The sequence below is a fragment of the Streptomyces tauricus genome (genome assembly GCF_014650955.1).
GTDB classification, from domain to species: domain Bacteria; phylum Actinomycetota; class Actinomycetes; order Streptomycetales; family Streptomycetaceae; genus Streptomyces; species Streptomyces tauricus.
Genome location: NZ_BMVY01000027.1, coordinates 1 through 115343 on the forward strand (window position 1 = coordinate 1; position 115343 = coordinate 115343).

General features: G+C 71.2%; 84 protein-coding genes and 7 pseudogenes (1 of these 91 running past the window's edge). 50 read left to right on the top strand and 41 right to left on the bottom strand.

Going from position 1 to position 115343, the window contains the following annotated elements:
* The coding region (locus IE278_RS30685; RefSeq protein ID WP_189776701.1) for a cytochrome c oxidase subunit I at positions 1-1101 on the top strand (1101 nt) is incomplete at its 5' end.
* A gap of 98 nt (positions 1102-1199) precedes the next feature.
* Here IE278_RS30685 and IE278_RS30690 read toward each other — a convergent pair.
* The 3 genes from IE278_RS30690 to IE278_RS30700 form a co-directional block, all read right to left on the bottom strand.
* Positions 1200-2639: a M6 family metalloprotease domain-containing protein gene (locus IE278_RS30690; protein WP_213089756.1), complete on the bottom strand. Its 1440-nt coding sequence runs from the start codon at positions 2637-2639 to the stop codon at positions 1200-1202.
* 182 nt (positions 2640-2821) lie between these two features.
* Positions 2822-4684, bottom strand: coding sequence for a cellulase family glycosylhydrolase (locus IE278_RS30695; protein WP_189776704.1), 1863 nt, complete (start codon positions 4682-4684; stop codon positions 2822-2824).
* 113 nt (positions 4685-4797) lie between these two features.
* Positions 4798-6873, bottom strand: coding sequence for an elongation factor G (locus IE278_RS30700; RefSeq protein WP_189776706.1), 2076 nt, complete (start codon positions 6871-6873; stop codon positions 4798-4800).
* A gap of 271 nt (positions 6874-7144) precedes the next feature.
* On the opposite strand from IE278_RS30700, the gene IE278_RS30705 reads away from it, so the two are divergent.
* From IE278_RS30705 to IE278_RS30730, 6 genes are read left to right on the top strand one after another with little or no spacing between them, the layout of a single operon-like run.
* Entirely contained in the window at positions 7145-7633 is a 489-nt protein-coding gene (locus IE278_RS30705) for a (2Fe-2S)-binding protein (protein ID WP_189776708.1), read from the top strand.
* On the top strand, positions 7630-10023 hold the full coding sequence (locus tag IE278_RS30710) for a xanthine dehydrogenase family protein molybdopterin-binding subunit (RefSeq protein WP_189776710.1): 2394 nt from the start codon (positions 7630-7632) through the stop codon (positions 10021-10023). The genes IE278_RS30705 and IE278_RS30710 overlap by 4 nt, the downstream gene beginning before the upstream one ends.
* A complete protein-coding gene (locus IE278_RS30715) occupies positions 10020-10880 on the top strand; it encodes an FAD binding domain-containing protein (protein ID WP_189776712.1) in 861 nt (286 codons plus the stop codon). Before IE278_RS30710 ends, IE278_RS30715 begins: the two co-directional genes overlap by 4 nt.
* A gap of 5 nt (positions 10881-10885) precedes the next feature.
* Positions 10886-11827: an AAA family ATPase gene (locus IE278_RS30720; protein ID WP_373312124.1), complete on the top strand. Its 942-nt coding sequence runs from the start codon at positions 10886-10888 to the stop codon at positions 11825-11827.
* Between the two features lie 14 nt (positions 11828-11841).
* A complete protein-coding gene (locus tag IE278_RS30725) occupies positions 11842-12999 on the top strand; it encodes a vWA domain-containing protein (RefSeq protein WP_189776714.1) in 1158 nt (385 codons plus the stop codon).
* Positions 12992-14095: an XdhC family protein gene (locus IE278_RS30730; RefSeq protein ID WP_189776716.1), complete on the top strand. Its 1104-nt coding sequence runs from the start codon at positions 12992-12994 to the stop codon at positions 14093-14095. Before IE278_RS30725 ends, IE278_RS30730 begins: the two co-directional genes overlap by 8 nt.
* A 3-nt stretch (positions 14096-14098) precedes the next feature.
* On the opposite strand, the gene IE278_RS30735 is transcribed toward IE278_RS30730, so the two are convergent.
* Positions 14099-14602, bottom strand: coding sequence for a metallophosphoesterase family protein (locus IE278_RS30735; protein WP_189776718.1), 504 nt, complete (start codon positions 14600-14602; stop codon positions 14099-14101).
* Positions 14603-14685: 83 nt separating this feature from the next.
* The gene (locus IE278_RS30740) at positions 14686-17154 is read right to left on the bottom strand and encodes a SpoIIE family protein phosphatase (RefSeq protein ID WP_189776720.1); all 2469 of its coding nucleotides are present in this window, start codon (positions 17152-17154) and stop codon (positions 14686-14688) included.
* 303 nt (positions 17155-17457) lie between these two features.
* On the opposite strand from IE278_RS30740, the gene IE278_RS30745 reads away from it, so the two are divergent.
* Entirely contained in the window at positions 17458-19617 is a 2160-nt protein-coding gene (locus tag IE278_RS30745) for a SpoIIE family protein phosphatase (protein ID WP_373312120.1), read from the top strand.
* A 344-nt stretch (positions 19618-19961) separates the two neighbouring features.
* Here IE278_RS30745 and IE278_RS30750 read toward each other — a convergent pair whose 3' ends face one another.
* Positions 19962-21299 (bottom strand): S1 family peptidase, encoded by a 1338-nt coding sequence (locus IE278_RS30750; RefSeq protein WP_189776722.1) that lies wholly within the window; start codon positions 21297-21299, stop codon positions 19962-19964.
* 509 nt (positions 21300-21808) lie between these two features.
* On the opposite strand from IE278_RS30750, the gene IE278_RS30755 reads away from it, so the two are divergent.
* The 6 genes from IE278_RS30755 to IE278_RS30780 all read left to right on the top strand — a co-directional run bounded on the left by IE278_RS30755 (position 21809) and on the right by IE278_RS30780 (position 30930).
* Entirely contained in the window at positions 21809-22504 is a 696-nt protein-coding gene (locus IE278_RS30755; protein ID WP_189776723.1) for a type 1 glutamine amidotransferase domain-containing protein, read from the top strand.
* Between the two features lie 464 nt (positions 22505-22968).
* Positions 22969-23184, top strand: a complete 216-nt coding sequence (locus tag IE278_RS30760; RefSeq protein WP_189776725.1) for a type A2 lantipeptide — start codon at positions 22969-22971, stop codon at positions 23182-23184.
* Between the two features lie 105 nt (positions 23185-23289).
* Positions 23290-24096: an HlyD family efflux transporter periplasmic adaptor subunit gene (locus tag IE278_RS30765; protein ID WP_189776727.1), complete on the top strand. Its 807-nt coding sequence runs from the start codon at positions 23290-23292 to the stop codon at positions 24094-24096.
* Between the two features lie 161 nt (positions 24097-24257).
* Complete coding sequence (locus IE278_RS30770; RefSeq protein WP_246570902.1) at positions 24258-26375, top strand: NHLP family bacteriocin export ABC transporter peptidase/permease/ATPase subunit; 2118 nt, start codon at positions 24258-24260, stop codon at positions 26373-26375.
* A gap of 118 nt (positions 26376-26493) precedes the next feature.
* Complete coding sequence (locus IE278_RS30775; protein WP_246570905.1) at positions 26494-29262, top strand: NHLP bacteriocin export ABC transporter permease/ATPase subunit; 2769 nt, start codon at positions 26494-26496, stop codon at positions 29260-29262.
* 159 nt (positions 29263-29421) lie between these two features.
* Positions 29422-30930, top strand: a complete 1509-nt coding sequence (locus IE278_RS30780) for an MFS transporter (RefSeq protein ID WP_189776730.1) — start codon at positions 29422-29424, stop codon at positions 30928-30930.
* Between the two features lie 133 nt (positions 30931-31063).
* Here IE278_RS30780 and IE278_RS30785 read toward each other — a convergent pair whose 3' ends face one another.
* The 5 genes from IE278_RS30785 to IE278_RS30805 all read right to left on the bottom strand — a co-directional run bounded on the left by IE278_RS30785 (position 31064) and on the right by IE278_RS30805 (position 36772).
* A complete protein-coding gene (locus IE278_RS30785) occupies positions 31064-32335 on the bottom strand; it encodes an MDR family MFS transporter (RefSeq protein WP_189776732.1) in 1272 nt (423 codons plus the stop codon).
* Positions 32328-34088: an ABC transporter permease subunit gene (locus IE278_RS30790; protein WP_246570867.1), complete on the bottom strand. Its 1761-nt coding sequence runs from the start codon at positions 34086-34088 to the stop codon at positions 32328-32330. The genes IE278_RS30785 and IE278_RS30790 overlap by 8 nt, the downstream gene beginning before the upstream one ends.
* A gap of 14 nt (positions 34089-34102) precedes the next feature.
* Positions 34103-35602, bottom strand: a complete 1500-nt coding sequence (locus IE278_RS30795) for an ABC transporter substrate-binding protein (protein ID WP_189776736.1) — start codon at positions 35600-35602, stop codon at positions 34103-34105.
* Between the two features lie 114 nt (positions 35603-35716).
* Positions 35717-36250 (bottom strand): GNAT family N-acetyltransferase, encoded by a 534-nt coding sequence (locus IE278_RS30800; RefSeq protein ID WP_189776738.1) that lies wholly within the window; start codon positions 36248-36250, stop codon positions 35717-35719.
* A 51-nt stretch (positions 36251-36301) separates the two neighbouring features.
* A complete protein-coding gene (locus tag IE278_RS30805; RefSeq protein ID WP_189776739.1) occupies positions 36302-36772 on the bottom strand; it encodes a hypothetical protein in 471 nt (156 codons plus the stop codon).
* Between the two features lie 262 nt (positions 36773-37034).
* Between IE278_RS30805 and IE278_RS30810 the strand changes: the two genes are divergently transcribed.
* Entirely contained in the window at positions 37035-37424 is a 390-nt protein-coding gene (locus IE278_RS30810; protein WP_189776741.1) for an STAS domain-containing protein, read from the top strand.
* Positions 37425-37463: 39 nt separating this feature from the next.
* Here the strand turns inward: IE278_RS30810 and IE278_RS30815 are convergent, their stop codons facing one another.
* Complete coding sequence (locus tag IE278_RS30815; RefSeq protein ID WP_189776743.1) at positions 37464-38189, bottom strand: MerR family transcriptional regulator; 726 nt, start codon at positions 38187-38189, stop codon at positions 37464-37466.
* A 169-nt stretch (positions 38190-38358) separates the two neighbouring features.
* Here IE278_RS30815 and IE278_RS30820 point away from each other — a divergent pair, with 169 nt between their 5' ends.
* Positions 38359-38568, top strand: coding sequence for a hypothetical protein (locus tag IE278_RS30820; RefSeq protein ID WP_189776745.1), 210 nt, complete (start codon positions 38359-38361; stop codon positions 38566-38568).
* A 147-nt stretch (positions 38569-38715) separates the two neighbouring features.
* Here IE278_RS30820 and IE278_RS30825 read toward each other — a convergent pair whose 3' ends face one another.
* Positions 38716-39144 (bottom strand): protease inhibitor, encoded by a 429-nt coding sequence (locus tag IE278_RS30825; RefSeq protein ID WP_189776747.1) that lies wholly within the window; start codon positions 39142-39144, stop codon positions 38716-38718.
* A gap of 307 nt (positions 39145-39451) precedes the next feature.
* On the opposite strand from IE278_RS30825, the gene abmR reads away from it, so the two are divergent.
* The 4 genes from abmR to IE278_RS30845 all read left to right on the top strand — a co-directional run bounded on the left by abmR (position 39452) and on the right by IE278_RS30845 (position 44407).
* On the top strand, positions 39452-40027 hold the full coding sequence (gene abmR / locus IE278_RS30830; RefSeq protein WP_189776749.1) for an ATP-binding transcription factor AbmR: 576 nt from the start codon (positions 39452-39454) through the stop codon (positions 40025-40027).
* Between the two features lie 238 nt (positions 40028-40265).
* Positions 40266-41855, top strand: coding sequence for a purine-cytosine permease family protein (locus IE278_RS30835; RefSeq protein WP_246570872.1), 1590 nt, complete (start codon positions 40266-40268; stop codon positions 41853-41855).
* A 100-nt stretch (positions 41856-41955) separates the two neighbouring features.
* Positions 41956-42984 carry a hypothetical protein gene (locus IE278_RS30840; RefSeq protein ID WP_189776751.1) on the top strand — a complete coding sequence of 343 codons (1029 nt, stop codon included), beginning with the start codon at positions 41956-41958 and terminating at the stop codon, positions 42982-42984.
* Positions 42985-43228: 244 nt separating this feature from the next.
* Positions 43229-44407 (top strand): lactate 2-monooxygenase, encoded by a 1179-nt coding sequence (locus IE278_RS30845; protein WP_189776754.1) that lies wholly within the window; start codon positions 43229-43231, stop codon positions 44405-44407.
* Positions 44408-44496: 89 nt separating this feature from the next.
* Here IE278_RS30845 and IE278_RS30850 read toward each other — a convergent pair whose 3' ends face one another.
* Positions 44497-46170 (bottom strand): RICIN domain-containing protein, encoded by a 1674-nt coding sequence (locus tag IE278_RS30850; RefSeq protein ID WP_189776755.1) that lies wholly within the window; start codon positions 46168-46170, stop codon positions 44497-44499.
* A gap of 744 nt (positions 46171-46914) precedes the next feature.
* On the opposite strand from IE278_RS30850, the gene sigJ reads away from it, so the two are divergent.
* Complete coding sequence (gene sigJ, locus IE278_RS30855; protein ID WP_189776757.1) at positions 46915-47946, top strand: RNA polymerase sigma factor SigJ; 1032 nt, start codon at positions 46915-46917, stop codon at positions 47944-47946.
* Positions 47943-49598 (top strand): cytochrome bc1 complex cytochrome b subunit, encoded by a 1656-nt coding sequence (qcrB, locus tag IE278_RS30860; protein WP_189776759.1) that lies wholly within the window; start codon positions 47943-47945, stop codon positions 49596-49598. The genes sigJ and qcrB overlap by 4 nt, the downstream gene beginning before the upstream one ends.
* Here the strand turns inward: qcrB and IE278_RS30865 are convergent.
* Positions 49570-52676: pseudogene (locus IE278_RS30865) on the bottom strand (glycoside hydrolase family 2 TIM barrel-domain containing protein). The gene qcrB and the pseudogene IE278_RS30865 overlap by 29 nt on opposite strands.
* A 251-nt stretch (positions 52677-52927) precedes the next feature.
* On the opposite strand from IE278_RS30865, the gene IE278_RS30870 reads away from it, so the two are divergent.
* Positions 52928-55342: a SpoIIE family protein phosphatase gene (locus IE278_RS30870; protein ID WP_189776761.1), complete on the top strand. Its 2415-nt coding sequence runs from the start codon at positions 52928-52930 to the stop codon at positions 55340-55342.
* A gap of 39 nt (positions 55343-55381) precedes the next feature.
* Here IE278_RS30870 and IE278_RS30875 read toward each other — a convergent pair whose 3' ends face one another.
* A complete protein-coding gene (locus IE278_RS30875; RefSeq protein WP_189776763.1) occupies positions 55382-58297 on the bottom strand; it encodes a ricin-type beta-trefoil lectin domain protein in 2916 nt (971 codons plus the stop codon).
* Positions 58298-58644: 347 nt separating this feature from the next.
* On the opposite strand from IE278_RS30875, the gene IE278_RS30880 reads away from it, so the two are divergent.
* Together IE278_RS30880 and IE278_RS30885 are read left to right on the top strand one after the other, a co-directional pair.
* Positions 58645-59976 carry an arsenic transporter gene (locus IE278_RS30880; protein ID WP_189776765.1) on the top strand — a complete coding sequence of 444 codons (1332 nt, stop codon included), beginning with the start codon at positions 58645-58647 and terminating at the stop codon, positions 59974-59976.
* Positions 59977-60205: 229 nt separating this feature from the next.
* Positions 60206-62095, top strand: a complete 1890-nt coding sequence (locus IE278_RS30885) for a glycoside hydrolase family 9 protein (RefSeq protein WP_281403195.1) — start codon at positions 60206-60208, stop codon at positions 62093-62095.
* Between the two features lie 9 nt (positions 62096-62104).
* Here IE278_RS30885 and IE278_RS30890 read toward each other — a convergent pair whose 3' ends face one another.
* The gene (locus IE278_RS30890) at positions 62105-63055 is read right to left on the bottom strand and encodes a helix-turn-helix domain-containing protein (protein WP_189776768.1); all 951 of its coding nucleotides are present in this window, start codon (positions 63053-63055) and stop codon (positions 62105-62107) included.
* Positions 63056-63118: 63 nt separating this feature from the next.
* Here IE278_RS30890 and IE278_RS30895 point away from each other — a divergent pair, with 63 nt between their 5' ends.
* Entirely contained in the window at positions 63119-63958 is an 840-nt protein-coding gene (locus IE278_RS30895; RefSeq protein WP_189776770.1) for a phytanoyl-CoA dioxygenase family protein, read from the top strand.
* 15 nt (positions 63959-63973) lie between these two features.
* Here IE278_RS30895 and IE278_RS30900 read toward each other — a convergent pair whose 3' ends face one another.
* The 3 genes from IE278_RS30900 to IE278_RS30910 form a co-directional block, all read right to left on the bottom strand.
* Entirely contained in the window at positions 63974-64621 is a 648-nt protein-coding gene (locus tag IE278_RS30900) for an HAD-IA family hydrolase (RefSeq protein ID WP_189776773.1), read from the bottom strand.
* Positions 64622-64639: 18 nt separating this feature from the next.
* The gene (locus tag IE278_RS30905) at positions 64640-65656 is read right to left on the bottom strand and encodes an NAD(P)-dependent oxidoreductase (protein WP_213089757.1); all 1017 of its coding nucleotides are present in this window, start codon (positions 65654-65656) and stop codon (positions 64640-64642) included.
* Positions 65657-65750: 94 nt separating this feature from the next.
* Positions 65751-68591 carry an ATP-binding protein gene (locus tag IE278_RS30910; protein WP_189776778.1) on the bottom strand — a complete coding sequence of 947 codons (2841 nt, stop codon included), beginning with the start codon at positions 68589-68591 and terminating at the stop codon, positions 65751-65753.
* A gap of 599 nt (positions 68592-69190) precedes the next feature.
* On the opposite strand from IE278_RS30910, the gene IE278_RS30915 reads away from it, so the two are divergent.
* Complete coding sequence (locus IE278_RS30915; protein WP_189776780.1) at positions 69191-70045, top strand: endo alpha-1,4 polygalactosaminidase; 855 nt, start codon at positions 69191-69193, stop codon at positions 70043-70045.
* 53 nt (positions 70046-70098) lie between these two features.
* Here IE278_RS30915 and IE278_RS30920 read toward each other — a convergent pair whose 3' ends face one another.
* Both IE278_RS30920 and IE278_RS30925 read right to left on the bottom strand, forming a co-directional pair.
* Positions 70099-70614 (bottom strand): flavoprotein, encoded by a 516-nt coding sequence (locus tag IE278_RS30920; RefSeq protein ID WP_189776782.1) that lies wholly within the window; start codon positions 70612-70614, stop codon positions 70099-70101.
* Positions 70615-70623: 9 nt separating this feature from the next.
* On the bottom strand, positions 70624-71088 hold the full coding sequence (locus IE278_RS30925; RefSeq protein WP_189776784.1) for a nuclear transport factor 2 family protein: 465 nt from the start codon (positions 71086-71088) through the stop codon (positions 70624-70626).
* Positions 71089-71212: 124 nt separating this feature from the next.
* On the opposite strand from IE278_RS30925, the gene IE278_RS30930 reads away from it, so the two are divergent.
* The 3 genes from IE278_RS30930 to IE278_RS30940 all read left to right on the top strand — a co-directional run bounded on the left by IE278_RS30930 (position 71213) and on the right by IE278_RS30940 (position 74035).
* The gene (locus IE278_RS30930; RefSeq protein ID WP_189776786.1) at positions 71213-71800 is read left to right on the top strand and encodes a TetR/AcrR family transcriptional regulator; all 588 of its coding nucleotides are present in this window, start codon (positions 71213-71215) and stop codon (positions 71798-71800) included.
* Between the two features lie 122 nt (positions 71801-71922).
* Positions 71923-73383 (top strand): aldehyde dehydrogenase family protein, encoded by a 1461-nt coding sequence (locus IE278_RS30935; protein ID WP_189776789.1) that lies wholly within the window; start codon positions 71923-71925, stop codon positions 73381-73383.
* Between the two features lie 202 nt (positions 73384-73585).
* Positions 73586-74035 (top strand): nitroreductase family deazaflavin-dependent oxidoreductase, encoded by a 450-nt coding sequence (locus tag IE278_RS30940; RefSeq protein WP_189776872.1) that lies wholly within the window; start codon positions 73586-73588, stop codon positions 74033-74035.
* A 51-nt stretch (positions 74036-74086) separates the two neighbouring features.
* On the opposite strand, the gene IE278_RS30945 is transcribed toward IE278_RS30940, so the two are convergent.
* Positions 74087-75067 (bottom strand): cation diffusion facilitator family transporter, encoded by a 981-nt coding sequence (locus tag IE278_RS30945; RefSeq protein ID WP_246570876.1) that lies wholly within the window; start codon positions 75065-75067, stop codon positions 74087-74089.
* Between the two features lie 95 nt (positions 75068-75162).
* On the opposite strand from IE278_RS30945, the gene IE278_RS30950 reads away from it, so the two are divergent.
* The 3 genes from IE278_RS30950 to IE278_RS30960 all read left to right on the top strand — a co-directional run bounded on the left by IE278_RS30950 (position 75163) and on the right by IE278_RS30960 (position 77085).
* The gene (locus IE278_RS30950; protein WP_189776791.1) at positions 75163-76179 is read left to right on the top strand and encodes a glutathione S-transferase family protein; all 1017 of its coding nucleotides are present in this window, start codon (positions 75163-75165) and stop codon (positions 76177-76179) included.
* An 80-nt stretch (positions 76180-76259) separates the two neighbouring features.
* Entirely contained in the window at positions 76260-76556 is a 297-nt protein-coding gene (locus tag IE278_RS30955) for a DUF4235 domain-containing protein (RefSeq protein WP_189776793.1), read from the top strand.
* 61 nt (positions 76557-76617) lie between these two features.
* Positions 76618-77085, top strand: coding sequence for a peroxiredoxin (locus IE278_RS30960; RefSeq protein ID WP_189776795.1), 468 nt, complete (start codon positions 76618-76620; stop codon positions 77083-77085).
* Between the two features lie 66 nt (positions 77086-77151).
* Here IE278_RS30960 and IE278_RS30965 read toward each other — a convergent pair whose 3' ends face one another.
* Positions 77152-77544 (bottom strand): VOC family protein, encoded by a 393-nt coding sequence (locus IE278_RS30965; protein WP_189776797.1) that lies wholly within the window; start codon positions 77542-77544, stop codon positions 77152-77154.
* A 356-nt stretch (positions 77545-77900) separates the two neighbouring features.
* Between IE278_RS30965 and IE278_RS30970 the strand changes: the two genes are divergently transcribed.
* On the top strand, positions 77901-78932 hold the full coding sequence (locus IE278_RS30970; RefSeq protein WP_189776799.1) for a 7-epi-alpha-eudesmol synthase: 1032 nt from the start codon (positions 77901-77903) through the stop codon (positions 78930-78932).
* Positions 78933-79114: 182 nt separating this feature from the next.
* Here the strand turns inward: IE278_RS30970 and IE278_RS30975 are convergent, their stop codons facing one another.
* The 9 genes from IE278_RS30975 to IE278_RS31015 all read right to left on the bottom strand — a co-directional run bounded on the left by IE278_RS30975 (position 79115) and on the right by IE278_RS31015 (position 92115).
* Positions 79115-80371, bottom strand: a complete 1257-nt coding sequence (locus IE278_RS30975; protein ID WP_189776801.1) for a cytochrome P450 — start codon at positions 80369-80371, stop codon at positions 79115-79117.
* A complete protein-coding gene (locus IE278_RS30980; RefSeq protein WP_189776803.1) occupies positions 80368-80982 on the bottom strand; it encodes a GTP-binding protein in 615 nt (204 codons plus the stop codon). Before IE278_RS30980 ends, IE278_RS30975 begins: the two co-directional genes overlap by 4 nt.
* The gene (locus IE278_RS30985; protein WP_189776805.1) at positions 80963-81334 is read right to left on the bottom strand and encodes a DUF742 domain-containing protein; all 372 of its coding nucleotides are present in this window, start codon (positions 81332-81334) and stop codon (positions 80963-80965) included. Before IE278_RS30985 ends, IE278_RS30980 begins: the two co-directional genes overlap by 20 nt.
* On the bottom strand, positions 81331-81741 hold the full coding sequence (locus tag IE278_RS30990; protein ID WP_055611716.1) for a roadblock/LC7 domain-containing protein: 411 nt from the start codon (positions 81739-81741) through the stop codon (positions 81331-81333). The genes IE278_RS30985 and IE278_RS30990 overlap by 4 nt, the downstream gene beginning before the upstream one ends.
* A gap of 4 nt (positions 81742-81745) precedes the next feature.
* A complete protein-coding gene (locus IE278_RS30995; protein ID WP_189776807.1) occupies positions 81746-83353 on the bottom strand; it encodes an ATP-binding protein in 1608 nt (535 codons plus the stop codon).
* A gap of 390 nt (positions 83354-83743) precedes the next feature.
* Positions 83744-85048 (bottom strand): crotonyl-CoA carboxylase/reductase, encoded by a 1305-nt coding sequence (gene ccrA, locus IE278_RS31000; RefSeq protein ID WP_189776816.1) that lies wholly within the window; start codon positions 85046-85048, stop codon positions 83744-83746.
* Positions 85049-85098: 50 nt separating this feature from the next.
* The gene (locus IE278_RS31005; protein ID WP_189776818.1) at positions 85099-86100 is read right to left on the bottom strand and encodes an alpha/beta hydrolase; all 1002 of its coding nucleotides are present in this window, start codon (positions 86098-86100) and stop codon (positions 85099-85101) included.
* 13 nt (positions 86101-86113) lie between these two features.
* The gene (locus IE278_RS31010) at positions 86114-90262 is read right to left on the bottom strand and encodes a type I polyketide synthase (RefSeq protein ID WP_189776820.1); all 4149 of its coding nucleotides are present in this window, start codon (positions 90260-90262) and stop codon (positions 86114-86116) included.
* A complete protein-coding gene (locus IE278_RS31015; protein WP_246570879.1) occupies positions 90259-92115 on the bottom strand; it encodes a fatty acyl-AMP ligase in 1857 nt (618 codons plus the stop codon). The genes IE278_RS31010 and IE278_RS31015 overlap by 4 nt, the downstream gene beginning before the upstream one ends.
* Before the next feature lie 335 nt (positions 92116-92450).
* Between IE278_RS31015 and IE278_RS31020 the strand changes: the two genes are divergently transcribed.
* From IE278_RS31020 to IE278_RS31035, 4 genes are all read left to right on the top strand, one after another.
* The gene (locus IE278_RS31020; protein ID WP_189776822.1) at positions 92451-93875 is read left to right on the top strand and encodes an MFS transporter; all 1425 of its coding nucleotides are present in this window, start codon (positions 92451-92453) and stop codon (positions 93873-93875) included.
* 177 nt (positions 93876-94052) lie between these two features.
* Positions 94053-95339 carry a PucR family transcriptional regulator gene (locus IE278_RS31025; RefSeq protein WP_246570882.1) on the top strand — a complete coding sequence of 429 codons (1287 nt, stop codon included), beginning with the start codon at positions 94053-94055 and terminating at the stop codon, positions 95337-95339.
* 112 nt (positions 95340-95451) lie between these two features.
* A complete protein-coding gene (locus IE278_RS31030; RefSeq protein WP_189776824.1) occupies positions 95452-95814 on the top strand; it encodes a DUF1304 domain-containing protein in 363 nt (120 codons plus the stop codon).
* On the top strand, positions 95811-96383 hold the full coding sequence (locus IE278_RS31035) for a TetR/AcrR family transcriptional regulator (RefSeq protein ID WP_189776827.1): 573 nt from the start codon (positions 95811-95813) through the stop codon (positions 96381-96383). The genes IE278_RS31030 and IE278_RS31035 overlap by 4 nt, the downstream gene beginning before the upstream one ends.
* A gap of 244 nt (positions 96384-96627) precedes the next feature.
* On the opposite strand, the gene IE278_RS31040 is transcribed toward IE278_RS31035, so the two are convergent.
* A complete protein-coding gene (locus IE278_RS31040) occupies positions 96628-97698 on the bottom strand; it encodes a GlxA family transcriptional regulator (protein ID WP_246570885.1) in 1071 nt (356 codons plus the stop codon).
* A 70-nt stretch (positions 97699-97768) separates the two neighbouring features.
* Between IE278_RS31040 and IE278_RS31045 the strand changes: the two genes are divergently transcribed.
* Positions 97769-98719, top strand: a complete 951-nt coding sequence (locus tag IE278_RS31045) for an NADP-dependent oxidoreductase (protein ID WP_189776829.1) — start codon at positions 97769-97771, stop codon at positions 98717-98719.
* 298 nt (positions 98720-99017) lie between these two features.
* The gene (locus IE278_RS31050; protein WP_246570888.1) at positions 99018-99398 is read left to right on the top strand and encodes an anti-sigma factor antagonist; all 381 of its coding nucleotides are present in this window, start codon (positions 99018-99020) and stop codon (positions 99396-99398) included.
* Between the two features lie 98 nt (positions 99399-99496).
* On the opposite strand, the pseudogene IE278_RS31055 reads toward IE278_RS31050, so the two are convergent.
* A pseudogene (locus IE278_RS31055) lies at positions 99497-99706 on the bottom strand (EF-Tu C-terminal domain-related protein); the annotation flags it as partial.
* A 435-nt stretch (positions 99707-100141) separates the two neighbouring features.
* Positions 100142-100492, bottom strand: a complete 351-nt coding sequence (locus IE278_RS31060; RefSeq protein WP_189776887.1) for a hypothetical protein — start codon at positions 100490-100492, stop codon at positions 100142-100144.
* A gap of 48 nt (positions 100493-100540) precedes the next feature.
* On the opposite strand from IE278_RS31060, the gene IE278_RS31065 reads away from it, so the two are divergent.
* From IE278_RS31065 to IE278_RS31090, 6 genes are all read left to right on the top strand, one after another.
* Positions 100541-101647, top strand: a complete 1107-nt coding sequence (locus tag IE278_RS31065; protein ID WP_246570891.1) for a helix-turn-helix domain-containing protein — start codon at positions 100541-100543, stop codon at positions 101645-101647.
* Positions 101644-102219, top strand: coding sequence for a helix-turn-helix domain-containing protein (locus tag IE278_RS31070; protein ID WP_246570893.1), 576 nt, complete (start codon positions 101644-101646; stop codon positions 102217-102219). The genes IE278_RS31065 and IE278_RS31070 overlap by 4 nt, the downstream gene beginning before the upstream one ends.
* Before the next feature lie 179 nt (positions 102220-102398).
* The gene (locus IE278_RS31075) at positions 102399-103121 is read left to right on the top strand and encodes a ParA family protein (RefSeq protein ID WP_189776834.1); all 723 of its coding nucleotides are present in this window, start codon (positions 102399-102401) and stop codon (positions 103119-103121) included.
* 626 nt (positions 103122-103747) lie between these two features.
* A complete protein-coding gene (locus IE278_RS31080; RefSeq protein WP_189776836.1) occupies positions 103748-104005 on the top strand; it encodes a hypothetical protein in 258 nt (85 codons plus the stop codon).
* A gap of 131 nt (positions 104006-104136) precedes the next feature.
* Positions 104137-104445 carry a hypothetical protein gene (locus IE278_RS31085; RefSeq protein WP_189776838.1) on the top strand — a complete coding sequence of 103 codons (309 nt, stop codon included), beginning with the start codon at positions 104137-104139 and terminating at the stop codon, positions 104443-104445.
* A 227-nt stretch (positions 104446-104672) separates the two neighbouring features.
* Positions 104673-105490, top strand: a protein-coding gene (locus tag IE278_RS31090; protein ID WP_246570897.1) for an IS5 family transposase whose coding sequence is annotated in 2 segments (ribosomal slippage) — positions 104673-105024 and positions 105024-105490 — 819 coding nt in all. Because the reading frame shifts where the segments join, the coding sequence is not laid out codon by codon here.
* Between the two features lie 67 nt (positions 105491-105557).
* Here IE278_RS31090 and IE278_RS43295 read toward each other — a convergent pair.
* A pseudogene (locus IE278_RS43295) lies at positions 105558-105851 on the bottom strand (transposase); the annotation flags it as partial.
* Positions 105852-106025: 174 nt separating this feature from the next.
* On the opposite strand from IE278_RS43295, the gene IE278_RS31100 reads away from it, so the two are divergent.
* The 3 genes and pseudogenes from IE278_RS31100 to IE278_RS31110 form a co-directional block, all read left to right on the top strand.
* Positions 106026-106202: a hypothetical protein gene (locus tag IE278_RS31100; protein WP_189776840.1), complete on the top strand. Its 177-nt coding sequence runs from the start codon at positions 106026-106028 to the stop codon at positions 106200-106202.
* Between the two features lie 134 nt (positions 106203-106336).
* Complete coding sequence (locus tag IE278_RS31105) at positions 106337-107464, top strand: amidohydrolase family protein (protein WP_189776842.1); 1128 nt, start codon at positions 106337-106339, stop codon at positions 107462-107464.
* 329 nt (positions 107465-107793) lie between these two features.
* A pseudogene (locus IE278_RS31110) lies at positions 107794-108890 on the top strand (transposase); the annotation flags it as partial.
* A gap of 69 nt (positions 108891-108959) precedes the next feature.
* Here IE278_RS31110 and IE278_RS31115 read toward each other — a convergent pair.
* Positions 108960-109801, bottom strand: a pseudogene (locus IE278_RS31115) (IS5 family transposase).
* A 37-nt stretch (positions 109802-109838) separates the two neighbouring features.
* Here IE278_RS31115 and afsR point away from each other — a divergent pair.
* Positions 109839-112460, top strand: a pseudogene (afsR, locus tag IE278_RS31120) (SARP-family global regulator AfsR); the annotation flags it as partial.
* A 209-nt stretch (positions 112461-112669) separates the two neighbouring features.
* On the opposite strand, the gene dnaG reads toward afsR, so the two are convergent.
* From dnaG to IE278_RS31130, 3 genes and pseudogenes are all read right to left on the bottom strand, one after another.
* Positions 112670-114508, bottom strand: coding sequence for a DNA primase (gene dnaG, locus IE278_RS31125; RefSeq protein WP_373312126.1), 1839 nt, complete (start codon positions 114506-114508; stop codon positions 112670-112672).
* Positions 114509-114592: 84 nt separating this feature from the next.
* Positions 114593-115243: pseudogene (locus IE278_RS42515) on the bottom strand (caspase family protein); the annotation flags it as partial.
* A protein-coding gene (locus tag IE278_RS31130) for an effector-associated constant component EACC1 (protein WP_189776846.1) crosses the window boundary here: on the bottom strand, positions 115233-115343 show its 3' portion. The gene runs 243 nt beyond the window's last position; the window shows 111 of its 354 coding nt (coding positions 244-354); the start codon falls outside the window, past its right edge; the stop codon is at positions 115233-115235. The gene IE278_RS31130 and the pseudogene IE278_RS42515, both read right to left, overlap by 11 nt.

The window sequence follows — 115343 nt, forward strand, 5'->3', positions numbered from 1 at the left end:
ATCACCACCATCATCTGCATGCGCGCCCCCGGCATGACGATGTTCCGTATGCCGATCTTCGTATGGAACGTGCTGCTCACCGCGGTCCTGGTGCTGCTCGCCTTCCCCGTGCTCGCCGCCGCGCTGTTCGCGCTGGAGGCGGATCGGCAATTCGGGGCCCATATCTTCGATGCCGCGAATGGTGGGGCGTTGCTGTGGCAGCACTTGTTCTGGTTCTTCGGGCATCCGGAGGTGTACATCATCGCGTTGCCGTTCTTCGGCATCATCAGCGAGGTCATCCCGGTCTTCTCCCGCAAGCCGATGTTCGGCTACATGGGCCTGATCGGCGCGACCATCGCCATCGCGGGTCTGTCCGTGACGGTGTGGGCGCACCACATGTACGTCACCGGCGGTGTGCTGCTGCCGTTCTTCTCCTTCATGACGTTCCTCATCGCCGTGCCGACCGGCGTGAAGTTCTTCAACTGGATCGGCACCATGTGGCGGGGCTCGCTCTCTTTCGAGACGCCGATGCTGTGGGCCACCGGCTTCCTGATCACCTTCACCTTCGGTGGTCTGACCGGTGTCATCCTGGCCTCGCCGCCGATGGACTTCCACGTCTCGGACTCGTACTTCGTGGTGGCGCACTTCCACTACGTGGTCTTCGGCACGGTCGTCTTCGCGATGTTCTCCGGCTTCCACTTCTGGTGGCCGAAGTTCACCGGCAAGATGCTCGACGAACGCCTCGGAAAGATCACCTTCTGGACGCTGTTCATCGGCTTCCACGGGACGTTCCTCGTTCAGCACTGGCTGGGCACGAACGGGATGCAGCGGCGGATTCCCGACTATCTGGCCGTGGAAGGGCTCACGTTCCTCAACACGGTCTCCAGCATTTTCTCCTTTGTCCTCGGGCTGTCCCTGCTGCCGTTCTTCTACAACATCTGGAAGACGGCGAAGTACGGCGCGAAGGTCGAGGCCGACGATCCGTGGGGGTTCGGCCGTTCGCTGGAGTGGGCCACGTCCTGCCCGCCGCCGCGGCACAACTTCGTCGTCCTGCCGCGTATTCGTTCGGAGTCACCGGCATTCGATCTGCACCATGGGGTGCTCGGTGACCGCGATGGATGACCCAGTTCCCCGCGCCCCTTCAAGGGCGCGGGGAACTGCGCAGGGCACCCCACCGGGGTGCACCCGAGGACGTGCCCGGCGGTTGGTGTGTCCGGCGGTCAGGTCACCGTGATGTGGACCGTCAGCTCGTCGGCCCCCGGCGTGCCCACCGTTTCGACGGTGACTCCCGTCCACTTGCCGTCGGGCAGGTCGAGTGGGGGTTCCGTCTTTTCGCCGACCGTGTTCCTGTCCCCGAACGGGTACAGGTCGTCGCTGTCCCCCCGGTTGCCCCGGCCGAACATCCGCGAGAGGTCGCCCTTGCCGTCGGCCTGGAGGAGCTCTATGGCGAGGTTCTGCTCGTCGTTGACGTTGTCGATCGACTCGTCGACGACGTACACGGCGACCCCCTCGTCGGGCAGGAAGGCGTCCTGCCCGCGCCGGCGCCGGTACTCGACGAGGATGTACTGGCTGTCGGACATCGTCTCGGGGTTCTGGACGAACACCGCGCCGCCGTCCTCCGCGGCGGGCCGCAGCCTGATGTCGCGGGTGGTCTTGTTCACCACCTGCGGCTCGATCCAGCCGTGGAACATCCGCAGCATGGCCGTCGGGAACACCGGGGTGAGTCCGCCGTTGCCCCAGGAACCACCCGCCATGAGGCAGTAGTTGCCGAGCCCGGCCGACCGGGTCAACTGCTGCTGTCCGGTGTCGTAGTAGTCGGCCCAGCGCGCCGCGAGGTGCCCCCACTCATGGGCGCAGACGCCGACGGCGCAGTCCTCGGGCACGGTCAGGAACGTGCGGACCGACAGGCCCGGCGCGACCTCGACCCCGTCGGGGATCGTCCACTTGAGGCTCCACAGGTCCCCGCGCTGGGTCGTCTGCTCGGCGCCGCGTCCGGCATGGATGATGAACAGCGCGGTGACGACACCCTCGCCGAGCGCGTCGAAGGACGTGAAGTCGACCCCGGCGGCACGCGCCGCCAGTACGGCGTCGCGCGCCAGCCCCTGGGTGTTGCGTGGGAAGTTGGCGTTCATGCCCGAGTTGCCGTCGGCGTAGAACGACAGCGGCTGCGGCATCCGGAACCAGCCGTGCACCGCGCCCTGGATGTCGATGCCGGTACTGGGCGAGGTGTCGAAGCCGCTGACCTGGCGGTAGAAGGAGCGCATGCTGCCGGTCGGGAACTCGTCCAGGCCGAAGAGCATGCTGTCGTAGTGGCCGGGGCCGTGGTCGGCCTCGTGCGGCTGGTCGGGGAAGTCGACGAGCAGCACCAGTGTCCTGACCGTGCCCCGGAGTTGGGCGGCGGGGCGGGTGATCAGCTGCTTGTCGGTGCTGGGGCCCGAGTCGATCGCCCCGTCGTCGAGACCGACGAGGTTCTCGCCCCGTCGGCCCGCGCGCCAGACGGAGTAGTACTCCTCGAAGGTCGTGTTCCTGGGCAGGCGGCGTTCTTTGCGCAGTTCGAGATAGCGGGCGTACAGCTGTGCCAGGGCTTGCGGCGACAGCGGTACGGGGCAGGCGGCGGCACAGTCGTGGGCCGGTCGTACAGGGCTGAGCGTATGACGCATCAGGCACCCCCTTCAGGGGACGAACCCCTCTTTGCCGGATACGGAGGATCCAGAAGAAACCGGCCCTGATGAGGCCGTACGCCCTCTCATATCCGGGGGTGCCCCCGCTGTCAACGTCCTTCCGGAGCGCGGTCGTTGGGGCCGGTGAAGCGGAACTCCCCCGTCCCGCCCCTGGGCCGCCGTCAACCCAGTCTCGTGGCCGCCCAGTTCGCCAGCTCCGTGCGTGCCGCGTCGAGCAGCGTCGTGGACGGGGCCGTCGCGCCGTTGGTGACCAGGGCGTAGTGCAGGACGCCCGAGTCCGCGGCGGTCAGCAGGAGTCGGCGACTGCCCGTGCTGCCCGGTTCGCGCGCGGCCGCGATCGGTGTGGTCCTGGTGTACGCGGGCGGCGAGGCCGTCACCCCGAGGTCCGAGACGACCGTCGTGGAGGCGGTCGGGAAGGAGGCGGGAAGGTGCAGTTCGGTGGGCTCGGCGCTGCCGTCCGAGCGCCACACGTGGAGCGCGTACTGGCCGGAGCCGACCAGTTCGGCCACGCGCGGCAGGGAGTTGGGGACGGGGTTCCAGGTGAGGGTGGTGGAGCCGTCCCGTGATCGGTCCTCGTAGGTGAAGGCGACCGTCCTGCCCGCCGTGGCGCTCGGGTAGACGCGGTCGAGGAGCCGGGCGTCCTGGCGCAGCACGGCCGCCCCGGAGTCGTCGAGGCGTACGGCGGAGAGGTCCTCGTCGTTCCAGGCGTCACCGGCGGTGAGCACCTTGTCGGGGTTGCCGTTCATCAGCTCGTGGTGGCGGCCGTTGTAGATGTCCCACTGCCACTGGGAGCCGGACAGGACGGGGCCCGACTGGGTGGGACTGGTCCACCAACTGCCGCCCTTCACGCGGGAGTCGAGGGCCTGGTACATGGCTTTGAGGACGGTCGGCGCCTTGTCGGAGACGGTGCCGGCGAGGGGGTGGCCGAACTCGCTGACGACCGCCGCCGTGCCGGTGGCGGCGGCCCGGTCGCGCACGGTGCCGAAGTCGCCCACGTACTGCCCGTTCTCCGCCTTGCCCCACATGAAGACGCCCGAGATCGCCTTCTGGTCGTAGAAGTGGGTGTTGAAGACATAGCGCGGGCCGAAGGTGCCCGAGTCGAGGAGGCCGCCCTCCTGCTTCTGGAAGTCGATGTTGGCGTTCCAGAAGAGGTTCGGTTCCACGAAGGCGGGCTTGTCCTGCCAGCCCGCCGCGTCCATCCGCGCCCGGAACTTCACGTAGAACGGCCAGAGCACGTCCTTCTCCCACGCCCGGCTCGTCTGCCCCGAGTCGTAGACGCCGGCGTGCGGCTCGTTGTACGGGTCGAAGCCGACGACGCCCGCGAACTGGGCGTCGCTCAGGTGCTGTTCGACGTACGCCATGGTGGTCTGCGCGGTGGTGAGGAAGGCGTCCTGGAGGCCGTGGGCGTTGTGCCAGAAGTCGTACGTCGCCTCCGTGACGGCCGCGTTCGAGGTGATGTTCTGGCCCCAGAAGGGGCAGATGCCGCAGTACTCGTCCGGGTAGTCGCCCGCGTCGACGGCCCACTTGGGGGCGCCGTCGCCCGTGTACCAGCTGTCGGGGTCGAAGAGGTGGCGCGAGTAGAGGTCCTGGTGGAAGTCGGGGTAGATCTTGATCCCGGCGTCCAGGAAGGCGCCCATCTGGGCCGTGGCCGCGGCGAGGTAGGCGGTGTCCACCTGGCCGCGCACCGGTTCGGCGTACGCCCAGGAGAGCAGGAAGCGCACCGAGTTGCCGCCGCCGAGGGCGCGCAGCGCGGTCGCCGACTTCCTGGCGTCGGCGACCGAGGCGAACGGCAGGCCGCGGTTCTCCGCCAGCTTCGTCTCGCCGGAGACGTTGTAGCCGCGCAGCACGACCTCGCGGCCGAGCCCGTCGGTGAAGCGGCCGTTGTGGACCGTGAGGGTCGCGGCGGCGGCCGGGTCGAACCACAGGTCGTCCGGGAGGGCGGTGGCGGACGGGGCTCCCGCGGTCGACAGGAGACCGGTCACAAGGACGAGGACGCCGAGCAGATGCGCACGCAACTTCGACATGTTCACAACAGTCCCGTGCGTCTCTTCGGCCCGTCAAGGTTCCTGACCTGAGAGTAAGTCACCTTTTCCGGAAGGTTGTTGTGGTACTCGTCCGCCTCCGGGCCGGTTCGGGTTCAGACCCGCCGGGTCACATTGAGGAGGTACTCCTTGCGGTTGAGGGGATTGTGGTCGGTGCGCGGCCGCTGAGGGATGTGGCAGCGGCCGACCGGCGCGTAGTGGTCGAAGGCCGCCTCCAGTTCGCCCTCGCCCCGGGTCAGCCCCGGCAGGCGCTGCTCCAGTTCGTGCACCTGTGCCGCGGGAATCGACCACTCCAGTACGCACGCCCCGCCCCGGGTCTCCGTCACCTGCGGCACGGCCCGCAGTCCGGCGAGGACCGGAAGGAGCGCGCCCAGCGTGTCCGCGGGGGCTTCGAGGCGGATGCGGTGCATCGGCTCGTACACCTGGGTGCCGGCCCGGCGCAGCGCGTCCATGAGGACGAGCGGGGTGAGGCCGCGGAAGTCCGCGCCCGTGCTCGACATGCTCTTGTCGAAGCCCTGGTGCGCGTGGCTCTGCCGGGGCGAGTAGCCGGAGTGCGTCATCGTGACCGTGCAGTCGGTGACCTGCCAGCCGTGGATTCCCTGGTCCAGTACCTCCTTCACGGTGTCCTCGACGGCCTTGAAGAAGGCGTACGGCATGCCCCCGAGTTCGACCTCCAGCCGGAACTCCACGCCGGAGCCGACCGGCGCCGGGTCGACGCGCAGTCCGACGGTGGCGAGGAACGGGTTGGCGTCCTTGCCGTTGAACTCGACCGCCTCTCCGCTGCCGACGGGCCGCTCGACGCAGATCGTCGTCGTCTCGCGGAAGCCGACGTCGAGGCCGAACTCGTCGGCGAGGGTCGCCTGGACGACCTCCTTCTGCACCTCTCCGTAGAGGGACACGGAGATCTCCTGCCGCGTCTCGTCGTACCGCAGGTCGATCAGCGGGTCCTGCTCGGCGAGCTGGGTCAGGGCGGTGTGCAGGGCGCCCTTGTCGCCGGGCCGGCTCGGGACGACGACCGTTTCGAGCGTGGGCGGCGAGAAGTGCTGCGGCCCCGCCGGCCCCGCTGATCCCCCTGGTCCCGATGACCTCAGCGTCCCCGCCGTCCCCGCCGGGTCTCCCGACTGCTCGCCCGGTACGCCGATGGTGTCGCCGATCCTGACGTCGGCGAGGCCCCGGAGCGTGCCGATCCGCCCGGCGGTCACGGACGTCTCCCGCCGGGCCGAGCCCCGCTCGAAGACGTCGATCGCGGTGACCTTGCCCTGGCGGAGGACGCCCTCGCCGCCGTCGCCGAACGTCAGCAGATCCCGCGTGCGGACGGTCCCCGAGAACATCCGCACGTACGCGATCTTCTCCCCCGCCGGTCCCCGCTCGACCTTGAACACGCTTGCGGACACCGGGCCGTCGGGCCTGCCCCCGGCGGCCGGCAGCAGGTCCCTGATACCGGAGATCAGGTCGTCCACACCCGCGCCCGTCATGGCGGAGCCGAAGAAGACCGGATGGACCCGCGCCCGCCCGGTCTGTTCGGCGAGCGCCGCGCGGAGCCGGCGGTACGGGACCGTGTCGTCCTCGACGTACGAGGCGAGGAGTTCGTCGTCGTGCGCCGCCAGGACGTCGAGCAGGGCGGCCGTACCCGTATCCGTACCCGTTCCGGCCCCCGTGTGCGGGATCGCCCGGGCGGCGCGCGTGCCGAGGCCGTCGACCAGGCCCATCGGCACGATCGCCGGGGTGAGCCGTTCGGCGACGCTCCGCAGCACGCGGTCCGTGTCGGCGCCGCGACGGTCGATCTTGTTCACGAAGATCAGGGTCGGGATGCGCAGCCGCCGCAGCGTCCGCATCAGGACGCGGGTCTGCGCCTGGACGCCCTCCACGGCCGAGATCACGAGCACCGCGCCGTCGAGTACGCCCAGCACCCGCTCCACCTCGGCGATGAAGTCCGGGTGGCCGGGAGTGTCGATGAGGTCGACCGTGACGTCGTCGATCTCGAAGGAGACGACGGCGGACTTGATGGTGATGCCACGCTGTCTTTCCAGCGCGAGGGAGTCGGTCTGTGTGCTGCCGTCGTCGACGCTGCCGATCTCGTCGATGATCCCGACGGTGTGCAGCAGCCGCTCGGTCAGGCTGGTCTTACCTGCGTCGACATGGGCCAGAATGCCCAGGTTCAGTGCGTGCACCGCGTGTCATGTCCTTTGTGATGAGGGGGATTCCTTCCTGGGCGGACATGAAAGATGCGCGCATTGCTGCTCCTTGATCCCGGACGACGACAGTGCCTTGCGGCTGATCCCGTGCAGTGCAGCAGGCGGTGGCGTCCGGCGGCAACGGATTAACGCTCAACAAAGGCCTGTCATGGCACTCGCCCCTCCCGGAACACAGTCCTAGAGTGACGCCCATCACGTCCGGTGGCTGATTTCCCACGCACCCTCGCGCGGTTCCCTGGGAGGGCACATGACCCGAATCTCGGTGACGGTGGACGGCACGAAGTACGAGGACGACGTCGAACCCCGTCTTCTGCTGGTCCACTACCTGCGTGACCGGCTGGGCCTGACCGGCACCCCCGTTGGCTGCGACACCTCCAACTGCGGGGCCTGCACGGTCGACCTGGACGGAGCGACCGCGAAGAGCTGCTCGGTGCTCGCGGTCCAGGCCGACGGGAGCGAGGTGACCACCGTCCAGGGGCTCGCGGTGAACGGGGAGTGGCATCCCCTCCAGAAGGCGTTCCACGAGCGGCACGCCCTGCAGTGCGGATACTGCACCCCCGGCATGATCATGGCCGCGCGCGGCCTTCTCCGGGAGAACCCGGCGCCGAGCGCGGACGACGTACGCCACGCCCTGGAGGGCAACCTCTGCCGCTGCACCGGCTACCAGAACATCGTGCGCGCGGTCCTCGACGCGGCGGGCGCCACCGAGCCCTCGGCCCAGGAGGTGGCCCCATGAGCGAGCGGACCGGCGAGCGCGAGGTCGGACGGTCCCGCCCGCGCAAGGAGGACGCCCGGCTCGTCACCGGACAGACCACCTGGACCGACAACATCGGCGTCACCGGCCTGCTGCACCTGGCGATCCTGCGCAGCCCGATGGCCCACGCCCGCATCGAGCGGGTCGACGTCACGCCCGCCCTCGAACGGCCCGGTGTCGTCGCCGCGTTCACCGGCCGCGACTTCGCGGAGCTGGCCTCGCTGCCGTGCGCGTGGCCGGTGACCGAGGACATCGTGCTGCCCGGCCATCCGGCCGTGGCGGTCGACGAGGTCAGGTACGCGGGCGATCCGGTGGCGGTCGTCGTGGCCCGCGACCGGTACACGGCCGCCGACGCGCTGGAAGCGGTCGAGGTCGACTACGAACCGCTGCCCCCGGTGCTCGACCTGGAGGCCGCGCTCGCAAACGACGCGTCACTGGTCCACGCGGACAAGGGGACCAACCGCTGCTTCGTCTGGCCGCTGGCCACGGGCGAGAGGTACGAGACGGTCAGGGAACGCGCCGATGTCGTCCTGCGCCGCCGCTACCACCAGCAGCGGCTCATCCCCAACGCCATGGAACCGCGGTCGGTCGTCGTCACCCCGCTCGCCACGTCCGGCGAGTACACCGTGTACTCGGCCACCCAGATCCCGCACGTCCTGCGCGTGATGCTCGCCATGGTCACCGGTGTCCCCGAGCACAAACTCCGGGTGGTCGCCCCCGACGTCGGCGGCGGTTTCGGCTCCAAACTGCAGGTGTACGGCGAGGAGGTCATCGCCCTCGACCTCGCCCGGCGCCTGGGCCGGCCCGTCAAGTGGACCGAGTCCCGCTCCGAGGGCTATCTCGCCACCCATCACGGGCGGGGCCAGATCCAGGACATCGAGGTCGCCGCGACGCGCGAGGGCAGGCTGCTCGGTCTGAAGGTCGACCTGCTCGCCGACATGGGCGCGTATCTGATGCTCGTCACGCCGGGTATCCCGATCCTCGGCGCCTTCATGTATCCGGCGATCTACAAGATGGACGCCTACGACTTCACCTGTACGGGGGTGTTCACGACGCGGACGCCCACGGACGCGTACCGGGGTGCGGGGCGCCCGGAGGCCACGTACGCCATTGAGCGGATCATGGACGAGCTGGCCGTCGAAGTGGGCCTCGATCCGGTGGAGTTGCGGCGCCGGAACTGGATCGGGCACGAGGAGTTCCCGTACACGTCCATCTCGGGGCTGACCTACGACAGCGGCAACTACGAGGCCGCCACCGACAAGGCGCTCGCCCTGTTCGGGTACGACGAGCTGCGGGCCGAGCAGGCCAAGCGCAACGAGAGCGGTGACTCGGTGCGGCTCGGCATCGGGGTGTCCACGTACACCGAGATGTGCGGGCTCGCGCCGAGCCGGGTGCTGCGGGATCTGCGGTACGCGGCCGGCGGCTGGGAGGCGGCGAGCATCCGGATGCTGCCCACCGGCAAGGTCGAGGTGGTCACCGGGACCAGTCCGCACGGGCAGGGGCACGAGACCTGCTGGAGCCAGATCGCCGCCGATGTGCTCGGGGTGCCCTTCGAGGACGTGGAGGTCGTGCACGGCGACACCAGGTCGGCGCCGCAGGGCATGGACACGTACGGGTCGCGGTCGCTGGTCGTCGGGGGCGCGGCCGTGCATCACGCGGCGGAGAAGGTGGTCGACAAGGCGCGGAAGGTGGCCGCGCATCTGCTGGAGGCCGACGAGCGCGACCTGGAGTTCACGGACGGGGTGTTCTCGGTGAAGGGGTCGCCCGAGGAGCGCCGGACGATCCAGGAGGTCGCCTTCGAGACGTTCTCCTCGCACGACCTGCCCGACGGCATGGAGCCGACCATCAACGCCGAGCACCTGCTCGACCCGGAGAACTTCTCCTACCCGCACGGCACCCATCTGTGCGCGGTCGAGATCGACACGGAGACCGGGCGGACGTCGATCCGCAGTTACGTCTGCGTGGACGACGTCGGCAAGGTGATCAACCCGGTGATCGTCGAAGGACAGGTGCACGGCGGGCTCGCCCAGGGCATCGCGCAGGCGCTCTACGAGGAGGCCGTGTACGACGACGAGGGCAACCTCGTGTCGGGCACGATGGCCGACTATCTGGTGCCGGGCGCGCCGGACCTGCCCGAGTTCACGACCGACCGCACGGAGACGCCCGCCACCTCGAACCCCTTGGGTGTCAAGGGAGTCGGGGAGGCGGGGACGATCGCCTCCACACCCGCCGTCGTCAACGCGATCGTGGACGCGCTGCGGCCGCTGGGCGTCCACGACGTGCGGATGCCCTGCTCACCGGGGCGCGTCTGGGAGGCCCTGCGGTCCGCGCAGTCGGACCGGTCCGGGTGGGAAGGGGCGGAGCGGTCATGATTCCTCCGGCCTTCGAGTACACCCGGCCCCGCAGCGTCGAGGACGCCGTACGCACGCTCGCCGACGCGGGCGAGGACGCGAAGGTCCTCGCCGGCGGGCAGAGCCTGCTGCCGCTGCTGAGGATGCGGCTCGCCTTCCCGGAACTGGTCGTCGACGTGGGCCGGATCCCCGGGCTGCGCGGGGTCCGCGAAGAGGGCGAGGCGCTGGTCATCGGCGCGCTGACCACCCACCACGACGTCATCGCCGACCCGCTGGTACGCCGGCACGCGGGCCTCCTGGCCGCGGCGGCGGCCACGGTCGCCGACCCGGCCATACGCCATCGGGGCACCCTCGGCGGCTCGCTCGCCCATGCCGATCCCGGCGGCGACCTGCCCGCGGTGGCGCTCGCGCTGGACGCGGAACTGGTCGCGGTCGGGCCGGAAGGCCAACGGGTCGTCCCGGCGGGGGAGTTCTTCGTCGACTTCCTCCAGACCGCCCTGCGGCCCGACGAGTTGCTGGTGGAGGTGCGGGTTCCGAAGACCGGCGAGTCCGACGGCTGGGGTTTCCACTACGAGAAGTTCAGCCGGGTGGCGCAGGCCTGGGCCATGGTCGGGGTGGCGGCACTCGTGCGACGCGAGGACGGCCACATCGCGGAGGCCCGGATCGGCCTCACCAACATGGGCTCCACTCCCCTGCGGGCCTCCGCCGCCGAGGAGGCGCTGGCGGGCGCGGACCCTGACGGGGTGGCGCGGGCCGCGCAGTCGGCGGCCGAGGGGACACGGCCGGCCGCCGAACCGGGCGTCTCCGCCGAGTACCGGGCGCAGTTGGCGCGGGTGCTCACGCGGCGCTCGGTGCTGGCCGCCGCGGGGATGGGGTGAGGCCGATCGCACGCGAGGAGCCGCGGGACGGGGGCGCGGCCGAAGGCGGGGGCGGCGGCCGGCCCGGCTGGCCGGCCGGGCCCGACGAGGTGCGGGTCCGGCTCGAACAGAGCGGGTATCTCGTCGACGACGGGCTGGCGGTCGCCTGTTTCCTGGCCCTGCGGCTGCGTCGGCCGATCTTCTGCGAGGGCGACGCGGGCGTGGGGAAGACCGCGCTGGCGTCAGCTCTCGCCACCGCCCTGGACGCTCCGCTGATCCGCCTCCAGTGCCACGAGGGCATCGACGCCTCCCAGGCGCTGTACGACTGGGACTTCCCGCGCCAGCTGTTGCACCTGCGGGCGGCCGAGGCGGCCGGTGTCACCGACGCCGACCGGCTGGAGGACGAGCTGTACGGGCGGCGGTTCCTGATCGCCCGGCCGCTGCTGCGGGCTCTGGAGACCCAGTCGTGTGTGCTGCTCGTCGACGAGATCGACCGCGCCGACGACGAGTTCGAGGCCTTCCTGCTGGAGCTGCTGTCCGAGTACACGGTGACGATCCCCGAACTCGGCACCCTGCGCGCGCAGTCGCCGCCGGTCGTGGTGCTCACCTCCAACCGGACCCGTGAGGTGCACGACGCGCTGAAGCGGCGCTGCCTCTACCACTGGTTCGACCATCCGGGCTTCGCCCGTGAACTCGCCATCGTGCGGCGGCGGGTGCCGGCTGCTTCGGCGCGGCTCACCGAGCAGGTGACCGCCCTCGCGCAGGCCCTGCGGGCGCAGGAGCTGGTCAAGCCGCCAGGAGTCGCGGAGACCATCGACTGGGCGGAGGCGATGGCCGCGCTGGGTGCCACGGAGGCCGACGCGGAGCTGGCGGTGGCCACACTGGGGTCGGTGCTGAAGTACCGGGAGGACCTGGAGCGGGCCCGCGGCCTCGACCTGACGGCGCTGCTCGCGGTGCGTGGGGCGTGAGTCGCGACATGGACATGAGCGCGCGAGAGGCTGTCGACGCGTCCGCCCTGTCAGGTGTGGACGCGCCCGCCGTGCTGGTGGGCTTCGCCCGCGCCCTGCGGGCCGCCGGGGTCGACGCGGGACCCGATCGCGTCCAGGCCCTGATCGGCGCGCTCGCTGTGCTGCGGCCCGGGGTGCGGTCCGACATGTACTGGTCGGGGCGGCTCACCCTGTGCGGGAGCCGGGACGATCTGGAGCGGTACGACCGGGTGTTCGCCGCCTACTTCGGGGGCGCGAGGCCCGGGGGCCGGGCGGTACGCGCCGCTCCCGCCACGCGGCTGCGGGTGGCCGTGCAGGAGGCCGGACCTGTTCCCCGTACCGGCGGTGCGGGCGAGCGGGAGGCCGGGCCCGCGGCGGTGCTCGCCAGTTCGGCCGAGGTGTTGCGGCACCGGGACTTCGCGGGACTCACCGAGGTGGAGCGGGGTCAGCTGCGGCGGCTGCTCGCGGTGTTCGCGCTGCGCGGCGAGCCCCGGCGGACCGCGCGGCTGCGGCCGGCCCGGAAGGGGGTCGTCGATCCCCGGCGTACCGTGCGGGAGATGCTGCGGCGGGGCGGCGAGCCCGCGCCTCCCCTGCGGCGGGCGCGGGCCGAGCGGCCGCGGCGGGTGGTGCTGCTGGTGGACGTGAGCGGTTCGATGGCGGCGTACGCGGACGCGCTGCTGCGGTTCGCGCACGCCGCCGCGCACGGCGGCCGGGTGCGCACGGAGGTCTTCACCATCGGGACACGGCTGACGCGGGTGACCCGTGAGCTGGCGCACCGCGACCCCGACACCGCGCTGGCCGCGGTCGCGGCGGCCGTACCCGACTGGCGCGGCGGCACCCGGCTCGGTGAGCTGCTGCGGGACTTCCTCGACCGGTGGGGGCAGCGCGGCATGGCGCGCGGCGCGGTGGTCGTCGTGCTGTCCGACGGCTGGGAGCGTGGCGATCCGGAACCCCTCGCCGTCCAGATGCGACGCTTGCACCGGCTGGCGCACCGGGTGATCTGGGCCAATCCGCGCAAGGCCCGCCCCGGATACGCGCCCCTGGCCGCCGGAATGGCGGCGGCGCTGCCGAGCGTCGACGCGTTCGTCGAGGGCCACAGTCTGGCCGCGCTGGAACGTCTGGCCGCGGTGGTGAGAGGAGCGGACGATGCGTGAGATCCTCCTGGCGCTGGGCCGGTGGTACGCGGAGGGCTCCCCCTTCGGGCTCGCCACCGTCGTCGACGTCAGCCGGAGCGCGCCCCGGGACCCCGGCGCGTCCATGGCCGTCGGACCCGGTGACGAGGTCGTGGGCAGTGTGTCCGGCGGCTGTGTAGAGGGCGCGGTCTACGAACTGGCCCAGGAGGTCGTCGCGTCGGGCGAGCCCCGGCTTGAGACCTTCGGGTACAGCGACGAGGACGCGTTCGCCGTCGGGCTGACCTGCGGCGGGGAGATCACCCTCCTCGTACGGCCCGTGACGGCCGCCCTCGATCCGTCCTTCGGGGCGGTCGCGGAGTCGGTGGCCGCGGGCCGCCCGGTGACCGTGGCGACGGTGATCGACGGCCCGGCACAGCGCGGCGCGACCCTCGCCGTCTGGGCGGACGAGGTGTCCGGCACGCTCGGCACGACGGGCCTGGACGTGGCCGTGACCGCCGACGCGCGAGGCGAACTGGCCCTGGGCGCCACCGGCAGGCGGCACTACGGACCGCACGGTGAGCGGCGCGAGGACGCGGTGACGGTCTTCCTGCACTCCTTCGCTCCCCCGCCGCGCATGCTGGTCTTCGGGGCGATCGACTACGCGGCGGCGGTGGCGCGGATCGGCGCGTTCCTCGGCTACCGGGTCACGGTGTGCGACGCGCGGCCCGTCTTCGCCACCCCGAAACGCTTCCCGCGCGATGTCGAGGTCGTCGTCGAGTGGCCGCACCGCTTCCTGCAGAAGACGGACACCGACGAGCGGACGGTGATCTGTGTCCTCACCCATGACCCCAAGTTCGACGTGCCGCTCCTGGAGGAGGCGCTACGCCGCCCGGCCGCGTACATCGGGGCGATGGGCAGCCGGCGTACGCACGACGACCGGATGAAGCGGCTGCGGGACGGCGGGCTCGACGCGGCCGAACTGGCCCGGCTGCGCTCACCGGTCGGCCTCGACCTCGGGGCCCGTACGCCCGAGGAGGTGGCCGTGTCCGTCGCCGCGGAGATCGTCGCGCTGCGCTGGGGCGGCAGCGGCGCCCCGCTGGCGGCGACCGACGGGGAGATCCACCCGCGACGGCCGTAAGGGCTAGGCGCGCGGTGGCAGGCGGTGCAGTTCGACGTCGTCGAGGCCGCCGTCCGTCACCGTCGCGGTCATGTACGTGCAGTGCGGCTGGCGTCTGCGGTCGGTGGGCGAGCCCGGGTTGAGCAGGCGCAGTCCGGTGGCGGTCGTGGTGTCCCAGGGGATGTGGCTGTGGCCGAAGACCAGGACGTCGAGGTCGGGGAAGCGTTCCGCGCACCGGCGTTCGCGGCCCTGGGCGGCGCCGGTCTCGTGGACGACCCCGAGGCGCAGGCCGTCGAGGTCGGCGCGGGCGATCTCGGGGAGGCGGGCCCTCAGCTCGGGGCCGTCGTTGTTGCCGTACACGCCGATGAACCGGTGCGAGCGGCTTTCCAGGAGGTCGAGGGTCGCGGTGTCCACCCAGTCGCCGGCGTGGATCACGACGTCGGCGCGCGGGAGTTCGTCGAGGAGCCGCGCGGGGAGTTCCTTGGCGCGCTTGGGGAGGTGGGTGTCGGACATGAGGAGGAGGCGCATGGAGTGAGTCTCCTCGCTCGGTATCGTCGCCGGATCTCTGCCGGTTCTCTTTGCCGGTTCTCTTTGCCGCCCGGTTTTCTCGCTCAGTCGCCGACGGGCTCGATCAGGGGGAGTTCGGCCCAGACCTGTTTGCCGCCGCTGACAGGAACGGTTCCCCAGGTGGCGGAGAGGGCCTCGACCAGCAGTATGCCGCGGCCCCCGGTGGCCTCCCAGCCGATGCTCGTGGGCTTGATCGGGGAACGCGGTGAGGCGTCGACGACGGCGACGCGCATGCGGTTGTTGATGAGGGTGAGGTCGAGGCGGACCTGGCCCTCGGTGTGCACGAGGGCGTTGGTGACGAGTTCGGAGACGACCAGGAGGACGGCGTCGGGTTCGTCCCTGACACCCCAGCCACGCAGGGCGCGCCGGGTGAAGCGGCGGGCGTGGCGGACCGCCTCGGGGACGCGCCACACGGTCCAGCTCTCGCGCAGCGGCCGCAGGTCCAGGCCGTCGTAGCGCATGAGGAGCAGGGCCACGTCGTCGCTGCGGTTGGCGTCCGCGAGGAGGGCGTCCGCGACGAGTCCTAGGTGGGCGGGGTCGGCGGCGGCCAGTTGGCCGGCCAGCCGGTCCAGGCCGTCGTCCAGTTCGAGTTCGGCGGACTCGACGAGGCCGTCCGTGGTGAGGGCGATCAGGGTGCCGGGCTGCAGCGGCAGCGGGCTCATCGGGAAGTCGGCCTGGGTGATGACCCCGAGGGGCGGCCCGCCCTCCGTGACGACGATGTCGGTGGTGCCGTCCGGGTGCCGCAGGACCGGCGGCAGATGTCCGGCCCGTACGCACCAGGCCGTGCCCTCCGCCATGTCCACGTCGACGTAGCAGCAGGTGGCGAAGAGGTCGGTCTCCATGCCCATGAGGAGCCGGTTGGCGTGCGAGACGACCACGTCCGGGGGGTGGCCCTCGACGGCGTACGCGCGCAGGGCGGTACGCATCTGGCCCATCAGGGTGGCGGCCTGGGCGTTGTGTCCCTGGACGTCGCCGATGACGAGGGCGACATGGTTGTCGGGCAGCGGGATGACGTCGTACCAGTCGCCGCCCACCTCCAGGCCCGCCGTGGTGGGCAGATAGCGGGCGACCGCCTCGGCACCGGGCAGCGGCGGCAGCCTGCGCGGCAGGAGGGTGCGCTGGAGCATGCCGACGAGTTCGTGTTCGGCGTCGAAGGCGTGGGCGCGCATCAGGGCCTGGCCCGCGAGACCCGCGGAGGCGGTGAGCAAGGCGCGTTCGTCGGGGCCGAAGTCGTGCGGGGTGTCCCAGCCGATGAGGCAGGCACCGGCCATCCGGCCGCCGGCGGGCAGGGGCAGGACCGCGAGCCCGCCGGGGCCCACGTCGGCCAGCGCGGGCTCCAGCGGGGTGCCGGCGGGCCAGAGCGCCGTGCGGCCCTCCCGCAGGGCGGCCTCCAGCGTCGGCATGGTGCGCACGGGCGCGTCGGGCCACTCCGAGCGCCACTCGGTGCGCCACACCTCGGGCCAGGCCTCCGGCTCCGGCGGGTCCAGGACGGTGACGACGAGCCGGTCGCCCTCCAGTTCGGCCAGGGCGATGCGGTCGGCGTTCAGGGGGCGGCGCAGAGCGGTGACGACCGCCTGGCCCACGTCGTGGACGGTGCCCGCGGTGGCGAGGGCGGCGGCGAGCCGCTGGACCCGGGCCACCTCGTTGCCGCCTGAGCGCAGCTTCGAGGCGTCGGCGACGGTGCCCACCAGCCGGGACGGGCGGCCGTCGGCGGCGGGCAGCAACCGGGCGCGCAGTCTCAGCCAGCGCTGCTCGCCGGAGGGCTGGAGGATGCGGAACTCCAGCTCCCGCTCGCCGACGGAGATGTGGTCGGCCTCCACGACGGACATCAGCATGGGCAGGTCCTCCGGCACGGCCATGCTCAGCAGCGTCTCGACCTTGCCGTCGAAGTCGTCGGGGACGAGTCCGAACAGCTCCAGCATCTCGTCGTCGACCTCGACGCGGCCGGAGTCCATGGCGAGGCTGAAGGAGCTGCTGGGCAGCTCCTCCGGGTCGCCGGTGCCGGACGGGGGCGGGAAGGAGACCGCCTCGGCGAACAGCTCAAGGCACTTGCGGTCCTCGGTGTCGAAGCCGCCCGGGCTCTCGCTCACGGCCACCAGGCAGCCGCCGCCGCGCGGGTCGGGGGGCAGCGGCAGGGCGGCCAGCCAGTGGTCCCCCGCCGGGGCGGGCCGGGCGCCGGGGAGCGCGGCCAGCTCCGCCGGGCCGAGCCACAGGGGCTGCGCGGCGCGATAGGCGTCGGCCGCGGGTGAGCCGCCGGAGAGCGGGTAGCTGTCGCGGACGCCGTACAGGGCCCGGGGGACGCCCGCGGACTCGATCAGACACAGCTGGTCACCACGGTCCCCCGGGGCGTACACGAGGGCGAGGCTCGCACCGCCGTACACGAGTGCCTGTTCGAGCACGCTCCGCAGCCGTTCGGGTGAGCCGAGGTCCGTGCGGAGCGCCTTGAGGGCAAGTTCGGCACGCAGCGTTCTCGTGCCGCGTCCCGCATCGCCCTCACTGACCACGTCCGTCATTAGAGCGCTTCCGGGACGTGGGCGCAGCCCCTGTGAACGTCACGAAGTGGGGCGGCCCGTCGGCCGGACGTCCACGAGGCCCCTCCCGTGGGCCCTTCGGCGGCGTCACGGAGAGTTTCCGGGGCCTGCCGGGGATACCGCCGACAGGGGTCACGCTGCGTAGAACGGCGCGCGGAACCGGCACTGGGGGCGCCCGCCACGGGCGCGGTGGTGCACCGGGCACCCGGGCACCCTCGCCGTGCGGGAACCGCTCCCACGGGGGAGCCTTGATCCCTGGGCTCCTTCGCGTGCCCGAGGGTGGAGGTGGTCGGCGTGTCCCACTGGCAGGCGTCCGGGCCGCCGTCCCGGGCCGCCCCGGAGCCGGTCGGCCGGCCGTTGCTCTCCCTGACCCTGGCCACGCTCATGGACGATGTGCAGGCGCACTCGGGCGCGGTGTACCTGCTGACGCCGGGCGAGCCGGTGCTGGAGATGGCGGTGATGGCCGGGCTGCCCCGGGCGTTCGCGGCGCCCTGGGAGCGGCTGGGGCTGAGCGCGCCGGTCCCGGTGGCTGAGGCCGCGCGTGACCGGCGGCTCGTGTGGGTGGGCGGCGAGCAGGACATGGCCCGGCGCTATCCGCGGATCTCGGTGGTCCTGCCGTATCCGTTCGCGCTGGCCGCGCTGCCGGTGGCGACGGACCGGGCCACGTACGGGGCGATCTTCGTGACCTGGCCGGGCGCGCACCCCGGGGAACTGTCGGACCGGGAGCGTGAGCAGCTGACGGCCGCCTGCGACGGGCTCGCGGCGCAGCTGGAGCGTGTCCACGAGACGGGCCGGCAGATCCGGCCCGAGCCCGATCTGCTCTCCCCCGCGCCGCTCGCTAATGTGCCGGGCACCCTCGGCACGGTCGAGGCCTCGCGGATGGTGGCGCGTCTGCCGTACGGGCTGTGCGCGCTGGATCTGCGGGGGCGGATCACCTTCGCCAACGCGGCCTCGGCCGAACTGCTGGGGCTGCCGGTCAGCGCCCTGCTGGGCACCCAGCTGTGGGCGTCGGTGCCCTGGCTGAACGACCCGGTCTACGAGGACCGCTACCGTGCCGCGCTGCTCAGCCAGCAGGCGACGTCGTTCGTGGCGCTGCGGCCCCCCTCGGACTGGCTGTCGTTCCGCCTCTATCCCAGTACGAACGGGCTGAGCGTGCGCATCACCCGGGCCAGGGCCGTGGCGCGGGAGGGTCCCGCGGCCTTCCAGCACGGGGAGACCGGTACACGCCTCGTGTCCATCTCGCAGGTGCTGAGCCTGGCCGGGGCGCTCACCCAGGCGGTGGGTGTGCAGGACGTGGTGCAGCTCGTCGCCGACGAGATCGCCCCCGCCGTGGGCAGCCAGGGGCTGGTGATGCTCGGCTCGGAGGCGGGCCGGCTGCATGTCCTCGGGCAGCGCGGCTATCCGGACCCGCGGGAACTGGAACGGTTCGACGGGATGCAGCTCAGCGATCCCTCGCCCGGTACGACCGCCCTGGTCAGCGGTGTGCCGGCCTTCTTCGCCTCCCGCCGTGAACTGGCGCAGGTCTATCCGGACCAGCGGCCCGCGGGCGACATGGCGGCCTGGGCGTATCTGCCGCTCATCGCGTCCGGGCGGCCGGTCGGCACGTGTGTCCTCGCGTACACCGAACCGCATCCCTTCCCGGCCGACGAGCGTGCCGTGCTGACCAGCCTCAGCGGGCTCGTCGCGCAGGCCCTCGACCGGGCCCGCCTCTACGACGCGAAGCACCGGCTGGCCCACGGGCTGCAGGCCGCGCTGCTGCCGCACTCGCTGCCGTCGCTGCCCGGTATCGAGGCCGCCGCCCGCTATCTGCCCGCCACCCAGGGCATGGAGATCGGCGGGGACTTCTACGACCTGGTCCCGACCGGCGCGGAGGCCACGGCGGAGGCCGCCGCGGTGATCGGGGACGTGCAGGGGCACAACGTCACGGCGGCGGGCCTGATGGGACAGATCCGTACCGCCGTACGCGCCTACACGACCGTGGGCCAGTCGCCGGGCGAGGTCATGAGCAGCACCAACCGGCTGCTGATCGACCTGGGCACCGAGTTGTTCGCGAGCTGTGTCTATCTGCGTCTCGACCCGGCGCACGGGCGGCTGGTGATGGCCCGCGCGGGGCATCCGCCGCCGCTGCTGAGGAGGCCGGACGGCAAGGTGCGGGTGCTCGACCTGGCGGGCGGTCCGCTGCTGGGCATCGACGCGGACGCCGTCTACCCGACGACCGACGTGGCGCTGCCGCCCGGTTCGCTGCTCGCCCTCTACACCGACGGGCTGATCGAGTCCCGGGGCGTCGACATCGAGGACGCGCTGGCGGGGCTCGCGGAACTCCTCGCCGAGATCGGCGACCGCCCCCTGGACGAGGTGGCCGACAACCTGGTCCACCACAGCGGCACGGCAACCCAACGCCTGGACGACGTGGCGGTACTACTCCTACGCGCCAAGCGCCTATAAGGGGCGCGGCCCACCCTCACCAGGAGCCAGGCTGCTACCGCACCCACACACCGGGCCCCGTTAGGGGCGCGGGGAACTGCGCGGCCAGCACCGACCCGGGGCCACCTGCTACCACGCCCCCACGCCGAGGCCCCGCAAGGGGCGCGGGGAACTGCGCACCACACCCCCACCGGCAGCCGGGAAAGCTACCGCGCCCACACGCCAGGTCCCCGTTAGGGGGCGCGGGGAGCTGCGCAGCCAGCCCGCACGGCCCCCGCCCCAGGGCCCCACACACGGAGCGGCCCGATCCTCCCGCCGGAGGACCGGGCCGCTCCGAACGGCTCCGCTACGGGCACACGGTCAGATCACTGGTCGTGACCCGAACCATCACCCGCCGCGTCGCCCGCCTGCTGACCGGCGTCACCGGCCTGCTCCTCGCCCCCGACGGCGTCACCGCCGACCGCGTCACCACCGGCCCCGGCTTCCTCACCGGCACCGGCCTGCTCACCAGCGCCCGCTTCCTCACCGGCGCCAGCCTCCTCGCCCGCGCCGGCCTCTTCACCTGCGCCCGCTTCCTCACCGGCCCCGGCCGCGTCACCCGCGCCGAGCGTCGCGCCCACCGCGGCCAGCGCCGTGGTCACCGGCTGGAAGAACGTCTCGCCGCCGACGGTGCAGTCGCCGCTGCCGCCCGAGGTCAGGCCGATCGCGCTGCCCTCCGCGGTGAAGAGCGAACCGCCGCTGTCGCCGGGCTCGGCACAGACGTTGGTCTGGATGAGGCCGGTGACCGTGCCCTCCGGGTAGTTCACGGTGGCGTCGAGGCCCGTGACCTGACCGTCGTTGAGACCGGTGGTGCTGCCCATCCGGATGACCGTCTCACCGACTGCGGCATCCGCCGCCGCCAGGATCTCCACGCTCTGCTCGCCGGTGTTCACCGTGCTGGGAGCCACGGTCGCCGGGTCGTCGTACTTGACGAGCGCGAAGTCACCGGCACCGGGGAACGTGGCGGCCTCGACCGTGCCGATCGGCGCGCCGTCCTGCGCGTCCGACCATTCGGCGGCGGCGACACCGCAGTGGCCCGCGGTCAGGAAGGCGGGGCTGCCGTCGTCGGCGACGACGTTGAACCCGAGCGAGCAGCGCGCGCCGCCGCCGAAGATGGCGTCGCCGCCCTCGACGAACGTCTTGAACTCACCAGCGGACTTCTTGATGGTCGCCACGCCCGCGCCGAGGGTCTGGACGGTCGACTCCAGCTGGTCCCACTTCGCACCTGTGACGGTGCTGTCGGCGGTGACCTGGATCTTGTTCGTCCGGGGGTCGACGGCCCAGGAGGTGCCGGGGATGGTCGCGTCGGCCTTCAGTGTCTGCGACGCCGCCTTGAGTTCGGCGGTGCTGTTCTCGACCTGGCGGACCACCGCACCCTTCTTCTCCGCCAGGATGATGTTGTTGTTGTCGCCCACGACGTTGATGATGAGCTGCTGCTTGCCGGAGTCGTAATACCCACCGGCATAGTCTTCACCGAGCAGTTCGGCCAGTTGAGAGGCGAGGTCAGACGCGTCCGCGGCCTTCAGCGTTCTGGGGGCGGCACCTTCCGTCGCATCGGTCTGGGACGCCATCGCGTTGGGCAGGACGAGTGCCGCCGCGCCGAGCGCGACCACGCTTCCTGCGGCTATGACGGCCTTGCGCTTCGGTATCCGCTTGTGACTCAACTTCTTGACCTCCTGGGGACTGGGGGTCCGAGCCGCCGGATGACGGCTGACTGCGGGCGCCTGGATGGCTGTTGATACGCAGGCGGCACGTGGGGCGTTCAACGCTCTTCCTCAACTTCCTTTGCGAAAGCGCGATTCGGCCGCGCCGGATGTACGGGCCGCGGCGGCGGGGATCAGCGGCCCCATGACGCTGACCACCACGGATACCGACCGGCTCCGCACGGACGGCGTCACCCCCGCTCGGCGCACTTCGGCACGCCTCGGCACGTGAAGTCGTCGGCGACACCGGGTGCGCCCCGAATCGACGCCTTGATCGGAGCCCCGAAGGCGAAAGGACGACAGTGACCGGAATACGGCCACATGGCCCTCGGTCCGCGCCCGTTCATTCGGGTGCATTCGGGCCTGTTCCCGTGACGTCACAGGAAATCCGGCACCCTCGCTCGATCCCCGGGGATCCCCCAATTGATCCCCCATTGGAACTCCCTGTCCCATAGGCCTACCTTCGATACATGTCGAAGATTCTTTTCGTAGTGACCGGTGCCGATTTCTGGACTCTCGCGGACGGCACGAAGCACCCGACCGGATTCTGGGCGGAAGAGGCCGTCGCCCCGTACGAGGCCTTCAAGGCGGCCGGCCACGAGATCGTCGTGGCCACCCCGGGCGGCGTCACCCCGACGGTGGACAGGGGCAGCCTGGCCCCCGAGCTGAACGGCGGACAGGAGGGCGCGGACAGGGTCGCCGCCACCCTCGCCTCGTTCGACGAGCTGCGGCGCCCGATCCGGCTTGAGGACGTGGACCTCGACGCGTACGCGGCCGTCTACTACCCCGGCGGCCACGGCCCCATGGAGGATCTCGCGGTCGACGCCGACTCGGGCCGCCTCCTGACGCGCGCCCTGGAGTCCGGCAAACCGCTCGGGGTGGTCTGCCACGCCCCGTCCGCGCTGCTGGCCGCCACCAAGGAGGACGGGGGCAACGCCTTCGCCGGGTACCGCCTGACCGGGTTCACCAACATCGAGGAGACGCAGGCCGGGTTCGCGGACAAGGCCAAGTGGCTGCTCCAGGACCGCCTGGTGGAGATCGGCGCCCATTTCCAGGAGGGCGAGCCGTGGGCCCCGTACGTGGTCGTCGACCGCAATCTCGTGACCGGCCAGAACCCCGCCTCCTCCGCGCCGCTCGCGGCCGAACTCCTCAGGATGCTCGGCTGAAGGTCGGCCGATCACACTCCGCGATCAGCCACTTACCTTCTGTTGATCAGTCGGAGCGGAATCCCGGCTTCAGCAAATCTGCACAGCGAATACGCAGTGGAGTCACGGCACGCGACGAATCCGCACAACGGATCGTCGCGTGCCGCGTCATTGGCGAGGTGTGCCCGATTCAGGTTCCGTCCCGTGTTGCCGAGATGTGGATGACCCCCGGGGCCATGTGAAGAAGTCGCCACCACCCGGTGCGCAGGCCTGCACGGTTGAACCGATTCGGCTCCTGAATGCCCAGATCACATGGCCCGTTGATTGGATGCGCGGCGCGGCACCGTGCTTTGATCCATTGCACCGCGGGGGCCGTTCTTCGGATTTCGTTTTCGGGATCCGGGTGCTCGCGGTCGCGGCCGACCATCTGTCCCCAGAGGGGGCCGCTCCCCCCTTGTGAATATCAATAGGAAGGGAAGTTCATCATGAACTCCACCCCCCAGGTCCAGACCGCCGAGATCTCCGACGCCGACCTCGACAACGTCTCGGGTGGCCTCGCGCTGAACGCCCTCGGCTCCGTCACCGGTGCCGTCAACGGCATCGCCCCCGTCTCCGGCCTGGTCGACACCGTCGTGGGCACCGTGGAGGGCGTGACCGGCCTGAACACCGCCCCGGTCACCGGCCTGGTCGCCGGTCTCTGATCACTTCTGTGATCGCTTAGCGTGCCGTGAGTCCCGGAACCATTCCCCGGTTCCGGGACTCACGGGTTCCCTGTCAACAAGTTCCTCGCAGGTGAGGGAAATCCCGTGCAGTTCCGCCAACAGGCCCTCGCCAAACTGCAGTCGCCGGAGGAACTCGACCTGCCGGTGCGCTTCGCCCGCCCCCAGGGCTGGCTCGTGCTGGCCGTGACGGTCGTCGTCATGGCCGCCGCGTCGGTCTGGGCCGTGACGGGCTCCGTGGCGTCCACGGTGAGCGCGCCCGCCATCCTCACGCACGGCCAAGGCAGTTACCTTCTGCAAAGCCCCGTCTCCGGCCAGGTCACCGCGGTCCTCACCGAGCAGGGCAGGCGGATCAAGGCGAACGCTCCCGTCCTCAAGGTCCGTACGGCGAAGGGCGAGACGGTCGTACGCGGTGTCGCCGCGGGCCGGGTCTCCGCGCTCGCCGCGACCATCGGCGCGATCATCAGCACCGGCACGAACGTGGCGGCCGTGGAGAAGGTCGCCGGCGCCGACGACCCCTTGTACGCGACGGTGTACGTGCCCGCCGAGAACGCCGCCACGATCCCCGCGAACGCCCCCGTCGACCTGACCGTCCAGTCCGTGCCGACCCAGGAGTACGGGGTGCTGCGCGGCCATGTGAAGTCGGTGGACCGCGCCGCCCAGTCACCCCAGCAGATCGCCGCCTTCCTCGGCGACAGCCAACTGGGCGAGCAGTTCACCAAGAAGGGGAGGCCCGTGGCCGTCCTCGTCCGGCTCGACACCTCGTCCGGCACGAAGTCCGGCTACAAGTGGTCGTCAGCCGAGGGCCCGCCGTTCCGGCTCGACTCCATGACGATGGCCTCCGGTTCGATCCGTCTGGACGACCAGCGCCCGATCGATTGGCTGCTGCCGTGACCGCACCCCAGGACACGTCACCCCAGGACACCTCGTCCGCCACGCACACCACGGGTACCGAACTGCCGCCGCCCGTACGGGGCCGGCGCCGAGCGGCGCCGCCCAAGCGCACGGTCCCCACGGGCCGGGGGCGGCGCGTCCGTACGCCCACCGTCCTCCAGATGGAGGCCGTGGAGTGCGGCGCCGCCTCCCTCGCGATGGTCCTCGCCCACCACGGGCGGCACATCCCGCTGGAGGAACTCCGTATCGCCTGCGGTGTCTCGCGCGACGGCTCGCGGGCCAGCAACCTGCTGAAGGCGGCCCGCAGTTACGGTCTGACGGCCAAGGGCATGCAGATGGACACGGCGGCGCTCGCCGAGGTGCGGGCGCCGGCGATCCTGTTCTGGGAGTTCAACCACTACGTCGTCCTCGACGGGATCGGACGCCGCCTGGGCCGGCGCGGGGTGTACGTCAACGACCCCGCCAAGGGCCGGCGCTTCGTCCCGATGGAGGACTTCGACACCAGTTTCACGGGTGTCGTGCTGGTCCTGGAACCGGGCCCGGACTTCGAGAAGGGCGGCCGCAAGCCCGGTGTCATGGGCGCCATGCCCGCCCGGCTGCGCGGCACCTCGGGCACCATGCCCGCGGCCGTGCTGGCCAGCCTGCTGCTGGTGGCGGTCGGCGCGGCCGTGCCCGCGCTCAGCCGTACGTACATCGACCTGTTCCTGATCGGCGGGCAGACCTCGCTGCTCGGGGTGCTGTTCGCGTCCATGGGCGCGAGTGTGCTGCTGACGGTGGTGCTGACCTGGCTGCAGCAGGCGAACCTGCTGCGCGGCCGGCTGATCTCCTCCACCCTCAGCAGCGCCAAGTTCCTCCGGCATCTGCTGCGGCTGCCGGTCACGTTCTTCTCGCAGCGCAGCCCGGCCGACCTGGTGCAGCGCCTCCAGTCCAACGACGCGGTGGCCGAGACCCTGGCCCGCGACCTCGCGGCGGCGGGCGTGGACGCGGTCGTCGTGGTCCTGTACGCCGTACTGCTCTACACCTACGATCCGCAGCTCACCGCGGTGGGCGTCGCGGTGGCCCTGCTCAACGTGGTGGCGATGCGGGTCGTGATCCGGCTGCGCGCGACCCGTACCGCTAAGTTGCGCGCCGACAGCGCGCGGCTGACGAACACGGCGTACACGGGCCTGCAGTTGATCGAGACGATGAAGGCGACCGGCGGCGAGGACGGCTACTTCCGCAAGTGGGCGGGGCAGCACGCCACCACCCTTGAGGAGCAGCAGCGTCTCGGGGTGCCGAGCGCCTGGCTGGGTGTCGTGGCGCCGACCCTGGCGACCCTCAACAGCGCCCTGATCCTGTGGATCGGCGGGATGCGGGCCGTGGAGGGGCACATCTCCGTCGGTCTGCTCGTCGCGTTCCAGGCGCTGGTGACCCGCTTCACCGCGCCGATCACCCGGCTGAACGGGGTCGCGGGCCGTATCCAGGACTTCGCGGCCGACGTGGCCCGGCTGAAGGACGTCGAGAACTTCGCCGCCGATCCGCTGTACTCGCGGCGCGGCGCGAACGACAGCACCCGCAGGCTGCAGGGCCATGTGGAGCTGGAGAACATCACCTTCGGCTACAGCCCGCTGGACAAGCCGCTGCTGTCCGGGTTCTCGCTGACGGTCGGGCCGGGGCAGCAGGTCGCCCTGGTCGGGGGTTCCGGCAGCGGCAAGTCGACGGTGTCCAGGCTGATCTCGGGTCTGTACGAGCCCTGGGAGGGCGTGATCCGGATCGACGGGCAGTGGCTGGAGGACATCCCGCGCGGCGCGCTCGCGTCGTCCGTGTCCTTCGTCGACCAGGACGTGTTCCTCTTCGAGGGCACGGTCCGCGACAACATCGCCCTGTGGGACCCGTCGGTCCCGGACGAGGCGGTGGTCGAAGCACTGCGGGACGCGGCGCTGTACGACGTGGTGACGCGCCGCCCCGGCGGAATCCAGAGCCGGGTCGAGCAGGACGGGCGCAACTTCTCCGGCGGTCAGCGCCAACGCCTGGAGATCGCCCGGGCGTTGGTGCGCAGGCCCAGCATCCTGGTGCTCGACGAGGTGACGAGCGCGCTGGACGCGGAGACCGAGCAGCTCGTGATGGACAACCTGCGCAGGCGCGGCTGTGCCTGTGTGGTGATCGCGCACCGGCTCAGCACCGTGCGCGACAGCGACGAGATCGTGGTGCTCCAGCACGGCACGGTCGTGGAACGCGGGCGTCACGACGCCCTGGTGGCGGCCGGCGGCGCGTACGCCGAGCTGGTCAGGGAGCGATGAGATGACATCCGCGTACCCGCAGAACGAGTACCAGCAGCCCGCCGGGCAGAGTGCGCCGCACGAGCAGTATCAACAGCCCGTCAGCGAGGGCGACTACGTGCTCGCCGCACTCGGCGGCATGGGCGTCCCCGTCGACGGCTCGGGGCTGAACCGGCTGGACCTCGAAGGGCCGCACGTCCTGTGGCTCGTCGCGGCCGGCGCCATGGACCTGTTCGCGGTCGACGCGGCCCAGCAGGGCCACTGGCACCACCTCGGCCGGCTCGAAGCGGGCTCGCTGCTGCTCGGCCCGGTCGCCGGACCCCAGCACACGCTCGTCGGCCGGCCCCTGCGCGCGTGCGTCCTGCGCCGTATCGAGCTGCGCGAGCTGCACCGGCCGCCGCAGACCGAGACCTGGACGTACGACGCGTACGGCAACCCCCAGTACGTACCCCCGTCGACCAGCCCCCTGGAGTACGCCCTCTCCCTCGGTGTCGGCCGGGGGCTCGCCATCCTCTTCGAGGCGCCGCTCGCCACCGAGCGGGGCGCGGCCCTCACCGACGACGACATCCTGTGGACGCAGGTACCGCCGGGCAGTGTGCGGTACGGCTCCCTGTACGGCGCCGAGGCCGCGGCGGACCTGCTGGTCGACCCGGCGCTGTGGCGGACGATGGTCGACCAGCAGTACCGGCTGCTGGCCACGCTGGACCGCTGGATCGAACAGGTGGAGCGCGCCCACGAGACCCGGACGGCCGCGGGCATCAAGGCGGGCGAGGCCGTCCGCGCGCAGGCCGACCGCACGCTGCTCGCCTCGATATCCAAGCGCTCGGGCCAGGGTCCGGGCGCGGCCGACGCCGATGCCACGTACGCGGCGTGCAAACTCGTCGCCCGCGCGGCCGGGATCACCCTCTGCGACCCCGCGAAGGGCGGCTCGGAGAGCGACCGGCTCGACCCGGTGGAGCGGATCGCGCTCGCCTCCCGGGTCCGGGCCCGTGCGGTGCGTCTCGACGGGCGCTGGTGGCGCGACGACGTCGGTCCGCTCGTCGGCCACCGGGTCGCCTCGGGTGCGCCGGCCGCGCTGCTGTGGCGGCGCGGCGGCTATGTGGCGGTGCATCCGTCGAGCGGCCGGGAGACCCCGGTGGAGAAGGCCAACGCGGCGGAGTTCGAGCCGCGTGCGGTGATGTTCTACCGGCCGCTGCCCGACCGCGGGCTGACCCCGCTCGGGCTGCTGAGGTTCAGTCTCCGGGGCACCGGCTCGGACATGCGCAATCTCGCGCTGAGCGGGCTGGTGACGGTGGCGCTCGGCGCGCTCGTGCCGATCGCGACCGGCAAGGTGCTGGGCGAGTTCGTGCCGAAGGCCCAGGAGAGCCTGATCGTCCAGGTCTGTCTGGCCATCATGATCGCCAGTGTGGTGTCGGCGGCGTTCATGCTGATGCAGAACCTCACCATGCTGCGGCTCGAAGGCCGCATCGAGGCCACGCTGCAGCCGGCCGTGTGGGACAGGCTGCTGCGGCTGCCCACGAAGTTCTTCACCTCGCGCTCCACCGGTGAACTGGCCAGTGCCGCCATGGGCATCAGCGCCATCCGCCGCATGATGGCGGGCCTGGGCCCGGTGGTGGTCCAGTCCGTCACGGTCGGCGCGATGAATCTCGCGCTGCTGTTCTGGTTCAGCGTTCCGATGGCGCTCACCGCGATCGGCATGCTCGTGGTGATCGCCGGGGTGTTCCTCGGGCTCGGTCTGTGGCAGGTGCGCTGGCAGCGCAGGCTGATCGTGCTGAGCAACAAGCTCAACAACCAGGCCTTCCAGACCCTGCGCGGGCTGCCGAAGCTGCGGGTCGCGGCGGCGGAGAACTACGCGTACGCGGCCTGGGCGGGCGAGTTCGCGCGCAGCCGCGAACTCCAGCAGCGGGTCGGCCGGATCAAGAACCTGACGACCGTCCTGGGCTCGGTGTACCTGCCGCTCTGCTCGCTCATCATGTTCATGCTGCTGGCGGGACCGGCACGCGGCACGCTCTCGGCCGCCGCCTTCCTCACCTTCAACACCTCGATGACCATGCTGCTGACCTCGGTCACCCAGCTGACGGGTTCCTTCGTGTCGATGGTGGCCGCGCTGCCGATGTTCGAGGAGATCAAGCCGATCCTCGACGCGGAGCCTGAGGTACGGGTGGCGAGCACGCGGCCCGCCGAGCTGTCCGGTGCCATCGAGGCGAAGAAGCTGTCGTTCCGGTACACCGACGACGGGCCGCTGGTCCTCGACGACCTGTCCTTCGCGATCCGGCCCGGCGAGTTCGTGGCGGTCGTCGGCCCCAGCGGCTGCGGCAAGTCCACCCTGCTGCGGCTGCTCATCGGCTTCGACAAGCCGGTCGCGGGCAGTGTGCTGTACGACGGCCAGGACCTGGCCGCCCTCGACCAGTCGGCCGTCCGCCGCCAGTGCGGTGTCGTGCTCCAGCACGCGCAGCCCTTCACCGGCTCGATCCTGGACGTCATCTGCGGTACGGAGCCCTACACGCCCGAGGAGGCGATGGCGGCGGCGGAGATGGCGGGGCTCGCCGACGACATCAGGCGTATGCCGATGGGGCTGCACACGATCGTCTCGGGCAGCGGAGCGGTCTCCGGCGGTCAGCGCCAGCGGCTGATGATCGCCCAGGCGCTGATCCGGCGCCCGCGCATCCTCTTCTTCGACGAGGCGACCAGCGCCCTCGACAACGAGACCCAGCGCACGGTCATCGAGAGCACCCGCGCGCTCAACGCCACCCGCGTGGTGATCGCGCACCGGCTGTCCACGGTGATGGACGCGGACCGTGTGATCGTGATGGAGGACGGGCGGATCGCCCAGCAGGGCACGCCCGCGCAGCTCCTCGCGGACACGGGCGGTCGGCTGCACGAGCTGGTGCGCCGCCAGATGCGGTAGGACTCGCGACCGGCCTTCGGGGTTGACCGCGGCGCGTGTGACGTCCGTCTCGCTAGCGAAACTTTGTCGTTTCGATGAAAGTGGTCTAGCCTCGAAGAGTACGAAACAGTTTCGTTTACGTACGTCCAGTGCCGAGCGAACTTTCCCTGGAGTCCTCCCATGTCCAAGACACAGACCCTGTCCGAGGACGCCCGCAAGGGCGCCCCGGACTCACCCGGGGCGGCGCGCCCCGCGAACCGCTGGTGGATCCTCGCGATCATCGGTATCGCGCAGCTCATGGTGGTGCTGGACGCCACCATCGTGAACATCGCGCTCCCGTCGGCGCAGGCCGACCTCGGTTTCACCGACGGCAACCGCCAGTGGATCGTCACGGCGTACGCGCTGGCCTTCGCCTCGCTGCTCCTGCTGGGCGGCCGGATAGCCGACCTCTTCGGGCGCAAGCCCGCCTTCCTCATCGGTGTCGCCGGATTCGCCGGAGCCTCCGTGCTCGGCGGCGCGGCCAACAGCTTCGGGATGCTGGTCGTCGCGCGCGCCCTCCAGGGTGTCTTCGGCGCCCTCCTCGCGCCCGCCGCGCTCTCCCTGCTGAACACGACCTTCACCGACGCCAAGGAGCGCGCCAAGGCGTTCAGCGTGTACGGCGCGATCGCCGGTGCCGGTGGCGCGCTCGGCCTGCTGCTCGGCGGTGTGCTCACCGACGCGCTGGACTGGCGCTGGACCCTGTACGTCAACGTCGTCTTCGCCGTCGCCGCCTTCGTGGGTGGCTGGGTGCTGCTGAACAACCACCGTGACGCCGCGAACTCCAGGCTGGACCTACCGGGCGCGCTGCTGGTCTCCGCCGGTCTCTTCTCCGTGGTGTACGGCTTCTCCAACGCCGAGACCCACGACTGGAACTCGCCCCTGACCTGGGGCTTCCTGACGGCGGGCGGTGTGCTGCTCGCGGTGTTCGGCTGGTGGCAGACCCGGGCCGCGCACCCGCTGCTGCCGATGCGCGTCCTGCTGGACCGCACCCGCGCGGCCTCGTTCATCGCCGTCCTGGTGACCGGTGCGGGCATGTTCGGTGTCTTCCTCTTCCTCACCTACTACCTGCAGCTGAACCTGGGCTTCAGCCCGACCAAGACCGGTGTGGCCTTCCTGCCGATGATGGCCGCCCTGATGGTCATGGCCCAGGTGTCCACGACGATGCTGGTGCCGCGGATCGGACCGAAGACCGTCATTCCGGCCGGCTTCGCGCTCGCCACGGTCGCGATGGTCTGGCTGACCGCGATCGACGTCGACTCCGCCTTCTCGACCGCCGTGCTGCCGCCGCTGCTCGTGATGGGCGCCGGGCTCGGCATCGTGATGCCGCCCGCGATGGCGCTGGCCACGAGCGGGGTCGCCGCGGAGGACGCGGGGGTGGCCTCGGCCACGGTCAACACGATGCAGCAGGTGGGTGGGTCCATCGGGACCGCGCTCCTGAACACGCTTGCGGCGAGTGCGGCCACCAGCTTCCTGGTCGGCAAGGACGCGAGCGATCCGCTGGTGCGGGCGCAGTCCTCGATCGAGAGCTACACCACCGCGTTCTGGTGGTCCGCCGGGTTCTTCGCCGCGGGTGCGGTGGTTACGTTCCTGCTGTTCCGGCCCGGGGTTCAGGAGCAGGACCCTGACGCCGCGCCTGTCGTCCACATGTGAGCCACCCGAGCTGAGGGGCCGCCGTCTTCAGGGAGACGGCGGCCCCTCTTTGCTGCCCCCCTGCGGGGGGGGCGGGGCGGTGTGGGCGAGTGGGCGGCGGCGTGAGGGCTGGGTGCGCCGTTGCCCGCGCGCCTCAGGAGCGGGGCTTCGCCCCTGCTCCTGCCGTTGGTCGGTGGGGTAGGAGCGCTGTCGCTGTTGCCGTGATCGTTGCCAGGAGCAGCCAGGGGACGGCCGGGGGCAAGGTCGTGTCCAGGAGGGAGCCGGTCGCCGCGCTGCCGATCAGGACGATGAGGCCGGAGACCGAGGACAGCGCGCCTGTGTAGAGGCCGAGTCTGCCGTCCTCGGCGAGGTCGGGGACCCAGGCGCGGGCCGCGGGTGCGACCAGCATCTGGCCCAGGGTGAGCAGGACGACGTAACCGGCCACGGGCAGGAGCCCCACGGTGCCCGTCCACCCGGCGGGCCGGGCCGCGGCGACGACCGCGAAGCCCGCCGAGATCAGCAGCAGTCCCGTCGTCAGGGACCGGCGCAGGTCCAGGCGGTCGGCCGCCCAGCGGGTGACGGGGAGTTGGGCCGTCACGACCAGCAGGGACGAGAGCGCGAACAGCCAGGCCAGCGGCGTCTGTGAGCCCGCCGCGCGCTCCACCTCGGCCGGCAGCAGTTGGTACAGCTGGTTGTACGCCAGCAGGTACGCGCCGTACGCGCAGCACAGGGACAGGAAGCCGCGGTTGCGCGCCAGGCGGCGGAGTCCGCCGCGGGAACGTATCCGCGCCCTGCCGGGGACGCGTTGCGGCAGCAGCCACGCGTGGCCCGCCAGGACGAGCACGAAGACCCCCGCCCCGGTGAGGCAGACCGCGCGGAAGTCCACGGCCAGGAGGAGTGCCCCGAGGAACGGGCCGAGGAACGCGCCCGCCTGGCCCGCCACCGTGAACAGCGCCAGTACGTGGGTGCGCGGGCCATCCCCCGCCTCCTCCCTGCACACCGCCTGCCGGGCCACCTCGGACTCGACCGCGGGTGAGAAGAGCGCGGCGGCGAAACCGATCAGGAGCACGGCCGCGACGACCGTCCCCGTGGTCCGCGCGTAGCCGAGCCAGCCGAAGCCGGCGATACGCAGGACACAGCCGGCCAGCACCACCGGCCGCACCCCGTACCGGTCCGCCAGCGCGCCGCCCACCACGAACAGGCCCTGCTGGCTGAACGTCCGCAGCCCCAGCACCAGGCCGACCAGCCAGCCCGCCATGCCGATCGCCGTGCCCAGGTGTTCGGCGAGGAAGGGCAGGACAGCGAAGAAGCCGATGTTGAAGGCGAGCTGGGTGAGGACCAGCAGGCGCAGCAGCGGTGAGAGGGAGGCGAAGGTGCGGAGGAGGGGCAGGGGGCGCCGCTTGAGGCGTGTTTCCGGTTCAGGCATGCCGGCGCCGTACGCGCAGGGCCTTGGGCCATCGGACGCCGCCACCGGCCGTGACCGCCACCGCGCCCAGCAGGGCGAGTGCGGCGGCGGGCGCCAGGGAGGCCCAGGGTGCCCGTTCCGCGTACGGCTGGTTCTCGGAGAGCAGCAGGCCCCACTCCGGGGACGGCGGCTGGGCGCCGAGGCCCAGGAAGCCGAGGGCCGCGAGGGACAGGGCCACCCCGGGCAGGCGGAGCAGGGCGTGGCGCAGGACCGGCGGCAGGACGGCCGGGAGCAGGTCGTGGCGGAGGAGTTGGAGCGGGGTCGCGCCGAGGCCGCGGGTCGCCGCCAGGTGGGTGGTGGCCCGTTCCTGCCTCAGCAGGGCCGAGGTGTGGGTGGCGAGGGGCGCCCAGGCGACGGCGGTCACCGCAAGGGCCGGGGTGGTGGGTCCGCTGCCCGCGACCGCGGTGACCAGGAGCGCGGCGAGGACCGGCGGTACGGCGTTGACCGTGTCGGCGAGCGGCCCGGAGAACCGGGGCAGCAGCCCCAGCAGTACGCCCAGGAGCAGCGCGACGGCGCTGACGGCGGTGGCCAGGGCCAGGGTGTCGAGTGCTCCGTGGCCGACGCGGGCCAGTACGTCACGCCCCAGCGCGTCCGTGCCGAAGGGGTGCGTCCAGGACGGGGGTTGGAGTCGGGCCGTGGTGTCGAGGTCGAGGGGGTCGCGGGCGAGGCCCAGCGCGATGACGGCGAGCAGCAGTCCCCCGTACAGCAGGGGTGGTGTCGTGGGGCGGAACGGGGTCGGGCGGTGCAGTGAGGGCAGTGCGTCGTCACGCAGGGCCGGGCCGATCAGGAGGCGTGCGGTGAGGCGGGCGAGGCCTCCGACGGCCGCCGCCAGCACGACGAGGGCGAGGGTGCCGGCCTGGAGGACGGGCAGGTCCTGCGCCACGGCGGCCTGGAGGGAGAGGCGGCCGAGGCCCGGGATGTCGAAGATCTGCTCCACGGCGACCGCGCCGCCGGTCAGGCCGACGACGAAGAGACCCACGTTCGGCAGGAGGCCGGGTACGCACCGCCGCAGCGCCTGGCGTGCGACGGTCCGGCCGCGGGCTCCGCGCGCGGCGGCGGCCAGCGCCCACGGTTCGGCGAACGCGCCCGGGAGGAGGTCGTCGAGCATCCGCCCGAGCAGCGCGCCCGCGGGCAGGCCGAGCGAGAGGGCGGGCAGCACCATCCACCGGGGGCCGTACCAGCCGAGTGCGGGCAGCCAGCCGAGCTGCACGCCGACGACGGAGGCGAGCACCGAGGCGGTCAGGAAGTCGGGGAGGGTGGCGAGGAACGCCGAGCCGGTGCCCGCGGAGCGCCGCTCGTCGAGCCGTCGGCCGGCCCCGAGCCGCAGGGTCCGCGCGCACACCCCGGCCGCCGTGACCGCCGCGACGATCAGCGCCCCGCCCATCAGCAGCAGCGAGACGCCGAGCGCCTGAAGGACCGACGGTGTGACCTCGGCGCCGGAGATCCACGACCGGCCCGCGTCGCCGTGCAGCAGTCCGCCGAGCCAGGCGCCCAGCAGCCGCGCAGGCCCGGCGTCCAGGCCGAGCTGCGCGCGGATCGCGTCCAGTACCTCAGGGGTCGCGGTGCGCTCGGCGGACCGGGCCCTGAGCACGGTGAGCGCCGGGTCCGTGCGCGAGAGCCAGGGCAGCAGTCCGACGCCGCACAGGAGGGTGGCGACGAGGGCGGCGCGCCAGAGCAGCACCGGCGCCCCACCGCGGAGGGCGGCCTTGAGCACGTGCCCGCCGCCCGTCAGCGCCGGGTGCCGACGCCGACGAGGTTGCGCTCGTACGGGTCGAGCAGTACGCCGCTGACCTCGGCGCCGACGCCTGTGATGATCCGCTGGTGGACCAGCGGCACGACGGCGTCCGTGCCGAGGATGGCCGCCTCGGCGGTCATCGCCGCGTCCTGCCGCTTCGCGGTGTCGCTGATCGACTCGGCCTCGGAGACGGCCTTGTCGACCTGCTTGTCGCACAGGAGGGCCAGGTTGTAGCTGCCCTCGCAGGTGTAGTCGCTGGCGAGGATGGAGACGGGGTCGCCGGTGTCGAGCATGGTGTTGCGGGCGGACACGAACGCGTCGAACTTCCCGGCCAGCGCGTCGCTCTCCAGCCGCGAGTACTCGCGCACCTCCAGCTTCACCGTGAACCCGGCCTTCTCCAGCTGCTGCTTCAGCACCTGGGCGACCTCGGGCAGTTCGGGCCGGTTGTCGTACGTGGCCACGGTGAGCGTCTTCCCGGCGGCGGCGCCAGCCTTCGCGCGGCCGGTCGGCTGCACGCGCTTGTCGGCCGCCCAGGTCAGGGCGGGACCGTAGGTGCCGACGCCGGAGTCGGCGTGTCCTTCGTAGACGCCCTTGGCGAGGGCGGAGGTGTCGATCGCCTCGCGGGCGGCGGCCCGGGTCGCCGCGTCCTCGAAGGCGCCCGACCTGGTGTTCAGCAGGAGGCTGGTGGTGCGGGTGGTGGCCGTCTCGCGGCGGGCCTCCTTGTCGAGGGAGGCCGCCTGCGAGACGGGTACGGCCTCGGCGATGTCCGCCTCGCCGGTGCGCAGCGCGTTCGTCCGGGCGGTGCCGTCGGCTATGAACTTCGCGTCGACGCCGGAGGCCTGGGCGCGCCCGCCCCAGTAGTCGTCGAAGCGGTCGAGGGTGGCCGCGGTGGTGCCGGTGACCTCGGTGAGTTCGAAGGGGCCGGTGGCGGTGCCGACGGGGCTGACGGCGTCCTTCTTCGCGTACGCCTTCGCCGAGAGGATCACCAGGCCGGGGCTGGACAGGCGCAACGGCAGTGCCGGGTCGGGGTCGGCGGTGGTGACGCGTACGCGGCCGTCGCCCGCGGCCTCGGCGGCGAGTTCGACGCCGGAGAGGGCGGCGGTCACGGGGTCGGCGCCCGCGGCGCGGGTGAGGGCGGCGGCGACGGCCTTCGGGGTGACCTCGGTGCCGTCCTGGAAGGCGGCGTCCCGCAGGGTGAACAGCCAGTCGCGGTCGTTCTCGCGGGTCCACGACTCGGCGAGCGCGGGGGCGGCGACGCCGTTGGCGTCGAGGCGGGTCAGGCCCTCGGTGACGCCGAGCCTGCTGAGGAGGGTGGCGTCGGCACCGTACGGGGAGAAGTTCTCGGCGGGCGGGAAGGCGAGCGCGACCTTCAGCCGGGCGCCCGCCGGGCTGTCGGACGACTCGTCGCCACCGCCGGAGGCGAAGCAGCCGGTGAGCAGGGGGGCGAGCAGCAGTCCGGCGACGAACCTGCGACGGCGTGACAGAGGGGGCATGGCTGCTTTCGTTCGGTGCGGGGGTGCCTGACGCGAGCGGGGCCGTGTCGTCAGGGCGGGGGTACGTCGTCGTGACGGCGGTGAGCCGTCAGGGCGGAGATACGTCGTACGCCGTCAGGGCAGGGGGACTTCGAAGTGGATGATTCCCTGGCCGCCGCCGGGTTCCTCGCGTTCGTCGTGGACCGCCTTGCCCAGCGAACGCCAGAACGCCTCCGCCCCGGGCACCGACGGGTCGGTGTGCAGATAGGCGGAGCGATAGCCGCCGTCGGCCACCGCGAAGTCGAGCAGCCCCGCGACGAGCCGCCGGGCCAGACCCTGTCTGCGGTCCTCGGGGCGGACGTACACCCGGCGCAGCTGGGCGGTCTCGCCGGAGGGGTAGCGCTCGGCGACGTGGCGCGGGTTCGGCGGGTGGGCCGGGCCGCGGGAGTCGAGGGCGGCGGTCGCGGCCACCGTGCCGTCCCGCCGGTCGACCGCGACGAGCAGGGTGTGGCGGACGGGCACGACGTAGGCGCCATGGAGGTCGACGATGTCCCGGTGCCAGTGAGGTACGTACCCGGTGCCGAAGTCCCGGTACACGGTGTCGAGCATCACGGAGCGGGCGCCGTCGACGTCGTCGGGGGTCGCCGTTCTTATGCAGTAGTCACGCACTTGCGCATCATATGCATTAAGGCTGTAGAGGTCGGCCCGGGGGCCGGTGCGTCAGGGCGTGAGACCGCCCGGGGTCAGGCCGGTCCGCCGCCACGACCCCTTCCACACGACCCAGACATGCCCGTCGGGGCCGTGGTGCACGTTCAGTCCGTCGACGACGGCGAGCAGCGGCAGGTTCTTGGCGCCGGCCGGGTCGCCGGCGTCGAGCGGGACCGCCACGTCGTCGGTGGCCGCGACGGTGATGCCCGAGGGGTCCGCCGTGAGGACGATCCGGCAGGTGTCGGCGGCGCTGCGCGCCAGCAGGCATCTGCTCGCGGAGCAGCCCGCGTCGAGGACCGGGGAGACGAACGACAGCGGGGCGTCGATGACCTGGGTCACCGCCACGGCGGCCGCCTGGGCGGCGAACTCCCCGTCGGCCCGCGCGAAATGAGCGGTGAACTCCATCTCCCGGACGGGCTCCATGAGCCCGTGCTCGGTGAGCAGCGCAGGCCCGTCCGAGGAAGCGCGTACCGGCGTTCCCACCGCCAACCCTCCTTGGCCAGACAGTCGTACGAAATGCGTGGTGCGGCCAGGGACTGGGGCAGCACGGTGACTGTACGTCGACAACAGACCCATGAACAGGGCACGTTGAGCAAACATAAAGACCAAAAGTCAACTGCTATGGCCGAAGTTCACTAGGTCGAGTGAACTAGATCTTGCGTTACGTGCGGTAGGGATCGTTCCGGCGCGCTACGGGTAACAAGCGAGATCAAATACGCCCGCCCCTGTACGAGGTGGAGCCGCTATGCCACCCCAACCCCACGACCGTCCCGCCGGACCGCCCCCGGCGAATCCGTATGCCCACAGCTATCCGGGCCCCGGGTTCACCGTCGTCGAGGTGCTGGGCGAGATCGACATGGCGACAGCCGGCGCCCTGAGCGAGCACCTGGACGCCCTGACCTCGGACGGAGTGCCCCAGCTCGTGGTGGACCTCCGGCAGGTCGAGTTCTTCGACTGCTCGGGGCTGCGGGTGCTGTGCCGGGCCGAACGCCGGGCCGAAGAACACGGCGGCACCCTCCGCCTGGTCTCCGACCAGCCCCGCATCCACCGCCTGTTACACGCCTGCGGCCTCCTGACCCGCTTCCCACCCCTCCCGGACCTCCCACCCGGCCCCGCCTCGGGTGACGACGGCTGAGGAGATCCGGAGCAAGCAGATCCGAAGCGGGCCGGGAACCTACCGGGCTGCCTTCCCGAGCCGTTCGAGATAGGCGTCGAGCGCGGCCGAACCCCGCAGCCGGGTCAGGCTCCGGCGATGCAGCTCGCGCTCACGTCCGGCCAGTACGGCCCGTACCCGATCGGGGTTCTTGCCGGTGCGCAGCTCGGCCAGGACCGGGCCGATGGCGGCGAAGGGGTGGTCGCCGCGCCGCAGGAGGGCGACGATCCGGGCCAGCCGGGCCTCGGACGCGGAGTAGGTGCGGTATCCGGTGGACCTCTCGCGCGCGGGCCGCAGCAGACCGCGGGCCTCCCACAGGCGCAGCACCGGCGTCCGCACACCGACGGCTTCGGCCACCTCTCCGATCCGCAGACCGCCGCGGTCCGCCGACGGACTCTCCGGCATGTTCTCCGGCGTGATCAGCGTGTCCAGGACGGCCAGGACCTCGGCGAGTTCGCCCCGTTCCCGGTGAAGTTCGGCATGGCTCGCGTCGAGTACGGCCAGGGCCGTCTCCAGGTCGTCGCCGTGCACCGCGCGCATGATCGCCCCGGCCGTCGGCCAGCCGTGCCCGGCGGCCAGCGCGCGAGCCGCCGTGAGCGCGTCGGCGTGCACGTCCGTGAACACGCGGTAGCCGCTGTCCGTGCGCTCCACGGGCGGCAACAGGCCCGTCTCCACGTAGTTGCGAACCTGCTGGGTCGAGACACCAGCCGCCCGCGCGAGATCCACGACCCGCAGTCGATCCCCCACCCGCACCCCTCACGCTCGCTCCCGACCCCCTCGCCATCCGTGCGTTTGAGGGTTTCCCGGCACTGAACCGCCCTGAACAGGCGGTGTGCCGGCCCAAGTCTCACAAAGCAATGCAATGGAACGATTGAAGGGGTGAGGCACCGACCTGAGAGAAGAGGAGAGCGGCTGTATGAAGTTCACCCTTGAAGTCGACATGGGCGGCTCCGGCTGGGACGGGGACGCGGCCCGGGAACTGGGGCGGATCCTTCGCTACTGGGGCGGCAACCTCCAGCACTACGAGCTGAAGCCCGGAGACGGGTCGGCCCTGTACGACTCCGGACAGCGCGAGGTCGGGGCCTGGCGCATCACCGCGTCGAGCGGCGCCCGCGCCCAGGAATGACGCCAGGGCCGGCGGAGACGGCCCCACTCCGTCTCCGCCGGCCCCTGTTGCGAGGTCACGCGGCGCTCCGCGACGGGACTCGCACTCCCCATCCGCATCTGCGGGCCTCCGTCGACGCACTCGGAGGACCGCGCGACCCCGGCCCTGTCAGTACGTGAAGACGGTCGTCCCGTAGGAGTTCTTCACGCACTCGTTCGGGAAGGTGCGCTCGTAGGAGATCCGCTTGCCCTGCCAGACGCCGTCGACCGTGACGACGACGGGGTCGTACTCACGGGTGCACAGGACGTCGGATCTGATCGGCAGGGCGTCGAAGTCACCGTCCGACGCCCGCAGTTCGGCGCAGGCGGAGGCGGCGGCCGGGTGGGTTCCCGAGGCCGTCGGCGCACAGTTCAGGGTGACCGCGCGTTCAGGTGTGGCTTCGGCCGCGATCTCCCCGTGGCCCGTGGTGAACACCAGGGACGAGGGGGCGTAGAGCGCGGTCGGCGAAGGGGTGGCGAGGGCGGTCCCGGCCAGGGGACCGCAGACGGCGGTGGCCGTCAGGGTGATCGTCGCTGCCCAGCGCGCGGTGTTCGGCATCGTGTGCATCCTTCCGCTCGGTTGATCGCCGCACCGACTCGGTGGTGCCGGTGCGGCGAGCGCGAGTCTGCCGAGTCCGCGGCGGAAACACACGTCGACCCCACGCGTTTCAGTAACCTTGCGTGTTGAATCAGTGGCGCGAAGTTACGGAAATCGAACACGGCTCCCTTGGAACAGAGCGGGCGCCAGGTCGACGCGGAGACCCGCTGGCCGGATATCCCCTGATCAGCAATAGGCCTGAAACATTCCGCTTCAGGCTGAGTACCGACCTCTTGCGCCTCGCCGACGAGCGAGTAATCGTCATTACATGATTACAGCCGAACAGCACGAGACATTGCGCGGCTGGTTCGCCGGCCGTCTGCCCGACGACCTCTTCGAGAGCCTCGGCGAGGTCACGGCCGACCGCGAGGAGATCACCGTCATCGGCCGCATCCCCGAACCCCGGCTCGCCGAGGGCGCCTCGGACGCCGAGCGGGAGGCCGCCGTCGGCGCCCGGATCCGGGAGTTCCGCGAGCGCACCCGCGACGCCCGCGTAGCCGTGGCCCGGGACGCCGAGCACCGCTTCCGGAAAAAGGTCTCGTGGGGCGTGGAGTGCGGGAGCGAGCGCGCCCTGTTCACGCATGTCGCCGCCCCCGTCATGACCCGGCTGCGCCAGCCGCAGCGACAGGTGCTCGACACCCTGATCGCCGCCGGTGTCGCCCGCAGCCGCAGCGACGCCCTCGCCTGGTGCGTACGCCTCGTCGAGCGCCACACGGACGACTGGCTCGCCGAGTTGCGGGACTCCCTGGAGCAGGTGCAGCGGGTCCGCGCCCAGGGCCCCGACGGACCGGACCCCACCCCCGAGGACAAACCGGCCGCCACCGCCGACCACGACGACAGCTGACCCCGACAGGCCGCCGCCCCGGGTGGAGGAATGCTCCACCCGGGGCCGTAAAGACGGACGGTTCATCCACTGGTGCCGCCCTCGGTCCGCCCCGTAGCTTCGGCAGACCACCGCACCAGGGGACGGTCTCCCCGCGCTGCGCGCACCCCGGCGACAGCGACACACCGTCCCGTCAGCCGCGTCACCACGCGCTCCCCCGCCCAGCCCGCCCAGGGCCGGTCCTTCGCTGGAGCCCTCCTTGTCCCAGAACTCCCCCGCCACGCCACCGCCGTCGCTCACCGAGGTCGAGCCGTACGGTGTCGAGCGGATCCCCGACGCGGACCGCAGCGCGAGTCCGCTCGACCTCTTCCGGCTCGCCTTCGGCGGGGCCAACACCTTCTCCACCTGCGTCCTCGGCGCCTTCCCCATCCTCTTCGGGCTCTCCTTCTGGCAGGGACTCGCGGCGACTCTCCTCGGAGTGCTCGCGGGCGCGCTGATCCTCTGCCCGATGGCGGTCTTCGGACCGGTCAACGGCACGAACAACGCCGTCTCCTCCTCCGCCCACCTCGGCGTGCACGGCCGGGTCGTCGGCTCGTTCCTGTCCCTGCTCACGGCGATCGCGTTCTTCTCGATCTCGGTGTGGAGCTCAGGGGACGCCCTGGTCGGTGGTGCGCACCGGCTCTTCGGCCTGGAGCGCAGCGACCTGTCGTACGTCGTCGCGTACGCGCTCTTCGCCGTCCTGGTCCTCGCGGTGTGCGTGTACGGCTTCCGTTTCATGCTGTTCGTCAACAAGGTCGCGGTGGCCTCGGCGACCCTGCTGTTCCTGCTCGGCCTGGCGGCCTTCGCAGGGGACTTCGACCCGTCGTACGCGGGTGTCTTCACGGAGTCGGCGGACGCGGCGACGCGGGATCTGTTCTGGCCGTCCTTCATCGGCTCCGCGCTGATCGTGTTGTCGAACCCGGTGTCCTTCGGCGCGTTCCTCGGCGACTGGTCGCGCTACATCCCGGCGAGCACCCCGCGCCGCCGGGTGGTCGGAGCCGCCTTCCTGTCGCAGATCGCGACCCTGCTGCCGTTCGTCTTCGGCCTGGCGACCGCGAGCATCATCGCGACCAAGGCCCCGGAGTACGTCGATCCGGAGGCGCCGAACTTCGTCGGCGGGCTGCTGGCCATCTCGCCGAGCTGGTTCTTCCTGCCGGTGTGCCTGCTCGCACTGATCGGCGGCATGGCGACGGGCACGACCGCGCTGTACGGCACCGGCCTCGACTTCTCCTCCGTCTTCCCCCGGCTGTCCCGGGTGCAGGCGACGGTCCTCGTGGGCGTGCTGTCCATCGCGTTCATCTTCGTGGGCCGCTTCGGCTTCGACCTCGTCCAGAGCATCTCGACGTTCGCCACGATGATCATCACGTGTACGACGCCGTGGATGGTCGTGATGATGCTGGGCTTCCTCACCCGGCGCGGCTGGTACGACCCGGACGCGCTCCAGGTCTTCAACCGGCGCCAGCGCGGCGGCCGTTACTGGTTCACCCACGGCTGGAACTGGCGCGGCATGACCGCCTGGTGGGTCTCCGCGCTGCTCGGTGTCCTCTTCACGAACATCCCCGGCCAGTTCGTGGGACCGCTCGGCGATCTGGCCGGCGGGGTCGACATCGGCCTGCCGATCTCCCTGGCCGTCGCGGCCGTCCTGTTCCTCGGCCTGCTGTGGTTCTTCCCCGAGCCGAGGGCGGCGTACGGACCGGAGGGTGCGCGCCTGGTCCGTACGGTCGACGTGCCGGTACCGCCGATCACCGGACCGGGCACCGGGACCGACGCCGGGGCGAGCCGCGACGCGATGGCGGCCGGCAGCTCCTGACGGCCGCCGCCTCCCCCTGCCGACCTGACGACGGCGAAAACCGGACAGCTGCCGCGCCGACGGGCTGTCCGGGAACGCCGCCTTCGTAGACTGCCCCGCCATGGGAGAGATCTACGGACTGGGCGAGATCACCTGTCCGTCCGGTGAGTTGGTGATCGTCGACGGCGGTCATCTGGGCATGTGGAGCGGAGAGGGTTCACCGGCGCTGGTGGACCCGGGAGCGTTCGGCGTCCAGGATCCGGTGGTCGCCGCCGATGTGAGCGCGGCGACCGACTTCCTGATCACCGGCCCCGACGCCGACACCGCGGCCCACTCCTTCGGCCGGCAGCCCGGCCGGACACTCCACGACATCCCGGCGTCCGGGGCCGCGCAGTTGCGCGAACTCTTCGCCGCGCACTGCCGGGAGCAGGGTTTCGACGCCGTACTCGAAGCGCGCGCCGAACGGGTGCCGCACCGGGAGCGGGTACGCCGGTGCGTGGAGGGGGGCGGCGGCCGCTTCCTGATGAACGGCGTGCCGGTCGTGGCCCTCGGCGGAGTACCCCCGGACCGCCCGCTGCCGGTGCTCGCGACGGACGACGGCATCGTGATCCCCGTCGACCCCACTCACGTCTCGCCCGCCTCCCCTGCCTCGCACGCCGTCAAGTCGGTGGAGCTGGGGGAGATCCGCGTCGACTGGGCCCGGCTGCTCTTCGGCGACGCCGACGCGCTGAGCGCCTGGCGGCACGACGAGCCGGTCGACGGGCTGGCCGACGTCGCGTTCTGGGGCGCCGCCGAGGCCGAAGCCGCCACCGAGTTCGCGGCTCCCGACCTGGGCGAGCCCGGCGAGAAGGGCGTGAAGGGCTGGACCGGTCTGCCGCTGCCGGACGCAATGCGCCTGGCCACCGCGCTCTTCGACTGGAAGGACGCGGACTCCCGCAGGCGGCTGATGGTGGACTTCCGCCCGCACTCCCACCACTGGCAGATCATGCGGGCGGTCCGTGCCTCGCCGCTGGAGGCCGGCACCGTACAGGTCGGCGGCGCACAGGTGCTGTGCGCGATGACCGGTCAGGGCGACGGCTGGTTCCCGGTCTCGGCGGACCTGGATCCGACAGGCCGCCTGGTGTCCGTGCGGGTGTCGTTCCCGGCGTGAGCGCTCCGCCGGGTCCGGTGTCGTGTCCGCGGGCGCGTCGTGTGTCGTGTCCGCGGGCGCGTCATGGCGGGTCGCGCGGTGCCCCGCGCCTCTCGGGGCGCTGCCGATCTCCACCAGGGCCGCGCGTCAGGTGTGCGCCCGTACTGGACGGATCTTGCCCCGCTCGTAAGGATCGTCGCGGGGCCGCGGGCAGGAACGGCACGGTCCCGGCCACGGGATCCAGGGCGAGAGGCGGAGCGTACGGATGACGAAGCACTGGGCGGACTTCCAGTACGAGATCTATCTGAACGGGATGACGGGAGCGGTGCCCCGGCTGCCCACCGATCTGACCCGGCTGGAGGAACTCACCGAACAGCGGCTGGGGCCCGGCCCCGTGGGCTATGTGGCGGGCAGCGCGGGCAACGGCAGCACCGCACGGGCCAACCGGGCCGCGCTGGAGCGCCGCCGGATCGTGCCGCGCATGCTGCGGGACGTCCACGAACGCGACCTGTCCGTCGAGGTGCTGGGCCGCCCGCTGCCCGCGCCCCTCGCGCTCGCGCCGGTCGGTGTCCTGTCGATCATGCACCCGGACGCCGAGCGGGCGGCGGCCCGGGCTGCCGCAGCGCAGGGGGTTCCGTTCATCCTGTCGTCCGCCTCCAGCACGCCGATGGAGCAGGTCGCCGAGGCCATGGGCGACGGGGAACGCTGGTTCCAGCTGTACTGGGCGAAGGACCGCGAGGTCACGAAGAGTTTTCTGGACCGGGCCAAGGCGTCCGGGTTCACCGCGCTGTTCGTCACGCTGGACACGCCCCTGCTGGCCTGGCGGCCCCGCGACCTGGACCACGCGTACCTGCCGTTCCTGCACGGGGTGGGCACCGCCAACTACTTCTCCGACCCGGCGTTCCAGGCGGGTCTGGCCAAACCGGTCCACGAGGACCCGAACGCGGCGGTCATGCACTTCGTCTCGATGTTCGCCGACCCCGCGAAGACCTGGCCCGACCTGGAGTTCCTGCGGGAGAACTGGGACGGCCCCATCGTCCTGAAGGGCGTCCTCCACCCCGACGACGCCCGACGGGCCGCAAACGCCGGGATGGACGGGGTGGTCGTCTCCAACCACGGCGGACGTCAGGTGGCCGGTGCCGTCGCCGCCGCCGACGCGCTGCCCAGGGTGGTCGAAGCCGCCGGGGACCGGCTGACCGTCCTCTTCGACAGCGGGATCCGCTCGGGCGACGACATCTTCAAGGCACTGGCACTGGGCGCCGAGGCGGTCCTCGTCGGGCGTCCGTACGCCTACGGGCTCGGCCTCGACGGCCAGGCGGGCGTCGAGCACGTCATCCGCTGTCTGCTGGCCGAACTCGACCTCACCCTCGCACTGTCGGGACACGCCGGGCCGGGCGACCTCGGCGCCGACGACCTGGAGGAGGAGACCGCCTGGACCGCCTGACCGCCGAGTCGTCCACCTTCTGTCTCCGCCTCCGCCTCTTCCCTCCTCCCCCTCTCCCTCCCCCTCCCCGTTCACGGGGAACGTGCCGGTCAGAGACCGAGGGCGGCGTCCGAGCCGATCCGCGTACCGACGGCGGACCGGTCGGCGGTCGGCTCGCCGGACGGTGTGTCCGTGCCCGCTATCGACAGGGACTCGGGTGACGCCCCGGTGCCGTCGGTGAGCCAGCGCTGGTCGTCGCCACGGTCGCGGATCTTCACCACCACGTCCGCCTCGGCCTCGTCCGCGGCGGGAGCGACGGCCAGTTCCGCCTGCCAGCGGGGCAGCAACTCGCCCCGCACGGTGAGGTCGTACCGCACGTCGTCACCCCGCTCGGCGGACGCCGCGGCGCAGTCGCCCAGGACGACCACCCCGGCGTCCACATGGGAGTCCAGACACAGGTCGGGGTCGGCGGCGCTGCGCAGGAGGCCGTCCTTCTCGTACGACCACTTCTGTGTTCCGGCGGCCGAGCACGTGTCCAGTTCGGCGCCGGCGCCGGCCTTCGCCCTGTCGCCCTTGATGTCGAGGCAGAGGTCGGCGGCGAGGTTGCGCAGCCGGGTCCGGACGGGCCCGGTGGGCAGGCCCGCCGAGTCGGGCGGTGCCGACGACCTGGCGGGCGGTGCCTGCCCGCCAGGGGTCAGGCCGGCGGACGCGCCGGCGGTGGCCGACGGGGCGGCGCCGTCGTCGTCCTGCGACCACAGACCGGTGACCAGGACGGTCGCGAGCAGGGCCACCGAGACCAAACCCGCTCCGGTCAGGAGTGCCTTGGAGTGCCGTGGGCCCGGGGAGGAGTGCCGCCCCTGCCGGGTGGAGTGCCGGGACCGCAGCCGGGGGCGACGGCCGCCGCCCGGGCGTCTTGCGGTGTGCCGTACGGCCCGGACCGCCGAACGACCGCCGCTCGGCCGCGATTCGAGATATCTACGGGCACCCCAGCCGAGCACGCCCTCGGCGAGCAGTCCGCCGAGACCACCCTCGAAATGGCTCAGTTGCTCGGCCGCGTAACGGCAGAAACGGCACGACAGCAGATGCTGCTGCACATCGGGGAGCAAGGCACCGCCACGCCGAATCGGAACGTCCAGGAGACGGTTGTAGTGGCGGCAATCCTTGTTCGGCGCGAGTTCACGATGGGCCCGTACACAGCCTTCGCGGAATTTCTCGCGAGCCTGCTCCAGCGCCGCCGACGCGTTGTCGACATCCATACCCAGCAGACCGGCCGGTACGGATATGTGCTCGGCCTCGACCTCGGTGTGCCAGAGCACGCACTGGGCGAGCCCGGGGAGAGCTTGGAAAGAACGTTCGGCGAGCTTGCGATTTTCCGGTGTCATGGAGTTCGTCACGCGCATACCGCGGCCGCCGGCCGGTTTCCGGAGATCCGGCAGAGCCTCGGATATACGGTCCTCCGCGGACCACACCTTGACGATGTCCCGTACGGCCACCAGGAGCTGGGGGCGCAGGGCGGCGGCGGACCCGGCGCGGCGCAGTCGTTCCAGTACCTGCTGGAAGGCGGCGGCGGTGACCATCGAGGCGACGTCCGCCGAGGAGGCGAGGCAGATGACCGCGTAGTCGTGCGTCGACTGCCAGTGCCGCGCGAGCAGGAGCGCGACGGGGCGGGTGAGTTCACCCTCCGGCTGCGCCCTGAGGAGCGCGGCGAGGCTTTCGTCGGATTCCCCGGGGGCGGCACCGGAGGCGGGCGGATATGGCGGACGAGGCGGGTGGGGGGTGTGCACTGAGCGGTTTCCTTCCACGGCACAAGGTGGCACACAGGAGTTCTGACCGCCGAAAAGGAGCTCCTGGTTGGTGCGTACCTTTCGGGCTTGGCGCACGGAAAGCGGCCGGGACGTCGACCACTCGGCATCCGCCGGCCGCGAGCCTTTCGGGCCCGACGGCACGATGAAATCCCGAACGGTGAATCAGACCTGGCCATTGGCCATGTGCGAGGAAGTTCACCCTTGCACATGACGCTCACGCCCAACAAGGCGCGTGAGTCACTTCAACGACATCCGCCCATTGAAGGAAAGTCAGTGTCCGTCCCGGTCAAGTCGTCCGGTCCTTCTCGGCAACTCGTCCGTCCATCTCGGTCACTCATAACAGGCGGAACGGTTCGGCGGGTATTGCCCGCCGAGTGCCCCGTGTGAAGCGTGTACCCGCGCCCGGGGCGCTCGCACGCTCCCGGCGCGGGAGTGGCGGTAGTCCACTGGTACCGGCCCTTCTCGGAAGGCCTCGCGCGGGACGGCGGCTCTCCCACGCGGAACGGGCCGCCGACCCCGATCTCCCGCCCTCGGTCGGCGGCCCCGAGGGCGGGTCGGCCCGTACCCCTGGGTCGGTCCCTACCCCTGGGCGGTCCGCACCCCTCCTCCCGAAGCGCCCGATGGCGCGCGCCCTTGAGACCTGTGTCACATTCCGGCCCGCGCTGTCACAACCAGGCCCCTCGGAGCCCTCGCAGTAGTGAGCGCGCTACGGGAGGCACAGGCATGTCCGAAAGTCCGGCACCTCAGACCCATGAGCAACTGACCGCGGCGACACGGCAGTTCATGGAACACCGCGAGCTGCTGTTCGCGATCGTCTACAACATGCTCGGCGGTGTCGCCGACACCGAGGACGTACTCCAGGACACCTGGCTGTCCTGGTCCGGCAGCCGCGAACGGTCGCCGGAGCGGCACATCGAGAACCCGCGCGCCTATCTGGTGCGCGTCGCGATGAACCACGCGCTGACCCGCCGGGCCACGGTCAGCCGACGGCGTGAGACATACGTCGGCCCGTGGCTGCCCGAGCCGCTGGTGGCCGCGGCCACCGAGGAGACACCGGCGGACGCGGCCGACCACACCCTGCGCACCGAGTCCGTCTCCCTGGCGATGCTCGTCGTCCTGGAGTCGCTGACCCCGCTGGAACGGGCGGTGTTCGTCCTCAACGAGGTGTTCGGCTACGCCCACACCGAGATCGCGGAGGTCATCGACCGCAGCCCCGCGGCGGTGCGCCAGCTCGCGCACCGCGCCCGCCGGCACGTCCACGCCCGCAGGCCGCTGTACGAGGCCCATCCGCGGGTGCGCAGGGAGGCCACCCAGCGGTTCGTCGAGGCCGCGGCGGGCGGGGACGTCGGCGCGCTGATGGAGATCCTCGCGCCGGACGTGACGGTGTGGACCGACGCCGGCGGCAAGCGGCGGCCGGCGGTGCTGCGGCCGGTGCACGGACGGGACAAGGCCATCCGCCTCCTCACCGCCAGTGCCGCGCGGGGCGCGGGGCAGCGGCTCGACCTGCGCTACCGGCGTGTCAACGGCGACGACGCCGCGGTGCTGTTCGCGGGCCGCTCCCCCTACGCGGTGATCGTCCTGGACCTCACCCCGGAGGGCGACCGGGTGTCCGGCGTCTACGTGGTCACCAACCCCGACAAGCTCACGCACGTACACCCGGCGGAGGGCCAGGACCAGCCGGACCAGTCGGGCCAGTCGGGCCAGTCGGGCCAGTCGGGCCAGCAGGACCGGAACCGGACGGAGGCGGACGCGTGACCACCACCGAACGACCGGCCGCCGGGTCGAGAGCGCCCGGGGCGTCCTCCGGGCAGCGGGTCGCCGACTGGTTCGACGGGCGCCTCGGCACCCACACGCTCGGCAGGAAGTATCTGCGCAAGGTCTTCCCCGACCACTGGTCGTTCCTGCTCGGGGAGATCTGCCTCTACAGCTTCGTCATCCTGATCCTGACCGGCGTCTACCTGACCCTGTTCTTCCACCCGTCGATGAACGAGGTGACGTACCACGGCAGTTACGTCCCGCTGAACGGCGTCCGCATGTCGGAGGCGTACGCGTCCACGCTGGACATCAGCTTCGACGTGCGGGGCGGTCTGCTGATCCGGCAGATCCACCACTGGGCGGCGCTGATCTTCATCGCCGGGATGCTCATGCACATGATGCGGCACTTCTTCACGGGCTCGTTCCGCAGGCCCCGTGAGGTCAACTGGCTGTTCGGCTGGACGCTGCTGTTCCTCGGGCTCTTCGAGGGGCTGTTCGGCTACTCGCTCCCCGACGACCTGCTGTCCGGCACCGGGATGCGGTTCGTGGACGGCGCGATCCTGTCCGTGCCGATCGTCGGAACGTATCTCTCGTTCTTCCTGTTCGGCGGCGAGTTCCCCGGCCACGACATCATCGCGCGGTTCTACTCGCTGCACATCCTGGTGATTCCCGGGATCATGGCGGCCCTGGTGGTCGCCCATCTCATCCTCGTCGTCCACCACAAGCACACCCAGTTCCCGGGGCCGGGAAAGACCGAACGGAACGTCGTGGGTTCGCCGTTCATGCCGGTCTACCTGGCCAAGGCGGGCGGTTTCTTCTTCCTGGTGTTCGGGGTGATCACCCTCATCTCGGCGGTCGCGTCGATCAACCCGGTCTGGTCGTACGGCCCCTACCGCGCCGACCAGGTGTCCACGGGGGCTCAGCCCGACTGGTACCTGGGCTTCGCCGAGGGGCTGGTACGCATCATGCCGGGGTGGGAGGTCAACGTCGCCGGGCACACACTGGTCCTGGGTGTGCTGATCCCGATCGTCGTCTTCCCCCTCCTGCTGGTCTTCATCGGCGCCTATCCGTTCCTGGAGTCCTGGGTCACCGGCGACAAACGCGAACACCATCTCCTGGACCGGCCGCGCAACCGGCCCGTCCGTACGTCCATCGGCGCCGCGTGGATCAGCGTCTATCTCATCCTGCTCGCGGGCGGCGGCAACGACATCGTGGCCACCCGCTTCCATCTGTCGATCAACACGGTCACCTGGGCCGTCCGGATCGCCCTGTTCACCGTCCCGGTCATCGTCTTCGTGGTGACCCGGCGCATCTGCCTGGGCCTCCAACGCCGGGACAGGGAACTGGTGTTGCACGGCCGCGAGACCGGCGTGATCAAACGGCTCCCGCACGGTGAGTACGTCGAACTGCACCGGCCCCTCTCCCCCGCCGAGCTGCACACCCTCACCCAGCACGAACAGCCACGGCCACTCGACCCAGGCCCGGCGAAGGACGCGAACGGCGTCCCGGGTCCGAACGGACAGGCACCGAACCTGCGGACCCGGCTCTCCCGCGCGCTCTACGGCGAGGGCGCCCAGGTGCCGAAGCCGACGGCCGAGGAGTACCGGGAGGGGGAGCGCCAGGTCAGCGAGGCGGGACCTCCAGGCGGCTGATCCGCAGGCCGCCCCGGGCCTCACCGGGACGGCGGCTCGTCATAGTGATCCGGAGCCGGCTGCCGCGTACCGCCTCGAAGGTGATCGCCGTCGGCGCGTCGGACGCGGTGGCCCAGTCGACGGCGGCGCCCCGCACGGGCCGGTAGCGGTGGCCGTCCCAGAAGGCGACGTCCAGCCGGGAGGGCAGGGAGTGTGTGGCGTCGACCGTGAAGGAGAGCTCGATCCGGTCGGCGGTCCGGGCGCGGCCCCACTCGACGGACACCCAGTCCTCCGCGCGGGCTCCGTCGAAGGCGGGCAGCAGGGCGGTGGCCGCCTTGAAGAACGCGTTGGACCAGCCGGTGGCGGGGTCGCCGTCGAGCATCGCGGCGGGCAGGGTGTCCGGGCGGCCCGAGTAACTCGCGTCCGCCAATGGGTGGTTCGGGGCGCCCGGTCCCGGGTCCGGTGCGAAGTCCGGAGCCGGGGTGAGGACCTGCGGCCGTGCGGCGGTGGCGCGCACGGTCACGGTCGCCGTCCGCAGCCCCGCCGCGCGTGCCCGCAACCTGAGTGTCCCCTTCTCGGTGCCGGCGCGGACGATCGCCAGGGCCTTGCCGTGGAAGGCCGTGCGGGTGCTCGCCTGGTAGCGCTCGGCGCTCTCCTCGCGCCCGTTGTCGACCCCGGCCAGCGATCCGCCGTCCACGTCGAAGGCGATGGAGTGGTCGGCGCCGGGCACCACGACTCCACGGGCGTCGACCACCTCCGCGGTCACGAAGCACAGTGAACGGCCGTCGGCGGCCACGGACGTGCGGTCCGCGGTGAGCCGCAGCGCGTGCGGCTCGCCCGCGGTGCGCAGCACGACGGTGGCCACGGTCCTGCCGTCGCGCCTTGCCACCGCCTTCAACTCGCCGGGAGCGAACGGCACTTTCCAGGTGAGGTGGAGCTTGCCCGCGCTGCCGTTCGGGCTGGTGTAACTCCCGGGCCAGGGACCGCCGGTGACCGTTTTGTCGTCTCCCGTGGCTTCGGTGGTCTCCAGATACGTACGCCCGTCGATGGTCTTCTTCTCGTCGAACTTCCGTGTCCCCAGGGACTTTCCGTTGAGGAGGAGTTCGATCGTGTCGACGTTGGAGTAGGCCCAGACCTCCACGGTGTCGCCCGTTTCGTGGTCCGTCCAGTTCATGGGGAGCAGATGGACCATGGGCTCGTCGGTCCACTGGCTCTTGAAGAGGTGGTACATGTCCTTCGGGAAGCCGGCCGTGTCCACCGCGCCGAAGAAGGACGCCTTCACCGGGAACACGTCGTACGGCGTGGGTTCACCGAGGTAGTCGATGCCCGACCACAGGAACTCCCCCGTGAACCACTTCCGGTCCCGGTCCTTCTTCAGCCCGTACTCGCCGCTCATCGTCCAGGACGCGAGGTTGTTGTCGTACGAGGAGGTGTTACGGCGGCCGGGCGTGTGGTTCTCCCCGGTGTTGAGGCGCTCGGGCTCCTGGTAGGCGCCCCGGGTGGAGGTCTCGGAGGAGGACTCCGACTCGAAGAGGAACAGGTGCGGATAGCGGGCGTGCAGGGCGTCGACCGAGGCGGCGGTGTTGTAGTTGAGGCCGAGTCCGTCGATCTTGGCGAGCATGAGATCGGCCGGCGAGCCGACGGCGGGCAGGCTCCGGTACTTGTCGGAGCCGATCACGATGGGCCGCGTCGGGTCGAGTCGCCGTACGTCGTCGATGAGCCGGTCGGCCATGCGAGGCCGGCGGCCGAGGTGGAGTCGGGGATCTCGTTGCCTATGGACCACAGGATCACGGCGGGCGAGTTGCGGGCCGCCAGCACCATCTCGGCGATGTCCCGGTCGGACCACTCGTCGAAGAACCGGCCGTAGTCGTACCGGTTCTTGCCGCGCCGCCAGCAGTCGAAGGCCTCGACCATCATCACGATGCCCAGCCGTTCGCAGGCCTCGGTCACCTCGGGTGCCGGTGGGTTGTGCGAGGTGCGCAGGGCGTTGACGCCCATGCTCCGCATGATGGTCAGCTGCCGTTCCACGGCATCCGCGTCGACGGCACCGCCGAGGGCGCCGAGGTCGTGGTGGAGGTTGACGCCACGGAGTTTGACGTGGGTGCCGTTCAGGGTCATGCCGTCGTCGGCGTCGAAGACGACCTGGCGGATACCGAACGGGGTGCGGTAGGTGTCGGTGGTCCGTCCGTCGACACGGAGTTCGGTGTGCAGGATGTAGCGGTGGGGGTGCTCGCCCGACCACAACATCGGTGTGCGCACGCTCAGTTGCTGGTCCGCGGTGCCCGTGTCCGTGACGTCGATCGTGCTCGTCCGCCGGGCCACCGTGCGGCCGTCAGGGTCGACGACGGCGGATCGCACCTCGACCCGTCTCGCGGCGCCCGACGCGTTCACCACGCTCGTGCGTACCCGTACGAGCGCGTGGTCGTCGTCGATCTCCGGGGTGGTCACGTACGTACCCCAGCGCCGGACGTGCACCGGGTCGGTGACGATCAGGCGTGCCGCACGGTAGATCCCGCTCCCCGAGTACCAGCGACTGCTGGGGAGTTGGTTCCTGACCCGGACCGCGATGACGTTGGCGGTGGTGCCGTCCTTGTGCAGCAGGTCGGTGAGGTCGAGGGCGAACCCCGTATAGCCATAGGGGTGTTGGCCGACGAGTTCGCCGTTGCAGTGGACGGAGGAGTCCATGTGGACGCCGTCGAACTCGACGGAGATCCGCTTTCCCTCGTACACGGGCGGCAGGGTGAAGGCGATGCGGTACCAGCCGAGGCCGCCCGGCAGGAAGCCGGTGCCGCTGCTGGTGCCGTGGTCGGTGGTGGGGGTGAGCTCGATGCTCCAGTCGTGCGGCACGGAGATGCGCCGCCACCGCGAGTCGTCGTAGCCGGGTTCGGCGGCCCGGGCGTACTCGCCGGTGGGGTCGGTGGCGCCGACCGGGTCGACGAGCGCGAAGCGCCAGCCGTCCCTGAGCGGGATCGACCGGCCTCCCGTCCCGGTCCGGGCCAGGGACGCGGCCCCCGAGGCCCCCGAGGCGTCCGTGACCCCGGCGAGGGCCATCGGAGTCGCCGTTCCTGCGATCAGTAGAGACCTGCGCGAGACCGTCACCGGGTTTCCCTTTCGCCAAGGGCCCACATGTGCTCACAAGTAACCGTGAACAAACAGATACTGACAGTGCGACACATGTGTCCGTCAAGGCTCCGGTAAGCGCGTTCTGTCCTTCCCGGCACATCGGCCTGAATCCCTCGGGGCGGACGGGGCGGCGCCGCGCCGGGTGAGGCGGCCCCGGACGCACTACCCTGGAACACAAGTGATTCACCTGTTCACCGTGAGTGTGTGCGCAATGGAGTGGCGGCGATGTGAGGAGCCACAGCGAGACATCGGGCGACGGCCCGGGCTATCCGTTCGACGAGACCTCCACGGCAAGAGCCGTCATCGACGGTGACGGCATCGTCGTCGAGTGGAACGAGGGCGCCCGGCGTCTGCTCGGGCATGCGCCGGCCGATGTCGTGGGCCGGCCCGCCGCGACGCTGCTGGCTCCGGACGCCGGTGAGCTTCGGCGTCCGACGGCCGACAACCGCTGGATCGGCACGCTCGCGCTGCGCCACGAGGACGGCCGCGCCCTGCGCGTCTGGCTGCTCGCGCACCGGCGGCGCCCCGAGCTGGGCGCCCGCAGCGACTGGCTCGTCGTGACCCCGCTGGAGAACGGCACTCCGGTGGCGCGGGACGACTCGCTCGCCTCCACGTTCCTCGACCAGTCGCCCTGTGCGACCGCGATCTTCGACGAGCGGCTGCGGCTGCGCAGGGTCAACGCGGTGATGGCCGAGGCCATGGGCCTCCCGGAGGAGCACATCCGCGGCCTGCGGATCCCGGAGATCGGCGGCCGGCCGCAGAACGAGGAGCTGGAGGAGCACATGCTCCGGGTGCTCACGACCGGCAGACGCGAGGACGTGCAGACGTATCTGGGCAACGCTCCCAAGGACCGTGCCCAGGCCTGGCTGGCGCGGATGGCACCGCTGACCGACGCCGAGGGCCGGGTGCGCGGCATCTGTCTGTCCGCCCACGACTTCACCGAGCAGTACCTCGCCCGCGAACGCCTGCAGCTGGTGAACGAGGCGAGTATCCGGATCGGCTCCACCCTCGACGTCACCCGTACGGCGCAGGAGCTGGCCGATGTCTGCGTGCCCGCGCTCGCCGACTTCGTCAGCGTCGACCTGGTGGATCCGCCCGACCGCGGCGGCGAACCGTACTCCGGGCCGGTCTCCGCCCCGGTGACTCTGCGCCGCGCCGCCCACCGGTCGGTGAATCCCGGGGATCCGGAGTCGGTCGTCAAGCGGGGAGAGGAGGACACCTATCCGGTCGGCTCACCGCAGGCCGACTGCCTGGTGGCCGGCCGGCCCATCGTCGCCGCCGACGCCGCGACCACGCTCTCGAAATGGCTCGCCTGGGACCCGGTGCGCGCCGACCGCGTCAAGGAGCACGGCATCCACTCCACGATGTCCGTGCCCGTCCAGGCCCGCGGCGCGACCCTGGGCGTCGCGGTCTTCACCCGGTTCCGGCGGCCCGACCCGTTCACCGCCGACGACGTGCTGCTGGCCGAGGAGGTCACGGCCAGGGCGGCCGTCTGCATCGACAACGCCCGCCGGTTCTCCCGTGAACGCGAGACCGCGATCGCCCTGCAGCGCAGCCTGCTGCCCCGGTCGCTGCCCCGCACGGCCGCCGTCGAGGCGGCCTCGCGGTATCTGCCCGCGGCCCGGGCGGGGGTCGGCGGCGACTGGTTCGACGTGATCCCGCTGTCGGGGATGCGGGTCGCCATGGTCGTCGGGGACGTCGTCGGCCACGGGCTGCAGGCGTCGGCCACCATGGGCCGGCTGCGGACCGCCGTGCGCACCCTCGCCGACATCGACCTGGCACCGGACGAACTGCTCACCCACCTCGACGACCTGGTCGTACGGCTCTCCGCGGAGGCGGGCAGCGAGGGCACCACCGGAGAGGTCGGCGCCACCTGCCTGTACGCGGTCTACGACCCGGTCACCCGGCGCTGCACCTTCGCCCGGGCCGGCCATCCGCCACCCGTGATGCTCCCGCCCGGCGGACCGCCCGAGGAGATCGACGTACCGTCCGGGCCGCCCCTGGGCCTGGGCGGGCTGCCCTTCGAGTCGACCGAGCTGCGACTCGCCGAGGGCACCGTCCTCGCCCTCTACACCGACGGCCTGATCGAGAGCCGCGACCGTGACCTCGACGAGAGCCGCGCGCTGCTGTCCCGGGCGCTGGCGCGGACCTCGGGTTCCCTCGACGAGACCTGCCACGACATCCTGCAGTCGCTGCTTCCGCCCACCGGCGCCTCGGACGACGTGGCCCTGCTGCTCGCCCGGACGAAGGGCCTGCCGACCTCGCAGGTGGCGACCTGGGAGGTACCGGCCGATCCCGCGCTCGTCGGCCCGATCCGCAAGCAGGTCGTCCGGCAGCTGGAGGTCTGGGACGCGAGCGAGGCGGCGTTCACGACCGAGCTGGTGGTCAGCGAACTCGTCACCAACGCGATCCGGTACGGCGAACGCCCGATCCGGCTGCGGCTCATCCACGACGCCTCCACGCTGATCGTGGAGGTCTCGGACTCCAGCCATACGGCGCCGCATCTGCGCCGCGCCAAGACGTTCGACGAGGGTGGCCGCGGGCTGCTCCTGGTCGCCCAGCTCACGCAGCGCTGGGGCAGCCGCCACACCCCGGAGGGCAAGACGATCTGGGCGGAGCTGGTGTTCGGCGACGACAGCTAGGGGGCCACGGCCCGGAGCGACGGGGCGCGCGCCGCAGGGTCAACGGCCGCGACCGTAACCGCCGCCTCCGTGGCCACCGCCGCCTCCTCCGTAGCCGCCGCCGGACCCGCCGTCGTACCAGCAGTAGTAGCCGTAGCAGGTCCAGCCGGAGGCGGAGGCCGTGGGCCGCGGGGTCGGGGGCGGGGTCGCCTCGGAGGGGGTGGGCTTCGGCTCGGGAGACGGTGAGGCGGTGCGACCGGCCGTCGGCTCGACGGCCGGTGTCGGGACCGGCCCCTTCGTGTCGCCGTCCGTGTACGAGGTGATCCACTCCATCTGCAGCGAGTCCACCGAGGGGTCGATCTCCCAGCGCTGGGCCGGGCCGTCGTCACGTGACGTGAGGACCAGCCCCGTCGCGTCGTCCCTTGGGACGGGGGCCAGGGTGAGCGCCGGCTGCCCGAGTGGCACGAGGTTTCCCTCCGGGGTGAAGTCGTAGCGGGCGCCCGCCCGGTTCCTGTCGCCGTCGCAGTCCCCCAGGCGGACCGAGGAGGGGAGCCGGGAGTCGAGGCACAGGTCCTTGTCCGCCAGGCTCCGCAGCAGCCCGTCGCTCTCGTACGACCACTGCTGCCGCTCCGAGGCGGTACAGGTGGCGAGGACGACCTCCGCGCCCGCACGGACCTTGCCGTCGGCGATACCGGCGCAGTCGCCGCTGCCCTGGTTGCGCAGCCGTCCGCTGAGCCTGCCGGGTCCCGCGTCCCCGGCGCCGATCCGGGTCGGAACCTCGCTCGGCTCCGCCGCCGAGGTCCCGGCACCCGAGGAACGTGCGGGCTCGTCCCCGCCCCCGGCCCACAGGACCAGCGGCACGAGAACGCATGCGCTGACGACGAGCACGGCCAGGGCAAGGCCTCGCCGCCGCCACGGCAAGCGCCAACCGACGCCGGCGTGCTCGCGCGCCGCCAGCCGCAGGGCATGCCGGGGGCCGAGACGCCGGCCCGCGCCCAGGTACGAGCCGACACCCAGGTGAGCCCCGCTACCGGCCCCCACCGGCACGGTCCCCGCACCCGGTTGCGGACCTGCGCCCCCCACCCGGAAGCCGCCCGCCGAACGTGCTTCGGCCTCCCACCTGGGACTCACACCCCAGACGGAGTCGGGATCGGTGTCCAGTTCGGCGGCGAGGTCGGTACCGGCACCGGGACCGCGCCCGGAGCCGGGGCCAGGGCTGCTCCCTGAGCCGAGCCCGGGGGCGGAGCCGGAGCGGGGGGCAGGGGCGGGGGCGGGGATCGAACGGGGCTCGCCGCCCGGGCCGTACCCGGCACCCACCTGCGGGCCGGACCCGCGGTACGAACCCTCGCCCGACCCGGGACCGGACCCCGAACCCCCACCGAAAGCGGGGCCGGGGCCTGGCCCGGACCGGGAGCCAGGGATCGAACCGGGCTCACGGCCCGGGCCACGCCCGGCACCCACCTGCGGGCCGGGCCCGCGGTACGAACCCTCGCTCGGCCCGGCGCCGATTCCCGGACCTCCGCCGGAACCAGGGGTGGAACGGGGCTCGCCGCCCAGGCCGCGCCCGGCACCCGCCTGCGTGCCAGCCCCACGACAGGAACCCGCCCTCGGCCCGGGACCGGATCCCGAACCACCGCCGGAGCCGGAAACGGAAACGGAACCGAAGCCGGAGCCGGAGCCTGGGCCGGGGATTGAACCGGGCTCGCCGCCCGGGCCGCGCCCAGCGCCCGTCTGCGGGCCGGACCCCCGGTACGCACCCGCCCTCGGCCCGGGACCGGACCCCGAACCCCCACCGAAAGCGGGGCCGGGGCCTCGGCCAGGACCCGCGCCGTGGCCGAGATCTCGGCCGGGACCGGGACCTTGGCCGGGACCGGGAGCGTGGCCGGGACCGGGACCGGGACCGGGAGCGTGGCCCTGGCCTGGGCCGGGCCCGGAACCAGCCCCGGCGCCGAAGCTCTCCCCCGGCGTCGAGGCCGACTCCCATCCCGCCCCAGCCCCTGTGCCCGCAGCGGCATCCGGCCCCCGATACGAACCCCCGGTCGAGTAGGAGTCGGCCCCCGGGTGGTGGTCGGTGGGCGAGGTGGGGAGGGGGGCCGAGGTCGTGGTGAGTACGGGGCCCGCCGTTGTCTCCTCGCCTCCGGGGCGGCGGGCGGGTCTGGAGGCGAGATAGGGGTGGGCCGCCCAGCCCAGTACCCCCTCGGCCAGCAGGACGGCCAGTCGGTCTCCCGACTGGTCCAGCTGCTCGGCCGAGTACGGGCAGTGCTCGCAGTCGGTCATGTGGTGTCGCAGGTCGGGGTCGACGCTGTTGCCGCCCCGCCGGAGCGAGACGTCCAGGAGGCGGCTGTAGCGGCGGCACTCGTCGTCGGGAGCGAGTTCGCGATGCGCTTCGAGGCAGTACTGGCGCAGCAGTTCCCGTGCGCGCTCCAGCGCCTGGGAGGCGTCCGCGACGGTGAGGCCGAGCAGCCGGGCCGGTACGGCGAGTTCCTCGGCCTCGACCTCGGCGTGCCACAGAACGCAGCGGGCGGCCTCGGGCAGCCGCTGGAACGCCAGCGACACCAGCCGCCGGTCATTCGGCGGAAGCAGCCGACCCGCCGCCGAATCACCGTCGTCCGGAGCGGACCGCAACTCGGGACACAGCATCCCCCGGCGTTTGTCCGCGCCCCATTCACCCGCTGTTCGGCGCACGGCGACGAGCAACTCCGGCCGCCATGCCGCTCGGGGCCCGACCTGTCGGACGGATTCCCCGAAGAGGCGGGTGAATGCGGCGGTGGCGAGCATTCCGGCGTACTGCACACCGTTTGTGCACAGACGCGCGTACGAGAAGACGGGCGCCCAGTGCCGGCCCAGCAGTTCCCCGGCGGGATAGCGGGCGGGCGTCCTGCCCGACCCCTTCCTCAGCTCTGCCGCGAGCCGCGCGTCGGTCGTGGCGAACAGGCTGCCGATCGCGGGGGAATTCAGCGGGGTCGCGTCGTTCACGTGCACGTTCCTCCAGAGCCCCGAGCAGAATTAGTCCATACCAACGGGTACGGAAATCGTTGTCTGCACGCCGACAAGCTGCACCTTGGCACAGCGAACCCTCAGGCAACAAGAGAACGTTCTCAATTCCCTTCACCCGCACGCGATTTGTCAGAGACAAACTGTCAACAGGGGTCCGGGGCAATGAAATTCGATTGCGCGTGGAGACTGCCATTCCGTTGGAATATGCGTGCCGGAAGCGAGCAGAAGGACTGGGCGGCGACACTCGCACCCCCACCCACCTCGGCGCTCCGTCGTCTGATTCGATTGCACCGGAGCACCGAACGACCGGACGACCGAACAACCGCATGGCAGCACGACCGAATCACCGAACGAAACCGACAACCACTTTCCTAGGACGAACCCTGAGCTCGACAGTCGCGACCGCCCTTTCCGCACTTCTCCTGGTCGCGGTACTGGCCGGCGCCGTGATCCGGCCGTTCGGGCTGCCGGAGGCCACCGTGGCCGTCCCGGCCGCCGCACTGGTGATGGCCACCGGCGCCATCTCCCTCGACCACGCGCGGGCCGAGGCGGAACTGCTCGGCCCGGTCGTCGGCTTTCTCGCCGCGGTGCTCGTGCTCGCCAAGCTCTGCGACGACGAAGGACTCTTCCGGGCCTGCGGCGCCTGGCTGGCCCGTACGTCGAAGGGGCGGCCGCAACGCCTGCTGGCCGCCAACTTCCTCCTCGCGTCGGTCATCACGGCCGTACTCAGCCTGGACGCCACGGTCGTCCTGCTCACCCCGGTGGTGTTCGCCACCGTGGCCCGCCTCGGCGCCCGGCCGGGGCCCCATGTGTACGCGTGCGCCCATCTGTCGAACACCGCGTCGCTGCTGCTGCCCGTCTCCAACCTCACCAACCTGCTCGCGTTCACGGCCAGCGGACTGAGCTTCACCCGCTTCGCCCTGCTGATGGGCCCCGCGTGGGCGGTCGCCATCGCCGCCGAGTACCTGGTCTTCCGGCGTTTCTTCGCCGCCGAGCTGACCGAACCGAGCGACCCGGACGGGGGCTCACGGAAGGCGGCCGAGCACGATCCCGTGGACATGCCCGTGTTCGCGCTGGTCACGGTCGCCTGCACCCTCGCGGGCTTCGTCGTGACGTCCGCGGTCGGGATCGAACCGGCGTGGGCGGCCCTCGCGGGAGCCCTCGTCCTGGCCGGCCGCGCGCTGGCCCGTGGGCGCACCACCCCGCTCGCCGTCGTGCGGGCGACCTCGCTGCCCTTCCTCGCCTTCGTCCTGGCCCTGGGCATCGTGGTGCGCGCCGTGGTGGACAACGGCCTCTCGGACGCGCTCGGTCACCTGGTCCCCGACTCGTCCGGCCTGCTCGCGCTGTTCGGCATCGCGGTCCTCGCCGCCGTGCTGGCGAACCTCATCAACAACCTGCCCGCGGTCCTGGTCCTGCTGCCGCTGGCCGCGACGGCGGGCCCCGGACCGATCCTCGCCGTGCTGCTCGGGGTGAACATCGGCCCGAACCTCACGTACGCCGGTTCGCTGGCGACCCTGCTGTGGCGGCGGATCGTCCACCAGCACGATCACAGCGTGGATCTCGGTGAGTTCACCCGCCTCGGCCTGCTCACCGTGCCCGCCACCCTGATCCCGGCCGTGGTGGCTCTCTGGCTCTCACTGCGGGTGTTCGGGATCTGAGGCCCTTGTTCGGGATCCGAGGTCCCTTTTTCGGAGCGTGGGCGCAGGCGTTCGATGCCTGAGCGCAAGCGTTCGGGGCCTCAGTCACACGTGAGGGCGAGGTCATGCGAAGGGCATTGACGCTGTGACATGGCCATGCAATGCTCCCGTTTTGGGAGCGCTCCCACACTTCTGTCGTCCACGCCGGACGCCATCCATGGACCCCATTCCAGGCACCGGGAGACGCTCCATGCTCATGTTCCCTCACGTGCACCGCCGCCGTCCCACGAACCGTCGGACCCCGAGCGCCGGGACCGCAAGCGCCGGAAGACGCGGGGCGGCCGGACTGCTGACCGCTGTCCTGCTGACCGGCGGTCTAGCCCTCGCGCCCGGCGCGGCCGGAGCGCCGTCCGCCGCCGCCGATCCCGCCGCGGCCACCACGCCCGTACGGGTCAACCAGGCGGGCTACCTGCCGGACGGACCCAAGCGTGCCACGGTCGTCACCACGGCCACCGAGCCGCTGAACTGGCAGCTGCGCAGCGCGTCGGGCGCCACCGCCGCCTCGGGCCGGACCGTCGTACGCGGCGTGGACGCGGCCTCGGGTGAGGCGACCCACGTGGCGGACTTCTCCTTGTTCCGCAAGACGGGAGCGGGTTTCGTCCTGGTGGTCGACGGCTGGAGCAGCGCGCCCTTCGACATCCGCGCGGACCTCTACGACGGTCTGCGCTCCGACGCGCTGGCCTTCTTCTACCACCAGCGCAGCGGCACCCCGATCGAGGCCTCCCTGGTGGGCCCCGCGTACGCACGGCCGGCCGGGCATCTCGGGGTCGCCCCCAACCAGGGCGACACGAACGTCCCGTGCCAGGCCGGGGTGTGCGACCACACCCAGGACGTACGGGGCGGCTGGTACGACGCGGGCGACCACGGCAAGTACGTCGTCAACGGCGGGATCTCCGTCTGGACGCTCGTCGACTCCTTCGCGCGGGCCAAGAGGGCGGGCACCGCGTCCGCGCTGGGCGACTCGACCCAGCGGATCCCCGAGCGCGGCAACGGCGTACCGGACGTCCTGGACGAGGCCCGCTGGGAGCTCGACTTCCTGATGCGGATGCAGGTGCCCGAGGGCAAGCCCTATGCGGGGATGGCCTTCCACAAGATCCATGACGCGGCCTGGACGGGCATCCCGACCCGGCCCGAACTGGATCCCCAGCCGCGTGAGTTGCACCGTCCGTCCACCGCGGCCACGCTCAACCTCGCCGCGACGGCCGCCCAGTGCGCGCGGGTCTTCAGGCCGTACGACGCCGCGTACGCGAAGCGGTGTCTGAGTGTGGCGCGCACGGCGTGGACCGCGGCGAAGGCCAACCCCGAGCTGTACGCGCCGGATTCGGACAGCACGGGTGGCGGCCCCTACAACGACACCCAGGTCACCGACGACTTCTACTGGGCGGCGACCGAGCTGTACGCGGCGACGGGTGAGCGTGCCTACCGGGACGCGGTCACGTCCTCGCCCTGGCACACCTCGGCGGACGCGCTCACCCCGACCGGCTTCAACTGGGCCGACACCGCGGCCCTCGGCCGGCTGACCCTGGCGACCGTGCCGAACGGGCTGCCCGCCTCCGACATCAGGCGCGTACGGGCGTCCGTGACCGCCGCCGCCGACGGGCACCTCGCCACGATGGCGGGGCAGGGTTACGCGGTGCCCATCCCCGCGAACGGATATGTCTGGGGCTCCAACAGCCAGGTCACCAACAACGCGATCGTCATGGCCACCGCCTACGGGCTGACCGGGCAGCAGCGGTACCGGGCCGGGGTGCTGGAGTCGATGGACTACCTGCTGGGCCGTAACACCCTGGATCTCTCCTACGTGACGGGCTACGGCGACACGTACGCCAAGAACCAGCACCACCGGTTCTGGGCCCATCAGTACGACGCCTCACTGCCGAACCCGCCGGCCGGCTCCCTCGCGGGCGGCCCCAACAGCGGTCTGCAGGACCCGGTGGCGCAGGAGCACCTGACCGGATGCGCCCCCGCGGCCTGCTACATCGACGACATCGGCTCGTACTCCACCAACGAGGTGACCATCAACTGGAACGCCCCGCTGGCCTGGCTCGCGGCCTTCACCGCCGAACGCCCCCGCGGCTAGGGCGCGTCGTCAGCGCCGGAGCCCCGCGCGGTACGCACCGGGCGGGGCTCCGTAGCGCTGCCGGAAGACCCGGCTGAAGTGGAACGGGCTGGTGAAGCCGGCGGCCACCGCCACCCGTTCCACCGGCAGGTCGGTGGCTTCGAGGAGCCGCGCCGCGTGCAGCAGCCGGGCGGCGAGCAGTGCCCGCATCGGTGACCGGCCGAGCTGCTGGGTGAAGAGATGGGCGAAGCGGGAGGGGGAGAGCGACACTCCGGCGGCCAATGTGTCGACCGTGTGCGGCGCTGCCGGATCGGCGGCGATACGTGCCTCCGCCCGGCGGATCCGTACGTCGACCCCCGGCCGGCCGGCTTCCCCGCCTGCGGTCGCGGTCGCGGTGGCGGTCGTGAGCAGGACGATCGACTCCAGGGAGCAGAGGGCGAGTTCGCGGGCGGCGGCGCCATGGGCGACGGCGACCCGGCCGGTCCGGGGCCCTCCGCGTTCCCCAGGCTCTCCGGGCTCGTCGGGGTCCGGGGCCGGCGGGGCGCCCTCCCCCGTCCACCGCGCGTCGGCGAGCATCCGCCGGAACGTCTGCTCCAGCCGGTCCCGCACAGCGGCCGGTACCGGCGTGACGGCGTACAGCCGGTCACCGAGCAGGTGGGGTCGCAGCCGGTCCGTCCAGGCCGGGCGGGCCTGGCAGTGGGCCCACCAGAACGTCCACCGCCGGGCGCCCGGCGCGACGGCGTAGCGGTGGGGCACACCGGGGCCGAGGACGACCAGGTCGCCCGCGCCCGACAGGCTCTCGGCGGCTCCCTGGGACAGCCGTCCCGCGCCGCCCGTGGTCCAGGTGAACAGCCAGCTGTCGGCGCCGCCCGGCCGGTTGACGCTGTAGCCGGGGCGTTGATCGAAGCGGCCGACGGTCACCAGGCCCGGCGGCGGGGACGGCGCGGCAGCCTCGGGCAACTCGTCAGCACGCACAGGCATCCTCCGGGAAAGCGCTTGTCCCTAGCGTGGGGCATACCGGGCACGGAGCGAAGGGGTGGTCGCATGGCAGTCACGGACAGGGGTCTCGTTCGGCACTTCGAGGAGGACGGCTTCGCGTTGGCGCGCGGGTTGTTCGCCCCGGCGGAGATCGACGCGCTGTGCGCCGAATTCACCGCGCTGCACGCGGCCGGGCCGGTCCCGGGGCACTTCCAGCCCCGCGCGACCGGCTCGGCCGGGGCGACCGGAGGGGCCCAAGCGGCCGGGGTCGCCTCGGCCGTCGACCCGCTGGACGTCTACCCGCGGATCATGCAGCCGCATCGCATCAACGACCTGGCCCGCCGCTTCCTCCTCGACCCCCGGCTGCGCTCGGTGCTCCAACTCCTGCTCGGTGAGGAGGTGTTGGCGGCCCAGAGCATGTTCTACTTCAAGCCCCCGGGCGCCCGGGGGCAGGCCCTGCACCAGGACAACTTCTATCTGCGGACCGAGCCGGGCACATGCGTGGCCGCCTGGATCGCCTGCGACGCGATCGACCGGGTGAACGGCGGTCTGGAGGTCGTCCCGGGCACCCACCGCATGGAGGTGTTCTGTCCCGAGGAGGCCGACGAGGGGCTGTCGTTCGCCCGCGAGTACGTTCCGCCGCCGCCCGGCCTGTCCGCCGTGCCGGTGGACATGGAACCGGGCGACGTCCTCTTCTTCAACGGCAGCCTGGTGCACGGCTCCCCGCCCAACCGCAGTACCGACCGTTTCCGCCGCTCGTTCATCGGCCACTACGTCGGCCGCTCCACGGAACGCATCGGCCGCTACTACCCCACCCTGGCCATGAGCGGGGATCCCGTCCCGCTGCCGGAGAGCGAGGGCGCGGGCCCGTGCGGTACCGAGTTCGCCCCGGCGGGGCCGCATTGAGAGAGGGGGCGGGGGTCAGGACCGCAGCAACTCCGCGGCGCCCAGGTCGAGTACACCGTCGTGCCAGGTCAGCCCGCGCAGATCGCGTACGACGACCTGGGCTCCGGTGTCCAGGCCGCGCGGCCCGACGCCGATGACGTACGCGCCGGCCGCCTTCCCCGCTTCGGCGCCCGCGGCGGCGTCCTCCAGGACGACGGTCCGCGCCGGGTCCGCGCCGAGCCGCGCCGCCGCCGCGAGGTAACCGTCGGGGGCGGGCTTGCCCTGGGTGACGTCGTCCGCGGTGATGAGCACGGGCGGCAGGGGAAGGCCCGCGGCGGCGAGGCGGGCGCGGGCCAGCCCGGTGACCCCGGAGGTCACGACGGCCCAGCTGCCGTCGGGCAGGCTCGTCAGGAGGTCGAGGGCGCCGGGCAGCGCGGTCGTGGTGGCCGCCGCCTCGATCTCCAGGCGGTCGATCTCGGCGAGGGCGGCGGGCCGTTCCGCCGGGTCGGTCACCAGGAGGGCGACGGTGTCGGCGGAGCGCCGTCCGTGCACCATCGCCGTGACCCGCTCGGCGGACAGGCCGCGGGCCCGGGCCCACCGGCTCCACGCCTGGTCGACGCCGAGGTCGGAGTCGACCAGCACGCCGTCGTTGTCGAAGAGGAGGCCCTCGCAGGGGATCTTCATGTCGGGATGCCGGGCCTTTCAGAGGACGGGACGGTTGCGGTAGCGGCCGACGAGTTCACGGGCCGCCACCTGCATACGGGCGGGCGGCAACCCCCGGGCCAGCAGGGTCAGGTCGTCGACGACCATGTCGCCGATGCTCAGGAAGGCCTCCGGGATGCCGCCCGCGCGGTGGGCGGAGAGGACCAGGCCCTCCAGGTCGCGGGCCTGGTCGTCGGCGGCGACGGGTTCGTCGGGCCAGACGTCGATCCCCGCGAGGAGGCGGCCCTCGGCGACCCGGGCGAGCAGTGCGGGGAAGTCCACGACGGGGGCCCGGCTCACCAGGATCAGCCGGGCGCCGTCGGGCAGGAGTGCCAGTTCGCGTTCGCCGAGCAGATGGCGGCTGTCGTCGGTGACGGTGGCGAGTACGAAGACGAACGTGCTGCGGGCCAGGGTCTCGTCGAGGGAGGCCGGCACCAGGCCCTGTTCGCGCAAGGCTGCGGGCGGCAGCCAGGGGTCGTACACGCGCAGAGTCGGGCGGAAGGGCGCGAGGAGCGGGTGGAGGCTGCGGCCGAGGTTGCCGAATCCGATCAGGCCGACGTCCGCGCCGCGCAGCAGTACGGAGTCGGCGGTGCCGTCGGACACGTACCGCTCCCGGCCGGCACGGAAGGCGCGGTCCTCGCGGCTGATGCCGCGTGCCAGGTCGAGGGCGAGCCCGAGGGCGTACTCGGCGACGGCCTGGGCGTAGGCGGGTCCGCAGCCCAGGACGTGGATGCCGCGCCGGAAGCACTCGTCGTAGTCGACGTTCGGGAAGAAGTTGCCCTCCACGTTGAGCAGGGCCCTCAACTCCCCCGCGCGGGCCAGTCGTTCGGCGGGCAGGTCGGGCTGGCCGACGACCGCGAAGGCGTCCGGCAGCGCCCGGTCGAAGGCCTCCTCGGTGTCCGGCTCGACGACGGTGAAGCGGTCGTGAAGGCGGGTCAGCGTGTCCGGCCTGAAGATGCGTTCCCCCGGGTGCGGGTCGGGGCGCAGGATCACGAGCGGCTTGTGCGGGGTGCTCACGGCTCTCCTTGCATCCGTCACGGTCCTCCTTGCCTCCGTACGCACGGTAGCCCGCCGCCGTCGGTGCGGCAGCACGGCCGGTCGCTACCCGCGCTCAGGCCTCGGGAACCTCCCGCAGCGAGTCGGGCAGTACGTCGCGGAGCTGACCGCGGGCCGTGACGCCCAGCTTGGGGAAGATCCGGTAGAGGTGGAAGCCGACCGTGCGGGGCGACAGGAAGATGCGCTCGCCGATCTCCCGGTTGGTGAGGCCCGCCGCGGCGAGCCGGGCGATCTGCAGTTGCTGCGAGGTCAGTTCGGACAGGTCCGACTCCTGGCCGGGGGTGGAGGTGGCGTTGACGCCCGCCGCCCGCAGTTCCGCGAGGGCGCGGTCCGTCCACGGCCGGGCGTCGAGGTTCTCGAAGACCTCCAGGGCGGCGGAGAGCAGGGGCCGGGCCTCGGTGGCGCGTCGGCGGCGGCGCAGCCATTCCGCGTAGTCGAGCCGGGTCTGGGCGCGCTCGAAGGGCCACTGGTCGCCCGTCGGACGGGCGAGCGACCGCTGGAAGTGCCGTTCGGCGTCGTCCGGTTCGGCCAGCAGGGCGTGGGCCCGGTCGACGAGCGCCGCGAGGCGCGGGGACACCTCTCCCCCGGCGTGCCGTCGTCCGGCCGCGTCGAGGACCGCGCGTGCCTCCTCGGCCCGCCCGGTGCGTACGGCGACCGCCGCGAGGTCGGCGAGGTGGTAGTCGGAGGCGTGGAAGTGCAGGGGTTCGCCGTCCTGGGTGAAGACGGCACGGAACCGGTCGTACGCCGCCGCGTGATCGCCCTCGGCCTGCGCCGCCGCGCCCAGCGCGTACAGGGCGCGTACCTGAAGGCTGCGGCAGGTGGGCAGGTCCACGCCGTGGACGGCGCGCTGGACCGCCGTGCGCGCCGCCTCCGAGTCGCCGCGCAGGGCGAGCAGGGTGGCGCCGAGGAGGGGTGAGCCCACGGCCACGTTCTCCAGGCCTCCCTCGGCCGCCGTGCGGTACGCCTCGTCGAGGGAGGCGCGGGCTGCCGTCCACGCGCCGTTCTCGTACTGGGCGAGCGCGAGGGCCTGGGCCACGGTGGCGTTGGCTCCGCCGGTCGGCGATCGGCGCAGGTGTTCCAGGGCGGCGCCCAGGAGCCGGACGGCCTCGCCGGTCTCGTCGAGCACCCAGGCCGCCGCGCCCCAGGTGATGAGCTGGGAGAGGGGCCGGTCCCGTACGGGTCCGCTCTCGTCGTCGGCCGCCGGACCGTCCCGGTCGGTGCCGTCCCGGTGGGCGTGGAGCAGGGCGAGGGCCCGGGCCCGGTGGCGCAGCGGGTCCGTGCCCGCCAGGATCCACAGGCGGTCGGTGTCGTCCTCCTGCTCCGGGACGCGCTCGGCGATGCGCAGGATCTTCTCGCGGTGCGCGGCTTCCCCGGAGTTGTACGCCGGTGTGGTGGCCGTCGCCAGGGCGTCGAGGGCGAGGACGGGGTTCGTGTCGGCCGCGGCGTCCGCGAGGGGCAGCAGATAGCCGAGCGAGCCCTCGAACTGGGTGGTGACCGCGAGCGCCCAGCCCGCGCGGAGCGAGGCCTCGGCGAGCACGGCGGGGTCCTCGGTGAGCGCGGTGACCCGGGCGGTGATCTCGGCGACCCAGCGGGGGTGTCCTGCGTACATCGCCATGGTCGCGGCGCGGACCAGGCGGCGGGCCCGGTCGGCGGGGTCGGGGCTGAGCTGGGCCGCGCGTTCCAGTGCGGTGGCGGCGGCCGCGTAGCCGCCGCGGCGCCGGGCCCGGCCCGCGCCGGCCTCCAGTTCCTCGGCGACGCCCTCGTCCACGCCGTCGACGGCGGCGGCGCGGTGCCAGGCGCGGCGGTCCGGGTCACCGGTGAAGACCTCGGCGAGGGACAGATGGGCCGCGTGCCGCTGCGCGTAGGTCGCCGACTGGTAGACGGCCGAGCGGATCAGCGGGTGCCGGAAGCGGAGGTGGCCGTCGTCGATGCGGATCAGTCCGGCTCGCTCGGCGGGGTGCCAGTCGGCGGGGGTGGTGTCGGGGGCGGCGGCCGACAGGATGAGGGGCAGCTCGGCGGTCTCCGCGGCGGCGGCCAGCAGGAGCAGCTGCCGGGTGGCGGGCGGCAGCGCGGGCAGGTCCTGGGCGAAGATCGCCTCCAGGCGGTCGGTGAGGGGCAGCGAGTCCCGGGCGGCACGGGGGTCGCGGGCCACCGACCTGGCCAGCTCGACCAGGGCCAGGGGCACCCCGGCGGCCTCGTCGAGGATGCGGGAGCGGGTCCGGCCCGCCGGAGCCTCGGGCTGGAGGTCGAGGAGGCGTCCTGCGGCAGCCGGGTCCAGCGGGTCGACGCTCAGCAGCGGGAACTCACGGGCGAACTGCGCGGGTACGGCGGTGTCACGGGCCGCCACCAGCATCGCGACGGGTTCGCCCTCCAGGCGCCGGGCCACGAAGGCGAGGGTGTCGAGGGTGCCCACGTCGAGCCAGTGGGCGTCGTCCACGACCAGGAGCACCGGGCCGCGCGCCGCGAGGTCGGAGAGGAGCGTGAGCGCGCCGAGGGAGGTCAGCAGCGGATTCTGGGCGCTGTCCTGTTCCTCGCCCTCGTCCAGCCCGAACACGCCCAGCAGGGCGGTCCGTTGCCGGGCGGGAAGCTCTCGCGCGAGGTCCAGGACCGGGCGCAGCAACTGGTGGAGCCCGGCGAAGGGCAGCCCCGACTCGACCTCGCAGCCCGTGCAGCGCAGCACCCGTACGCCGGCTGCGCGGGCGGTCCGGCAGGCCTCGTCCAGGAGGACGCTCTTGCCCGAGCCCGGGGCGCCGGTGACCACCAGCACACCGGTTCCGGGGAGTTCCGTCGTCGGGTCCGCCGAGGACAGTCCCTGCACGAGCCCGGTCAGCAGAGCCAGTTCGCGGTCCCTCCCGACGATCCAGGCGCCGTCGTCCGTCCCCGCCGCGTGCTCCACCCGTTTCCTTCCGCTGCTTCCCGACGACCGGCCCACCGATCCCCGACCCGTGACCTTCACCCCTCCGAAGGAAATGCCCGATGGTCACACCATATGCACGATTATCACTCACGGAACCTCCCCGATGGCACGGGGTGCCTTGTGACGGGCCGACCCCGTCGCGCGGGCAGCCATCAGCTCGTAGGGGATGCCCAGCCGCCGGGACTCCGTGCGCTGCTCGGCGAGCAGTTCCGTGGAGGCCGCCCCGCAGAAGGACCCGGCCGGTCCGCGCCCTCACCGCCCGCATGCGGTACCGGTACGGCACCCACACCCAACCGCCGACCCGCACCCCTCCCACCCAGGGGCGCGGGGAACTGCGCACCTCACCCGCACCGGGCGCGGCCCGCGGCCGAGGCAGCCCACCGGCGGTCCGCGCCGCCCGCGAGTCAAGCCAACTTGACGCGCAACTTTTCGCACGCTTTGATCCAGACGTGCCGAGCCCCCCAGCCCGGCACCCAGAGGTGCGCCCAGCCGGTGGACGAGCTCCGCAGTCCGGCCACAGTCGCCAGGACCGTCACGGAGTCCGAGGCGGGGTCGTACTCGCGATCGATGGAGCGGACATGCCCGCCAAGCGTGGCCCCCGCACGGGATTTCTCAGGGCCGTCGGCGCCCTGGTCGCCGTCGCGGCCCTGGCCTCCTGTACCTCGGACGGGGACGGCACGACCCCCGACGAAAGCACGGACAGCACGAGGTCGAGCTCCGAGGCCGTACGACTGCCCCCCGTGCCCGACGGTTTCGACTACCAGATCGGCGGTGCCTACACCCCGCCGGCCGGCGTCCGGATCGTCGCCCGCGACCGCACCGCCGACCCCGCGCGCGGTCTCTACAACATCTGTTACGTCAACGCCTTCCAGGCCCAGCCCGACGAACAGGACGACTGGCCCGACGACCTGCTGCTGCGGGACGAGGACGGCGAGGTCGTCATCGACGCCGACTGGGACGAGGCGCTGCTCGACATCGGCACCCCCGCCAAGCGCGAGCGGGTCGCGGCCCGGGTCGACGAGTGGATCGACGGCTGCGCGGACAAGGGCTTCGACGCCGTCGAGCCGGACAACTACGACAGCTACACCCGTTCGCGCGGGCTGCTGAACGCCGACGACGCCGTGTCCTTCATCAAGCTGCTCTCGCGACGCGCGCACGCGCGGGGGCTGGCCATCGCCCAGAAGAACACCGTGGAACTGGCGGACCGCCGCTCCCGTGCCGGGCTCGACTTCGCGGTCGTGGAGGAGTGCGGCGCGTACGACGAGTGCGGTGAGTACGCCGACGCCTTCGACGACCGGGTCGTCGTGGTGGAGTACACCGACAAGGGCCTGCAGAAGGCCCGTTCGGGCTTCGGCGACCGGTTGAGCATCGTGAGACGGGACGTTCAGGTGTCGACGCCCGACAGCGACGACTACGTCCGCAGGACCCGCTGACCGGCCGGCCCGGCCCCGCCCTCGACCTCGGCCCCGGCGGGTAACCACCCCCCTCAGCCCTCCAGCAGATCCAGCGCCCGCTCCCAGTGGAACCCGCGCTGCTCCGGGCCGCCGAAGGCGTGCTCCCCGAAGCGGACCCCCATCCCGCGCAGCCTCTCCAGGCTGTCCCGGTACGCGGGGTGGGCGGTCAACGCCTCGCTCACACAGGACAGTACGGAGATCGGCACGCCCATCCCGTACGCCTCGCAGAGCGTGCCGAGGGCGAGCGTGTCGGAGACGCCGGCCGCCCACTTGTTGACGGTGTTGAAGGTCGCGGGCGCCACGGTGACGGCGTCCGGGTCGGGGAACGGGCGCGGGTCGCCGGGTGAGCGCCAGGCGGACCTGACCGGCCTGCCCGTCCGCGTCTCGACCGCCGCGGTGTCGAAGAAGCCGGTGGCGAGGGGTGTCGCGATGACACCGACCTCCCAGTTCCGCGCCTGCGCCGAGGTGATCAACTCGCCGATGCCGTCGGCGACTCCGGCGGCGCAGACGACGACGTAGAGGAAGGGCTTCCGAGCCTGTTCGGTCACCCGGGAACCCTACTCAACCGGGAACGACCGCCCCCGCTCGGCGTCCGGCCGCGGGCCGAGGATCCGGCGCTCCTTCTCCTCGATCGGTACGTCGTTGATGCTGGCCTCGCGCCGGGTCATCAGGCCGTGCTCGTCGAACTCCCAGAGTTCGTTGCCGTACGACCGCCACCACTGGCCGTCGCTGTCACGGCACTCGTACTGGAAGCGGACGGCGATGCGGTTGCCGTCGAAGGCCCAGAGGTCCTTGCGCAGCGCGTACTCCTCCTCGCGCCGCCACTTCGCGGTGAGCAGTTCGACGATCTCGTCGCGTCCGGTGACGAAGGTGTCGCGGTTGCGCCAGACCGAGTCCCGCGAGTAGGCGAGTGAGACCTTCAGCGGGTCACGGGTGTTCCAGGCGTCCTCGGCCGCCTGGACCTTCAGGGCGGCGGTCTCACGGGTGAAGGGCGGCAGGGGCGGGCGGTCGGTGTCGGTCATACGGGTCCTCTCGGATCGATGGCGGGCTTGCCGATGACGGCCTGAGAACGTGCGTTCTCCGGAGTGGCTGCTAACGTAGAGAACGATGGTTCTCACGTCAAGACAGCAAGGAGTGAGCCGGTACATGGACAGCGCGGTCGCCAGGGAGCAGGCCCTGGACGCGGCGGAGACCCTGTTCTACGGGCGCGGCATACAGTCCGTCGGCATGGACGACATCCGCGGCGCCTCCGGGGTCTCCCTCAAGCGGCTCTACCAGCTGTTCCCCGCCAAGGAACACCTGGTGGTGGCCTACCTGGAGCGGCGCGACCTCCGCTGGCGGGGGCGGCTCGCCGAGTACACGGACAGCCACGAGGACGCGCGGCAGCGGGTTCTCGCGGTCTTCGACTGGCTGGGCGAGTGGTTCCGCGAGCCCGACTTCCGCGGCTGCGCCTGGATCAACTCGTACGGGGAGCTGGGCGCCGTGTCGGAGCCGGTGGCCGAGCAGGTCCGCGCCCACAAGCGGGCCTTCCGCAAGTACCTGGAGGGCCTGGTGGACGACGCCGGGCTGCCCGCCGAACTGGCGGGCCAGCTGCATCTGCTGGCAGAGGGCGCCATGGTGACCGCCGCCGTCGAACGGAGCGCGGAACCCGCCGCGCGTGCCGGGCGGGCGGCCCGCATGCTGGTCGAGGCGTACAGCCCGTCCGACGCGAACGGCGCGCCGGCCGGCCATTGACTGACGCCCCACCCGGGTTGCAGACTCCAATTGAAGATTCAATGGACGATTGTTCACCAGACGAACGCGGGCGTTCCGTCGCGGAGCGCCTCGCGCGCGTCTCCCGACGGGAAGAGCCGCGCATGACCCTCCATCGTGACCTGCTGATCGGCGGCAAGGACCAGCCCGCGGTCTCCGGCCGCACCGCCGAGGACGTGAACCCCTACAGTTCGCAGGTGTACGCCACGGTCGCCGCGGCCGGCGTCGAGGACGTCACCCGGGCCGTGGACGCCGCCGACGCCGCGTTCGAGGGGTGGGCCGCGCTCGGTCCGGCGCAGCGGCGCAAGATCTTCCTCACCGCGGCCGACCTCCTGGAGGCCCGCACCGAGGACGCTGTACGGATCATGGCGGGCGAGGTCGGCGGCACCCGGCCGTGGGCCATGTTCAACGTCGGTCTCGCCGCGAACATCCTCCGCGAGGCCGCCGCCGCGGTGACCGCGCCGCGCGGAGAGGTCCTGAGCGCCCAGGAGGAGGGCGCGCTGGGTCTCGCCGTCCGCGAACCCGTCGGCGTCGTGGCCGCCTTCTCGCCGTGGAACGCCCCGGTCATCCTCGGGGTACGGGCCGTCGCCGCGCCGCTCGCCGCGGGCAACACCGTGGTGATGAAGCCGAGCGAGGACGCGCCGATCGCGTGCGGTCTGTTCGTCGCGGACATCCTGCGCGAGGCGGGCCTGCCCGACGGCGTCCTGAACGTGATCACGAACGCCCCCGAGGACGCGGCCGCCGTCGCCGAGGCCCTGATCGCCGACGAACGCGTACGGGCCGTCAACTTCACCGGCTCCACGAACGTCGGCCGGATCATCGGCGTGCACGCGGCCCGGCATCTGAAGCCCGCCGTCCTCGAACTCGGCGGCAAGAACTCGGTGATCGTGCTGGCGGACGCCGACGTCGACTACGCGGTCGACGCGGCCGTCTTCTCCGTCTTCATGAACTCCGGCCAGATCTGCATGTCCGCCGACCGGATCCTCGTGCACGAGAGCCTGGCCGAGGAGTTCACGGCCAAGTTCACCGCGAAGACCGAGTCGCTGCCGTCCGGCGACCCGGCCGATCCGCACACCGTGGTGGGCCCGCTCGTCACCCCGGACGCCGCCCGCCGGGTCGCGGCCCTCGTGGAGGACGCCGTCGCCAAGGGCGCGACCGTCCTCACCGGCGGAGCCGCCCCCGAGGGTGCCGTGCATCAGGCGACCGTCCTGACCGACCTTCCGGAGGACACCGAGCTGTACCGCGGGGAGGCCTTCGGCCCGCTGGCCGTGATCAGCACGTTCGCCACGGACGACGAGGCGATCTCCTTCGCCAACTCCACGGAGCACGGGCTGACCTGCGGGATCATCACCGAGAACGGCACCCATGGGCTCCGGGTCGCCCGCCGGATCCGTACCGGCATCGTGCATGTCAACGACCAGTCGGTCGCCGACGAACCGAACGCGCCCTTCGGCGGGTTCAAGGGGAGCGGGTACGGGCGCTTCGGCGGACGCTGGGGCATCGAGGCGTTCAGCAACACCCGCTGGGTGACGCTGGCGACGCAGCAGGCGCACTTCCCGTTCTAGGCCGTGTCCCGGGATCCGGGCGGCGCACCCGCGTCGAACGTGGGGTCCGGGTGACTCGTACGGCTGTACTCGGGCAGGTGTGAGGGTGAAACGTCTCGTGCGGGATGAAAAAGGCGAGGCGAGCGTGTTGAAATCCGAGTCGGCAGGAGCCGGCAGGAGCCTGCACGAGTCGTACACGACGACGATCGATGGGATGGATGTCATGCCTCTTGAGGGTGAGTACGAGCCCAGTCCCACCCAGTGGGTGCGCGATCAGGTGGAGCTGTACGAGCGCTCCGGCGGTACCGAGGGAACGACCCTGATGGATACGGGACGCCCCGTCATCGTGCTGACCACCCGGGGCGCGAAGAGCGGGAAGATCCGCAAGACGCCGCTCATGCGGGTCGAGCACGAGGGGCGCTACGCCGCCGTCGCCTCGCTGGGCGGCGCGCCCAAGCACCCCGTCTGGTACCACAACGTGGTCAGCGACCCGCATGTGGAACTCCAGGACGGGCCGACGCGCCAGGACATGACGGCGCGTGAGGTGACCGGCGAGGAGAAGGCCCAGTGGTGGGAGCGTGCGGTCGCCGCCTACCCGGACTACGCCGACTACCAGAAGAAGACCGAGCGTGAGATCCCGGTCTTCGTCCTGGAGCCGGCCACCGAAGGCTGACCCGCTCGAAAAAAAATGTGCATGACCCGGTGAACGTCGGGCACCCGACGTTCAGGTCCCGCCGCGCTCCCCCGTCGCGGCGGGGCCATTTTCCTGTGCGGCCGCGCGCCGCGCCAGGCGGGCGTCCGTCACGTCGAGGAAGATCTGGTCGACCTCCGGGACCAGGTTGGAGACCGACTGCTTGATCCGCACGGCGACGAGTTCGACCTCCTCGCTGTCCAGACCGGGCGTCAGGTCGACACGGGCGGCCACCAGCGTCGAGTCGGGGCCGAGCTGCATGGTCAGCAGGGACTCCACGGAATCGATCTCGGGCTGCGCCTCCAGCAGGGCACGGATGCGGCGGCTCGACTCCTCGTCGGTGGCCTGGCCGATCAGCTGGTCGCGCGCGTCACGGCCCAGCCGGTACGCCACGTAGACCAGCAGTCCGCCGATGGCGATGGAGGCCGAGGCCTCGTAGACGACCTGCCCGGTCACCATGTGCAGGGCCATACCGGCGATCGCGAAGAGGACACCCAGGACGGCGGTGCCGTCCTCGGCGATGACGGTACGCAGCGCCGGGTCACGGACCTCGGTGGAGAAACCGCCCTGCTTGCGCACCTGGTGGAGCGCCCGCAGCAGGGACCCTCCCTCGGCGAGGAGCGCCACGACCAGGACCACCAGCCCCGCCACATATCCGCTGTGGGACTCGGAGCCCTCGCTGCCCAGCGCCTCGAAGCCCTGGAAGAAGGAGAAGCAGCCGCCCATCAGGAAAATGCCCACGGCGGCCAGCAGTGACCAGAAGAAGCGTTCCTTTCCGTACCCGAAGGGGTGACGGTTGTCGGCGGGGCGTCGGCTGCGGCGCAGGGCGGCCAGCAGGAAGACCTCGTTCAGGCTGTCGGCCACCGAGTGCGCGGCCTCCGACAGCAGGGCGGGCGATCCGGCGAAGAGGCCGCCCACGGCCTTGGCCACGGCGATCACGAGGTTGGCGGCCAGCGCCACCAGCACGGTGACGCGGGTGCGGCGGTCCGAGGGAGAGGAAGGCTTACGGTTCACCTCCGCCGAATGCCCCACTCGCCCTGCCTCACACGAGGTGACGGCTGTTTTCGGGGAACCCCTACGGAGGCCGACGTACCGGAGGAAGGGACCGCATGAGCGACACCGAGGGCAACAGCGCGTACGGGAAGAAGTCCTTCAAGCGCTCGAAGAGCCACTTCTCGGACCGGGTGACGGCCGACGGGCGCGACGGCTGGCCGGTCGCGGCCGGACGCTACCGTCTGGTAGTCAGCCGGGCCTGCCCCTGGGCGAGCCGCGCGGTGATCTCGCGGCGGCTGCTGGGCCTTGAGGACGCGCTGCCGATGGCGGTCACCGACCCGATCCAGGACGACCGCAGCTGGCGCTTCACGCTGGACCCCGGGGGCCGCGACCCGGTGCTGGGCATCCGCTACCTCGCCGAGGCGTACGAGGCCCGGGAGCCGGGCCATCCCGGCGGCGTCAGCGTGCCGGCCGTGGTGGACGTGGACAGCGGACGCCTGGTGACCAACGACTACCAGCAGCTCACCCTGGACCTCGCCACCGAATGGCGGGACCTGCACCGCGAAGGGGCACCCGACCTCTACCCGGACAGGCTCCGCGACGAGATCGACGAGGTCATGGAAGGGGTGTACGAGGACGTCAACAACGGGGTGTACCGGGCCGGGTTCGCGACCGGCCAGGAGGAGTACGCGGCGGCCTACGAGGGCGTCTTCCACCGGCTGGAGCTGCTGTCGGAGCGGCTCGCCGACCGGCGGTACCTGGTCGGGGACACGATCACCGAGGCGGACATCCGGCTGTTCACGACCCTGGTCCGCTTCGACGCCGTCTACCACGGCCACTTCAAGTGCAACCGCCACAAGCTGACGGAGGACCGGGTGCTGTGGGCGTACGCCCGCGATCTCTACCAGACGCCCGGGTTCGGGGACACCGTCGACTTCGATCACATCAAGCGGCACTACTACCAGGTCCACGAAGGCATCAACCCGACGCGCGTCGTGCCGCTCGGCCCCGACCTGTCCGGCTGGCTGACGTCACACGGTCGCGAGGAGCTGGGCGGGCGCCCGTTCGGCGACGGGAGCCCGCCGGGTCCCGTACGCGGGGGCGAGGAGGTACCGGCGGCGGGCCGGCCCTGACGAGAGCGGGTCCGCGTATTCGCCGCTGAACTGGACACTCGCCAGATGTCCTGGAAAAACACCTACCGAAGGAGAGCCAGGTGCCGAAGAAGAAGAGCCTGCCCGTCGTCTACAAGCCCGTCGGGTTCCTGCTCGGCTGGACGAGCGGAACCCTCGCCGGGCTGGCGTTCCAGAAGGTCTGGAAGATGATCCGCCACGAGGACGACGCACCCGACGCGCTGGACAAGGACCGCGGCTGGGGAGAGGTGCTGTTCGCGGCGGCCGTCCAGGGCGCGATCTTCGCGGTCGTCCGCAGCGCGGCGGACCGCACCGGCGCGAAGGCCATCGAGCGGTCCACCGGCGTGTGGCCCGGCGACGACAAGGGGGGCCGCGACTGACGCTCCTTACCGTCCAGTACGGTGGCCTTCCTACAGGTGGCCGACAGTCAGGGAGCCAGTCGTGACGAACCAGGCAGCGGTGGGCGACACCGTCGAGGACTTCACTCTCCCGGACGAGACGGGCACGCCCCGGCAGCTCTCGGAGCTGCTGGGCGAAGGGCCCGTCGTGCTGTTCTTCTACCCTGCGGCGCTCTCCACGGGCTGCACCGCCGAGGCGTGCCACTTCCGCGACCTGGCCGCCGAGTTCACGGCCGCCGGCGCGCGGCTGGTGGGGATCAGCGGTGACACGGTCGAGCGGCAGCAGGAGTTCACCGAGAAGCACACCCTCGGGTATCCGCTGCTGTCCGACCCGGACGGGACGGTCCGCGAGCTGTTCGGGGTGAAGCGCGGCTTCTCGCTGGCACCCACCAAGCGGGTCACCTTCGTCATCGCCGAGGACCGCAAGGTGCTCGAAGTGGTGCGCAGCGAGATCCGGATGAGCGCGCACGCGGACCGCGCCCTGGCGGCCCTGCGCGCGCACCGCGCCTGAACGTCCCCTGAGGAACGTCCGTTGTTGAACGTCCGCTGTTGAACGTCCGCTGTCGCGGCCGGTGACTCAGCCCTGCTTGGGCGCGGTCGCCGCTTCCATGCGCAGGGTGAACGAGTGACCGGCCGGGTCGGCGTAGCCCCGCTCCTCGAACGGGCCGCCCCCGTCCTTGGTCTCCAGCGCTCGCCCGCCCAGACTGATGACCTTGCGCTCCGCCTCGTCGAGGTCGTCGACGTGGAAGTCCAGGTGGGCCTGGAGCGAGTTCTCGGGACGCGGCCAGCTGGGCGGAGTGGCGTTGACGTCCCGCCGGAACGCCATCCGCATGCCGTCGGCGCCCTTGATCTCCACCCGGTTCGCCGTCGCGTCCGTCTCCTCGCCGTCGAGGAACTCCTTGTAGAACGCGGCGAGTTTCTCGGGTTCCGAGCAGTCCAGAACCACGATGCCTGCCACTACCGGTGCCATATCTCCTCCGTAGACGGACCGAGCGCGAACGGCCGTCCGCCCACTGCTCGTTGACCGGGTACCCCGTCACGTGCAGAACAGTGCCCGCGACCGGTCGCGGGCGGCCCTCAGGGGGCAACCGCACACAATCGGCCTCGGAGGCCGACAAATCGCCGAGGTCACGGAGAGATGTAACGCAGGTCGCGGTGAAGTCGCCGAGGTCGCGGCATAGATCATTTACGATCAGGGCAACCTCGTAGCGCAAATCGAGTCAACTTTCGCCTCAGGAAGCGCAGTTCGAGTCAGCGGGCGGCACTTTCGCACGCCCGCGCGCAGGGGTGGGGGGCCCTGCGAATTGGTCTCAAGAGAGGACGCGAATGCCGCAGGACGTCAGGTTCGACCTCCCCTTCGCCACCCCGGTCAGCGCACATCTCGAATACGCCCAGGCCCGCCATCTGCGCTGGGTGTGGGACAAGGGCCTGGTGCGCAGCAACGCCGGCTTCGAGGAGTACCGGTCCTGGGATCTGCCCCAGGCCGCCGCCCGCACCTATCCCCACGCCTCCGCCGACGACATGGTCGTCCTGATGAACTGGTTCTCACTGGCCTTCCTCTTCGACGACCAGTTCGACTCGGGCAGGCCGGACCGCGCCGACCGCATAGCCGAGGTGGCGCGGGAACTCATCGTCACTCCCCTGCGGCCCGCGGGGATCACCCCCCGGGTGGTCTGCCCCATCACGGTGGCCTGGGCCGAGGTCTGGGCCCATCTTTCGGATGGCATGTCTCTGACATGGCGTACGCGGTTCGCGGCCTCCTGGGGCCGGTTCCTCGTGGCGCACACCGAGGAGGTCGACCTCGCCTCCCGGGGCCTGGCCGGCACGCTCGACCTTCAGGAGTACGCGGCGTTCCGTCGCCGTACCGTGGGCATCCACCACAGCATCGACGCCGGGGAGCGCAGCCGCGGCTTCGAGGTGCCCGCCGAGGTGGAGGCCCATCCGCTGATGGAGCGGATGCGGGATCTCGCCGCCGACACCATCGGCTTCATGAACGACATCCACTCCTTCGAGCGCGAGAAACGCCGGGGCGACGGGCACAACCTCATAGCCGTCCTGCACCGCGAGCGCCGTTGCAGCTGGCAGGAGGCCGCGGACGAGGCGTTCCGGATGACCTCGGACTGCCTCGCCGAGTACCTCGAACTGGAGTCGCAGGTACCGAAGATGTGCGACGAGCTCGGTCTGAACGAGGAGGAGCGTGACAGGGTCCGCATGGGCGTGGAGGCCATCCAGCACTGGATCAACGGCAACTACGAGTGGGCCTTGACCTCGGGCCGCTACGCCGCGGACAAGGAGACCCCCGCGTCCCAGGCGGAACTGGCGGGCAAGGGCTCCCTGGACGACCTCCTGGCCGTCTGACAACGTTTCCCGCGCCCCGTCGGCACCGCCGCGGAAGGACTCTTGCTTCTAGGGGCGCGGGCACCGCGCGACCGGCCGCAGCGCTCCCGCACCCGGCACACCACCCGATACAGGCCGAAGGCCCGCCGCCCGGCGAACGGGCGAACGGGCCTCCGGGCGAACGGGCCTGCGGACATACGCGCCTACGAGGCGAACTGGACCGGCAACCGGTCCAACCGTGCCTCCCACGTGGACGCGGTGGCCGTCAGCTCCTCAGGAGTCACGGCGAGCCGCAACCCCGGCAACCGGTGCAGCAGAACGTCGACTGCGGTCTCGATGATCGCCTGCCCGATGTTCTGCCCGGGGCATTCGTGCGGCCCCCCGCTGAACGCCAGATGCGACTGGTTGCCGTGCACGGACACGCCCACGTCGGGCCGGATCTCCGGATCGATGTTGCCGGCGGTCAGGCCGAGTACCAGCAGGTCGCCCTCCTGGAGCCGGTGCCCGCCGAGTTCCATGTCCGCGGTCGCGAACCGCCCCGGCAGGACGGCCAGCGGCGGAGTGTTCCACATGACCTCCTCCACGACGGCGGAGATGTTCAGCTGCCCGCTGACCAGCCCGGAGAGCCGCCCCGCGTCGGTGAGGACCAGTTGCAGCACCCGGGCCAGCAGGTTGCTGGTCGTGGTGTGCGCGGTGATCAGCACGAGCCGCAGATGGTTGACGATCTCGTCCTCGTCGAGGTCGGCATGGTGTTCCAGCAGCCCGGTGGTGAAGTCGGACCCCGGCTCCACCCGCTTGCGCTCGGTGAGTTCGCCGAGGATCTGCATGATGCGGTCGTTGTGGGCGAGCGCTTCGGCCCCGCCCTTGATGACCTGCGCGGACGACTCGGCGAGACGCCGCCCCTCGCTCTCCGCTAGCCCGAACACCCTGGTGAGTACGAGCATCGGCAGGTACTCGGCGTACTCGGACACCAGATCGGCGCTGCCCGCGTCGGCGAAGGCGTCGATCTGCTTGTTGGCGAAGTGCGTGACATGCCGGCGGATGCCGCGGCCCGAGACGGCCTGCAGATTGTCGGTGACCGCACTGCGCAGCCTGCGGTGCGGCTCGCCGTCCTGGGAGACGCAGTCGGGCCGCCAGCCCACCATCTGCATCAGCGGTGAGGTGCTTTCGACGCGGCCCTCCTTCCAGTCCCGCCAGATCCGCGAATCCCGGCTGAACTGGCGGGGGTTGTCGAGCACCCGCCGGTTCTCCCGGTAGCCGAGCACGAGCCACGCCGGCACGTCGCCCTCCAGCAGGACCGGCGCGACGGGCCCGTGTTCCTTGCGCAGCCGCCCGTAGATGCCGATCGGGTCGACGGCGGCCTCGGGCCCGTAGAGCCGGGTCGGGTCCGCTCCCCCGCCGTGCGCGACCGGGCAGCCGCGCGGGGCGTCGGTGCCGTCGTTCAAGGGCTGATCGGTCATCGGGCCTCCAGTGCGACGGCGGAGCGTTCCTTGAGGTGCCGTATCAGCGCGATGAGCACATCACGGCTGGAGGCCCGGTCGCGGGCGTCGCAGGCCACCACCGGGATGTCCGGGGAGATGTCCAGCGCGTCCCTGATCTCCTCGACCGGGTGGTCCTTGGAGTCCGGGAACACGTTCAGGGCGATCACGAACGGGACGTCCTGCCGCTCCATCTCCTCGATGGCCCGGAAGCTGGAGGCCAGCCGGCGGGTGTCCACCAGGACGACGGCTCCGAGGGCACCCTTGAAGAGGCCGTTCCACAGGAACCAGAATCGTTCCTGCCCGGGGGTGCCGAACAGGTAGAGCATCAGCTGGTCGTTGATGCCGATCTTGCCGAAGTCCAGGCTGACCGTGGTCTCCTGCTTGTCCGCCACCCCGATCAGGTTGTCGACGTCGGCGCTGGCCTGCGTCAGCGTCTCCTCGGTGGTGAGCGGCTTGATGTCGCTGACGGAGCGGACCATGGTGGTCTTCCCCGTACCGAATCCGCCGGCGATCATCACCTTCACCGAGCGGGCACCGGCCGCGCCGTCGGCCGGGTCGCGGTCGGGATGGTCAAAGCCTTTGAAGTCCACTGAGTACCTCCTCAAGGAGCGCGAGGTCGGGCCCGCGACCGGCGCCTGACGCCGGGATGGGATCACGGGCTTCAACGCGGCCTGCGTCCAGCAGATCGGCCAAGAGCACCGCGAGAATGTTGAAGGGCAGTCCGAGGTGGGCGCCGAGCTCGGCCACCGACAACGGATCACGGCAGCGCCGGAGGATCTCCTCGTGTTCGTGCTGCATGCCGGGGCCGGCCGCCGCACGGGAGGTGATGAGGGTCGCCACGTCAAGGCTCGACGACGAACCGCCCGGTCCGCTGCGACCGCCCGTGAGGACGTAGTAGCGCTCGAGACCGGACGGGTCCGTGGGTCGACGGGGACCACTCATCCAGAGTGCTCCTCCAGGCGCGGAGTGGTGCCGAGGAGCTCACCCATCCTGCGGGCCAGGTCCCTCATCTGGTGGCCGAGGAGGCCCTGGTCGAGCCCTTCCCTGGCCAGGACGCCGAGGTAGGTCTCCACACCAGCGCGCACCACGAAGAGGTGACCCCCGTCGACCTCGATCATCGCGAGGCGCAGTTGCCCGGCGTACTTGGGGAACTGCTCGGCCACCGGCTGGGCCAGCGCCTGCAGTCCCGCCACCACGGCGGCGAAGCGGTCCACGTCGTCCGGGTCGTCGGCGCCGTAGGAGGTGATGGCCTTGCCGTCGCTGGAGGCCACAAGGGCGAAGCGGATCTCCTGGATGCTCTCGACAAGATCGCGGAGCGCCCAGCTCACATCGGTTCCCTGTTGCGTCATGGGACTAGTCGCTCTCTTCCGTGCGGTGCTCTGTGGACTCGACGCCGGAGGCCGGCTCGCGGTCGGCGCTCGGCTCACGCCCCGCCGTGGCGAAGGCGGCCAGTCCGGTGAAGGACGCGTCCGGCGGTACCGCGTGCGAGGCGGTGGCGACGGAGTCGTCCTCCCGTGCGGCCGACCTGGGCCGCTCCGACTCGGCTCGCCTGCGGCGCCTGGGCAGACCGCCGGGTGTGGTGTCCCCGGACCCCTCCGGCTGGACCGCCGCGCCGCTCTCGACGGCCTCGGGGTCCGGCGCGGCCGGGACCTGGGCGGCCGGAGCCGGTGCGGTGACGGCGGCGGGCAGCTGGCTGAAGTACTTGTGAGGCACCACGATGACCACCGACGTACCGAGCCAGGGCGAGTCCGAGAAGGTGACCCTGATGCCGTAGCGGCGGGCCAGCACGCCCACCACCCGCAGACCGAGGTGCGCGTCCTCGGACACGCCGCCGATACCGGGGCCGGGGGCCACACCTTCGAGCGCCTGGAGAGCTTCCTGCTTCTTCTCCTCGCTCAGGCCCTTGCCGGAGTCCTGGATCTCGACGCCGACGCCGTTCGGGACCTCCTTGCCCGACACGATCACGGGCTCGGTGGGCGGCGAGTAGCGTGCCGCGTTGTCCAGCAGATGGGCGAAGATCAGCGTGAGGTGGTCCACCAGACCGCCGTCGACGCCGAGTTCGGGCAGGTACTGCACCTGGACGCGGTCGAAGTCCCTGATCCGGCCGATGCCGCCGCGGACCACGCTGAGCAGTCGCTGTGGTTCCTGCCACTGCCGGCCGGGCCGGTCGGTGCCGCCGAGTACGCCGATGCTCGCCGCCAGGGAGTCGGCGGGGCCGAGCTCCTGGTCCAGCTCCATCAGTCCCTGGGCGACGGACGGCAGCCTGCCGTGCTCGCCCTGCATCTCGTGCAGCCGGCCGCGCAGCTTGCTGGTCAGTACGTGGATACGGCTGCCGATGCTGATGACGGCCTGCTCGGCGGAGGTGGAGCGGTCGAGCTCCTGCTCCACACCCAGGAGCGCGGTCCTGAGCGTCTTGCGCAGTGCGGCCCGCAGCTCGGCTCCGACCTCGGAGCCCTGGTCGGCCGTGGGCAGCAGGTCGTCGATGGAGTCACCGGCCCTGAGCCGCTCCAGCGCGTCGGGCAGCAGGGCGTCGGCGAGCCGGGTGACCGCGGCGAGCTGCCGGTCCAGCTGCTCCTGCCAGGCCTGGTTCTGCTCGGCGATCCGCTGCTCGTAGACCGTGGCCTGTTCGGCGAGCTGTGTGTCGTGGGCGGCGCGCTCGGCGGCCTGCTTGCGTTCGAGGCCGGCCACGTGCTGCTGCCACTGCTGGGAGTGCTCGGCCTGCGCGTTTCTGAACTCACCTGCGCTGCTGCGCAGTTGACGCTGGGAGCGGATCAGGAGCCGTACGGTGACGGCGCTCGCGGCCGTGACGACGACGCCGGAGACGATCGCGGGTATTCGGACCTGGTCGGAGCCAACGACCGCGGTGACGACGGTACCGGCCCCTAATGCCAGTGGCAGCAGCCACCAGCTGTACCAGGGGACCGGTGCCCGCGCCGCCGGTGGCGGAGTGGCAAGTTCCATCTGCATCCTTCAAAGCAACACGATCGAACAGGGGGAGATACTCGGGGGGAGCACTCGTCACGAGAGGGTCGATCCCGTGACGGGCATGCGTGAACGGCGAGTGACAGCCGATCGCTCTCGCGTCAACTCGCCGCACCTCAGGGAACCTTATCGGGTTTGACCTGCGGACGATCACTCCGCCTGACCCCCCGCTGTGAAGCTTTCTTTACGCTCCGAGCAGGGCATACGAGTCGACAAATCCATTGACTCGCCCCCATGATCGAACAGGAGCCGGGGAGAATGGGTGCATACGCCACGGATTAGCTGGCCGAGCCGCACACGGCACAGGCCCCGCCGTGAAGAGCGGGGCCTGGTCGACTCGGGCTGTTACCGCGGGTTACTACGATTCGGTCACGCGCGGCGGGCGACTCTCTCCCTGCGCACCGGATCGGTCACACCGAGGCCGGGCGCCGGGGCCAGGGAGAGGACCCCGACCTTGCCCAGGTGGGTGTTGCTCTGGACCAGCCGGGCCGCCTCCGCCGTGTCGGTGAGGGGGTAGGTCTCGGTGAGCGCGGGGGCCAGATGGCCGAGGTCGAGGAGCCGGTGCACGGCGGCCTGCTCATGGAGGTTGGAGCCATGGCTGCCGATGACCCGCTTGAGGCGCATCCACAGATACCGGTTGTCGAACTCGTGCCGGTACCCCGTGCTGGAGCCGCAGGTCACCACCGCGCCGCCCCGGCGTACGACGAAGACGGAGACACCGAAGGTGGCCCGGCCCACATGCTCGAAGACGATGTGCGGGTCCTCCCCCGTCGCGGCCCTGATCAGCTTGCCGAGGCGTTTGCCGACGACGGAGGGGTCCGCGGGTGCCTCGCCGCCGGTGAGCCCGATCTCCTCCCGGTTGATGACCACGTGGCAGCCGAGGCGGCGGGCGTACTCGGCCTTGCGTTCGCTGCTGACCACGCCCACGGCGATCCCGCCGCCGTTGCGCACCAGTTGGACCGCGTACGCGCCGAGGCCACCGGCCGCGCCCCAGATCAGGACCACGTCGCCCTGGGTCATCCGGGCGCCCCGGTCGCTGACGAGCATGCGGTACGCCGTGCCCGCGCACAGGGGGTTCGAGGCGGCCTCCTCCCAGGTCAAGTGCGCCGGTTTGGGCAGGAGTTGGCTGGCCCGGGCGACGGCGTAGTGGGCGAGCGCGCCGTAGTTGGTCTCGAAGCCCCAGGCCAGCATGCCGTTGCCGAGCATGCCGTCGGCGTGGGTGGCCGGGTCCTCCTCGTCGACGTAGACCGGGCTCACCACGACCTGGTCGCCGACCTGCCACCGGCGGACTCCCGAACCGGCGCGGACGACGACTCCGGACGCGTCCGAGCCGATCACGTGGAACGGCCGGTCGTGCCGGGCCGCCCACCGGTCCTGGCGGCCGAAGTGCTTCAGGAAGGAGAAGGTCGGGATGGGCTCGAACATCGCCGACCAGACGGTGTTGTAGTTGATGCCGCTCGCCATGACCGCCACCAGCACCTCGTTCGGGGCGAGTTCGGGCATCGGTACGTCACCGAGGTGGATCGACTTGCGGACGTCCTTGTCGGCGGCTCCGCCGAAACCGCCCACGTCCTCCGCGCGCAGATGGGCCGCGGTGTAGTGGCCGGGGGTCGGGAGGTGTTCCAGTTCCGTGCGGTCGGCTCCCGCGACGACGGCCTGCGCCAGCGCGTCCATGGGGGTTCCTCCTTGGGTGGGGGTCGGCTCGGATCCGCTCGGGCCGGGGGTCAGCTCAGGCCGAGACCTTTCGCGAGCGTCGGCCAGGACGCCTTGAACTCCTGCCGCCAGTTCGGCCAGGCGTGCGCTCCCCCGCTGTACAAGTGCACCTGGGCCGCGATGCCCAAGCTGTCCAACCGCGCGGTGAATCGGTGTGCTTGGGCCCACAGCGTGCCTTCGAGCAGGGCGCCTTCGAGGTTGCCGAAGTCGCCGCCCGGCAGACCGCTGCCCTGCGAGATGTACAGTCCGGTGCCCTGGAGGGCGCGTGCCTGCGCGTAGGGGTTGTGCCGGTTCCAGTTGTCCCGGTTGAGCAGGTGGCTGCCCCAGAGGGTCAGCGGCAGCAGCCTTTCCCTGGCGACGATGGCGTCGAGCACGGTCGGCATCCCGAGGGCGGTGGTGTCGAGGATCCCGCTGTACGAGGCCGCCGCGCCGAAGGTGCCGGGGTGCCGTGCGGCGAAGGCGAGGGCGCCGTAGCCGCCGGTCGACACACCGGCGACGGCACGCTTGGTCCCCGCCCGGAACCGCTGCTGGAGCACCCCCATCAACTCGTCGACCTGGAAGGTCTCGTAGTCCGGGGCGTCGGCGCTGCCGTAGTTCCACCAGTCGGTGGGGATGCCGGTGGGGCCTGACGAGGGCATCACGGTGAGGACGTCCTGCCCGGCGAGGAAGTCGACGACGTCCGTCTCCCTGGTCCAGGACGTGTAGTCGTCGTGGGCGCCCTGGAGGAGATAGAGGACGGGCCAGGTCCGGTCCGGGTTCGCGGCGTACCCGGTCGGCAGGACGACGCGTACGGGCAGCGAGGCACCGACGGCCGGGGAGGCGATCATGAGGTCGACGGTCCGGGCGTCGAGCCAGGTCTCACCGACGACGGTGGCGCCCGCAGCGGCGGGTGCGGCGGCCTCCGCGGCGGATGCGGCGGCTCCGGCCGCGCCCGGCGGGGCGGTGAGTACGACGCCCGTGCCGAGGAGGGCCGTCGTCACCGCGAGAGCGGCACATCTGCGCTTACGAGTCATGGGGCAAGTCCCTTCAGGAGTCCCGCAGATCGCGTGTCAGCAACCGGGCCAGATGGTCGACGACCGGTGGGTCAAGCAGCGACAGATGGTGGCCCGGCAGCGGGACGACGGTCAGGTCGGTGCAGTGCGCGTCCCAGCCGAGCGTCGCGTCCTCGCGCTCGTAACGGGGGTCCCGGACGGTGTGCGGGGCGGGTTCGCTCGCGCGGTAGAGGAGGGTGCGGCCCGGGTACGCGCCGGGTCGGTGCCGTTCGCCGCTGCGCAGGTCCAGGTACGAGGTCCGCTGGTGTTCGAGGACGGCTTCCGGCAGCTCCACGGTGTCCCGCAGCACCTTGACGACGAGGTCGATCCTCGCCGTGTCGTCGAGCCCGGCGAGTTCGTCGTACGGCAGGTCGAGCGCCGTGCCATAGGTGCGTTCCACGTACGTGGCGAAGTCCCGGAAGTGCGTCAGGGCCAGCTCGGCCGGGGTGAGGCGGGTGGGCAGGGGCAGCACGGAGTCGAGCAGGACGAGGGCGGCGACGCGGCCGTGCGGGGTGAGGAGGCCGGCCGCCTCCTGGGCGACCAGGCCGCCGTAGGACCAACCGCCCAGTACCCAAGGGCCGTTGGGACACGTCTCGCGGATCCGTCGGGCGAACTCCGCCGCGCGCCCGGGGACGTCGTCGGGGTCCGCCTGCCGGTCGTAGCCGTATACCTGGCGGTCACCGTCGAGTCGGTGTGCCAGCCGGGCGTAGACCGCGGAGGAGCCGCCTGCGGCGTGGGCCAGGAAGAGGGGGGTGGCGGGGCCGGTGGGTGGAAAGGTGCGCAGGGGGGTTCCGCCGGGTCCGCCTGCGGATGTGGGCGGGTGCGGGTGGATCGGTGCGGGCTGCGCGGTTTCCCGCGCCCCTGAGGGGGCGGCTGGGTGCGCGGTTTCCCGCGCCGCGGGCGGGGCGCTCTGCTGCCGTTGCGGGTGTTCGGCCCGGGTCAGCAGGGCGGCTGTCGCTCTGAGTGTTCCTTGTCGCAGGAGCGTGGCCGGGTCGACGTCGGTGTCGAGTTCCTGTTGGACGGCCGCCCGTATGCGTACGGCGGTGAGGGAGTCCAGGCCGAGGTCCGTCAGCGGTGTGTCGGGGTCCAGGTGGTCGGGCGCGTAGCCCATCACCCCTGCCACGCACAGCCGGAGCCGGTCGAGCGGGGTCGCGGCGGGGCCCGGCGCCGGGGTCGCCCGCGCGGGCCGGAGCGGGTCCTCGGACGGTGTCTCCTCCCCCGCCCAGAACCTGCGGTGCCGCCAGCGGGGCGGGGGGACGTCGACGATGCGGGCCCCGGGGTGCAGGCCCTCCCTCGGCCGGGTCACCCGCACGCCGTGGACCAGCAGCCCGGCCAGTGAGGTACGGAAACTCACCGCGTCGTCGGTGCCCCGGCGCAGCGTGGACATGACGAGCGCGTCCTCGGCCCCCGCGTCGCGCAGCGTCTCGGTGAGCGGGTGCGACTGCGTGGCGTGCGGGGCTACTTCGACGAAGACCCGGTGTCCGTCCTCGGCCGCCGCCCGCACCGCCTGGGCGAAGCGGACGGGGTTGCGCAGGTTGGCCGCCCAGTACGCCGTGTCGCAGGGGACGGCGGCGCGGGCGTCGTCGAGCGCGGTGGAGTAGCGGCGGCAGCGCGGCGACGAGGGCCGGATCTCGCCCAGCTCCCAGGTGAACTCCGGCAGCAGCGGCTCGACTTCGGGTGAGTGCCCGGCCGCGGACACGCCCAGCGAGCGGGCGAAGCCGCCTGCCTCGGTCACCCGGGCCAGCAGCGCGGCGACGTCCTCGGCGGACCCCGTGACCACGCTCTGGACGGGCGACGCGTGCACGGCGACCCGCAGGGACGTGAACTCCCTTGCGGCGGAGGGAATTTCGTCGGCCGGAAGGTCCACGACCGCCATGGCTCCGCCGTCCAGGCGGGCCAGCAGCCGGGAGCGTACGGCGACGATGCGGGCGCCGGTCGCCGGGTCCAGTTCCCCGGACACGACCGCCGCCGCGATCTCGCCGAGCGAGTGGCCGATGACCGCGGCGGGTTCGAGACCGTACGACCGCCACAGTTCGGCGAGGGCGACCTGCATGCCGTACAGGACGGGCATGACGGTGGCGGGGGTCGTCAGGTCGGCGTCGGGGGAGAGTCCGGCGCGCAGGGAGAGGCCGGCGTGCTCGCGCAGGAGGGGTTCGAGGCGGTCCACGGCGGCCGCGAACACCGGTTCCGTCGCGAGGAGTCCGGACCCCATGCCGGGCCACTGGGAGCCGTAGCCGGAGAAGACCCACGCCACCGGTCCGGGGCCGCCCGGCGCTCCGTGGCCCGTGAGCAGGTGGGGCGAGGGAGCGCCTTCGGCGAGGCGGCTGAGCGCGGTGACGGTCTCCGGGCGGTCCCGCGTCACGAGGGCCGCGCGGTGCCGGCCGCGGCCGATGCGGCCCGCGAGGGTACGGGCGAGGTCGGCGTCACGTACACGCCGGCCACCGGGGGTGTCCAGCCAGGCGGCCAGCTCCCCCGCGTACGCGCGCACGCGGTCGGTGGTCGGACCGTCGAGCAGGAGCAGCGCGGGCCGCCCGGCCGGCTGGGGCGTGGTGGTCGCGGGCGGCCGGGTGACCGGACGGTGTTCGGTGAGGACGGCGTGGGCGTTCGTGCCGCCGAAGCCGAAGGCCGAGACGCCCGCGGTGGCGGTGCCCGAGTAGCGGGGCCAGGGCTCGGGCGAGGTGACCACGCGCAGACCGAGCGCGTCGAGGTCGGCGTGCGGTCCCGGCCGGGTGAAGTGCAGTTGGCCGGGGATCTCGCCGTGGTGCAGGGCGAGCACGGTCTTGACCAGGCCCGCGATACCGGCGGCGGCCTCCAGGTGGCCGAGGTTGGTCTTGGCGGAGCCGATCAGGAGGGGCTGTTCCGGGTCGCGGTCGCGGCCGAGGACTGCGCCGAGGGCGCCCGCCTCGATCGGGTCGCCGAGGGAGGTGCCCGTGCCGTGGGCCTCCACGTAGTCCACGGTCGCCGGAGCGGTGTGCGCCTCGGCGAGGAGGGCGCGCTGGGCCTCGGCGTTGGGGGCCGTGAGTCCGTTGGAACGGCCGTCGGAGTTGACGGCGGTCGCGCGGATCACCGCCAGCACGCGGTCGCCGTCGCGCTCGGCGTCCGTGAGCCGTTTCAGGACGACCACCCCGCAGCCCTCGCCGCGCACGATCCCGTCGGCGGCGGCGTCGAAGGCCTTGCAGCGGCCGTCCGGGGCGAGGGCGCCGGCCCGTTGGAAGCCCAGTGTGACGGCGGGGGTCAGGAGCAGGTTCACTCCGGCGGCCAGTGCCGTGTCGCTCTCGCCCGACACCAGGCTGCGTACGGCGTGGTGCACCGCGACCAGCGACGACGAGCACGCCGTGTCCACGGCCAGGCTGGGGCCGCGCAGGTCGAGCGCGTACGACAGGCGGCCCGCGGCGACGCCCAGGGCGGCGCCGGTGGCCGTCCAGGCGTCCACGGCCCGGGGGTCGGCGGTCGTGAGATGCGCGTACTCGTTGCCGCTGATGCCCACGAAGACACCGGTACGGGTGCCAGCGAGCGCGGCGGCGGAGAGGGACGCATGGTCGAGTGCTTCGCGGGTGACCTCCAGGAGCATGCGGTGCTGGGGGTCCATGGCGGTGGCCTCGTGCGCCGGGATCCCGAAGAACTCGGCGTCGAAGCCGGCGACGGTGTCGAGCCCGCCCAGGAAGGCGCCGTGCCGGACCACGTCGTCCGGCAACTGCGCCGGGTCCCGTACGAAGGGGTCCCAGCGGCCCGCCGGAAGCGTGCCGACGGCGTCCCGGCCCCGGGTGAGGAGCCGCCAGTACGCGTCGGCGGAGGTGACACCGCCGGGGAACCGGCACCCCACGCCGACGACGGCGACGGCGACGGCGGCACCGGGGGCGGAGACGGAGGTGGGAGCGGGGGCCGGGGCGGCGGTTGTCGTCGGGCCGTCCTCGGCCAGGCGCTCCGCGAGCGCGTCGATCGTCGGCGCGTCCCACAGCAGCGTGTCCGGCAGCCGCCGTCCCACGAGTTCGCCCAGCGCGGCCGTCAGGGCCAGCGCGTCCCGAGAGGTCAGACCGGCCTCGGCCAGCGGACGGTCGTCGGTCAGCTCGCCCGGCGGCAGGCCGTACCAGCCGTGCAGCCGTTCGGCGACCAGCGCGCGGACGGCCGTGCGCGACGCGCTCATCGCGGGCCGAACCCGGCGTCGAGGAACCGCTTCCGCGTGGCCGCGCGGGACACCTTGCCGCTGCTCGTCCGCGGGACGGAGCCGGGTGGTACGAGCAGCAGCGAGCCCAGGCGCAGCCCGTGCCGGGCCGAGACGGCGGCGCGTACGGCCCGTTCGGCGACGCGGCTGTCCTCCGCCGTCGGGTCGGCGTCCCGGCGGTGCTCCGCGACCACGACGAGTTCCTCGCCCACGGCGTCGGGCCGGGTCACCCCGAAGGCGGCGAGATGGTCCCGGCGGACCAGCGGGACGGCCGACTGCACGGTCTCCTCGATGTCCTGGGGGTAGTGGTTGCGCCCGTCCACGACGAGTACGTCCTTGAGGCGGCCGGTGACGAGCAGCCGGCCCTCGTGCAGGGCGCCGAGGTCGCCCGTCCGCAGCCAGTCCTCGCCCGCGCCGAAGCCGAAGGTCTCGGCCGTGAGTCCGGCGTGCTTCCAGTAGCCGAGGCCGATGTTGGGTCCGCGCAGCTGGATCTCTCCGACGTGCCCGGCCGGCAGTACGCCGCCGTCGGCTCCGACGATCCGCAGTTCCTGCCCGACCGGGGTGCCGCACGAGACGAGCACGGTCGGCTCCGCGGGCCCGTCGTCCGCCGTCGTCACCTCGATGCGGCCCGCCGCGAGCGCGTCGGCCCGGCAGGCGACGGCCGAGGGGGGTTCGTCCAGAGGGCTCGCGGTGACGAAGACGGTGGCCTCCGCGAGGCCGTACGCCGGGCAGTGGGTCGTGGGGTCGAGCCCCGCCGGCGCGAAGGCCTCGCGGAAGCGCTCCACCGTGCCGGCCCGGACCGGTTCGCTGCCGTTGATGAGCACCCGTACGCGTTCCAGGCGGAGTTCGTCGATGTCCTCGGGGGCGGTGCGGGCCACGCAGTAGTCGTACGCGAAGTTCGGGGCCGCGCTGATCGTGCCCTCGTACGCGCCGAGGAGACGCAGCCAGCGGGAGGGGTCGCGGAGGAAGTCGCCGGGGTCCATGAGGACGGACGGGAAGCCGCCCACCACGGGTGCGGCGATGCTGAGGACGAGTCCCATGTCGTGGAAGAGCGGCAGCCAGCCGACCGTCGTGCTCGTTCCCGGGTCGTCGACGAACGCGTCGAGTGCCTGGCGGGCGTTGGCGACGACGTTGGCGTGGCTGATCATCACGCCGGCCGGGCTGCGGGTGGAGCCGGAGGTGTACTGGAGGTACGCGATGTCGTCCGGCCCGGGTCCCGGCGCCGCCCCGGGCCACGGGTTCGCCTCCGGGCTCGATCCCGGGTTCGCCTCCGGGCTCGATCCCGGGTTCGCTTCCGGGTTCGACTCGGGGCTGCCACCCTCGCCGTCCGGGGCGAACCCGTGGCGCCGGACGGGAAGTCGGTCGACGGGTATCACGGGGACGTCCGGGAGCCGGCGTTCCCGTACGAAGTCGCGGATCGCGGGAGTGGTGCCGGAGTCGGCGAGCAGACAGGCGGGTTCGCAGTCGGCGAGCACGGCCGCCAATCTGTCTCCGTGGCCCGGGAGTTCGGGCCCGAAGAGGGGTACGGCGATGACGCCGGCGTACAGACAGCCGAGGAACCCGGCGACGTAGTCCAGGCCCTGGGGCAGGACGAGGGCGGCCCGTTCGCCGGGGGACGCGACCGTGCCGAGACGGGCCGACACCGCTCTGGCGCGGGCGTCGACGGCCCGCCAGCCGAGGGTGCGGTGCAGACCGCCGGAGGAGCCGTCGGGGAAGGCGACATGGCTGAAGGCGCGTTGCTGCGGACGGTGTTCGGCCCAGTGCCTCAGATGGTCCGTGAGGGAGGCTTCGTCGGCGGCGGGCCCGGCGGAGTTCATGGCGGCTCCGGAGGTCATGGCGGCTCCAACTGGGTCGGCGGCGGAGCTGATCGGGGGGACGGGCGGTGCCCGGTGGGGCGGGCACCGCCTTGAGCGGACACCGGGCCGGCAGGGGCACCGGCCTTGAGCGCACACCGGGCCGGCATGGGTGGGCACCGGCTCGGAGCGGTGACCCAGGTTCCGCCTGTGGGCCGCCGCCGGGTTAGAGGACGTGCTGACAGTTCGCCTCGCGCGTTCTGTCAGTTCCCTGACAAAAGCGCGGAGCCGGTTCCACGCCGTGGGCCAGAGCCCGGACGCCCCCGCCCCGCCGACAATCCGTGCGGACCAACCGTGCGAGGACGAAGGAGCGGCTTGTGGGACGTGCACGGCTGTTCGCCCTGTTCTGCCTGCTCACCTTGACCGGCTTCATCACGACGCTCGACAACACGGTCATCAACGTCGCCCTGCCGACCGTGCAGCGCGAACTGGGCCTGACGGTCCCGGATCTGGAGTGGGTCGCCGCCGGCTATGTGCTCAGTTTCGGCGCACTGCTGCTGCCCGGCGGCCGGCTGACCGATCTGTGCGGACGCAGGCCGGTGCTGGCCACCGGGATCGTCGTCTTCACCGTGTCCTCGGCCGCGTGCGCCCTCGCGGACAACGGGGGCGCGCTGATAGCCGCCCGTACGGTCCAGGGGGTCGGGGCCGCGCTGGTCATTCCGGCCTCGCTCGCCGTCATCGCGGTCGACCTGCCCGCGCGGCTGCGCTCGACGGCCGTGGGCCTGTGGACTGCGGCCCTGGCCGTGGCGCTGGCGCTCGGGCCCGTGGTGGGCGGCTTCGTCACCGAACGGTGGGGCTGGGGCTGGGTGTTCGCGCTGAACGTACCCTTCGGGCTGCTCGCCCTGCTGCTGATGCCGGCCGTGCCCGCCCGGTCCGCGCCCCGCCGCGGCGGTCTGGACGTGCCCGGCGTACTGCTGTCCGTACTCGCCCTCTATCTGCTCACGTACGGGCTCGTGCGCGGCCAGGAACACGGCTTCGGCGCCGCGCCCGTGCCGCAGTGCCTGGCCGTCTCGGCGGTCGCCGCCTGTGCGTTCGTCGTCGTGGAAGCCAGGACCGCCCGCCCGCTCGTCGAACTGCGGCTGCTGCGCGACCGGTTCCTCACCGGCGGGATCCTCGCGCAGGTGCTGTGGGGCATCGGCGTCAACGGGGTGTTCTTCTTCACCGCCCTCTACCTCCAGCGGGTGCTCGGCTTCTCCCCCACCGAGGCGGGGCTGGCCTTCCTGCCACTGGCGGGCGCGCTGCTGCTCGGGACGCCGGTGGCCGAGCCGGCGGCCCGCGCGCTGGGCGCCCATGTCTCGATCGCGGGAGGGCTCGGCCTGGTGGCGGTGGGGCTGCTGTACGTCTCGGGCGTGGGCGCGGGAGCCGGCTACTGGGATCTGCAGCCGGGGCTGCTGCTGATCGGCTGGGGCTCCGCGCTCACCACTCCCCTGACGGTGCGCTCCCTGCTCCGGGTCCCGGAGGACGGGATGGGGATGACGACGGGCCTGGTGAGCGCGGCACGCGAGGTCTCCGGGGTGTTCGGAGTGGTCCTGGTGGGGGTGGTCCTCACCCGGCGCGAACGGACCGCACTGCGGTCAGGGGCCGACCCGCGCGACGCCTTCCTCCAGGGCTACGACCTGGGGCTGCGGATCGCGGCGTGCTGCGTCCTGGCGGGCGCGCTGGTCACGTTGCCGGCGCTGCGCCGCCGTGGCCGTCACCGACGGGTCGTGGCACGTTCCAGAATCCCCCTGGTCATGAAGTGACGAGCGAGGGGGGTGTGGGGGTATCGGGCAGCACCGAACCCGGGGTTGTCGTGAAGTGAGGTTGTCGTGAAGTGACAAGTCCCGGGTGCGGCTCTGTCAGCCGGCGATGAGGCTGGGCAGAATCCGCGCGGGTAACGTCGTTGTGCCCCACTTCCCGTGTGCGGAAGGAGCCGCCGCGTGAACGGATTCCGCATACCGGCGAGCGGAGCCGGGACGACGGCCGTGACCACCGCCGTCACCGCTGCCACCGCCACTCCCGCAACCGTCACCGAAGCGGTGGACGGCCCGTTCAAGTCGTTCCCCTCGGGTCTGCACGACCAGCTCAGACCGTTCTTCGCCGACATCACCGAAGAGGTCGTACGGGCGATCCGGACCGAGATCCCGGAGTACGCGCGGCCGACCGACGACACGTACATGCAGGTGGTGCACCAGGGCGTGGAGCAGGCCCTCCAGGGGTTCCTGGAGCGGATGGCCGAGCCCGACACCGACGGGGGGCCGGTACGGGCGACCTATGAGCGCATCGGCCGGGGCGAGGCGGACGAGGGACGCAGCCTCGACGCGTTCCAGTCGGCGCTGCGCCTCGGCGCGCGGGTGGCCTGGCGCCGGATCAACGCCCTGGTCGACGCCGATCTGCTGCCGCGCCATGTGCTGGCCGCGTTCGGGGAGGCGCTGTTCCTGCACCTCGACGAGATGGCGGCCGCGACGACGACCGGGTACACGGAGGCGCGGCTGCACGCGGCCGGAGAGCTGCGGCAGCGGCGTACGCGGCTGATCGATCTGCTGATCGTGGATCCGCCCGCGTCGGTCGCGGCCATCGCGGAGCTGGCGCACACCGCGCAGTGGCCGGTGCCCCGTTCGCTGGCCGTGGTCGTCATCGACCGCGGTTCGCGGGCCGCGGGTCCGCCGCCGATCGTGCCGCCGGAGTTCCTGGCACGGTTCGACGTGCAGCCCGCAGTGCTGGTGGTGCCCGACCCGGAGGGCCCCGGGCGGGCCCGGGCCGTCGCGGGGGCGCTGCAGGGGCTGCGGGCCGCCATGGGCCCCAACGTCGCGATCCAGGAAGGCGCGAGGTCGCTGCGGTGGGCCACCGAGGCGCTGGATCTCGCCCGGCGGGGCGTGCTGCCCGACACGCAGCTGGTGCGCTGCCGGGACCACCTGGCCACGCTGCTGCTGTTCCGCGACGATGCCCTGGTGGACGCGATGGCCGACCGGCATCTGCGTCCCCTGGACAGCGTGCGGCTGCCGCAGCGGGAGCGCCTCGCGGAGACGCTGCTCAGCTGGCTCCAGTGCGGCCACAACGCGAGCGAGGTCGCCGCGCGGCTCGCCGTCCACCCGCAGACGGTCCGCTACCGCATGCGCCAACTGGACGAACTGTTCGGCGACCGCCTCCACGACCCGACAACCCAGTTCGAAATGCAACTGGCACTACGGGCACTCAACTTGCGCAGGACTGCGCCGGGGCGGTGACGCGGGGGCGCGGTGCCGCTCCGTGGGGCGGGCTCTACGGACTGCTGGACAGGTGTCCATGTATATTGGACACCTGTCCAGGAAGTTGTGAACCCCCGAAGGAGCCCTCCCCATGCAGACCCTCGCCAACGTGCTGGTCGGTCTTGTCGCCGCTCTGCACGTGTACATCCTGGTTCTGGAGATGTTCCTGTGGGAGCGGAAGCCGGGGCGTGGGCTGCACGGGTTCGACGCGGAGATGGCGCGGGCCACCGCCCCGCTCGCCGCCAACCAGGGGCTCTACAACGGGTTTCTCGCGGCCGGGCTCATCTGGGGCCTGGTCGCCGACGACCCGACGGGGTTCCGCGCCCAGGTCTTCTTCCTGGTGTGCGTGGTCGTCGCGGGCGTGTACGGCGCGGCGACCGCGAACCGGCGCATCCTGTTCGCGCAGGCCCTGCCCGGCGCACTCGCCCTCGCCGCCGTCCTCGTCGCCCGGTGACCTCCGACCCCCGGGCCGAACGCACGCGGGCCAAGCTGCGCCGGGCCCTCCTCGACGAGTGCGCCCAGCGTCCACTCAGCGAGGTGAGCGTCGCCTCGCTGGCGCGCGCGGCCGGGGTCGGGCGGGCCACGTTCTATCTGCACTACGCCGACCTGGAGGCGCTGGCGGTCGACGCCTGCGCCGATGTCGTACGCGACGCCGTGGACGCGCTGCACGCGTGGCGGGGCAGGCCCGACCTCAGATCGGCGCCGGCCGCCCTGCTCGGCTTCTTCGCGGGCCTGCCCGCGCACGCCCCGCTGTACCGCGCCCTGCTGACCCCGGGCGGCGGCGGTCCGCTGGGCCGCGTCCTCCACCAGGGCCTGCGCGCCCGCAGCCTCACCGAACGCGAACTCGCCGGTGCCCCGCAGGCCCCACTCGTCGCCTCCGCCGTCGCCGCGACCTTCGCCGGCGTCCTCGCGGACTGGCTGCACGGACTCGTGACCGGCACACCGGAGGAGATCGCCCACAAGGTATGGCGCCTACTGGTGGCGTTGCACGCGACCCCGTGGGAGAACGACAGCACGCGGTAACCACCGAGCTGGACGGGACGCGCCTGCGAGCCGGCGGACCCCCTTTGCGTAGTTCCCCGCGCCCCTGCAGGGGCGCGGGGAACTACGCAAAGGGGGTCCGGGGGCGCAGCCCCCGAATCGGTGACCGGAAGCCGGGCCGGTCGGCGCCGACGGACACCTCCAGGGGCGCGGGGAACTGCGCAAAGGGGCCCGGGGGCGGAGCCCCCGAGTCAGTGACCGGAAGCCACGCCGGTCGGCGCGAGTTTCACGGCTGGCGGCTCGCATGGAACGTGCGCCGATACACCTGCGGCGACACCCCGATCGCCGCATGCAGATGCTGCCGCAGCGAGGCCCCCGTCCCGAACCCCACCTCCCCCGCGACCTGGTCCACCGGCAGATCGCTGGATTCGAGCAACTGCCGCGCCCGGCCCACCCGTTGCTGGATGAGCCAGCGACCGGGACTCATCCCGACCTCGTCGTTGAAACGCCGCGCGAAGGTACGCAGACTCATCCGCGCGTGGTCGGCCAGCTCGGCCAGGGTCAGCGGCTCGCCGAGCCGTTCCAGCGCCCAGTCCCGCGTCGCCGCGGTGCTCGTCGCCGTGGGCCCGGGCACGGGCTGCTCGATGTACTGCGCCTGACCGCCGTCACGCCAGGGCGGCACCACACAGGAACGCGCGACCCGGTTGGCCAGCTCGCTGCCGTGGTCCTTGCGCACCAGGTGGAGGCAGACGTCCACACCGGACGCCGCCCCCGCCGAGGTGAGGAGGGAGCCCTCGTCGACGAACAGCACATCGGCGTCGAGGTCCACGTCCGGGAACATCTGCCGGAACAGCCCGGCCAGCTGCCAGTGCGTGGTCGCCCGCCGGCCGACCAGCATGCCGGCCGCCGCCAGTACGAAGGCGCCCGTACAGATGGAGACGATCCGAGCGTCGGGGCGGATCGCCCCGAGCGCGTCGGCCACCGCGTCGGGAAGGTCGGCGCGGAGGTCCGGCAGCGCGAAGGGCGGGATCACCACGGTGTCGGCCGTACGCAGCACCTCGGGCCCGTGCTCGACAGTGATCGAGAAGTCCGAGTTGCTGCGGACCGGCCCCCCGTCCACGGTGCAGGTCAGCACCTCGTACCGGCCCTCGGCGGAGCCGAACACCCGGTTCGGGATGCCGAGTTCGAAGGGGTAGACCCCGTCGAGGGCGAGTACGACGACCCGCTCGACATGTCCCTCGTATCCCTCGCGGCCGGGGCGCGCCCCGCAGTACGTCTGCGTTTCCGTCTGCGTACGCGCTTCCGTCCGCATCTGGGACCGCCTTTGCACCTGTCCCTGCGTCTGCGTCTGCTGCATGGCACGATCCTATCGAACAATGGCAATCATGCCATTTCCTGGGTCTCCGGAGCCGGGCAGGCTGAGACCCATGAGCACTGCGAACACGATGCGCGCGATCAGTCAGGACGTCCTCGGCGGTACCGAGGTCCTCAAGGAAGTGGAACGGGAAATCCCCAAGCCGGGTCCGAGCGAAGTGCTGGTCAGGGTGCACGCGGCGGGCCTGAACCCGACCGACTGGAAGCACCGGGCCAACGGCGGATTCCTCAAGAAGCCGCCGTTCGTCCTCGGCTGGGACGTCTCCGGGGTCGTCGAGGCCGTCGGTCTCGGCGTCACCGTCCACAAGCCCGGCGACGAGGTCTTCGGCATGCTGCCCTACCCGTTCGGCGTAGGGGCGCACGCCGAATACGTCATCGCTCCCGCGCGGGCCCTCGCCCGCAAGCCGGCCGAGGTCGACCACACACAGGCGGGAGCCCTGCCGCTCGCGGCGCTGACCGCCTGGCAGGCGCTGGTGGACACGGCGGACGTCCGGCCGGGACAGCGGGTGCTGATCCATGCCGCGGCCGGCGGGGTGGGCCACCTGGCCGTCCAGATCGCCAAGGAGCGGGGAGCGTATGTGATCGGTACGGCCAGCGCCGGGAAGCACGAGTTCCTGCGCGGGCTGGGCGCCGACGAACTGGTCGACTACCGGGAGACCGATTTCGCCGAGGCCGTCCGGGACGTCGATGTCGTCCTGGACACGATCGGGGGCGACTACCGCTCGCGCTCCCTGCGGACGCTGCGTCCGGGCGGGCTGCTGGTCTCGATCCTGCCGTCCGGGTCCCCGGAGCTCGCCGAGGAGGCCGAAGGCCTCGGGGTGCGGGCGGTGGAGATGCTCGTGGAGGCCGATCAGGCCGGGATGAGCGCGATCGCCGGGCTGGTCGCCGCGGGAAGTCTGCGGGCGACGATCGCGGAGACGTTCCCGTTGGCCGAGGCGGCGAAGGCGCACGCGCTGGGCGATACCGGGCGGACGGTGGGCAAGCTCGTCCTCCAAGTGCGGTAGTTCTTCCGGAAAGGTCCCGCGACATCACCGGTGATGTCGCGGGACCTTTGTGCTGCCCCGGGGCGCTCCCCAGGTACCCGGGGGCGCACCGCAGGGCGTGCTCAAGGGCGCACTGAAGAAGCGATGCCTTCCCTAAATGACAGACATATGTCAATCGAACATGCTGAAATTCCCTCTAACGAGGGTAACTTGCAGGGTGAGGGACGGTGGAGCGGTCTCAAGCTGCGCCACGTCGGCTCTATGCTCACGGAACGACGTCACCCTGGTCCCCGGTGACCCTGTTGGAGGTGATGTCGTCGTGCGCAACAACCCTGGGCCGCACTCCCCGCACCTGCGCGTGCACCAAGAGCGCGGACACACCGTGCTGGAATTCCACGGCGAGATCGACATCCTCGCCGCGCTGGACATCATTCCGGTGCTGGACGCGGCGACGGGACTCCCGAGCGCCCGGGTCGTCCTCGACCTGCGGCACATCGAGTTCTTCGACTGCTCGGGCCTGCGGCTGCTGTACCGGGCCCGCCGCCGGGTCCTCGCCCAGGGCGGACAGGTGCACCTGGTCTGCACCCATCCGCTGACGCTGCGCATCCTGCGCGTGACCGAACTCGCGAAGGTCATGCCGCCGCTGGCGAGCATGGACGAGGCTCTGGGCCGCCCCGAAACCGCCTCGGAGTACTCATAGGACCCCGGCCAGTACCGGATAGGGCCTCGGTCAGTACCGGATTGGGCCTCGGCGAGTACTCATAGCGCCTCGGCCGGTAGCTACTCCTACGGCCTCGGCTACTTCAGGATCCTGGTCACCTGGCCCGCGCCGACCGTCCGGCCGCCCTCCCGGATCGCGAACTTCAGCCCCTCCTCCATCGCGATCGGCTGGATCAGCTGGACGTGCATGGTGGTGTTGTCGCCCGGCATGACCATCTCGGTGCCCTTGGGCAGCGTCACGACTCCCGTGACGTCCGTCGTCCGGAAGTAGAACTGCGGCCGGTAGTTCTAGCGCACCTTTCTGACCTGGGCTTACGGGGACTGAATTGGCTGTGACCTGCTAGGACAGGTTGCAGAGGTAAGCAGAGCCAGTCAGAGGAAAACGCGCTGATTCGACCCCGGTTCGACCCGGGCCGTTCAGAGGCAGCCAGAGGTGATCCCTCTGCCCAAGCCTCCGCTTTATGGCCCGAGTTGACCAGGCCGGCCCGGCCGCAGCAGCCTCTGCGAGCCCTCTGTCTCGCCCGGCCGAGTTGTGATGGGGACGCCTGCCTCCACCCGGTGCCAGACGCACGAAAGCCCCCAGGACAGCAATCCTGGAGGCTTCGCCGGCACCGATTGGAGGTCGGTTCCGGACACCACGCGTGGTTTTAGCGGGCCCACGTGGTGTCCACGTCCTTGCGAGACGACTCCAGAATGCCATACCGCCATCCGGCCCCGCAGCCCTCACAGAAGACTCCACGTCCAGCAAAAACCCAACCAGAGCCAGTCACAGACACCCAAAATCCACCACTCGGCCTCGCCGCGCTCCCCCAGACCGCAGCCGATCTGGTCCTCCTCGGAGACCTCACCGGACGCTACGCAGCGGGCAGTTACAGCAGACTCGACCACGACGGACACGTCACCCGCCGCGCCGATCGACAGGGTCTCTCCGAGCACGGGCATCGGATCACCGCAGCGATCGCCTGCCACGTCGCGCGCGCCGGCGGCACCGCCGACCACCTGACGCGACTGCTGCTGCACCCCGAGCACGAAGGCGGCCGACACGCACGCCACATCGCGCTGCGCTCCGGACACTCACGAGCCCTCACCTACATCCACCGGGTATGGGCCAACGCTGCGACCGTGGTCAGCACCACCAGAGCTCTGGGCTCCCGGCACGAAGCGTATGAAGTCCTAGCCGCGCTGCGGGACCGCATCGAGACCACGCCCTGGCGCGGTGAGCGGGGACGGACCGCGCTGCGGGTCTTGCGGGCGCATCTGAACTTCGCCGAGATCGCGGGCGGTCCCCTGCACCACGCCAGCGAACGGCAGACGGCCGAGGAGGCCGGTATCTCCCGCACCACCCTGCGGGCCGTCTACGAACTGATCCTCAAACCGCGCGGCTGGCTGCGCCGCCTGCGGGCCGGACACGGCCGGGAAGGCTCGACCTGGTACCTCAACGACGGCAACAACCGCTGCAGCCGCGCCTCTTCGCCGTCTCATGTCCGGACCACTCAGTTCCCCCCCGACCCGGCACTTGAGGAGTGGCCCACCCCTGAGACAGCCACCGCAGCAGACATCGACTCCACCGTCATCGGGCGGTTGATGGGCCACGACGCCTTCACCCACCACGGACTCGGCAGCTCCGCACTGATGATCATCAGCGCCCTGCACCTGCGTTCCGGACAGACTGTCGAAGAGTTGGTCGGCTCATCCTCAGTTTCCCGTGCCACTGCCTATCGCACTCTGCGACGCATCGCCGTACACGGCCTGGTCCGACAGGACGGTCAGACGTGGGCTCTGACACCGCGCACGCTAGAAGGCATCGGGGTACCCACCCGCGCTTCGCGGTCAACGCCAGGTGGGGTGCCCGCGCTCGGCTGGGACGCTCTCGCCCATGCGTACGGCACCGCGGGCGTTGCTGCGCGGCGCAAAGCCCTTCACTCAGCTGAACGGGCGGTCTATCGCCGGGCGCTGGAACGGCTCGCGGATCACCGCGGCAAGGCAGTGGTGATCGTGCGCGACGGCCGCAAGGTCCTGGTCCCGGCACCGCGCGCCGACGAGATCCCGGCCCCTTGGTGCGCCCCGGACGGGTCCGTCCTCGACCCGGCGACCGGACGTCGCGCCGCGGACTGGCGGGTGGCCACCGACGGGCGCCTCATCCTCATCACCTCCGCCGACCAGCGCAGTTACGACGAGCTGGCAGCAGCCCATGCCCAAGCCCTCAGCGAATGGGAGTCCGCCGCATGAACCCACAACCCCAACCACCTGGCGCTGGCCAGGAAGACGAGATCACCCCTCAAGCTCTGCGGAAGCAGTACGAGGCCGGGGCCACGGTCGCCGACCTCGTCGCCACAAGCGGAATGTCCTACGGCACGGTCCTCAACCGGCTGCGGGAGGCCGGGACGGTGATGCGTACCTCCTGGCAGACCCGCCGACTGCGTGAAAACGGACAGGCCCGCCAACGCCTGGCGGCCCGGCTGCGCACCCTCTACGACAAGCACGGCGCCACCCTCACCGACCTGGCCGCAGCCGGAGCCGGAACACGGCGAGCCGCACGCCGCCTACTCATCGAAGCCGGCGGCACCCCGCGCACCACACGGCAGACGCTGCGGATGCGCACGGCCGCGGATGCTCCAGCGCGCAAGAAACTCGCCATGTCTTTGCGGGCGAGGTACGAGGTCGGAGCCTCGGTGCCGGAACTGGCCGAGGCGTGCCATTACTCCGTCGCCACCGTCTACCGGCTTCTGCACCTCGCCAATACCCGGATGCGGCCTCCACACCGACACGGACCCGCTCCCCGCCGCAGGCGGCGCTCATGAGTAGTACAGGGCTCGCCGCTGTCGCCGCCCGCGCCGGTCAGGGCACCGGCACGCACGCGCACCAACCCGGCTACGGGCGTACGGCACGAGCACCCCCGGTGCCACGCAAGCCGTCATGGGGCGACGTCGTCAACCCCACCGCAATGCAGTGCACCTTTCACTTTCAGGAGATCACGCACGTGAATGAACTGACCCGTCACAAGACCCTCACCACGGCTACAGCCACGGCCGGTGTCTGGGATGCCTTTGTCATCGTCATCGGCATGCTCAAGGGCGGCACCGGCAAGACCACCTCCGCCTGGTTCATCGCCCTCTACTACGCCATCGTCCTCGGCCTGCCCACCCTGCTGCTCGACGCGGACGCGACCAGCCAGTCCGCCTACGACTGGTACAAGGTCGCGGCGGCCGAAGGCTCCGAGATTCCCGAGAACCTGGTCATCGAGCGCTACCCGTTCGACGACATCGCCGAGTACATCCGCGACAAGCGCACCGAATTCGCAGCGATCGTCATCGACGCCGGCGGCGGCAGCGCCAAGCTGTTCCACGAAGCCGTCACCGAGGCCAACCGGCTGATCGTGCCCGTCGCCCCCACCAAAATCGAACGCCGCAAGCTCGTCGCCACCTTCGACGAGGCCGAACGCGCCGCAGCCCGCAACACCCGCGACATCACCGCCCACGTCGTCCTCGTCAAAGCCGACGACCGCACCAGCCTCCCCCGCACCGCCAAGGACAAACTGCTCCAGCCCGCCCAGGGCGAAGGCATCGGCCCCGACCGCGACGAACCGTTCCCGCTCGCCGACACCGTCATCCACGCCTGGGTCCACTACATGGAGGCCTTCGGCGAAATCCCCACCGAACTCAGCGAATACACCGCACTCATGAAGGAGCTGGACGCAGCATGAGCGAGAAGAACGAGAAGCTGAAGCCCCCGGCCCGCCCCAAGGGCCGTGTCCTTGGGGGCACGGCCAAGAGAACGGCGTCTCCGCCCCCGCCGCCTGCGGCCGAACTCACTCCCGAGCAGTTCGCCGCAGAACAGGCCGCCGAGCAGAGCGAAGACCGCCGTCCCGCGGTCGGCAATTCGCAGGATGAGTCCGCTCCTGCCCCAACTGTCGGGGACGGGTTGGCCAAGGATCGCACCGAGACAGCGCCCGGCGTGCCGCAGGCGTCCGCGGAAGCGGCCGCCCGGCCGTCCGAAGAGATCGTAGAGAGCAACCCCCTACCGCAACAGGTCTCCAGTGGCCCCCCGGGCGTGGCCGAGAGTGCTCCCCATGCTCGGCTGGAATCCCCCGTGGGACCGACGAGGTCGGAGGTGCGGGCGCAGGCGGCAGTGCCGGCTGCGGCTCCCGCCGTTCAGCCCACGCAGCAGGCCGAGCATGTGTCACAGAGCGGGCCGCCCCAGAGCATCCCCGAGGGCCCAAGTGTGGGCCAGGCCACTGAGGTTGCGGTTCGTGCGGCTGTTCTTCCTGCTGCGGGAGGTACGGCGTTCCCGGTGAGTGGGGAAGGTCCGGGCTTTCGCCAGGAGCGGGAGGTGCGATCGGAGGCGGCGCCCAACGAGAGAACGCCTTGGGCTCAGGGGACCGGCCGTCCTGCGGACATCCCCGATGCTGCCATCGTCCTCAACCAGCGCATCATCGCGCGCGAGAGCCTCGACTCGTCGGTCCCCGCGGCGTTGAAGCTGAAGAGGCGGATCAAGCGCTTCGCTCTGGACAACGAACTCGACCACCTGCCCATCGGCGACATCGTCTCCGTCGCGCTGGACGAGTGGCTCACCACCCGCGGGTTCTGACCCTGCAAACGGCGCCGGGTGGCCGCGAACACACACCTCGTTCACGGCCACCCGTCGCTCCACTATTCCAATAGTCCACTAGACCAATAGGCGGCTCACTAGTCGAATAGTGGCCCCAACCGGAGCGCCCCATGCCCGATCTCTCCCACCACGCCCGCCAACTGCGTGACCTGGCTAACGCGCTCGAAGCGCAGTCCGGACTTGAAGATCCGTACGCCACCCATCCAGAGACGATGGAGATTGTCAGCGGCCGGCATACCAGCCGTGGGCAACTTAACTACGCCGTCCCCGAAGCGCTCCAGCTCCAGCGGCGGATCCGCCGCTACAACGCCGACTCGGGCATTGCGCACGGCGACATCGTCGCCCTCGCCCTTGACGCTTTCCTTCGAGCCAAGGGGTATCCGCCCGCCCTCACTTCGCCACACGCAGAGTCGCCGTAAGTAGAGGAGACAACCAACTCTCGTTGGAAGGAACTCCTCCCCCACAGTGACTCGTGAGTGATTCTCTGGAGCAACTGCCCCTCCTTAGAGAACTGGCGATGATTCTACTTCCTGCGGGCCTTTGACGTGCTTGGCGGGATAACGAGCCAGTCGTCAAGCGCTTTAACTGGCTCTAACAAAAGCTGTTGATCATGTGACTGTCGACTTGTCTGCTCGTTGGTCTGGTTATGGGGAAACGTCAGTCGCGTCCATGGATCGTGTCGGATGAACTGTGGTCGCTCATCGAGCCCTTGCTGCCCGCACCAGGTCCGAAACTGGTCGAGGGCAGACCTCGAGTGCCGGACCGGCAGGCTCTGTGCGGGATCCTGTTCGTCCTGCACACCGGCATCCAGTGGGAGTACCTGCCCCAGGAACTGGGCTTCGGATCCGGCATGACCTGCTGGCGTCGGCTGGCCGCATGGAACAAGGCCGGCGTCTGGGACCAACTGCACCAGCTGCTGCTGAACAAACTGCGCTCGAAGAACCAGCTGGACTGGTCGCGGGCGGTGATCGACTCCTCCCACGTCCGGGCCGCACGCAGGGGCCCAAAAGCGGGCCCAGCCCAGTCGACCGCGCACGACCGGGCAGCAAACACCACATCATCACCGACGGCCAAGGGATCCCGCTCGCGGTGTCTCTTACCGGCGGAAACCGCAACGATGTCACCCAACTGCTGCCCCTGTTGGACAAGATCCCGGCAGTGGCCGGAGTCGTCGGCCGGCCGCGCAGACGGCCCGACATGCTCTTCGCCGACCGCGGCTACGACCACGACAAGTACCGACGGCTCTTGCGGCAGCGCGGCATCAGACCCGCGATCGCCGAGCGTGGCCAGCCGCACGGGACGGGACTGGGCACCTTCCGCTGGGTCGTTGAGCGGACGATCTCCTGGCTGCATGGCTTCCGCCGCTTACGGATCCGCTGGGAGCGACGCGATGACATCCACGAGGCCTTCCTCGGACTTGCCGTCTGCCTGATCACCCACCGGCACGTCCAGAAGCTTTGTTAGGGCCAGTTAGAGTGTCGCCGCTGTGGTGCCCGCGGGCCGTGCTCTTACGGATGCCTGAGATCGTGTCCTACGTGGTGAGGCGGACGAGCCGCTTGTAGCAGCAGAGGGCGGCGGCAAGTCCGAGAAACGCCAGGTAGTTGCGGGGCCGGCGCTCGTAGCGGGGACTGAGTCTGCGGTAACCGGCCAGCCGCGACATCGTGCGCTCGATCACCCACCTCCGACGCCCTGATCGCTCGCTGGATTCGATGCCTTTCCGGTACCGGCCGCGGTGAGGGTCGTGTCTTCTTACGTTGTTCCTGGGGCTGATTCCGGTCACTCGTGGGATCGGAAGGCCCAGAGATGCTGGATGTGGCTGCGTGCCTCCAGCCCAGTGGTGGCTTCAAACGATTGGCCGCCCGGCATCCCGCGACGACCCGGCCACTCATCGGGATGCGCGCCAAAGATCGCCTGGTAAGGACACGTTGGCGAGGTCGTCCTGCGACAGACAGAGGAACGACTTCGGAGGCGGCCGTGCCCCGACTGTGGGCTGGTATGGGTGCAGGGCAAGGCCGAGCACCACTGTGTGGTGCTCGGTGCTGACGGCACGGTCGACGCCTTGCTGATCCTGCCCTACGGCTGTGTCGCCCGGGCCTTGCCCGTGCCCACCGGGCAGGACCTCGACGCCACCACGCCGGTGCGTGCGCTGGGCACCTGGCTCGGCCAACCGGCCTGAGCGGCCGCATTAACGTTCGTCTCAGGTTCGCTCGGTAGGAAGTAGGCATCCGGATAAGCGACGTAACCCGTCGTGTCTCGCAGACGGATGCCGCACGGATACCACACCACACAAACACCTGAAGAGAGACTGACATGAAGCCTATGGGACGTCGCGGCTTTCTAGCCGCTTCCACGGCACTTGGCGCTGGTGCCGGCTTGTCCGCGTACGCCGCCGTTTCGGCAGCGGACGGGAACAAGACTCCGGACAAGACTCCGGACATTGCATTGCGAGACCGGGACCTGCCCTTCATCGGCACGGAGGAGACCTTTTCGACTCCCACGTTGTTGAAGCTGAACTCCATCAATCAGGATCACATAGCGTTCCTTGAGGAAATTGGTCTTTCGGATCTGGGCCAACGCCGCATTGGCGATATGGATGCGGGGGGACTCAACGTTCAAATCCTCTCTGCCCATACCCCCTCCGTGCAAAATGTCCCTGGGCAAAGGGGTATCGACCTTGCCTATCGTATTAACCGGCAACTTGTAGACGGGCCAATCGCCAAGTATCCGGGCCGCTTCAAGGCTTTCGCCACCTTGCCCTTGCGGAGCCCGGAGGCGGCGGCGGACGAACTGGAACGCTCGGTTCGGGAAGATGGCTTCTTGGGTGCACTGACCAACGGGCACATCGCGAAGAAGTATCTCGATCATCCCGATTTCGAGCCTGTGCTGGCACGTGCCGTTGCTCTCGATGTGCCGATCTACCTGCATCCCGGCTATCCGGCTGACGAGGTCTTCAAGATCTACTACAGCACCACACGGTCTAAATACAAGGAAGAGTACCAAGACTACATTTTCAGTGGTTCTGGATATGGCTGGCACCAGGAGGTGCTGACCCAATGCATTCGGATGATCACGTACGGGGTTTTCGACAGATTCCCCAAACTGAAAATCATCATAGGTCACATGGGTGAAGGCCTTCCCTTCTACTACGAGCGGATCGTCAATGACATGGGCGAGCCGACCGAAGACTCGCTGGAGAAGCCCATCGGGCAATACTTCCAGGACAACTTCTGGGTCACAACCAGCGCATTCCCCCAGACCGAACTGCTCGATCTCCTGCTGAAGTACATAAGCGTGGATCGAGTGATGTTCGCAACCGACTACCCGTTCGCGGACATAAAGGAGCAGACCGACTGGTTCCGCGGAGTCGATTTGCCACGCGAAGCCAAGGAGAAAATAGCGTTCCGAAATGCGGAAAAACTGTTCGGAATCAAAGTCTGACACGTCCCGACGGGCAGAACGATGCGCGTGAAGTGACGCGCCGGCGTCGGCAGAAGTGGAGAATGCTTTGGCTGAAGGCGACAGTGCAGCCAAAGTATGCAATGCGCGGCTGCCGCATCACGCGGTCTTCATACGACGGCAGATCACATGCTCTTCCAGAGAAGATCGAAGTGTGACGCTGGTTCGCTGTAGGCAAGCAAGCCGAGCGTACTAGCGACTCTCTTGAGATCCTCGGCGCGCTGACCCGCCCTGTGATGAACGGCGCGGTTCGCAAAGGTCTGCTGCGGGGCCCGGGAACAGCAGAGACAAGGTGTGCTCCTGAGGTCGTGCTGTTCTGCCTGGTCCACGGCCGTAACGGCCGCTCTTCGGACCATGTGGTGCCGGGTCGGCCGTACTCGTTCGTTGCCGTGCTCGCCTCGGACCGTACGTCGTGGACGCAGGTCCTGGACGCGGTCCGGCTCGGACCGGTGGACGATGCCGCGGCCGTCACCACAGGTCGGCTGCGGGCCGTGGTCGAGTGCTTGGTCGCGGCCGGCCAGTGGCAGAGAGGTGACCGGAACATCCTGGTCGTGATGGACGCGGGCTACGACGTGCGCCTGGCCTGGGTGCTGTGCGACCTGCCGGTCGAGCTGGTCGGGCGGCAGCGTTCGGAACGTGTCCTGCGACGGCCTGCGCCCTCGCTCAAGGAGTACGCCCAGTCCTGTCCCCAGGGCGGGCGGCCGCCCAGGCATGGCAAGGAGTTCAGCTCGGTCAGGCCCGCCTCCTGGCCCGATCCCTCTGTAGTCACGGTGAACGACACAGCCGCTACGGCAAGGCCAAGGCCCTCGCCTGGGACCGGATGCGTCCCAAGCTGCGGCAGCGATCCGCGTGGATCGACCACGACAGCGAACTCCCCGTCGTCGAGGGCGCGTTGATCCGGCTCAACGTCGATCACCTGTCCGGTGACCGGGACGCCCCACCGGTCTGCTTGTGGTTCTCGGCCACCGGCGCCGGCCCGGACGGCATCGACTTCGTCTGGAGGTGCTACCTGCGCAGGTTCGACCTGGAGCACACCTTCCGCTTGGTCAAGCAGTCCCTCGGCTGGACGCGGCCACGGCTTCGCGACCCGCAGGCGGCGGACCGCTGGACCTGGCTCGTCATCGCCGCGCACACTCAACTCCGCCTCGCCGCACCACTCGCGGTCGACCGGCGCAAGCCCTGGGAGAAGACCACGCGTCCCGGCGAGACACTGACACCGACTCGCGTCCGGCGCGAAGTCCGACACAACCGTCCGCACCTTGTGTGTCCGGGCCGTGCACCGAAACCCAGCCGCCCCGGCCCAGGACGACCATCCGGCACCAGAAACCGGCACCCCGCCACCCACTACGACGTAGGCAAGACCCTCAAGCGCCCCACGACCCTCACCGAACGTGACCGCCGAGGATGAGCAACAAGGTCAGCAGCTGTGCTCAATCCCCTGATCCATCACACTTGGTGACGGAGGGACTTAAAGGCGCTAACAAAGCCGCTGGACGTGGCGGTGCGTGATCAGACAGACCGCGAGTCCGAGGAAGGCTTCGTGGATGTCGTCGCGTCGTTCCCAGCGGATGCGCAGGCGGCGGAAGCCGTGCAGCCAGGCGATGGTCCGCTCGACGACGTACCGGAAAATGCCCAGGCCGGTGCCGTGTGGCTCGCCTCGTTTCGCGATCACGGGGCGGATCCCGCGTTGCCAGAGCAGGCGGCGGTACTTGTCGTGGTCGTAGCCGCGGTCGGCCAGCAGCGCGACGGGGCGGCGGCGTGGTCTGCCGACCCGGCCCGCGATGGCCGGGATCTTGTCGAGCAGAGGCAGGAGCTGGGTGACATCGTTGCGGTTGCCGCCGGTCAGCGACACCGCGAGCGGGATGCCCTGGCCGTCGACGATGAGGTGGTGCTTGCTGCCCGACCGTGCGCGGTCGACCGGGCTGGGCCCGCTTTTGGGCCCCGTCGGGCGGCCCGGACGTGCGAGGAGTCGATCACCGCCCGGTCCCAGTCCAACTGGTCCTTCGAGCGCAGCTTCTCCAGCAGGACGACGTGGAGCTGGTCCCAGACGCCGGCATCGTTCCAGGCGGCCAGCCGCCGCCAGCAGGCCATGCCCGAGCCGAAGCCCAGCTCCTGGGGCAGGTACTCCCACTGAATGCCGGTGTGCAGCACGAACAGGATCCCGCACAAGGCCTGCCGGTCCGGCACCCGCGGTCTGCCCTGCACCAGCTTCGGTGCCGGTTCGGGCAACAACGGCTCGATGAGCGACCACAGTTCATCCGACACAATCCACGGCCGCGACTGACGTTTCGCCACAACCAGACCAACGAGCGAGGACACCCACAGTCACATGATCAACAGCTTTTGTTAGAAGCAGTTAGCCTTGGCCCAGGAGCTGGCGGCCAACGCGGAGAATGCGAAGACCGCCGGTGACCTCTCCCGTGCACGAGCCCTGCTGAACAAGGCACTGAGCCTGTGGGACGGTGAGGTGCTGGCGAGTGTTCCGGGTCCGTACGCGGAGACCCAGCGCACCCGGCTGCAGGAGTGGAAGCTCCAGCTCACCGAGTCCCGCCTCGACATGGACCTCGAACAGGGCTGCCACGCCGAAGCCGTCTCAGAACTCACAACCCTCACCGCAGCCCACCCCCTGCGGGAGCGGCTGCGCGAACTGCTGATGCTGGCGCTCTACCACTCGGGCCGACAGGCGGAGGCCCTCGCGGTGTACGCGGACACCCGGCGGCTACTCGCGGACGAACTCGGGGTAGACCCGCAGCCGGGATTGCAGGAGTTGCAGGAGCGCATCATGCAGACCGCGCCCACACTCACGGAAACTTCCGCGCCCCTAACGCCTGAAGCCGTGACTCCCTGGGCACCGCCCGCCCAACTCCCCTCGACGGTCACGGACTTCACCGGCCGCACGTCCTTCGTCTCCGAACTGTGCGACGTCCTGGCGAGCGCCGAGGGCCGCGTGATGGCGGTGTCCGCGCTGGCGGGCTTCGGAGGCGTGGGCAAGACCACGCTGGCCGTCCACGTCGCCCACCAGGCCCGAGGAGCCTTCCCGGACGGGCAGCTGTACGTGGACCTGCAGGGCGCCGGCGCGCGGGCCGCGGCACCGGAAGCCGTACTGGGCGCCTTCCTGCGCGCCCTCGGCACCCCGGACTCGTCCATTCCGGACACCCTGGAGGAACGCGCCGCCCTGTACCGCTCGGTGCTGGACGGCCGCCACGTCCTGGTCCTCCTCGACAACGCGCGCGACGCGGCCCAGGTCCGACCCCTGCTGCCCGGCACCGAGGGCTGCGCCGCACTGGTCACCTCGCGGGTACGGATGGTCGACCTGGCCGGCGCCCACCTGGTCGACCTCGACGTGATGTCGCCGGAGGAGGCCCTCCAGCTCTTCACGAAGATCGTCGGCACCAAACGGGTGGAATCGGAAAACCAGTCCACGCTGGACGTCGTGGCGGCCTGCGGCTTCCTGCCGCTCGCCATCCGGATCGCCGCCTCCCGGCTGGCCTCCCACCGCACCTGGACCGTCTCGGTCCTCGCCGCGAAACTCGCCGACGAGCGGCGGCGCCTCGATCAACCGCAGGCCGGCGACCTGGCCGTGAAAGCCACCTTCGAACTGGGCTACGGACAACTGGAGGCGGCCCAGGCCCGCGCCTTCCGGCTGCTGGGCCTCGCGGACGGCCCCGACATGTCCCTGGCCGCCGCCGCCGCGGTCCTCGACCTGCCCCTCGACGACACCGAGGAACTCCTCGAATCCCTCGTCGACACCTCGCTCCTGGAATCGGCGGCGCCCGGCCGCTACCGCTACCACAACCTCGTACGGCTCTACGCGCGTGCGTGCGCCGAACGCGACGAACAGCCGCCGGGCGAACGGGCCGCCGCGATGTCGCGCCTGCTCGACTTCTACCTCGCCACGGCCGCGCGCGTGTACGCCATCGAGCGCCCCGGCGACCGCCTGGTCGACCACCTGGAGACGACGCAGTACCCGGGCCTGGCCTTCACCGGAGGCAGCGCCGCGCTGGACTGGCTCTACACGGAGGCCGCACCGCTGCTGGCCTGCGTACGGCAGTCCGCGGGGACGGAGCGCTTGCGGCGGGCGGTGGACCTGCTGTGGGCCGCCCGGGATCTTACTGAGTCGGGCGCCAACTCCCACCAATACGAGACGACGGCCAGAGCGATGTGCGACGCCACCCGGGCCGCGGGAGACGCCCACGCGGAGGGCAGAGCGCGAACCACGCTGACCCACCCGCTGCTGGTGTCGGGGCGGATCCAGCAGGCGGCCGAGCAGGCAGAGCTCGCCATGGGCCTCTCCGCGACCGCCCATGACGCCATGGCCATGAGCTGGGCGGCCAACGACCGGGGGCTCACCTTCCTCCACCAGGAGCAGTACGCGAGCGGCAAGACGTACTTCGAACTCGCGATAGAGGGGCACGAAACGATCCGCAACAAGCCGCTCAAAGCACTCAGCCTGTGCAACCTCTCGCGCGCCCACCTCGGCATGGGCAACACCGACAAGGCCGTGGAGATCGCGCAGCGCGCCCTGGCCACGTACCTGGAGATCGGCAAGACGCTGCGGCTGGCCAACGGGCACTTCACGCTGGGCATCGCGCTGGCCCGGGCCAGTCGGCATGCCGAGGCCCTCAGCCAGTTCTCCGACGCCCTGTCCGTCTTCGCCAGCCACCGCCAGCCGCTCTGGGAAGGCACCACCAACTTCCGGATGGCAGAGGTGCATCTGGCGGCCCGCAGGCCCGCACAGGCCGCCCAGCACGCCGAGCAGGCACTCGCGCTCGGCTGCATCGGCGGCGACCGGATGCAGGGCATCGCCCTGACACTCCTAGGCCGGGCGCTCACCATGCTCGGGCAGGTGGACCGCGCCAGGGCCTGCTGGCGCGAGGCGCTCAACCTCCTCGAACTGAACGACGGCGACGCACAGGCAGAGGAGGTCCGTACGCTGCTCACACCCGATAGTAGGTTCTCGAAAACGATCCGTCGATAACGAGCTGGTGCGTCAAGGGATCACTGGACGCCACCCTGGTCCGACCCGATTGGTCGTAGAAGCAGCGGTCGACGTCGCCCATGACGCCTCCGGACGGCAGCCGGGAGCCGCTCGCGCCCTGGCTGCGAGTATGGGGCTGGTCCCTGATCCTGCCCGTGCCGCTGTTGGATGGTCTCGGCCCGCTGCTCGCCGCAGTGTGTCGCGCGCGTTCAGAGAGCCTGAACGCCTCTTACGCGTAGGTCCATGGCGTACTGCTGCAGCTTCCAAAGCTCGCTTTCGACGCCTTTTTGCTGGACCGGGTCGTCACCTGCACCGAGGACTGCAAGAGCTCTCTGCAGGTAGTGGATACGGCGGTCGACACTGCGCTGGCGGACGTGGGCCAACTGGTCCCCGGCGTACGCATCGTCGACTGTCTTGCGATAGACCGTCTCTATGGCCAGCTCGGTGACCAGGGCCCGCACCGCGTCATCGGGAGCCGCCTCGCGGACCGAAACCAGATAGGCGTGTGGATCTTTGCAGCCCTGTTCGACGCCTCCGGCGTCCAGGATGGCCTGCCGTACGGCGGCATATGGCGGGGCAGTGAACTCATCGGCTCCGTACGCATCGAATGTGGGCGATACCAAGTGCGGGTACTGCAGTGCGAGTTTGAGCAATTCACGCTCGGTTGCGTATACCGGCTTACGCGAAAGAGGCGCGGAGCTGTCGGAGGCTGACGCCCGTGCCTCGCGTGCCAGTTGAGCGACGTGCCTCGCCACGAACTGAGTGTCGCGGATCTTGAGCATATCGGCGAGCTGGACGGCGATTTCGTGCTGGAAGGCGCTGCTCTTGATACGGGCTACGAGGGGGGCCGCCTCGTCAAGTGCGGCGACACGGCCGACCGGGGTCTGCAGATTGTGACGTGTAGCAATCTGTTGGAACACGAACTCAAGGAGAGGTATACGGGGCTCCGCGAGATCTGTGACAGCCTCGTTGCCCTTGGCTATGCGCAGCTCACACGGGTTAAGGCCGTCGGGGACGATGGTGATGTAAGACGCGGCGGCGAATAGCTGGTCGCTCTCGATGAAGCGCAGGGCCGCCCTCTGCCCGGCTTCGTCGCCGTCGAAGGTGAAAGTCGTCCGTCCCCTGCCGTCCTCTCCCAGCAGACGGTGCAACAGGTGGACGTGGTCGCTGCTGAAGATGGTGCCGCAGGGGGCGATGGCGGTGTTGACGCCCGCCATATGGCAGGCCATGACGTCGGTGTAGCCCTCGACCACGACGGCGCGGCTGGACGTGGCGATGCTTTTCCGGGCGAGATCGATGCCGAACAGGACCTGCGACTTGTCGTAGATCGGGGTCTTGGGGGTGGTGATGTACTTCGGCCCGTTGTCCTGGTCGTGTAGCCGGCGCGCGGCGAAGCCGACGGTATCGCCGATCATGTCGCGGATCGGCCAAACGAGACGGCCGCGGAAGCGGTCGATGGGGCCGCGGCGGCCCTCCTGGGAGAGACCGGAAAGTGTGAGTTCTTTGTGAGTGAAGCCTTTGTCGCGTAGGAAGCGGGTGAGGTTGTCCCAGCTGGCTGGGCTGTAGCCCACGCCGAAGTGGGCGGCCGCGGCCTGGTCGAAGCCGCGCTCGGCGAGAAACGTGCGCGCAACAGCGGCCTGTGGAGACTCCAGTTGGGTGCGGTAGAAGTCGACGGCGAGCCGGTGAGCCTCAAGGAGCCGATCCCGGGAGGTTGGCTGGCCGGCGCTGTCCGTTTCGGTGAGGCCAGCCTGGCGGACGAGCCAGTCGAACGCCTCCGTGGGGGAGAAATGCTCCATCGCCATGGCGAGCTGGATCACGTGACCGCCAGCATGGCAGTCGAAGCAGTAGAAGAGCTGCTTGTCACGGCTGACGCTGAAGCTCGACTCGTCGGAGTCACACAAGGGGCAGTCACCGCGCAACTCCCGTCCGCTTCCGCGGAGCCGGGTGTAGCGAGCCGCGATGTTCTCGATGCGTACATGCTTCCTCAGCGCCTTAGTGTCACCTCTTCTCACAGAGGCAGACCGGGGCGCGGGCTGGGGCGATCTCAGCGCAATGTTACGCGTGAACGGGAAGTGACTGGCTGTGTCGTAGACCTTCCGGTTGGGCAGCGGCAGACCAGCGGCGCGTACCCGGTTGCGCAGCGGCAGCCACAGATCCTCAAGGGTGAGGACGTCAGGACCGTCCGGAAGACCCGCCTGAACGAGATCACAGAACTCACGCGTGAACGAGGTGCACGCGCTCTCCTGCTGTTCCAAGGGAACCACGTGGGCGGGCCCATCGGCAGCTGTCAGAGTGTAGGTCCCGCTGACGGCAGTGATGTCGGCAAGCTCCGCACCGGACAGAGCCTGGATGGCGCGCCCCGATGAACAGCAGTCGAGAATCGCTATCTTGACCGCCGCGGGTGAACGCATCAGGGCAGCGCGTACCTCCGGATACGGCAGACCGGTCACATCAGGATGGTCGTGGTGAGCGTCCCGGGTGACCAGGCAGAGTTCGCCACGCTCGGTGGTGGTGCCGTGCCCGACGAAGTACACCAGGAAGGTCCCTGTCGTTTCCTCCGCAATCAAACGCAGTTGTAGCGCCAGGTTGGACTGGCGATCAGGATCCTTGAAGACAGTGACGTCCCCCGGATCCCAGCCGCACAACCGGCCATCGGTCAGCACGCGGTGCATGCGGCGCAGGCTGTTCGCCGCGGCTGGAACGGGGAGGTACCGGGCATCGTCGTAACTTGAGGTTCCGATCAGAACGGCATGATTCCGCGGCCGTGCGTCCTCACTGCCCATCGAGGACTTCCTTCACCAGCCTCAGGAGCTCGGCTTCGGCTACCGGACTGGACCCGTTTCGCACGATCTCCACGGAACGATCGCCCACCGACACAACGAC

What these genes read in the sequence shown, in the direction of transcription:
- IE278_RS30690 (WP_213089756.1), bottom strand. Translation starts at nt 2,639, where the DNA reads ATGCGTCATACGCTCAGCCCTGTACGACCGGCCCACGACTGTGCCGCC.
- IE278_RS30695 (WP_189776704.1), bottom strand. Translation starts at nt 4,684, where the DNA reads ATGTCGAAGTTGCGTGCGCATCTGCTCGGCGTCCTCGTCCTTGTGACC.
- IE278_RS30705 (WP_189776708.1), top strand. Translation starts at nt 7,145, where the DNA reads ATGACCCGAATCTCGGTGACGGTGGACGGCACGAAGTACGAGGACGAC.
- IE278_RS30710 (WP_189776710.1), top strand. Translation starts at nt 7,630, where the DNA reads ATGAGCGAGCGGACCGGCGAGCGCGAGGTCGGACGGTCCCGCCCGCGC.
- IE278_RS30715 (WP_189776712.1), top strand. Translation starts at nt 10,020, where the DNA reads ATGATTCCTCCGGCCTTCGAGTACACCCGGCCCCGCAGCGTCGAGGAC.
- IE278_RS30725 (WP_189776714.1), top strand. Translation starts at nt 11,842, where the DNA reads ATGAGCGCGCGAGAGGCTGTCGACGCGTCCGCCCTGTCAGGTGTGGAC.
- IE278_RS30730 (WP_189776716.1), top strand. Translation starts at nt 12,992, where the DNA reads ATGCGTGAGATCCTCCTGGCGCTGGGCCGGTGGTACGCGGAGGGCTCC.
- IE278_RS30735 (WP_189776718.1), bottom strand. Translation starts at nt 14,602, where the DNA reads ATGCGCCTCCTCCTCATGTCCGACACCCACCTCCCCAAGCGCGCCAAG.
- IE278_RS30740 (WP_189776720.1), bottom strand. Translation starts at nt 17,154, where the DNA reads ATGACGGACGTGGTCAGTGAGGGCGATGCGGGACGCGGCACGAGAACG.
- IE278_RS30755 (WP_189776723.1), top strand. Translation starts at nt 21,809, where the DNA reads ATGTCGAAGATTCTTTTCGTAGTGACCGGTGCCGATTTCTGGACTCTC.
- IE278_RS30760 (WP_189776725.1), top strand. Translation starts at nt 22,969, where the DNA reads ATGAACTCCACCCCCCAGGTCCAGACCGCCGAGATCTCCGACGCCGAC.
- IE278_RS30770 (WP_246570902.1), top strand. Translation starts at nt 24,258, where the DNA reads ATGGAGGCCGTGGAGTGCGGCGCCGCCTCCCTCGCGATGGTCCTCGCC.
- IE278_RS30775 (WP_246570905.1), top strand. Translation starts at nt 26,494, where the DNA reads ATGGGCGTCCCCGTCGACGGCTCGGGGCTGAACCGGCTGGACCTCGAA.
- IE278_RS30780 (WP_189776730.1), top strand. Translation starts at nt 29,422, where the DNA reads ATGTCCAAGACACAGACCCTGTCCGAGGACGCCCGCAAGGGCGCCCCG.
- IE278_RS30785 (WP_189776732.1), bottom strand. Translation starts at nt 32,335, where the DNA reads ATGCCTGAACCGGAAACACGCCTCAAGCGGCGCCCCCTGCCCCTCCTC.
- IE278_RS30795 (WP_189776736.1), bottom strand. Translation starts at nt 35,602, where the DNA reads ATGCCCCCTCTGTCACGCCGTCGCAGGTTCGTCGCCGGACTGCTGCTC.
- IE278_RS30810 (WP_189776741.1), top strand. Translation starts at nt 37,035, where the DNA reads ATGCCACCCCAACCCCACGACCGTCCCGCCGGACCGCCCCCGGCGAAT.
- IE278_RS30820 (WP_189776745.1), top strand. Translation starts at nt 38,359, where the DNA reads ATGAAGTTCACCCTTGAAGTCGACATGGGCGGCTCCGGCTGGGACGGG.
- IE278_RS30825 (WP_189776747.1), bottom strand. Translation starts at nt 39,144, where the DNA reads ATGCCGAACACCGCGCGCTGGGCAGCGACGATCACCCTGACGGCCACC.
- abmR (WP_189776749.1), top strand. Translation starts at nt 39,452, where the DNA reads ATGATTACAGCCGAACAGCACGAGACATTGCGCGGCTGGTTCGCCGGC.
- IE278_RS30840 (WP_189776751.1), top strand. Translation starts at nt 41,956, where the DNA reads ATGGGAGAGATCTACGGACTGGGCGAGATCACCTGTCCGTCCGGTGAG.
- IE278_RS30845 (WP_189776754.1), top strand. Translation starts at nt 43,229, where the DNA reads ATGACGAAGCACTGGGCGGACTTCCAGTACGAGATCTATCTGAACGGG.
- sigJ (WP_189776757.1), top strand. Translation starts at nt 46,915, where the DNA reads ATGTCCGAAAGTCCGGCACCTCAGACCCATGAGCAACTGACCGCGGCG.
- IE278_RS30880 (WP_189776765.1), top strand. Translation starts at nt 58,645, where the DNA reads ATGGCAGCACGACCGAATCACCGAACGAAACCGACAACCACTTTCCTA.
- IE278_RS30885 (WP_281403195.1), top strand. Translation starts at nt 60,206, where the DNA reads ATGCTCATGTTCCCTCACGTGCACCGCCGCCGTCCCACGAACCGTCGG.
- IE278_RS30890 (WP_189776768.1), bottom strand. Translation starts at nt 63,055, where the DNA reads ATGCCTGTGCGTGCTGACGAGTTGCCCGAGGCTGCCGCGCCGTCCCCG.
- IE278_RS30895 (WP_189776770.1), top strand. Translation starts at nt 63,119, where the DNA reads ATGGCAGTCACGGACAGGGGTCTCGTTCGGCACTTCGAGGAGGACGGC.
- IE278_RS30900 (WP_189776773.1), bottom strand. Translation starts at nt 64,621, where the DNA reads ATGAAGATCCCCTGCGAGGGCCTCCTCTTCGACAACGACGGCGTGCTG.
- IE278_RS30915 (WP_189776780.1), top strand. Translation starts at nt 69,191, where the DNA reads ATGCCCGCCAAGCGTGGCCCCCGCACGGGATTTCTCAGGGCCGTCGGC.
- IE278_RS30925 (WP_189776784.1), bottom strand. Translation starts at nt 71,088, where the DNA reads ATGACCGACACCGACCGCCCGCCCCTGCCGCCCTTCACCCGTGAGACC.
- IE278_RS30930 (WP_189776786.1), top strand. Translation starts at nt 71,213, where the DNA reads ATGGACAGCGCGGTCGCCAGGGAGCAGGCCCTGGACGCGGCGGAGACC.
- IE278_RS30935 (WP_189776789.1), top strand. Translation starts at nt 71,923, where the DNA reads ATGACCCTCCATCGTGACCTGCTGATCGGCGGCAAGGACCAGCCCGCG.
- IE278_RS30940 (WP_189776872.1), top strand. Translation starts at nt 73,586, where the DNA reads ATGCCTCTTGAGGGTGAGTACGAGCCCAGTCCCACCCAGTGGGTGCGC.
- IE278_RS30950 (WP_189776791.1), top strand. Translation starts at nt 75,163, where the DNA reads ATGAGCGACACCGAGGGCAACAGCGCGTACGGGAAGAAGTCCTTCAAG.
- IE278_RS30965 (WP_189776797.1), bottom strand. Translation starts at nt 77,544, where the DNA reads ATGGCACCGGTAGTGGCAGGCATCGTGGTTCTGGACTGCTCGGAACCC.
- IE278_RS30970 (WP_189776799.1), top strand. Translation starts at nt 77,901, where the DNA reads ATGCCGCAGGACGTCAGGTTCGACCTCCCCTTCGCCACCCCGGTCAGC.
- IE278_RS30975 (WP_189776801.1), bottom strand. Translation starts at nt 80,371, where the DNA reads ATGACCGATCAGCCCTTGAACGACGGCACCGACGCCCCGCGCGGCTGC.
- IE278_RS30985 (WP_189776805.1), bottom strand. Translation starts at nt 81,334, where the DNA reads ATGAGTGGTCCCCGTCGACCCACGGACCCGTCCGGTCTCGAGCGCTAC.
- IE278_RS30990 (WP_055611716.1), bottom strand. Translation starts at nt 81,741, where the DNA reads ATGACGCAACAGGGAACCGATGTGAGCTGGGCGCTCCGCGATCTTGTC.
- IE278_RS30995 (WP_189776807.1), bottom strand. Translation starts at nt 83,353, where the DNA reads ATGGAACTTGCCACTCCGCCACCGGCGGCGCGGGCACCGGTCCCCTGG.
- ccrA (WP_189776816.1), bottom strand. Translation starts at nt 85,048, where the DNA reads ATGGACGCGCTGGCGCAGGCCGTCGTCGCGGGAGCCGACCGCACGGAA.
- IE278_RS31005 (WP_189776818.1), bottom strand. Translation starts at nt 86,100, where the DNA reads ATGACTCGTAAGCGCAGATGTGCCGCTCTCGCGGTGACGACGGCCCTC.
- IE278_RS31010 (WP_189776820.1), bottom strand. Translation starts at nt 90,262, where the DNA reads ATGAGCGCGTCGCGCACGGCCGTCCGCGCGCTGGTCGCCGAACGGCTG.
- IE278_RS31015 (WP_246570879.1), bottom strand. Translation starts at nt 92,115, where the DNA reads ATGACCTCCGGAGCCGCCATGAACTCCGCCGGGCCCGCCGCCGACGAA.
- IE278_RS31030 (WP_189776824.1), top strand. Translation starts at nt 95,452, where the DNA reads ATGCAGACCCTCGCCAACGTGCTGGTCGGTCTTGTCGCCGCTCTGCAC.
- IE278_RS31040 (WP_246570885.1), bottom strand. Translation starts at nt 97,698, where the DNA reads ATGCAGCAGACGCAGACGCAGGGACAGGTGCAAAGGCGGTCCCAGATG.
- IE278_RS31045 (WP_189776829.1), top strand. Translation starts at nt 97,769, where the DNA reads ATGAGCACTGCGAACACGATGCGCGCGATCAGTCAGGACGTCCTCGGC.
- IE278_RS31070 (WP_246570893.1), top strand. Translation starts at nt 101,644, where the DNA reads ATGAACCCACAACCCCAACCACCTGGCGCTGGCCAGGAAGACGAGATC.
- IE278_RS31085 (WP_189776838.1), top strand. Translation starts at nt 104,137, where the DNA reads ATGCCCGATCTCTCCCACCACGCCCGCCAACTGCGTGACCTGGCTAAC.
- IE278_RS31105 (WP_189776842.1), top strand. Translation starts at nt 106,337, where the DNA reads ATGAAGCCTATGGGACGTCGCGGCTTTCTAGCCGCTTCCACGGCACTT.